Annotated in this window: 106 protein-coding genes, 1 tRNA gene and 1 riboswitch (1 of these 108 only partly in view); of the genes, 48 read left to right on the top strand and 59 right to left on the bottom strand. The window is 60.3% G+C overall.

Annotation, left to right across the window (positions count from 1 at the left end; all coding sequences use genetic code 11):
* Positions 1–294, top strand: partial view of an RICIN domain-containing protein gene (locus tag J5J10_RS10630; protein WP_211929848.1) — the 3' portion only. 207 nt of this gene lie to the left of the window's left edge; the window shows 294 of its 501 coding nt (coding positions 208–501); its start codon lies off the left edge, out of view; its stop codon occupies positions 292–294.
* 3 nt (positions 295–297) lie between these two features.
* Here J5J10_RS10630 and J5J10_RS10625 read toward each other — a convergent pair whose 3' ends face one another.
* Positions 298–828 (bottom strand): hypothetical protein, encoded by a 531-nt coding sequence (locus J5J10_RS10625; protein ID WP_208553353.1) that lies wholly within the window; start codon positions 826–828, stop codon positions 298–300.
* Entirely contained in the window at positions 828–1,376 is a 549-nt protein-coding gene (locus J5J10_RS10620) for a CGNR zinc finger domain-containing protein (protein WP_211929847.1), read from the bottom strand. The genes J5J10_RS10625 and J5J10_RS10620 overlap by 1 nt, the downstream gene beginning before the upstream one ends.
* Positions 1,377–1,435: 59 nt before the next feature.
* Here J5J10_RS10620 and J5J10_RS10615 point away from each other — a divergent pair, with 59 nt between their 5' ends.
* Positions 1,436–2,332 (top strand): branched-chain amino acid ABC transporter permease, encoded by an 897-nt coding sequence (locus J5J10_RS10615; RefSeq protein WP_211929846.1) that lies wholly within the window; start codon positions 1,436–1,438, stop codon positions 2,330–2,332.
* A gap of 6 nt (positions 2,333–2,338) precedes the next feature.
* On the opposite strand, the gene J5J10_RS10610 is transcribed toward J5J10_RS10615, so the two are convergent.
* The 5 genes from J5J10_RS10610 to J5J10_RS10590 all read right to left on the bottom strand — a co-directional run bounded on the left by J5J10_RS10610 (position 2,339) and on the right by J5J10_RS10590 (position 6,549).
* The gene (locus J5J10_RS10610; protein ID WP_211929845.1) at positions 2,339–2,800 is read right to left on the bottom strand and encodes a molybdenum cofactor biosynthesis protein MoaE; all 462 of its coding nucleotides are present in this window, start codon (positions 2,798–2,800) and stop codon (positions 2,339–2,341) included.
* A 4-nt stretch (positions 2,801–2,804) separates the two neighbouring features.
* Positions 2,805–3,059, bottom strand: a complete 255-nt coding sequence (moaD, locus tag J5J10_RS10605) for a molybdopterin converting factor subunit 1 (RefSeq protein WP_208549149.1) — start codon at positions 3,057–3,059, stop codon at positions 2,805–2,807.
* Entirely contained in the window at positions 3,059–3,646 is a 588-nt protein-coding gene (gene pgsA, locus J5J10_RS10600) for a CDP-diacylglycerol--glycerol-3-phosphate 3-phosphatidyltransferase (RefSeq protein ID WP_208549150.1), read from the bottom strand. The genes moaD and pgsA overlap by 1 nt, the downstream gene beginning before the upstream one ends.
* 114 nt (positions 3,647–3,760) lie before the next feature.
* The gene (uvrC, locus tag J5J10_RS10595; RefSeq protein ID WP_211929844.1) at positions 3,761–5,788 is read right to left on the bottom strand and encodes an excinuclease ABC subunit UvrC; all 2,028 of its coding nucleotides are present in this window, start codon (positions 5,786–5,788) and stop codon (positions 3,761–3,763) included.
* Positions 5,785–6,549 (bottom strand): SDR family oxidoreductase, encoded by a 765-nt coding sequence (locus J5J10_RS10590; protein WP_211929843.1) that lies wholly within the window; start codon positions 6,547–6,549, stop codon positions 5,785–5,787. The genes uvrC and J5J10_RS10590 overlap by 4 nt, the downstream gene beginning before the upstream one ends.
* A gap of 357 nt (positions 6,550–6,906) precedes the next feature.
* Here J5J10_RS10590 and J5J10_RS10585 point away from each other — a divergent pair, with 357 nt between their 5' ends.
* Positions 6,907–7,548, top strand: a complete 642-nt coding sequence (locus tag J5J10_RS10585; RefSeq protein ID WP_208549152.1) for an outer membrane protein — start codon at positions 6,907–6,909, stop codon at positions 7,546–7,548.
* A gap of 53 nt (positions 7,549–7,601) precedes the next feature.
* Here J5J10_RS10585 and J5J10_RS10580 read toward each other — a convergent pair whose 3' ends face one another.
* Together J5J10_RS10580 and J5J10_RS10575 are read right to left on the bottom strand one after the other, a co-directional pair.
* Entirely contained in the window at positions 7,602–8,198 is a 597-nt protein-coding gene (locus tag J5J10_RS10580; protein ID WP_211929842.1) for a glutathione S-transferase family protein, read from the bottom strand.
* A gap of 29 nt (positions 8,199–8,227) precedes the next feature.
* A complete protein-coding gene (locus J5J10_RS10575; RefSeq protein WP_249116713.1) occupies positions 8,228–8,890 on the bottom strand; it encodes a ribonuclease in 663 nt (220 codons plus the stop codon).
* 81 nt (positions 8,891–8,971) lie between these two features.
* Here J5J10_RS10575 and J5J10_RS10570 point away from each other — a divergent pair, with 81 nt between their 5' ends.
* Positions 8,972–9,931, top strand: a complete 960-nt coding sequence (locus tag J5J10_RS10570) for a lysylphosphatidylglycerol synthase domain-containing protein (protein ID WP_211929840.1) — start codon at positions 8,972–8,974, stop codon at positions 9,929–9,931.
* Between the two features lie 4 nt (positions 9,932–9,935).
* Here the strand turns inward: J5J10_RS10570 and J5J10_RS10565 are convergent, their stop codons facing one another.
* Positions 9,936–10,784 (bottom strand): 23S rRNA (adenine(2030)-N(6))-methyltransferase RlmJ, encoded by an 849-nt coding sequence (locus J5J10_RS10565; protein WP_211929839.1) that lies wholly within the window; start codon positions 10,782–10,784, stop codon positions 9,936–9,938.
* A gap of 55 nt (positions 10,785–10,839) precedes the next feature.
* Here J5J10_RS10565 and J5J10_RS10560 point away from each other — a divergent pair, with 55 nt between their 5' ends.
* Positions 10,840–12,978, top strand: a complete 2,139-nt coding sequence (locus J5J10_RS10560; protein WP_249116712.1) for a molybdopterin oxidoreductase family protein — start codon at positions 10,840–10,842, stop codon at positions 12,976–12,978.
* Positions 12,975–13,565: an NUDIX domain-containing protein gene (locus tag J5J10_RS10555; protein WP_211929838.1), complete on the top strand. Its 591-nt coding sequence runs from the start codon at positions 12,975–12,977 to the stop codon at positions 13,563–13,565. The genes J5J10_RS10560 and J5J10_RS10555 overlap by 4 nt, the downstream gene beginning before the upstream one ends.
* Before the next feature lie 91 nt (positions 13,566–13,656).
* On the opposite strand, the gene J5J10_RS10550 is transcribed toward J5J10_RS10555, so the two are convergent.
* The 5 genes from J5J10_RS10550 to J5J10_RS10530 form a co-directional block, all read right to left on the bottom strand.
* Entirely contained in the window at positions 13,657–14,580 is a 924-nt protein-coding gene (locus tag J5J10_RS10550; protein ID WP_211929837.1) for an omptin family outer membrane protease, read from the bottom strand.
* A 152-nt stretch (positions 14,581–14,732) separates the two neighbouring features.
* The gene (ppx, locus tag J5J10_RS10545) at positions 14,733–16,253 is read right to left on the bottom strand and encodes an exopolyphosphatase (protein ID WP_211929836.1); all 1,521 of its coding nucleotides are present in this window, start codon (positions 16,251–16,253) and stop codon (positions 14,733–14,735) included.
* A 10-nt stretch (positions 16,254–16,263) separates the two neighbouring features.
* Positions 16,264–18,456, bottom strand: a complete 2,193-nt coding sequence (locus J5J10_RS10540; protein ID WP_211929835.1) for an RNA degradosome polyphosphate kinase — start codon at positions 18,454–18,456, stop codon at positions 16,264–16,266.
* Between the two features lie 54 nt (positions 18,457–18,510).
* Entirely contained in the window at positions 18,511–19,239 is a 729-nt protein-coding gene (gene hdaA / locus J5J10_RS10535) for a DnaA regulatory inactivator HdaA (RefSeq protein WP_208549161.1), read from the bottom strand.
* A complete protein-coding gene (locus J5J10_RS10530) occupies positions 19,240–20,361 on the bottom strand; it encodes an AI-2E family transporter (protein ID WP_211929834.1) in 1,122 nt (373 codons plus the stop codon).
* A 261-nt stretch (positions 20,362–20,622) separates the two neighbouring features.
* Here J5J10_RS10530 and purM point away from each other — a divergent pair, with 261 nt between their 5' ends.
* Complete coding sequence (gene purM, locus J5J10_RS10525) at positions 20,623–21,696, top strand: phosphoribosylformylglycinamidine cyclo-ligase (RefSeq protein WP_211929833.1); 1,074 nt, start codon at positions 20,623–20,625, stop codon at positions 21,694–21,696.
* The gene (purN, locus tag J5J10_RS10520; protein WP_211929832.1) at positions 21,693–22,343 is read left to right on the top strand and encodes a phosphoribosylglycinamide formyltransferase; all 651 of its coding nucleotides are present in this window, start codon (positions 21,693–21,695) and stop codon (positions 22,341–22,343) included. Before purM ends, purN begins: the two co-directional genes overlap by 4 nt.
* A gap of 61 nt (positions 22,344–22,404) precedes the next feature.
* On the opposite strand, the gene J5J10_RS10515 is transcribed toward purN, so the two are convergent.
* Positions 22,405–23,211, bottom strand: a complete 807-nt coding sequence (locus J5J10_RS10515) for an SDR family oxidoreductase (protein WP_211929831.1) — start codon at positions 23,209–23,211, stop codon at positions 22,405–22,407.
* A 196-nt stretch (positions 23,212–23,407) separates the two neighbouring features.
* Between J5J10_RS10515 and J5J10_RS10510 the strand changes: the two genes are divergently transcribed.
* Positions 23,408–23,686 (top strand): hypothetical protein, encoded by a 279-nt coding sequence (locus J5J10_RS10510; RefSeq protein ID WP_211929830.1) that lies wholly within the window; start codon positions 23,408–23,410, stop codon positions 23,684–23,686.
* Positions 23,687–23,729: 43 nt separating this feature from the next.
* Here J5J10_RS10510 and J5J10_RS10505 read toward each other — a convergent pair whose 3' ends face one another.
* The gene (locus tag J5J10_RS10505) at positions 23,730–25,088 is read right to left on the bottom strand and encodes an esterase-like activity of phytase family protein (protein WP_211929829.1); all 1,359 of its coding nucleotides are present in this window, start codon (positions 25,086–25,088) and stop codon (positions 23,730–23,732) included.
* Between the two features lie 98 nt (positions 25,089–25,186).
* On the bottom strand, positions 25,187–26,086 hold the full coding sequence (locus J5J10_RS10500; protein WP_211929828.1) for an AraC family transcriptional regulator: 900 nt from the start codon (positions 26,084–26,086) through the stop codon (positions 25,187–25,189).
* Between J5J10_RS10500 and J5J10_RS10495 the strand changes: the two genes are divergently transcribed.
* A complete protein-coding gene (locus tag J5J10_RS10495; protein ID WP_211929827.1) occupies positions 26,085–26,492 on the top strand; it encodes a DUF2000 family protein in 408 nt (135 codons plus the stop codon). The two genes, J5J10_RS10500 and J5J10_RS10495, sit on opposite strands and share 2 nt — an antisense overlap.
* On the opposite strand, the gene J5J10_RS10490 is transcribed toward J5J10_RS10495, so the two are convergent.
* The 9 genes from J5J10_RS10490 to J5J10_RS10450 form a co-directional block, all read right to left on the bottom strand.
* Positions 26,464–26,796: a hypothetical protein gene (locus J5J10_RS10490; RefSeq protein WP_211929826.1), complete on the bottom strand. Its 333-nt coding sequence runs from the start codon at positions 26,794–26,796 to the stop codon at positions 26,464–26,466. The two genes, J5J10_RS10495 and J5J10_RS10490, sit on opposite strands and share 29 nt — an antisense overlap.
* Complete coding sequence (locus J5J10_RS10485) at positions 26,797–27,807, bottom strand: DUF2891 domain-containing protein (RefSeq protein ID WP_211929825.1); 1,011 nt, start codon at positions 27,805–27,807, stop codon at positions 26,797–26,799.
* Positions 27,791–28,780, bottom strand: a complete 990-nt coding sequence (locus J5J10_RS10480) for a small ribosomal subunit Rsm22 family protein (protein WP_211929824.1) — start codon at positions 28,778–28,780, stop codon at positions 27,791–27,793. The genes J5J10_RS10485 and J5J10_RS10480 overlap by 17 nt, the downstream gene beginning before the upstream one ends.
* A 4-nt stretch (positions 28,781–28,784) precedes the next feature.
* Entirely contained in the window at positions 28,785–29,264 is a 480-nt protein-coding gene (locus J5J10_RS10475; RefSeq protein WP_211929823.1) for a GNAT family N-acetyltransferase, read from the bottom strand.
* Between the two features lies 1 nt (position 29,265).
* A complete protein-coding gene (gene rnd, locus J5J10_RS10470) occupies positions 29,266–30,411 on the bottom strand; it encodes a ribonuclease D (protein ID WP_211929822.1) in 1,146 nt (381 codons plus the stop codon).
* Between the two features lie 159 nt (positions 30,412–30,570).
* Positions 30,571–31,974 carry a multicopper oxidase family protein gene (locus J5J10_RS10465; RefSeq protein WP_211929821.1) on the bottom strand — a complete coding sequence of 468 codons (1,404 nt, stop codon included), beginning with the start codon at positions 31,972–31,974 and terminating at the stop codon, positions 30,571–30,573.
* 100 nt (positions 31,975–32,074) lie between these two features.
* The gene (locus tag J5J10_RS10460; protein WP_211929820.1) at positions 32,075–33,316 is read right to left on the bottom strand and encodes an MFS transporter; all 1,242 of its coding nucleotides are present in this window, start codon (positions 33,314–33,316) and stop codon (positions 32,075–32,077) included.
* Between the two features lie 150 nt (positions 33,317–33,466).
* On the bottom strand, positions 33,467–34,315 hold the full coding sequence (locus J5J10_RS10455; RefSeq protein ID WP_211929819.1) for a hypothetical protein: 849 nt from the start codon (positions 34,313–34,315) through the stop codon (positions 33,467–33,469).
* 3 nt (positions 34,316–34,318) lie between these two features.
* On the bottom strand, positions 34,319–34,747 hold the full coding sequence (locus J5J10_RS10450) for an ABA4-like family protein (protein ID WP_211929818.1): 429 nt from the start codon (positions 34,745–34,747) through the stop codon (positions 34,319–34,321).
* Positions 34,748–34,845: 98 nt separating this feature from the next.
* Between J5J10_RS10450 and J5J10_RS10445 the strand changes: the two genes are divergently transcribed.
* Positions 34,846–35,448, top strand: coding sequence for a TetR/AcrR family transcriptional regulator (locus tag J5J10_RS10445; protein WP_211929817.1), 603 nt, complete (start codon positions 34,846–34,848; stop codon positions 35,446–35,448).
* Between the two features lie 105 nt (positions 35,449–35,553).
* Here J5J10_RS10445 and J5J10_RS10440 read toward each other — a convergent pair whose 3' ends face one another.
* The 3 genes from J5J10_RS10440 to J5J10_RS10430 form a co-directional block, all read right to left on the bottom strand.
* The gene (locus J5J10_RS10440; protein ID WP_211929816.1) at positions 35,554–37,683 is read right to left on the bottom strand and encodes a calcium-binding protein; all 2,130 of its coding nucleotides are present in this window, start codon (positions 37,681–37,683) and stop codon (positions 35,554–35,556) included.
* Between the two features lie 73 nt (positions 37,684–37,756).
* Entirely contained in the window at positions 37,757–39,880 is a 2,124-nt protein-coding gene (locus tag J5J10_RS10435; RefSeq protein ID WP_211929815.1) for a calcium-binding protein, read from the bottom strand.
* Between the two features lie 285 nt (positions 39,881–40,165).
* Positions 40,166–42,283, bottom strand: coding sequence for a calcium-binding protein (locus J5J10_RS10430; protein WP_211929814.1), 2,118 nt, complete (start codon positions 42,281–42,283; stop codon positions 40,166–40,168).
* Positions 42,284–42,861: 578 nt separating this feature from the next.
* Here J5J10_RS10430 and aspS point away from each other — a divergent pair.
* Complete coding sequence (gene aspS / locus J5J10_RS10425) at positions 42,862–44,652, top strand: aspartate--tRNA ligase (protein ID WP_211929813.1); 1,791 nt, start codon at positions 42,862–42,864, stop codon at positions 44,650–44,652.
* A gap of 64 nt (positions 44,653–44,716) precedes the next feature.
* On the opposite strand, the gene J5J10_RS10420 is transcribed toward aspS, so the two are convergent.
* The 3 genes from J5J10_RS10420 to J5J10_RS10410 all read right to left on the bottom strand — a co-directional run bounded on the left by J5J10_RS10420 (position 44,717) and on the right by J5J10_RS10410 (position 48,504).
* Positions 44,717–45,724: a lipid A biosynthesis lauroyl acyltransferase gene (locus J5J10_RS10420; RefSeq protein WP_211929812.1), complete on the bottom strand. Its 1,008-nt coding sequence runs from the start codon at positions 45,722–45,724 to the stop codon at positions 44,717–44,719.
* Between the two features lie 10 nt (positions 45,725–45,734).
* Positions 45,735–47,147, bottom strand: a complete 1,413-nt coding sequence (locus J5J10_RS10415) for a cytochrome P450 (RefSeq protein WP_211929811.1) — start codon at positions 47,145–47,147, stop codon at positions 45,735–45,737.
* 160 nt (positions 47,148–47,307) lie between these two features.
* On the bottom strand, positions 47,308–48,504 hold the full coding sequence (locus tag J5J10_RS10410) for a hypothetical protein (protein ID WP_211929810.1): 1,197 nt from the start codon (positions 48,502–48,504) through the stop codon (positions 47,308–47,310).
* A 195-nt stretch (positions 48,505–48,699) separates the two neighbouring features.
* Here J5J10_RS10410 and parC point away from each other — a divergent pair, with 195 nt between their 5' ends.
* Together parC and J5J10_RS10400 are read left to right on the top strand one after the other, a co-directional pair.
* The gene (gene parC / locus J5J10_RS10405; RefSeq protein ID WP_211929809.1) at positions 48,700–50,976 is read left to right on the top strand and encodes a DNA topoisomerase IV subunit A; all 2,277 of its coding nucleotides are present in this window, start codon (positions 48,700–48,702) and stop codon (positions 50,974–50,976) included.
* Positions 50,977–51,233: 257 nt separating this feature from the next.
* Positions 51,234–52,193: a nitroreductase family protein gene (locus J5J10_RS10400; RefSeq protein WP_249116711.1), complete on the top strand. Its 960-nt coding sequence runs from the start codon at positions 51,234–51,236 to the stop codon at positions 52,191–52,193.
* Positions 52,194–52,223: 30 nt separating this feature from the next.
* Here the strand turns inward: J5J10_RS10400 and J5J10_RS10395 are convergent, their stop codons facing one another.
* From J5J10_RS10395 to hemB, 3 genes are all read right to left on the bottom strand, one after another.
* Entirely contained in the window at positions 52,224–53,003 is a 780-nt protein-coding gene (locus J5J10_RS10395; RefSeq protein ID WP_211929807.1) for an arginyltransferase, read from the bottom strand.
* Positions 53,004–53,127: 124 nt separating this feature from the next.
* On the bottom strand, positions 53,128–53,586 hold the full coding sequence (locus tag J5J10_RS10390; RefSeq protein ID WP_208549192.1) for an RDD family protein: 459 nt from the start codon (positions 53,584–53,586) through the stop codon (positions 53,128–53,130).
* Positions 53,587–53,661: 75 nt separating this feature from the next.
* A complete protein-coding gene (hemB, locus tag J5J10_RS10385; RefSeq protein ID WP_211929806.1) occupies positions 53,662–54,669 on the bottom strand; it encodes a porphobilinogen synthase in 1,008 nt (335 codons plus the stop codon).
* A gap of 113 nt (positions 54,670–54,782) precedes the next feature.
* On the opposite strand from hemB, the gene J5J10_RS10380 reads away from it, so the two are divergent.
* The 8 genes from J5J10_RS10380 (at position 54,783) to J5J10_RS10345 (ending at position 63,631) form a co-directional block, all read left to right on the top strand.
* On the top strand, positions 54,783–55,211 hold the full coding sequence (locus tag J5J10_RS10380) for a DUF6163 family protein (protein WP_211929805.1): 429 nt from the start codon (positions 54,783–54,785) through the stop codon (positions 55,209–55,211).
* 138 nt (positions 55,212–55,349) lie between these two features.
* Positions 55,350–55,859: a winged helix DNA-binding protein gene (locus J5J10_RS10375; protein WP_208549195.1), complete on the top strand. Its 510-nt coding sequence runs from the start codon at positions 55,350–55,352 to the stop codon at positions 55,857–55,859.
* A 262-nt stretch (positions 55,860–56,121) separates the two neighbouring features.
* Entirely contained in the window at positions 56,122–57,447 is a 1,326-nt protein-coding gene (locus tag J5J10_RS10370; RefSeq protein ID WP_211929804.1) for a L,D-transpeptidase family protein, read from the top strand.
* A 200-nt stretch (positions 57,448–57,647) separates the two neighbouring features.
* Positions 57,648–60,032, top strand: coding sequence for a DUF3772 domain-containing protein (locus tag J5J10_RS10365; protein WP_211929803.1), 2,385 nt, complete (start codon positions 57,648–57,650; stop codon positions 60,030–60,032).
* Between the two features lie 119 nt (positions 60,033–60,151).
* Positions 60,152–61,441 (top strand): serine hydroxymethyltransferase, encoded by a 1,290-nt coding sequence (glyA, locus tag J5J10_RS10360; RefSeq protein WP_211929802.1) that lies wholly within the window; start codon positions 60,152–60,154, stop codon positions 61,439–61,441.
* A gap of 14 nt (positions 61,442–61,455) precedes the next feature.
* Positions 61,456–61,932: a transcriptional regulator NrdR gene (gene nrdR, locus J5J10_RS10355; RefSeq protein ID WP_208549199.1), complete on the top strand. Its 477-nt coding sequence runs from the start codon at positions 61,456–61,458 to the stop codon at positions 61,930–61,932.
* 2 nt (positions 61,933–61,934) lie between these two features.
* The gene (ribD, locus tag J5J10_RS10350) at positions 61,935–63,014 is read left to right on the top strand and encodes a bifunctional diaminohydroxyphosphoribosylaminopyrimidine deaminase/5-amino-6-(5-phosphoribosylamino)uracil reductase RibD (protein ID WP_349252061.1); all 1,080 of its coding nucleotides are present in this window, start codon (positions 61,935–61,937) and stop codon (positions 63,012–63,014) included.
* Positions 63,014–63,631: a riboflavin synthase gene (locus J5J10_RS10345; RefSeq protein WP_211929801.1), complete on the top strand. Its 618-nt coding sequence runs from the start codon at positions 63,014–63,016 to the stop codon at positions 63,629–63,631. The genes ribD and J5J10_RS10345 overlap by 1 nt, the downstream gene beginning before the upstream one ends.
* 236 nt (positions 63,632–63,867) lie before the next feature.
* On the opposite strand, the gene J5J10_RS10340 is transcribed toward J5J10_RS10345, so the two are convergent.
* A complete protein-coding gene (locus tag J5J10_RS10340; protein ID WP_211929800.1) occupies positions 63,868–64,212 on the bottom strand; it encodes a hypothetical protein in 345 nt (114 codons plus the stop codon).
* Between the two features lie 340 nt (positions 64,213–64,552).
* Between J5J10_RS10340 and J5J10_RS10335 the strand changes: the two genes are divergently transcribed.
* The 4 genes from J5J10_RS10335 (at position 64,553) to J5J10_RS10320 (ending at position 69,020) form a co-directional block, all read left to right on the top strand.
* A complete protein-coding gene (locus J5J10_RS10335; RefSeq protein ID WP_208549202.1) occupies positions 64,553–65,011 on the top strand; it encodes a 6,7-dimethyl-8-ribityllumazine synthase in 459 nt (152 codons plus the stop codon).
* Positions 65,012–65,013: 2 nt separating this feature from the next.
* Positions 65,014–65,487, top strand: coding sequence for a transcription antitermination factor NusB (gene nusB / locus J5J10_RS10330; RefSeq protein WP_208549203.1), 474 nt, complete (start codon positions 65,014–65,016; stop codon positions 65,485–65,487).
* A gap of 13 nt (positions 65,488–65,500) precedes the next feature.
* Entirely contained in the window at positions 65,501–66,730 is a 1,230-nt protein-coding gene (locus J5J10_RS10325) for an MFS transporter (RefSeq protein ID WP_211929799.1), read from the top strand.
* Between the two features lie 151 nt (positions 66,731–66,881).
* Complete coding sequence (locus J5J10_RS10320) at positions 66,882–69,020, top strand: sodium-translocating pyrophosphatase (RefSeq protein WP_211929798.1); 2,139 nt, start codon at positions 66,882–66,884, stop codon at positions 69,018–69,020.
* A 78-nt stretch (positions 69,021–69,098) separates the two neighbouring features.
* Here J5J10_RS10320 and J5J10_RS10315 read toward each other — a convergent pair whose 3' ends face one another.
* Positions 69,099–69,605, bottom strand: a complete 507-nt coding sequence (locus J5J10_RS10315) for an outer membrane protein assembly factor BamE (protein WP_211929797.1) — start codon at positions 69,603–69,605, stop codon at positions 69,099–69,101.
* A gap of 245 nt (positions 69,606–69,850) precedes the next feature.
* On the opposite strand from J5J10_RS10315, the gene J5J10_RS10310 reads away from it, so the two are divergent.
* The 6 genes from J5J10_RS10310 (at position 69,851) to J5J10_RS10285 (ending at position 74,218) form a co-directional block, all read left to right on the top strand.
* Positions 69,851–70,393, top strand: coding sequence for a ubiquinol-cytochrome C chaperone family protein (locus J5J10_RS10310; RefSeq protein ID WP_211931201.1), 543 nt, complete (start codon positions 69,851–69,853; stop codon positions 70,391–70,393).
* A 2-nt stretch (positions 70,394–70,395) separates the two neighbouring features.
* Positions 70,396–70,959, top strand: a complete 564-nt coding sequence (locus J5J10_RS10305) for a DUF177 domain-containing protein (protein ID WP_211929796.1) — start codon at positions 70,396–70,398, stop codon at positions 70,957–70,959.
* 111 nt (positions 70,960–71,070) lie between these two features.
* A complete protein-coding gene (plsX, locus tag J5J10_RS10300; RefSeq protein ID WP_208549207.1) occupies positions 71,071–72,117 on the top strand; it encodes a phosphate acyltransferase PlsX in 1,047 nt (348 codons plus the stop codon).
* Positions 72,118–72,136: 19 nt separating this feature from the next.
* The gene (locus J5J10_RS10295; RefSeq protein ID WP_211929795.1) at positions 72,137–73,108 is read left to right on the top strand and encodes a beta-ketoacyl-ACP synthase III; all 972 of its coding nucleotides are present in this window, start codon (positions 72,137–72,139) and stop codon (positions 73,106–73,108) included.
* Between the two features lie 112 nt (positions 73,109–73,220).
* On the top strand, positions 73,221–73,559 hold the full coding sequence (locus J5J10_RS10290; RefSeq protein ID WP_208549208.1) for an integration host factor subunit alpha: 339 nt from the start codon (positions 73,221–73,223) through the stop codon (positions 73,557–73,559).
* Positions 73,560–73,675: 116 nt separating this feature from the next.
* Positions 73,676–74,218, top strand: coding sequence for a MerR family transcriptional regulator (locus J5J10_RS10285; protein WP_208553383.1), 543 nt, complete (start codon positions 73,676–73,678; stop codon positions 74,216–74,218).
* Between the two features lie 558 nt (positions 74,219–74,776).
* Here J5J10_RS10285 and J5J10_RS10280 read toward each other — a convergent pair.
* From J5J10_RS10280 to J5J10_RS10270, 3 genes are all read right to left on the bottom strand, one after another.
* Positions 74,777–74,853: transfer RNA gene (locus tag J5J10_RS10280), tRNA-Pro, on the bottom strand.
* 169 nt (positions 74,854–75,022) lie between these two features.
* Complete coding sequence (locus J5J10_RS10275; protein ID WP_208549209.1) at positions 75,023–75,211, bottom strand: hypothetical protein; 189 nt, start codon at positions 75,209–75,211, stop codon at positions 75,023–75,025.
* Between the two features lie 142 nt (positions 75,212–75,353).
* Positions 75,354–75,569: a hypothetical protein gene (locus tag J5J10_RS10270; protein WP_208549210.1), complete on the bottom strand. Its 216-nt coding sequence runs from the start codon at positions 75,567–75,569 to the stop codon at positions 75,354–75,356.
* A 200-nt stretch (positions 75,570–75,769) separates the two neighbouring features.
* On the opposite strand from J5J10_RS10270, the gene J5J10_RS10265 reads away from it, so the two are divergent.
* On the top strand, positions 75,770–76,807 hold the full coding sequence (locus tag J5J10_RS10265) for a PHB depolymerase family esterase (RefSeq protein WP_211929794.1): 1,038 nt from the start codon (positions 75,770–75,772) through the stop codon (positions 76,805–76,807).
* Here J5J10_RS10265 and J5J10_RS10260 read toward each other — a convergent pair.
* From J5J10_RS10260 to J5J10_RS10240, 5 genes are all read right to left on the bottom strand, one after another.
* Entirely contained in the window at positions 76,804–77,952 is a 1,149-nt protein-coding gene (locus J5J10_RS10260) for a glycosyltransferase (RefSeq protein WP_211929793.1), read from the bottom strand. The genes J5J10_RS10265 and J5J10_RS10260 overlap by 4 nt on opposite strands.
* Complete coding sequence (locus J5J10_RS10255; protein ID WP_211929792.1) at positions 77,942–79,204, bottom strand: O-antigen ligase family protein; 1,263 nt, start codon at positions 79,202–79,204, stop codon at positions 77,942–77,944. Before J5J10_RS10255 ends, J5J10_RS10260 begins: the two co-directional genes overlap by 11 nt.
* Positions 79,201–80,769 carry an undecaprenyl-phosphate glucose phosphotransferase gene (locus tag J5J10_RS10250; RefSeq protein WP_211929791.1) on the bottom strand — a complete coding sequence of 523 codons (1,569 nt, stop codon included), beginning with the start codon at positions 80,767–80,769 and terminating at the stop codon, positions 79,201–79,203. Before J5J10_RS10250 ends, J5J10_RS10255 begins: the two co-directional genes overlap by 4 nt.
* Positions 80,770–80,877: 108 nt before the next feature.
* Positions 80,878–82,020: a glycosyltransferase family 4 protein gene (locus J5J10_RS10245; RefSeq protein WP_211929790.1), complete on the bottom strand. Its 1,143-nt coding sequence runs from the start codon at positions 82,018–82,020 to the stop codon at positions 80,878–80,880.
* Between the two features lie 4 nt (positions 82,021–82,024).
* Positions 82,025–82,576: a polysaccharide biosynthesis/export family protein gene (locus J5J10_RS10240; RefSeq protein WP_246745939.1), complete on the bottom strand. Its 552-nt coding sequence runs from the start codon at positions 82,574–82,576 to the stop codon at positions 82,025–82,027.
* Positions 82,577–82,797: 221 nt separating this feature from the next.
* On the opposite strand from J5J10_RS10240, the gene J5J10_RS10235 reads away from it, so the two are divergent.
* Positions 82,798–84,951 (top strand): exopolysaccharide transport family protein, encoded by a 2,154-nt coding sequence (locus J5J10_RS10235; protein ID WP_211929789.1) that lies wholly within the window; start codon positions 82,798–82,800, stop codon positions 84,949–84,951.
* A gap of 6 nt (positions 84,952–84,957) precedes the next feature.
* Here the strand turns inward: J5J10_RS10235 and J5J10_RS10230 are convergent, their stop codons facing one another.
* Entirely contained in the window at positions 84,958–86,127 is a 1,170-nt protein-coding gene (locus J5J10_RS10230) for a GNAT family N-acetyltransferase (protein WP_211929788.1), read from the bottom strand.
* Positions 86,128–86,376: 249 nt separating this feature from the next.
* Positions 86,377–86,586, bottom strand: coding sequence for a DUF2842 domain-containing protein (locus J5J10_RS10225; RefSeq protein ID WP_208549219.1), 210 nt, complete (start codon positions 86,584–86,586; stop codon positions 86,377–86,379).
* 119 nt (positions 86,587–86,705) lie between these two features.
* On the opposite strand from J5J10_RS10225, the gene J5J10_RS10220 reads away from it, so the two are divergent.
* Positions 86,706–87,806 (top strand): COX15/CtaA family protein, encoded by a 1,101-nt coding sequence (locus tag J5J10_RS10220; protein WP_211929787.1) that lies wholly within the window; start codon positions 86,706–86,708, stop codon positions 87,804–87,806.
* 1 nt (position 87,807) lies between these two features.
* Here the strand turns inward: J5J10_RS10220 and J5J10_RS10215 are convergent, their stop codons facing one another.
* The 5 genes from J5J10_RS10215 to rplM all read right to left on the bottom strand — a co-directional run bounded on the left by J5J10_RS10215 (position 87,808) and on the right by rplM (position 91,666).
* Positions 87,808–88,647 (bottom strand): aminoglycoside phosphotransferase family protein, encoded by an 840-nt coding sequence (locus tag J5J10_RS10215; RefSeq protein ID WP_211929786.1) that lies wholly within the window; start codon positions 88,645–88,647, stop codon positions 87,808–87,810.
* 2 nt (positions 88,648–88,649) lie between these two features.
* Complete coding sequence (gene argC / locus J5J10_RS10210) at positions 88,650–89,582, bottom strand: N-acetyl-gamma-glutamyl-phosphate reductase (protein ID WP_211929785.1); 933 nt, start codon at positions 89,580–89,582, stop codon at positions 88,650–88,652.
* Between the two features lie 54 nt (positions 89,583–89,636).
* A complete protein-coding gene (gene speB, locus J5J10_RS10205; RefSeq protein WP_211929784.1) occupies positions 89,637–90,590 on the bottom strand; it encodes an agmatinase in 954 nt (317 codons plus the stop codon).
* Positions 90,591–90,731: 141 nt separating this feature from the next.
* Positions 90,732–91,199, bottom strand: coding sequence for a 30S ribosomal protein S9 (gene rpsI, locus J5J10_RS10200; RefSeq protein WP_208549224.1), 468 nt, complete (start codon positions 91,197–91,199; stop codon positions 90,732–90,734).
* A gap of 2 nt (positions 91,200–91,201) precedes the next feature.
* Positions 91,202–91,666 (bottom strand): 50S ribosomal protein L13, encoded by a 465-nt coding sequence (gene rplM, locus J5J10_RS10195; protein WP_208549225.1) that lies wholly within the window; start codon positions 91,664–91,666, stop codon positions 91,202–91,204.
* 623 nt (positions 91,667–92,289) lie between these two features.
* Here rplM and J5J10_RS10190 point away from each other — a divergent pair.
* A complete protein-coding gene (locus J5J10_RS10190) occupies positions 92,290–92,739 on the top strand; it encodes a CoA-binding protein (protein ID WP_211929783.1) in 450 nt (149 codons plus the stop codon).
* A 245-nt stretch (positions 92,740–92,984) separates the two neighbouring features.
* A complete protein-coding gene (locus tag J5J10_RS10185; protein ID WP_211929782.1) occupies positions 92,985–93,419 on the top strand; it encodes a CoA-binding protein in 435 nt (144 codons plus the stop codon).
* A 6-nt stretch (positions 93,420–93,425) separates the two neighbouring features.
* Here the strand turns inward: J5J10_RS10185 and J5J10_RS10180 are convergent, their stop codons facing one another.
* On the bottom strand, positions 93,426–93,854 hold the full coding sequence (locus J5J10_RS10180; protein ID WP_211929781.1) for a DUF6455 family protein: 429 nt from the start codon (positions 93,852–93,854) through the stop codon (positions 93,426–93,428).
* Positions 93,855–94,010: 156 nt separating this feature from the next.
* Between J5J10_RS10180 and J5J10_RS10175 the strand changes: the two genes are divergently transcribed.
* The 3 genes from J5J10_RS10175 (at position 94,011) to J5J10_RS10165 (ending at position 96,337) form a co-directional block, all read left to right on the top strand.
* A complete protein-coding gene (locus J5J10_RS10175) occupies positions 94,011–95,294 on the top strand; it encodes an O-acetylhomoserine aminocarboxypropyltransferase (RefSeq protein ID WP_208549229.1) in 1,284 nt (427 codons plus the stop codon).
* 119 nt (positions 95,295–95,413) lie between these two features.
* Positions 95,414–95,893, top strand: a complete 480-nt coding sequence (locus J5J10_RS10170) for a GFA family protein (protein ID WP_349252060.1) — start codon at positions 95,414–95,416, stop codon at positions 95,891–95,893.
* A 99-nt stretch (positions 95,894–95,992) separates the two neighbouring features.
* Positions 95,993–96,337: a cupin domain-containing protein gene (locus J5J10_RS10165; RefSeq protein WP_211929779.1), complete on the top strand. Its 345-nt coding sequence runs from the start codon at positions 95,993–95,995 to the stop codon at positions 96,335–96,337.
* Here the strand turns inward: J5J10_RS10165 and J5J10_RS10160 are convergent.
* On the bottom strand, positions 96,319–97,047 hold the full coding sequence (locus J5J10_RS10160) for a recombinase family protein (RefSeq protein WP_211929778.1): 729 nt from the start codon (positions 97,045–97,047) through the stop codon (positions 96,319–96,321). The genes J5J10_RS10165 and J5J10_RS10160 overlap by 19 nt on opposite strands.
* 346 nt (positions 97,048–97,393) lie before the next feature.
* Between J5J10_RS10160 and J5J10_RS10155 the strand changes: the two genes are divergently transcribed.
* Together J5J10_RS10155 and J5J10_RS10150 are read left to right on the top strand one after the other, a co-directional pair.
* The gene (locus tag J5J10_RS10155) at positions 97,394–98,041 is read left to right on the top strand and encodes a hypothetical protein (RefSeq protein WP_208549233.1); all 648 of its coding nucleotides are present in this window, start codon (positions 97,394–97,396) and stop codon (positions 98,039–98,041) included.
* Positions 98,042–98,175: 134 nt separating this feature from the next.
* A complete protein-coding gene (locus J5J10_RS10150; protein ID WP_211929777.1) occupies positions 98,176–99,129 on the top strand; it encodes a trypsin-like serine protease in 954 nt (317 codons plus the stop codon).
* A 15-nt stretch (positions 99,130–99,144) separates the two neighbouring features.
* Here the strand turns inward: J5J10_RS10150 and J5J10_RS10145 are convergent, their stop codons facing one another.
* Both J5J10_RS10145 and J5J10_RS10140 read right to left on the bottom strand, forming a co-directional pair.
* The gene (locus J5J10_RS10145; protein WP_211929776.1) at positions 99,145–100,386 is read right to left on the bottom strand and encodes a cytochrome P450; all 1,242 of its coding nucleotides are present in this window, start codon (positions 100,384–100,386) and stop codon (positions 99,145–99,147) included.
* A 71-nt stretch (positions 100,387–100,457) separates the two neighbouring features.
* Entirely contained in the window at positions 100,458–101,699 is a 1,242-nt protein-coding gene (locus tag J5J10_RS10140; protein ID WP_211929775.1) for a GGDEF domain-containing protein, read from the bottom strand.
* A gap of 334 nt (positions 101,700–102,033) precedes the next feature.
* Between J5J10_RS10140 and clpP the strand changes: the two genes are divergently transcribed.
* From clpP to J5J10_RS10110, 6 genes are all read left to right on the top strand, one after another.
* A complete protein-coding gene (gene clpP, locus J5J10_RS10135; protein WP_208549237.1) occupies positions 102,034–102,666 on the top strand; it encodes an ATP-dependent Clp endopeptidase proteolytic subunit ClpP in 633 nt (210 codons plus the stop codon).
* 280 nt (positions 102,667–102,946) lie between these two features.
* The gene (clpX, locus tag J5J10_RS10130; RefSeq protein ID WP_208549238.1) at positions 102,947–104,224 is read left to right on the top strand and encodes an ATP-dependent Clp protease ATP-binding subunit ClpX; all 1,278 of its coding nucleotides are present in this window, start codon (positions 102,947–102,949) and stop codon (positions 104,222–104,224) included.
* Between the two features lie 380 nt (positions 104,225–104,604).
* A complete protein-coding gene (gene lon, locus J5J10_RS10125; RefSeq protein WP_208549239.1) occupies positions 104,605–107,025 on the top strand; it encodes an endopeptidase La in 2,421 nt (806 codons plus the stop codon).
* 207 nt (positions 107,026–107,232) lie between these two features.
* Positions 107,233–107,508 carry a DNA-binding protein HupB gene (hupB, locus tag J5J10_RS10120; protein WP_249116710.1) on the top strand — a complete coding sequence of 92 codons (276 nt, stop codon included), beginning with the start codon at positions 107,233–107,235 and terminating at the stop codon, positions 107,506–107,508.
* A gap of 140 nt (positions 107,509–107,648) precedes the next feature.
* Positions 107,649–107,795, top strand: a riboswitch (FMN riboswitch).
* Between the two features lie 144 nt (positions 107,796–107,939).
* Positions 107,940–108,839, top strand: a complete 900-nt coding sequence (locus J5J10_RS10115) for a DMT family transporter (protein WP_211929773.1) — start codon at positions 107,940–107,942, stop codon at positions 108,837–108,839.
* 94 nt (positions 108,840–108,933) lie between these two features.
* Positions 108,934–111,132 carry an esterase-like activity of phytase family protein gene (locus J5J10_RS10110; protein ID WP_211929772.1) on the top strand — a complete coding sequence of 733 codons (2,199 nt, stop codon included), beginning with the start codon at positions 108,934–108,936 and terminating at the stop codon, positions 111,130–111,132.
* A 68-nt stretch (positions 111,133–111,200) separates the two neighbouring features.
* Here the strand turns inward: J5J10_RS10110 and J5J10_RS10105 are convergent, their stop codons facing one another.
* Both J5J10_RS10105 and J5J10_RS10100 read right to left on the bottom strand, forming a co-directional pair.
* Positions 111,201–111,953, bottom strand: coding sequence for an alpha/beta fold hydrolase (locus J5J10_RS10105; RefSeq protein ID WP_211929771.1), 753 nt, complete (start codon positions 111,951–111,953; stop codon positions 111,201–111,203).
* The gene (locus J5J10_RS10100; protein ID WP_211929770.1) at positions 111,953–112,954 is read right to left on the bottom strand and encodes an isopenicillin N synthase family oxygenase; all 1,002 of its coding nucleotides are present in this window, start codon (positions 112,952–112,954) and stop codon (positions 111,953–111,955) included. The genes J5J10_RS10105 and J5J10_RS10100 overlap by 1 nt, the downstream gene beginning before the upstream one ends.
* Positions 112,955–113,208: the final 254 nt, after the last annotated feature.

Genomic DNA, 113,208 nt, shown 5'->3' with positions numbered 1-113,208 from the left:
TCAGAGCCAGAGGGGGATTGGGTGCGTCTCCGCAACGAGGCGACCGGCAACGGCATGTGCCTCGATGTTACGAATGGCGGTGATCCCGCTTACATGGTCAGGATGCAGCCATGCGCCAACTATTCGGGCCAGCTCTGGCGGATTTCCGGCGCCGACGACAAGATGCGATTCACGACGCAGTTTCTCGGCGAAAGCTACTGCCTCGACGTGGTCAATGGCGGTATGATGGACCGGTTCCTGCTGATGGCGCCGTGCGGCAATTATTCCGGTCAGCTGTGGAACTTGAACCCGTAAACGTCACGTGCTGGTATCGACGGCGGGGCAGTCGCGGGCCGGTGAATAGTCGGCCGTCCCGTCGCCGGGATAAACCTCGGGGTTCGGCGTGTAGACCGGTCCGACAACAAGCGGCTTTGCCGGCAGGATCGTCTGGTCCAGGCTCGAGGTGACGCTGGTTTCGATTGTCTGGATCGGCTTTCCGTTTCCATCGCTGATCCGGATCGACACGGCGTAGGGACGATCCCGGACGATGCAGTGGACGGCCGGGCTTTCGAGCGCGATCTTCTCCCAGGTCGGGGAAATCCGAGTGTGTGTGACGAGCGGCGGACCGCCTGCTGGATTCTCGAAGCTGGTTTCGATGACGCTTTCGTCCGGCAACTCGCCCTTGCGGGCAAGGGTCAGGACATAGGTTGCCTCCGCGACGCGGTAGTTGAAGATGAAGATGCGGCCGGATACCGCCAGTGGACCTTCGTCCTCGCGCTGACATCCGGTTGTCGAAAGCGCCATGGTGGCGACCAGCAAGACTGTGGTCGCGGCTCGCGTGAACGTCATCATGACGCCGTCTCCTTTTTCCGTCGATAGTGTCTGTTAGCTTTGGTTCGGTTGCCGCAGACGGACATGTCGCACCAGGTCCGGCTTCGGTTCTTGCTCCGGTCGAGAAACAGCCAGCCGCAATTACCGCAGATTTTCATTCGCCCGGGTTCTGGCTCGGCGAGTAGTTTCAGCGCCGAGCGGGCGGTAGAAACCGCGAGATCCGACTCTTCGGAGGCGCTGCGAAGGCAGGTGGCTGCTCGTTCCAACAGCCGCGCCAGTCTGATCCTATCGTCCAGACCCAATGTCCTGCTGCGGAAATAGTCGTCGATCGCTTCTCTCAGGGCGATAAGCGCCGGGCGGCTCTCCTCTCGCACAGGCTGAAACTCGCCAAACAACGCCTTCTCAGCACAGAAAGCGTTTGCCGCGTCGGCGAAATCATCCATCTGCGACGCGATTGCAAAGCGGTCGACGCTGCGAGACGGATCGAAGCGCAGGATGACGCTGTTGGCGACATCCAGAGCCAGGGCTCCGCCGGAAAAGCGGTGAGGGGTCCAGGAAAAGGTCATACGAAAATTATAACTGGTAAAAGCCTTTTTGCTAGTTATAAAAGCAGCAGGAGCGACCGATGGCCTATTTTCTCCAGCAACTCGTCAACGCGATACCGATCGCCGCGCTCTACGCGGCGCTCGCCTTCGGATACTCCGTCGCCTTCGGCATGACCCGTCGCGCCGATATCGTGTTCGGTGCGCTTTTTGCCTTTGCCGGCCAGATCTATTTGCTTTTCACCGCCATGGGCTGGAACGCTTTCATCCTGGTGCTACCTGCAGCTTTGGCCATGGGTGGCCTCGTATCCCTTGGCTACACGCTCGCCGCCGGGTACTGGGTCGGAAAAAGCGTCATGCTGCCTCTCCACCGGCGCTCTCCGAATGCCGTGATCGTAGCGTCGCTGGCCGTTCTTGTGGTCATTTCTGAAACAGGTCGGCTTGCGCTCGACAGCAGGGGATTGTGGCTGCCGCGATTCCTTGATCATCGCGTCATCTTCTGGCGCACGGCGGGCTTCGACGTCAGTCTCACGCTTATCCAACTCATCAATGCCGCGCTGATGGCGGCGATCGTTGCAAGCGGACATGCGATCTTGTCGCGCACATCGGCCGGGCGGATCTGGCGCAGCGTTTCAGACGATCCGGCGGCTGCCGCGCTGTGCGGCGTCGATGCGGGACGGGTGTTTATACTCTCCTACCTGGCGGCAACAGCGATCGCGGCCATCTGCGGCATCCTTGCCACGTCCTACTACGGAACGATGGATTTCGGGGCAGGGCTGATGTTCGGCCTGAAGGTCGTGCTGATCGCCGCCGCCGGTGGCTATGGCGTCCCGCTTCGTTCCGCGCTTGGTGCTGCGGCTATCGGGGTGGCCGAGACCATGTGGAGCGGCTACGCCCCGATCGTCTGGCGGGATCTGGTGGTCTTCGGCGCTCTTGTGATGGTGTTGGTGATCAGTCGCCGCGAACGCGTCGTGCCGTAGACGGTGTCAGGTCCACCTGTCCCGAGCACGATCGTCCGCATCTCTTGCGGCAACCCAGTCACCCGCCGAGCCGTCCGTGCCGTGCTCCTTCTTCCAGAAGGGGGCGGACGTCTTCAGGAAGTCCATCATGAAGCTGGCGCCATCGAATGCCGCCTGACGGTGAGGAGCGGAGGCGGCAACGAGTACGATGTTCTCGCCTGGCGCGATCTTGCCGAAGCGGTGGACTGCCACCAGCCCACGCAGGCCGAAGCGCGAAATGGCTTCCGCGCCGATGCGCTGCATCTCAGCTTCCGCCATGCCCGGATAATGTTCGAGTTCCAGCGCTGCCAGTCGACCGCCGTCATCCCGGCAAAGGCCGGTAAAAGTCACCACCGCACCAATGTCCTTGCGGCCGCCGCTCAAGTGGCGCACTTCCGCGTTCAGGTCGAAATCCTCCCGCTGAACGCGGATGACGGGAGCGATGTTCATTGCTTCAACCGCCCGTCATCGGCGGAAAAAGCGCGATCTCGCGGGCGCCGGTGATCAGCTCGTCGTGCTGCACATGCTCCTGGTTCACGGCGACGCGGATGGCTGTTGGAACACGCAGCGCATTTTCGTAGTCCTCGCCAAGACCGCGGAGATGCTCGATCAGGTCGCCGGCTGTCTTCACGTCCTCCGGCAGGTCGAGCTCTTCCTCACCCTTCCCGATCCGTTCGCGCACCCAGGCGAAATAGACGAGCTTGACCATTAGCCCTCCTCGACAATGTGCTTGGCGCCGGCCTTGAAGTAGTCATAGCCGGTATAGAAGGTCAGGATCGCGGCAATCCAAAGCAGCACGATGCCCAGTTCGGTGGTGTAGGGAAGCACCTTGTCCCCTGCCGGGCCGGCAAGCAGGAAGGCGATGGCGACCATCTGCACGGTAGTCTTCCATTTGGCAATCCGCGTTACCGGCACGCTGACCTTCAGCGCGGCGAGGTATTCTCGAAGCCCCGATACGAGGATTTCACGGCAGAGAATGGTGATTGCGGCCCAGAGCGACCAGCCGGCGATCGTGCCGTCGGCTGCCATAAGCAGCAGTACGGACGCCACCAGCAACTTGTCCGCGATCGGATCCAGCATGCGACCGATATTGGAGGTCTGATTCCAGATCCGCGCCAGATAGCCATCGAAGAAGTCGGTGATGGACGCAATCACAAACAGGGATAGCGCCGTCCAGCGCGCGAAATCGGAGCTCTGCAGCCGGCCCTCGAGGAAAAAGCACAGCACGATCAGCGGCACCGCAACAATACGGCCGTAGGTCAGGAGATTTGGAATGTTGTATGCGCGGGAAGCCATGATGACCTGTCTTGGTAAGGTTGCGGGTAGATGACGGTTTTCACCGGCCGCCGTCAACACCCACGGTGCCAGAATCAAATAGACAATTTTCCGGTCGCGGCGCCCGAAGACACGTCATTCGGCGCCGTTTTCGTGAAAATGATTGTAAACAAGCCGCGCGACGGCTTCGGAAATCCCTTCGACGGCCATCAGATCGCTGACGGCTGCCCGTGACACGGCCTTCGCTGTTCCGAAATGCTGCAGCAGCGCACGCTTGCGCGTCGGGCCGATCCCGGCGATCTCGTCGAGCGGGTTCTTGACCATTTCCTTCTTCCGCCGCGCCCGATGGGAGCCAATCGCGAAACGGTGCGCCTCGTCGCGCATGCGCTGAATGAAATAGAGGACCGGATCGCGCGGCGGCAGCGTGAAGTCAGGCTGGCCATCGACGAAAAAGCGCTCGCGCCCCGCTTCGCGATCCACGCCTTTGGCGACGCCGATCGCCGTGACGCAGTCGCGAATGCCCAGTTCGTCGAGGATTCCGCGAACAGCCGTCATCTGACCCTGACCGCCATCGATCAGTATAACATCGGGCCAGGCCGGAAAACCGGCATCGGCGTCGTCCGGCGCCGCGTTGGAGCGGTCCGGCTTACCTTCTTCCTTCAGAAGGCGGCTGAAGCGGCGCGTCATCACCTCACGCATCATGCCGAAGTCGTCACCGGGTGTGATGTCGGTGGAGCGGATGTTGAACTTGCGATACTGGTTCTTCACGAAGCCTTCCGGGCCAGCGACGACCATGCCGCCCACGGCATTCGTGCCCATGATGTGGGAGTTGTCGTATATCTCGATCCGGCGCGGCACATAGGCGAGCTTGAACGTTTCGGCGAAACCGGCAAGCAGCCTCGCCTGCGATGAAGTCTCGGCAAGTTTGCGCCCATGCGCCTCGCGGGCATTCGAGACCACGTGATCGACGACATCCTTCTTCTCGCCCCGCTGCGGTACGAGAATCTGCACTTTGTGCCCGGCCTTTTCCGATAGCGCGGTCGCGAGCAGGTCCTGCTCATCGATAGTCTCGGACAGCAGGATCTGTCGCGGACACGGCTTGTCGTCGTAGAATTGCGCAAGAAAGGCATTCAGCACTTCCGCGCCCGTCATTTGCGGATCGGCTTTCGGGAAGTAGGCACGATTGCCCCAGTTCTGTCCCGTGCGGAAGAAGAACACCTGGATACACGTAAGGCCACCTTCGTGGTGTACGGCGAACACGTCGGCCTCTTCGGTGCTCGACAGGTTGATGCCCTGATGGCTCTGGACGTGGCTGAGCGCCGCGAGCCTGTCGCGGTAGACCGCGGCACGCTCGAAATCGAGGTCTTCCGCCGCCTCGTTCATCTGGCCCGCGATTGTCGCCTTCACCGCCTGGCTCTTGCCGGAAAGGAAGTCCTTCGCCTCGTCAACCAGTTCATCATACGCCGCATCGCTGATCTCGTGCGTGCAGGGACCGGAACAGCGCTTGATCTGGTAGAGCAGGCAGGGTCGGGTGCGGGTTTCGAACACACTGTCGGTGCAGGTCCGCAGCAGGAAGGCGCGCTGAAGCGAGTTGATGGTGCGGCCAACGGCGCTCGCCGAGGCGAAGGGGCCGAAATAGTCGCCCTTGCGTGCACGGGCACCACGATGCTTGTAGATGGCCGGCGCCCGGCTGTCGCCGGTGATGAGGATGTACGGAAAGCTCTTGTCGTCGCGCAGCAGCACGTTGAAGCGCGGGCGGAGGCGCTTGATGAGGTTGGCTTCAAGCAGCAGCGCCTCGACCTCGGTTCGCGTGGTGACGAACTCCATGTGGGTCGTCTCTCGCACCATGCGTCCGAGACGGTTCGAATGCACACGGCCCTGGGCGTAATTCCCAACCCTCTTCTTCAGGCTGCGGGCCTTGCCGACATACAGCACGTCGCCATCCGCGTTCAGCATACGGTACACGCCGGGGGCGTTCGGAAGCTTCTTCACGAATTCCGCGATCAGCTCGGCACCCTTCAAACCCTGCGTTTCGGCGCCGCCTTCGCTCCAGTCGATGGATGGGACGGCAACGGGCAGGGAGGGTTCGGAGACGACGTCGTCATCTTCTTCCTCCGTCTCGTCGTAAAGTACGCCGCCATCGGTGAGCTTGCCGCTCGTCATTCATTGATCTCCGCTTCGCCGGGAAGGCGCCAAATCAGATGTTGCCCCCCGTCCAGGGCAATCATTTGGCCCGTGATCGACGGCGTGTCAAAAAGAAAGCGGACCGTCCGGCCGAACTCATCAAGAGACGGCCCACGTCCGAGTGGCAGGCTGTCGATCTGTGCCTGAAAGTCAGCCTCAGCCTGCCGTTCGCTCCGCACCGAAGGGCCTGGTCCAATCGCATTCACGCGTATCCGGGGGGCGAAGGCTTGCGCCATCGTCCGCGTCATCGTCCACAGCGTTGACTTGGAGAGCGTGTAGCTGAAGAAGCGTGGTGTCAGCGCCCACACTCTTTGATCGATGATGTTCACGATCAAGCCTGGCGTATCACGCGGCAACTGCCGCGCCAGCGCCGCCCCTAGGATCATCGGAGCCCGGACGTGCAGATCGAAATGGCGCGAATAGGTCTCGGCGTCGAATTGATCTGCGCCATCCTCGGCAAAAACGGATGCATTGTTGACCAAAACCTGGATCGGGCCCAGCAGCGCTGCAGCCCGCTCAACAAGGGTATCGACGTCCGGCGATTGCCGCAAGTCGGCCGAAACGGCGACGGCCCGGTATCCATCCCGTCGCAGCATCGCGGCATGCTTCTCGGCCTCCTCCAGTGAGCCGTTGGCATGGATCGCAACCCCATATCCCTCACGCGCCAAGTCATCCGCAATGGCCCGACCTAGCCGTTTCCCCGCGCCGGTTATCAGCGCATTGATGTTTCTCGTGTCCAAGATCGTGTTCCCCAACCGCCAGCCCTTGAAGCGGGGGATATAGCTCGCCGGTCGCCATAAAGAAGGGGAGGGCTAACGCTCTGCTGCCAAATCATGGCCAAATTCATATTCGCATACGACATGAACTAAATTGCGTTAAGATATTGAACAGAATTATCATTTCGTTAGGGTTAATGCTTTCCCTGTCGCATTATAGCAACATCGAATTTTCACCATCTGGCCGCCGCAAACATTTCACATTTTGGCTCTTTCGAATCCGCATTTGAATTCCATCTTCCGGTGGAACGGGCAGGGACCACAAGCGTTCTGGTAGCCAAGCCGCTCAGCGGCACACCCGGACTGAAAAGGAGAATTATAATGCGTAAATTCATGCTGACCCTCATGGCCTCCGCGGCTGGCGTGATGGCCTTTACCTCGGCTCAGGCAGCTGATGCCGTCGAGCAGATCCCCGAAGCTCCGGCTGCGACTGAAACCTACACCGCTCCGCCGCAGGGCTGGACCGGCGCCTATATCGGTGGCGGTGTCACCTACGACTGGGGTCGCATGGGCGGCGGTGACCGCGACATCGACGGCATTGGTGGTACCGTTTATGGCGGTTACAACTGGCAAAGTGGCCCGATCGTGTACGGTGCGGAAGCCGACGTGTCTTATAACGGCGCAGATGGTGACGCCGGAGCAGGTCTCACCGGCGAAAACGGAGTAAACGGCTCTATTCGCGGTCGTATCGGTTACGACATGAACCCCTTCCTGATCTACGGTACCGGTGGTCTGGCGGTCGGCAATCACGAGCTGTCGGATGGCACGAACTCTGACGACAAGACGGCGCTCGGCTATACTGTAGGTGCTGGTGTCGAAGCCTTGGTGACCGACAACATCACCGCACGCGTTGAATATCGCTACACCGACTATCAGTCGAAGGACTTTGACCTCGGCGGCACGACCTACTCACGCGGTTTCGACGACCACAGCGTCAAGGTCGGTATCGGCATGAAGTTCTGATCCGAACAAGCCAGCAACAAGGAAGCCGGGCCACTGTGCCCGGCTTTTTTCGGTCAGGCGCGCGGCTTTAGGTCATGAAACGCAGGGAACCGCTTCGAGAATTTACCGGTCCATGCGGCAAGCGCCACCCGTCCGTCCTCCCATTGCCCGGGAAAACGCAGGAGAAGATACCCGATCATCGCAGCCATCGAGAAGTGGCCGCCGTGTAGAGTCTTGCCTGTCTTTGGGAGGTTCGCGTCGAGCCAGTCCAGTCCGCGCGTCACCTTTCGCCATTGTTTATCGATCGCCGGCTGATGGACCTTGTCCTCAGGCCGAAACCGCCGTTCGTAGACGATGGCGACGAGGCTATCCATGATGCCGTCGCACAACGCCTCCAGAACCTCGGCCTCGGTCCGTTTGCTGTCTTTGCGCGGGTAGAGTTTCCGGCCGGAGTCCCGATCGAGAAAATGCATGATCGCGCGGCTGTCGAAGATCGTGTCTCCTGCGTCGGGAATGAGTGTTGGAATTTTCCCGAGCGGATTTGCGTCCGTGAGCAGTGAGGGCTCGTCGGCCGTCGCCACCTGAATGAGGTCTAGCGGAATGCCGAGATAGGATGCCGCCATCACGACCTTGGCGGAATAGGGGGAACTGGGCGAATAGAGCATTTTCATAAGTATACCCTGCGGGTTGTTCGAGCGAGCTAGCGAATGGGCGGGAGCGTGAGGCTGCTTGCCTTGCATCCCGCAGTGTCGACCTGATGGCATTCGCGGAACCGCAGGTCGCTGGTCAGGCATATCCGGACTTCCTTGACCCGCTGACCATCACAGGCCACGGCTATGCCTTCGTGCAAAAGCCCGGGATTTGCGGCGACAAACAGATCCTCGATTTCTGTAGCACCGATTTCGTCGCCGTGGCTGCCTTGCCCTAGAAGATTCTCGGGCAGATTTAAGGCTTCGAAAGCCCGACGCGTCGTTTCCAGATATTGTTCTTGGCTGAGCCCCGAGCAGGTTCCGTGCTTGCGCCATTGATGGCCGATCAGCCCCATGCTGGGCATGATATCGAAAAAGCGACGTCCGAGGCTGTCGGGCACGCGACCGGGATGAGGGCTGGTGCAGAATTCTGGATAGCCGCGCTCGTACTGTGGCCACAGGCCATGAACCACGAAACCGTGCCGTTTGGTCAGCCCGCATTGCTGCCTGTTGTTCTGTCCTTCCTCCGACAGGCAGTACGTCGGCGACCATGACAGCGAGAGCACGAAGAAATCGAACAGGTCCTCTCGGTGTTGGTCAGCCCTCACCGGAAACAGGAAGACGAAAAATGTCGCAAGTGTCGCAATTAGGCGCCGCAAAGGTTGATCGCTCAAGGGCAGGACCTCTAAGGTGATGCTTCGAACGCGGCCCCCCGAGGAAGTCAAGGTCGCGGGGAGACAAGAACGGCAAGACGCATGGGATTCAAAAAATACCTTTGGCCCGCCGTGGCGACGGCGACCATAGCGGTTTCAGGTTGGCTTCTCTACAAGGAATTGCGGGGATTATCGGTCGGGGAACTGGGCGACAGCCTCGGGGCCATCACGCCGGGAGGCTGGTTCCTGTGTGGGGTGTCCGCGGTGATATCCTATATGGCCCTCGCCGGATATGACCGGATAGCCCTGACCCATCTGGACAGGCATGTGAACTGGCTTTTCATAACCGTCTGCTCCTTCACCACGTACGCGCTCTCCCATAACGTGGGGGCATCGGTTCTTTCAGGTGGCGTCGTCCGCTACCGGGCCTATTCGTCGAAGGGGTTGAACGGCGCTGAAATCGGCATTCTGATTGCCTTCTGTTCCTTCACGTTTGCTCTCGGAACCATCCTCCTTGCCGGCGTGGTGCTGATCGTCGATCCGTCGATCATGGAGCGTTTCGGCGACGCTCTTCCATTGCGGGCCACTGCGGCGACAGGTTACGGGCTGCTGACGCTCGTCGCCATCTACTTCGTGGGCAGCTTTCTGAAGGTCAGGACGTTGACGCTCGGTCCTGTTAGGATGGCATATCCGGCGCCGCGCATCATACTGTCCCAACTCCTGATCGGGCCGCTGGAATTGATCGGCGCCGCCGGAATCATCTATTTTGCTTTGCCGGAGGCCGGGAATCCTGGTTTCGTCATCGTTTTGGGGATATTCCTGGTGTCCTTCTCGGCGGCGTTGATCAGCCATGTGCCCGGAGGGCTCGGCGTTCTCGAGCTGATTTTCATCATGGGCCTGCCGGATATGGACCCCGCCGACGTGATCGCTGCACTCTTGGTGTTCCGTCTGTTTTACCTGATCATACCGTTTGCAATGGCGCTCGGAGTTATAGGATTTTTCGAGCACTCGCAATTCCGGCTAAAGAAAAAGACGCAGTCGGACGACGTTTCGAAAAATTAGAGCGTCATTCCCCGCGCAGCCAGAAACAGCGTTGCGAGGCGTAGCGATCTTGCGCTAGCACGGCCTTCAGTTCGGGCAGGAGCAGATGCAGTTCGTCCTTTAGGGTGAAGGGTGGGTTGACAACGATCAGACCGGAGCCCGAAAGACCCGTCGTGTCGCGGTCGCTCTTGATCGAAAGTTCTGCACAGAGCATCTTCGGAATCTCAAGCGCCTTTAGAGCCTCGTGGAACGGCGCGATCGGTGCACCTTTCTTGATCGGATACCACAGGCAGTAGACGCCCGTCGGAAACCGTCGGTAGGCCTTCGCAAGACCGTCCACCAATCGCTCGTATTCGTTCTCGGCCTCGAACGGCGGATCGACGAGAACGATTCCACGCTTCTCCTTCGGCGGCAGATGAGCACCGAGCGCCAGCCAGCCGTCAAGCTCTGTGACGCGCACCTGGAAGTCGCCCTCGAACAGCCGGGAGAGAATGCGGTAATCCTGTGGGTGGAGTTCCATGGCAGACAGTCGATCCTGCGACCGAAAGAGCATGCGGGCAAGCTTCGGCGAACCGGGATAGCGACGGATCTCGCCATCGGCATTCAAGCCCCGCACGGCATCCAGATAGGGAGCGAGCAGCGCGCTGGCCTTTTCCGACAGGTCAGCCTTCATCAGGCGTCCGATGCCGTCGATCCATTCGCCGGTCTTCTGCGCCTCCTCGGACGAAAGATCGTAAAGCCCGATACCCGCATGAGTGTCGAGAACCCGAAAGGCTTTGTCCTTCTGCTGCAGATAAGCGATTAGCCGGGCCAGAACGGCGTGCTTGAGGACATCGGCGAAATTGCCCGCGTGGTAGATGTGGCGGTAGTTCATGACCGTTCCTGCCGATGGATGATTTGTCTCAACGGGCCTTTTGGGCGTGCGGCGCATGTCCTATAGAAAAGGCATGAACATCGCCACACCCCCACGCTCCGCTTCCATCGGTCATACGGTCTGTCCGCACGACTGTCCATCGGCCTGCGCCCTCGATGTCGATATCGGCGCGGACGGCCGCATGGGCAGGGTGAGGGGCAGCGCCGACAATACCTACACCGCCGGCGTGATCTGCGCCAAGGTCGCCCGCTATGCCGAGCGCCTCTATCATCCCGACCGGTTGTTGGTTCCGAAACGGCGGAAAGGTGCGAAGGGCGCCGGCGACTGGCAGGATATATCCTGGGAGGCCGCGCTCGACGAGATCGCCGACGCGTTCGTCAAGGCCGAACAGATGCATGGCTCAGAGGCCGTCTGGCCGTATTTCTACGCCGGCACCATGGGGCAGGTCCAGCGTGACTCGATCGAGCGTCTTCGCCATGCCAAGCGTTATTCCGGTTTTTTCGGTTCGATCTGCACCAACATGGCCTGGACCGGCTACGTGATGGGAACAGGGGCCCTGCGCGGCCCCGATCCGCGCGAGATGGCCGTTTCGGACTGCGTCGTGATCTGGGGCACCAACCCTGTCTCGACCCAGGTCAACGTGATGACCCACGCGGTCAAGGCGAGAAAGGACCGCGGTGCGAAGATCGTCGTCATCGATATCTACGATAATCCGACGATAAAGCAGGCCGATATGGGTCTGATTGTCCGCCCAGGCACGGATGCGGCGCTTGCATGTGCCGTCATGCACATCGCCTTTCGCGACGGCTACGCCGATCGGGCCTATATGGAGAAATATGCGGACGATCCGGCCGGTCTCGAACAGCACCTGGCGGCCAGAACCCCGGAATGGGCGGCCGCGGTCACCGGGCTGTCGGTGGACGAGATCGAGGCGTTCGCCCGCCTTGTGGGTACGACGAAGAAGACCTTCTTCCGCCTCGGTTATGGCTTCACGCGCAGCCGCAATGGCGCGGTGTCCATGCACGCGGCCTTGTCGATCGCCACCGTGCTTGGGTCCTGGCAGTACGAAGGCGGCGGCGCCTTCCACAACAACGGCGAGATCTTCAGGCTGAACAAGGCGGAACTGTTGGGGACGGCCTATGCCGATCAGGACATCCGCATGCTGGATCAGTCGCAGATCGGCCGTGTGCTGACCGGCGATGCGCAGGCACTTCGTCATCGCGGTCCGGTCACCGCCTTGCTGATCCAGAACACGAACCCGGTCAACGTGGCTCCGGAGCAAAGGCTCGTGAAGCAGGGTTTTCTACGGGACGATCTCTTCGTTGCCGTGCATGAGCAATTCATGACCGATACCGCGTTACTGGCGGACATCGTTCTGCCGGCAACCATGTTCGTCGAGCATGACGATCTCTATCGCGGCGGCGGCCACAGCCACATACTGCTCGGCCCGAAACTCGTCGAGCCCCCATCAACCGTCCGGACGAACCTCTTCGTCATCGAGGAACTGGCAAAGCGTCTCGGTGTCGCCGACCGTCCGGGTTTCGGTCTCACGGAGCGTGAACACATCGACCTGATGCTGAAGCCGAACGGGTTGCCGGGATACGACGAACTTCTGGTCGACCGCTGGATCGACTGCCAGCCGCCGTTCCGGGAAGCGCATTATCTCGACGGCTTCGGACACGCCGGAGGCCGCTTCCGCTTCAAGCCGGACTGGGAGAATGGCCGTGCGCCAAACAAGCCCCCGGCCTCGATGGGGGTTCAGGGACCCGTCGCAGAGCTTCCCGTGTTTCCGGATTACATCGAGACCATAGAGTTGCCGGATAGTACCCATCCGTTCCGGCTGGCCACGTCGCCGGCCCGCAATTTCCTGAATTCGACCTTCGCAGAGACCCCGACATCGCGTCAGAAGGAGGGCAGGCCGGAGGTGATGATCAGCGCTGAGGATGCCGCCCTGCTCGGGATCGGAACCGGCGACATCGTCCGGATCGGAAACCTGAGAGGCGACCTTCGAATTCATGCCAAAGTGACCGACGCCGTCAAGCTAGGTGTCTTGGTGGCCGAGGGGCTTTGGCCGAACTCGGCACATCTTGATGGCGAGGGGATAAACGTTTTGACCGGCGGCGACGCCGTGGCTCCGCACGGTGGTGCGGCTTTCCACGACAACCGCGTCTGGCTGGAGCGCCTCGGTTCATGACCAAATTCGATCGTACGAAGATCGCCGTCGTCTTGGACGAGACGCTCTGGAAAGGCTGGAGCCATCTCCGTCGTCTCACTTTCGATTACACAAGCGACGAGGGTGAGACGAGCCGACTGACTTGGGAAGTCCTTGATCGGGGCGAGGCGGCCTGCGTCCTGCTGCATGACGAGGGCCGCGACTTTGTCGTACTGGTCCGCCAGTTTCGTGTGCCCGCTTATCTGAAAGGCGATCGGCCGTTCCTCCTGGAGGTGCCCGCTGGCGGGCTTGAAGCCGGTGAGGATCCCGCCGAGGCGATCCGCCGAGAGATTCTGGAGGAAACCGGGTATCAGGTGGGTGAATTCCGCGAGCTCTTTTCGGCGTACATGTCGCCGGGCGCTTTCGCGGAAAAGGTTCACTTCTTCCACGCGGCCGTGACCCCCGACATGAAGGTATCCGCAGGCGGTGGCCATGCAACGGAACACGAGGATCTGGAAGTTCTGGAGGTTCCAGTCGCTGATGCCTTCGCGATGATCGAAAGCGGCGACATCGTCGACGGCAAAACCATCATGCTCCTGCAGTGGCTTGCCCTTCGTAGAAAAGAGTGAGGCCACGGCCGCAATCGTGACCGTGGCCTCGCGAGCGACCCGAAAGTCGCTCGCCGGGGTTCTGCGGATGCTTGTGCGCGATCCGCCCTTTTCAGAATGTGCCTTTGAGGCCGAACGAGATCGACATGGCCTCGAAGGTGGCGCCCGCACCGTCCTCAAAATACATGTCGGCGGAGCCGCCGGTCGTGTCCACGATCTTCACATCACCGTAGGAATGGAAGACCTTGTCCCAGGAGCCCGTCAGGTAGAGCGATGCGCTCTGCGTCAGGGCGTAATTGGCGGTTACGGATGCGCCGAGCATGGGAGCCATGTCCATGCTGTCATAGAAGCGCAGGTCGCGCGCCCAGTGATCGTCGATGTCCTCGATGCCGAAGCTGACGCCACCGCGCAGGCCACCGCTGAAGGTAAACTGGCCAACCTTGTGCTCGCCGCTGACAGCCAGGTAGCCGACCGGCACCTTCTGTTGGTAACTGATGCCCTTTTCGCCGTCTGGGAAATTGCCGACGTCGTCGCGGAATCCCTTGTAGCTGTAGATGTAGGAGCCACCATAGGCCGTCCATTTGACGTCGCTGTAGGTGAAGCCGGCGCCGATGCTCACGGCAGAGGCGTCGTCCTTGAAGACCTCACGATCGATCTGGATATTGGCGCTGAAGTAATGGTCGAGACGGGTATCCGGATGAATCGAACGGTCGCTCCATTCGTCGGGAACCACCAGCCAGTCGTAGTCGACCATGTGCCCGTCGCCGCCCGTACCGATATCAAGGTCGCCTCGGATCGTCCAATCCTTGTCCAGCTCTGCTTCTAGGCCAAGAGTGAAGATCGAAACCCATTTGCTTTCCCAGTTGAGTTCGCTGAGCTTCGATCCGCCATCGTAGACGAGTTCGTCGGCCTTGATGTTGGCAAGGCCGTATCCGCCGTAGATTGAAAAGTCGGGGCCGAATGCGTCTTCAGCGAAAGCCAGCGCTGGACATGCAGCCAGTGCGCCTGCAAGCAGGCCGGTACGAAAAATGCTCATCTAGGAACGCCCCCTTGTTCACCGTGAATTCGGGGTGAACCTACTCAAGGTGAAGGCTTTGCCAACCGTCAGCATCGTCCAGAACTGGGCGGTTCCTCGACCATATCTGGTCGCAATTCGATTAATTGGCGGAAAACGGCTGAAATTTCAGACTATTCGAACCGGAAGGCCAAGCGCTTGCCGGTGAGTTTCGCCAGTTGCTGTAATCTCCCGTCCAGACGTTCGCCTGCGAGATCCTGATGGATCACCGGAACGACGAATTCGAGATCCGTATCGGCTGCGGTGCTTTGCGCGAACGTCAATTTGTTGATGATGCCCGGCATCGAGGCGGAAAAGAGATAGACGACCCTCAGCAACCCGCCGAGCAGTTTCGCGCGCTCCAGAAGCGGTTCTGTGGCGATCGCCGCGAGTGGCCCGGTCCGTCCGTCATCGTATAGGCCTTCGAAGCGATAGTAGTTCGTCAGTCCGATGAAGGCTCGACCCGGATGGGTAATGCCGACGAGCGAGGAATGCGCAATGATGTTGAGCGCCTGCAATCCTCTGTAGTCCGGATGCGCGCGCCAGCTGATATCGGCAAGCAGGCATGCGGCCCGGCGATATCGGGCCTCTTCCTCGGTCTCTGTGACCCCGAAGAACGGCATCATCCGTCCTGTCCAGTCGGCCAGTTCACGTGCATGTTCCGGCGAACGCGCCCTCAGAATTGCGAGTTCGTCGGCTGCCGTCAGGAGCGGATCGAGCGCCTTGTCCTGGTCCGAGAGCAGCGAATAGAGATAGCCTTCGCGCACGCCCTGCGCCGAGAAGCAGACATTTCTGGGCCTCATGGCGACCAGCACTTCCCGCATGGCCACAGCACCGAAGGGGATGAGCGCGCGGCGGTTCTTCGAGATCGTCGACCAGGCGGGATCCTTGGCATTGGCGCCGGAAATGATGTCACCGAGAAACCTGACAATTTCATCGTAGGACAACTCGTACCCCTGCATCATGTGCAGCGGATATCCGCGCATCTCCATGTGCAGTTTGGCGATATTGCGCCAGGTTCCACCGACCGCATAGAAGGTCCGGTCCTTCCCCCGTTGCAGCAATTGAGCTTTGACGATCAGTCTGCGAGCGAGTTCCTGGGCCTTGGGCAAGGCGCCCGCGGCGCTTTCGGAAAGTCTCAGCCCGCCCAGCGGCAGGGTGATGCCCTTGCCGACGCTGGAGCCTTGGATGTCGATCAGTTCGAGCGAACCGCCGCCCAGATCTCCGGCGATACCATCGGGCTCATGAAAGCCGCTGATCACGCCGAGCGCGGAATAAAGTGCTTCCTGTTCGCCACTGAGAACCAGAACCTTCTGCCCAAGGATGCGCTCCGCTTCTTCGATGAAGGCTGGACCGTTGCTGGCTTCGCGGGCTGCGGCGGTTGCAAGCACGTACATCGCCGTCGCCTGCGCCTGACGGGAGAGCGCGGTAAAACGGCGCAAGGCCGCCAGTGCTCGCTCCACCCCGTCTTCGTCCATGCGTCCGCTTCCGGCGAGACCCTTGCCGAGCCCGCAGAGAACCTTTTCGTTGAAAAGGACGGTTGGCGCTCGCGACAGTCCCTCGTAAACCACGAGGCGGATCGAGTTCGATCCGATGTCGACGACGGAGACAGGAGCAATTCCGGGAAGGCGCCCCTGTGCTTCAGATCTTGTCATGAATGTCCAGTTATCGTTTCCGACCGGAAATCACTCCGGCGATCAGCTTTGGCGCGCTCGATTTCAAGGCTTCGCCGCGGCCCGAGAGGCTCGGATTGGTCATGAAATATTGCTGCGCATTGAAAGGTTCTTCGCCTTGCCGCACGTCCATCCTGCGGGAGGTGCCGTCGGCCAATATCTCGTAGCTTTGTTGGTTGTCAATCAGATTGCCAAGCATGATCTGTGAAAGCACCTGCTCATGCACTGTCGGATTGACCAGCGGAACGAGCGTTTCCACGCGACGATCGAGATTTCGCGGCATCATGTCGGCAGAGCCAATGTAGACGAGGGCCTTCTCCGACGGCAAACCATGGCCGTTGCCGAAGCAGAAAATGCGGCTGTGCTCCAGGAAGCGGCCGACGATCGACTTCACCCGGATATTGTCCGACAGACCGGGCACCCGGGGTCTCAGGCAGCATATGCCGCGGATCACCAGATCGACCTCGACGCCCGCGCGGCTGGCATTGTAAAGCGCATCGATGATTTCCGGATCGACGAGCGAATTCATCTTCATCCAGATGGCAGCCGGCCGTCCCGCTTTCGCGTGCTCGATTTCCTCGCCGATATGCCTGAGAATGCGCGGACGAAGGGTGTAGGGTGACACTGCAAGCTTCATGCTTTCCTCGGGCTCGCCGTAGCCCGTGATGAAGTTGAAGATGTTCGCCATGTCGTGAGCAATCTTCGGATTGCAGGTGAAGAACGACAGGTCGGTATAGATCTTGGCGGTGATCGGGTGGTAGTTGCCCGTCCCGAGGTGGCAATAGGTCCTGAGCTTGCCGTCTTCCCGACGCACCACCATCGACATCTTGGCATGTGTCTTGAGTTCGATGAAGCCGAACACGACCTGCACGCCGGCGCGCTCGAGGTCGCGCGCCCAACGGATGTTGGCCTCTTCATCGAAGCGGGCTTTCAGTTCGACCAGCGCCGTCACCGATTTCCCCGCTTCGGCAGCATCGATCAGAGCCCGGACGATCGGGCTGTCATTGGAGGTGCGGTAGAGTGTCTGCTTGATCGCCAGAACGTCCGGATCGCGGGCTGCCTGCAGCAGGAACTGCACGACGACGTCGAAACTTTCGTAAGGGTGGTGGACCACCATGTCCTTTTCACGGATCGCCGCCAGGCAGTCGCCGGCATGCTCGCGCACGCGTTCGGGGAAACGGGCATTGTAAGGTTCGAAACGCAAATCGTCGCGCGGCGCCTTGGTGATTTCCGAGATGGTGTTAAGTGCCAGCAGTCCGGGTAGAACCGCAACGCGGTTGTCCGGCACGCCCAGTTCATGGACCACGAATTGTCTGAGGGCGGCGGGCATTTCCGAGTCGGTCTCTATCCTGATCACGGAGCCGCGTCGCCTGCGCTTCAGGGCCGTTTCGAAGAAGCGGACCAGATCCTCTGCCTCTTCCTCCACCTCGATATCGCTGTCGCGGATGATGCGGAACGTGCCGAAGCCGGTGACCTCGTAACCGGGATAGAGCCGGTGGATGAACATGCCGACGGCGTCTTCGAGCGTGATGTAGCGAATCGCGTTCTTGTCGTCCGGCAGGCGGATGAAACGGTCGAGTGTGGGCGGCAATCGCAGCAGCGCCGTCATCGGCTCGCGCGTACGTTTGCTTTCCAGCTGCAGCCCCATCGAGAAGCCGAGGTTCGGGATGAAGGGGAAGGGATGCGCAGGATCGATGGACAACGGCGTGAGGACAGGAAAGATCGCCTCTTCGAATTCGTTTTCCAGCCACTGACGATCCTCGGCCGACAATGCGGCCGGCCGGACGATCAGGATATCCTCCCGGGCCAGATATTGCTGAAGAACCGCCAGAGAAGCCTGCTGCTCCATCTGCAGGTTGTCGATTTCCTTCAGGATTTCCTCGAGCTGTTCCGCCGGCGTCTTGCCGTCAGGGCTTCGGACAACGATGCCCTGCCGGACCTGTCCTTCGAGACCGGCGACGCGCACCATGAAGAATTCATCGAGGTTTGTCGCCGAAATCGACAGGAACCGGACGCGCTCAAGCAGGGGGTGGGCGGTGTTCAGTGTTTCTTCGAGAACCCGTCGGTTGAACTGGAGCCAGGAGAATTCCCGGTTGATGAAGCGCTCCGGGCTGTTCATCAGATCCTCGGGCGCGGCCGCGTCGATACCGTTGGTCGGCTGCCCCTCGATTGCGCCCGTATCCATGCTTCGCCCCCTCGTTCTCTCAACGCTTTCGGCAATTATAACAAATTCACGACGTTACTGTGACAGCTCATCCTGTTGTGAAGATTGCGCTAAAATGCCTTCTATGGCCTCCCCGGCGAGTGACTTCGACACCTTCGCGCGCCGCGAAAGTGCGAGCCTGTCGATGTTCTCCACCACCATTTGCGCGGCGCTGAAAGACCGTTCGATCCGGGTCATGATATAGGCGACGATCTTGTCGTCCACATGAAGCTGGCGGTCTGCGAAGAGCTTTACGATCAGTTGCGACAGGTGTTCCTCATCAGGCTCGCCGATCTCGATCATCGTCGCCGCGCGCAGGCGGGACTTGAGATCGGGGAGCGAAACCGGCCAGGCCAGCGGCCAGGTTCTTGCAGTCATCAGCAGAGACGTCGAGTTCTGGCGAACGCTGTTGATCACATGGAACAGTTCCGTCTCACTGAACTCGCGGCGGTCCGCGTCTTCCAGTATCACAGGCCCTGCGGCTGCAATCAGCGACGCCTGGCCGTTTTCCCGGGCGTCGATATCTGTGGCGCCGCTCGCATCCCGCCATATGGCCGCCAGATGTGATTTTCCAGAGCTTGGCGGCCCGGTGATAATGACCACCGGCGAAGGCCAGTCCGGCCAGCGATCGATAAGACCGACGGCGGCTTCCATGCGTTCCGACACCAATAGGTCGTCACGCCCCGACGACGGCGGATAGGCAAGGGCGAGCGGCAGTTGCTCGGCCTTTCGCCGTCGCGATGCCAGCTTTTTCAACTCACTCATTTACGCCTCGGGCAGACGGTCCGTCGATGTGATCACTGTCGACGACCGTTCGTTCTCGTAGAGATCACTTTCAAGATACCGGCGCAGCGCGAAGCGGACAAGAACACCGATCGCCGCCGCAGCCGGTACGGCGATCAGGACGCCGACGAAGCCGAACAGGGCGCCGAAGGCAAAAAGGGCGAACATCAGCCAGACGGGGTGCAGTCCGACGCTGGAACCGATGAGCTTGGGTTGCAGGATATTGCCTTCGATGAACTGCCCGGAAAAGAAGAAGGCGGCCACGATGCCGACCTGCACCCAGTCTGCCCCGTATTGAACCAGCGCCACGCCAACGGCGAGCAAAAGGCCAACGGTCGAGCCGACATACGGGATGAAGCTGATGAAACCTGTGAAGAGCCCGATCAGCAGGCCGAAGTTGAGACCGATCAGCGATAGGCCGATGCCGTAATAGATGGCCTGGATCAGGCACAGCGAGCCTTGCCCGCGCACGAAGCCGGCGATCGCATTGTCCATCTCGGTCGCGATCTCACGGACATCGCCGAGGTAGCGACGCGGTACCCAGCTATCGACCTTGGCGATCATGCGGTCCCAGTCGAGAAGCATGTAGAAGGCCACGACCGGGGTGACCACAAGCAGCGAGGCGATGTCGACGATCGCCTTGCCGGAACTCCAGATCTGCGACAGCAGTGTGCCAACGAAGCCGATGCCCTCCGAAAGATAGCGCGAGAAGTTTGACTTTATCGTATCCATCTGCCCATCCACCCAGTCGGGCAGCCAGGCTGCATTGGATTGTGCGACCAGGTTCTGGAGTTGCGTCACATAGTCCGGAACCCGCTGGATGAAGTCATTGAGCTGTGAGGCCAGGAGCGGGATGATCAGCATCAGCGACAGCACGAAGACGACGACGAAGCTGACCAGGATCACGATCGTTGCCATCAGCCGGTTGAGGCCCCTGCGTTCCAGCCAGTCGGCCACCGGATCGAGGAAATAGGCAAGGGCCATCCCGGCGACGAAGGGCAGCAGGATTGTCCGGAACACCATCAGGAATAGAATGAAAACTGCCAGCACGCCGAGCCAGAACAGGAACTGGCGGCGCAGGCCGGAAGCGCTGATGTGTGACATTTTCTCTTCCTCTGGTCCGAAAACGGGAGCCGGGTACGACGAAGCCTTTGTTGACTGACGAATACGGCAGCGGACTCGGGCCGGTCAAGCGCGGCGCTGGTCCAATGCTGGCCGGAGTGGCTGACATTGGATACTGGGGAGTAAAGCTACGGACATTCGGAATTAGCGTCCAAAACGGTCGCTTTTCCGGCGCCGGTCTTGCATCCTTGCACGCGTCATGTAATGGCGAGCCGCAAAAATACCCAGCCATGGAGAGCTGATATGAACCAGCAAGACCGCAACGGCCTGACCTACAGCGACGCCGGGGTCGACATCGATGCCGGAAACCTGCTGGTTGAGAAGATCAAGCCCGCCGTGCGCTCCACCCGTCGCCCAGGTGCCGATGGAGAGATTGGCGGCTTCGGCGGACTCTTTGATCTCAAGGCCGCAGGCTTCAAGGATCCGATCCTCGTTGCCGCCAACGATGGCGTCGGCACCAAGCTGAAGATCGCGATCGACGCCAATATTCACGATACTGTCGGCATCGACCTCGTCGCCATGTGCGTCAACGATCTCGTGGTTCAGGGCGCGGAGCCGCTTCTCTTCCTGGACTACTTCGCCACCGGCAAGCTGGACCCGGAACAGGGTGCGGCGATCGTCGAGGGCATTGCCGCCGGCTGCCGCGAGGCGGGCTGCGCGCTGATCGGGGGAGAAACCGCCGAAATGCCGGGCATGTATTCATCCGGCGACTACGACCTTGCGGGGTTTGCCGTGGGCGCCGCCGAACGGGGGCAACTCCTTCCCACTGGCGATATCGCCGCAGGTGACGTGATCCTCGGTCTCTCCTCGTCAGGCGTCCATTCCAACGGTTTTTCGCTCGTGCGCAAGATCGTCGGGCTCTCCGGCCTCGGCTGGGATGCCCCGGCACCCTTCGCCGAGGGAAAGTCGCTTGGTGCGGCTTTGCTGACCCCGACCCGCATCTACGTCAAGCCGCTCCTGAAGGCGATCCGCGAGACCGGCGCGCTGAAGGCGCTCGCCCACATCACCGGCGGCGGCTTCCCGGAAAACATCCCGCGTGTCCTGCCAAAGCACCTCGCCGCCGAAATTGATCTTTCGTCGATCAAGGTCCCGGCCGTGTTTTCCTGGCTCGCCAAGACCGGCGGCGTCGCCCGCAACGAGATGCTGCGCACCTTCAACTGCGGCGTCGGCATGATCGTCGTCGTTCCTGCTTCTGAAGCCGATCGCGTATCGGCGGTTCTGTCTGCGGAAGGCGAAACCGTTTTCACGCTCGGCCGCATGCTCGAGCGTGGCGAAGGCGCATCTGGAACCGTTTACACGGGTGAACTCGCCCTATGATCCGCAAGCGCGTCGTCGTCTTCATCTCGGGCAGCGGCTCCAACATGATGGCGCTGCTGGCCGCGACGCGCGCACCTGATTTTCCCGCAGAAATTATCGCTGTCATCGCAGACAAGGCGGAAGCGGGCGGGCTTGCCAAGGCTGCCGCAGAAGGCGTCGCGACCTTCCATTTCGAGCGCAAGGCTTACGCCGGCAAGGCGGAGCATGAGGCGGCAATACTTGCCAAGCTCACTGAACTTGCACCCGACCTGATCTGCCTCGCCGGTTACATGCGGCTATTGTCGGCGGACTTCATTCGGGCCTACGACGGCCGTATCCTCAACATCCATCCGTCGCTTCTTCCGCTCTTCCCCGGCCTCCACACCCACGCGCGGGCGATCGAAGCGGGTATGCGCGTGAGTGGTTGCACCGTGCATTTCGTGACGCCAGGCATGGACGAAGGGCCGGTGATAGGTCAGGCGGCGGTTCCTGTTCTTCCGAGCGACACCGCCGACGCGCTGGCTGCCCGCGTATTGACGGTCGAGCATCGCCTCTATCCGGAGGCTCTGCGTCAGGTGGCCCTCGGCGCGGTTTCGATGAGCGCCGATGGCCGGGTGGTATCGATATCTGCTTCGACCGACGCCAGCGCCTTTATCGTCTCGACCTAATCCGGGCCCGCAGACGGGATTTCCTTCGATGTAGCCTCACGAAAAGGCGAGAAAGACGTTTTCAGTCAGCCGGGTCACCGCTCGCTCGGCTCATGAAGGCCTCGGCGCCCTTTGCCAGCACGGCACGTGGAAGTAGCCTGGAGACGAGGGCGATCATCTTGTTGAACGGTCCGGCGACGACATTGTGGCGTCCGCGATCCAGCGCCGTGAGTCCAATCTCTGCCACCGGTCCGGGCTGCATCAGCATGCGGGCAGTCGTCGGATTGAGCCTGTGCTTGGCCCGCGACCAGAAATGCGTCTCGGTTGGACCGGGGCAGAGCACCGTGACCACGACCTTCTTGCGGCGCAATTCCTCGTGCAGGGCATAGCCGAGCGACAGGACATAGGACTTGGTCGCTGCGTAGACCGCGTAGCCGGGGATGGGTTGATAGGCGGCGGTGCTGGCGACGAGCAGGATGCGACCGCCGCCGCGTTCGGCCATATCCTTTGCAAATACGTGCGTGAGTTCCGTCAAGGCACGCACGTTGACGTCGATCATGGCGGCTTCCCGCTCGGTCGGCTGTTTTATGAAACGCCCATGGATGCCGAAGCCCGCGTTGTTGATGAGTGTGTCGATGGCAATGCCACGCTGCTTGATGGCGGCGTGCAACCGTGCGCCAGCGCCGACTTCTCCGAGTTCAAACGCCTCGCTCGCCACCTCGATGTGGAAGGTGCTGCTCAGCTCGCCTTCCAGCGCTGCAAGGGCATCCTTGTTCCGAGCGGTGAGCAGCAGATTGTAGCCTCGCTGCGCAAGTCCGGCGCAAAACGCTCGACCCAAACCGCCGGTGGCGCCTGTTACCAGGGCCCATTTACCATTGCGTTCTACCACTGAGCTCTCCCTGCTATCCGGCGGCAATGTCACCGACAGAGTGATCCCCTGCAAGGCCTGTTGATGCGAAAGCCGGGCAAAGTTTAGCTCGTGTTAACCGAGTGCGGATCGGCCCGCTTAGGCCCAGAAACGGACGTTGTGTGTCCGTCGCGTGGAACTAATGTGCGGCTCATCGGAATTCAGAAAGGATTTTTATATGACGGAATACAAGCTCGATATCGAGTTCTCGGGGGATATTATCCAGACGATCGGGGGCGGCCAGAAGCTGGTGATTGCAAAGCCGGTCAGCGGCGATGCAGCCGGCAACTCGGCCTGGTTAACGCTGAATCCCTTCGATCAAAACAAGATTGACTGGACCGAGGACTACAAGATCTATTCCGAGCAGGCCACTGGCGCGCAGTCCGTTAACGTCAGCGATGTCGCTGCACAACCGCCTATAAACCTGACCTTCGACGGCGATTTCTTCATCGCTTGAGGACGTGGCCCGCGACCTTTCCGGTCGCGGGTCGTTCCGTTTTTTACTTCGCCGACAGGAACTCGCCGACTTCGAGCAGGACGAACTCGTTGTCGTCGGCCTTGTCCAGCGCGCGGCCGGCCGAGAAGGGCAGGTTGTTGTCGTTACCGACGACGATGTGTGTCGGATCGATTACGTCGACATTCTCGATGGTGACGAAGGGCATGTCGTAGAAGCCTTCGCCGCCGCCCTGACGCTTTTTGTTGTCGGGGTCGTCGATCTTCATAAGATCGATGTAGCCGATCTTGCGCACCGCCTTGCCGGCGTTCTCGTCTGTCATCTCGATCTTGTATATCCGCTTGTGCTTGGCCGGAACCGCAAAGCAGTCGGCGGCCGGTGCCTTCGGGTCGGCGCAGGCCTTGTCGGCCGTGCCGGCGCCGTTGTCGCGCTCGATGACGAGGGCCGTCGTTTCGTCGATCATGTTGAAGTCGCCAATCGCTTCGCCGCCTTCGGAGAGCGGATAGAGCCAGCTCTTGCCGGTCCAGGTTTTCGAAGCCACGTCAAACTCGATGACGCGCAGCGCCGTCAGGCTGTCGGCCTTCTCGACCGAACCGTCCTCGAGATAGAGCGGACCTTCCAGCATGCCATAGAGCTTGCTGCCGTCCTTCGACATGGCGAGGCCTTCATAGCCGCCCGAACGCTTGAGGTTGAAGACCGGCATCTTTGCGGTCGGGTTGGCGGGAACAACGAGGGTCGGATTATCGGGCGACTCGACGTCGATTTCACCGGCCTTCGTGGCGATCACGTCCGTCAATTTGCCGTCGGGGCTGAATTTCAGGAGGTAAGGGCCGAACTCTTCGCCGATCCAGAAACCGTCAGCAACGGGTTGAATCGATTCCACGTCGAAATCCGCACCCGTCAGATAGCGCTGCTCAGCACCTTCCATCACGATCGGGAAGGGCGCCTTCTTGTCGGGATCGGAGAGGAACAGGGTCTCCAGGACTTCTACCTTACCGGCCTCCCAGTCGAACTTCACATGATGCAGCATCAGCATCGAGTCGGACGAGTTGATCTTCGAACCGAAGCCGTTGTCGGAGAGGCTCCAGAACGTGCCGTCCTCCATGGTCTTGATGCCGGAGAAGCCCTGCATGGCTTGGCCGTCGAACGGCATGGAAAGCCCGGTCGGACGCACGCCGTCCTTGCCTGGTACGGTGCCGAGACCTTCAGCCCGCTTGCGGTCAGCGGTCGTGAATTTCGCCGAGGTCTTCAGGTGTTCCGGCGCATCGGCGGGTGCCGGGATAATTGTGTTGGCCGGCAGGATGGCGTGGCTGACAAGCTTGGCGGTAAAGACCTTTTCTTCTGCAAGCGCGGGGCTGGTGGAGAGGACGAAAAGAGCGACGGAGGCGAGGAAATGTTTGTGCATGGGTCACCTTCTTCATGGAAAAGGGATTGGGACGAGGCATGCATAAGCACGCCCCGTGTCACGTCCGTTGCTGTTCGATGAAGTTTCGGTGACTGTCCTCAGGTCGATGAAAGCGCCTGCCAGCGGCCTGGCGTGATGCCGTAGGCGCGCCGGAAATGCCGCGTGAAATGCGCCTGGTCGGCAAAGCCCGCAGCGTAGGCGGCATCCGCAAGTCCGAAGCCTTCCCGGATGAAGCGCCGGGCGGTATCGAGTCGCCGCATCACCAGATAACGATGCGGGCTGGTGCCGAAGGCGCGGCGGAACTGCCGGGCGATGGTGTAGCGGTCGAGACCGGCTATCTCTTCGAGTTCTTGGGAAGGAACATCACGGACGACGTTGCTGGCCAAATGCTCGCGGCACGCGATCATTGCAGCGGACACTCCACGCTGGACCCTTGAACCCGGATCGTCGCTATGGCGACGCAACCCGTCGGCGATCATCGCCAAGATTCCATCGACAGCAAGCTCAGATGGCTCCTCTTCGAGAGACGCGAGCGCTCCTCCGAGTTGTCCGCGAAAGGTTGCGTCACTGACGACAGGATCGGCAACGAAAGGCAGCACGCCGCAATGCCCCAGGGCATCGGCAATCTTTTCCGGCGCCACGTATATCATCCGGTAGACGAGGCCGCTTTCCGTGCCGGCGGCTCCGTCGTGCAGTTCGTCGGGGTGAAGCACGATGATGTTGCCGGGCAGGCTGGCTCGGCGCGAACCGCGATAGCTAAAGGTCTGGACGCCCGACAGCGTGACGCCGATGCCGTAGGTGTCGTGTCGGTGAGGTGAAAACCCGTCGCCCCGGAACGCGGCCTCAATGTGTTCGAGCCCCGACAGACCGCCCAGCAACCGCAAGCGGTCGCCCGTCATGTCGCTGCACGATCGTTCAAGACCCTTCGAAGGCGCTTTGGCTATAGCCGCGTCCGGGCCGGTTTCGCCCACATAGCCACGAAGGGAATTGTCGCTCATGTTCGGTACCAAGATCGTCGTCGTCCTCAGGGAAGACCTGGCCAGCTGGCAGAAGCTCAACGTGACCGCGTTTCTGATAAGCGGCATAGTCGCGCAGGCGCCGTCGGTGATCGGTGAACCTTATAGTGATGCCTTGGGCAACGTCTACAATCCCATGGCCGGACAGCCCATCGTCATCCTCTCCGCCGATCAGGAGGTCTTACGCACTATTCACCGACGCTCGCTCGAACGCGAGGTCACGAGTTCGCTTTACATCGAGGAGATGTTTTCGACCGGCCATGACGCGGCGAACCGGGCCGTGTTTGCGGAATTCGGGCCCGACGACGCGAAGGTCGTTGGCATCGCGCTGCGAACCGAGAAGAAGGTCGCCGACAAGATCACGAAGGGCGCCAGGCTTCACGCATGAAATCGGCGGCGAGTTCGATGCCGACCGGTGCCAGAATGATCGCGGCACCGATCGGGGTGGAAAAGCCGGACAGCAGGAACGCAGCGATGCTTGCGGCAAGATAGGTTGCCCATAGCCACCGCTGCCGTGTCCTCAGACCCGCTACACTGACGGCGAGATTCGCCAGCGCCAGGGAAACGGCGATCGCGAATGCCGGCGCCGCCTCAACGAGGTCGCGCTGGCGCAGATCGCTGGTCAGCAGGGCGAGCGCGGCTATGCCAAGTACGAAGACCAGCAGCTTTTTCGAGGAGATCACTCCCGACAATCACGCCTCCAGCGCCAGAACGGCGAAACTCGCCAGCCAGTGTTCACCCATGTAGTCGCCCGCGATGTGGGGCAGGGCGGCGTCAAGGTGTCGTTCCGCCGCCGACATCATCGCCGCATTTCGCGGATCGCCATCGGGCAGGGCGGTTGCCAGGGACCGTAAGCACCAGGCCCGGCTGAGGTTCAGCCCGTCCAGATGCGCGATCTTTCCGTCGGAGCGATCGGAGACATTTACGGGCGTGAAGATTGTCCGGGGCTGTTCTTGGTGAAGATCTGGCAGAAATCGATCGAACCAGGGCCGAAAGGCGTCCGGCGTGAGTAGCCGCCGCATGCATTCCGCCTCAATCAGCGTCGATGACAGGAAATCGTCGCCGGATGGCTCTCCCCAGGCTGGGCAGTCCGCGTCTGGCCCGTACCAGCGCACTGCCGTCTCCCGCAGAAGGGCGAGCAAACGCGCATCTTGGACCCCTTCGGCATAATCGGCGGAAAGTCGCAGCGCGAATGCCGTGTTGAAATGCGTGCCGACACGAACCGGATACGCGGCGATCGGCAGGAAGTCTCGGAAGCGCTCGACAAACATTCCGGAGAGCGGCGATAGGGCATCGAACCATCTTTGGTCGCGACAGCTAACTAGTTCGGCGGAAAGTTTCAGCAGCCAGCCCCAGCCATAAGGTCGTTCGAACCCGCGTGCGGTCGGCGCAGCGAGATAGCGGCATTCGGCGTCGATCTTATCAGGCACGAGATGGTCATCGAACAGGCGCTCGATATCGTCGGCGGACGGCAATCCCGGAAAGCGGTTCAAAAGACGCGCCAGCATCCAGTAGCCATGCACGCAGGAATGCCAGTCGTAGCTGCCGTAGAAGACGGGATGCAGATCGCGGGGCGTGCGCGCATCCGCGTCCGACAAGAGCACGTGGCCGGGCTTGTTGGGATATTCCCGCGTCACATGGGAAAGCGCGATACGCGCGAACCGCTCCGCTGTTTCGGCATCGAGTTCATGGCGCGTCGCCATCGGCTGCCTCCATGTCGATCGCGTCACCCCAATCGGCCCGTCTTGCATGCCGGAACAGGTCGCCGTCGCGCCGGCTGACGGTTACATCCGACGCCGTGCCATCGGTCCGGCAAAGCTTCACGCGCGCCACGCCACTCGCAAGCTTCGGCGGCGCCAGCACACGCGCCGCCGGCAACTGCGCCGGCTGACGGGAGGCGGCGATGAAAATGTATTTTTCGTCCTCCCACGGCACCTCGCCACGCTTGGCCAGTCGATGGACACGTGATCGCGCCACCCGGCGCGAGAAATGGCACCAGTCCGGCGAGACGATGGGACAGTCCATCTGGTGAGGGCAAGGGGCTACCAGATTTGCGCCGAGGGTCAGCAGCGCCTGCCGGACTGCCAGTATACGCTTCCATCCCGCCGGCGTACCCGGTTCGACAATGATGATGGTATGGCCCGTCAGCCTCCAAAGTCTCTCCACGACATCGTGGAGACTGCTCTCCGGCAGTTCGTCCAGCACGTAGCAAAGTGTCACGAGATCGGCCGGTGCAAGTGTCGGTGGCTTGAGGGTAACGTCGCCTTCGAGCCAGTGACAGTCGATGGAAGATGCTAAAGACAGCTTTTGCCCGACAGAGCGGATCGCCGCGCTCGCCTCGATCATGGAGGCGGTTTGCAATGTGGACCAGCAATCGACAGAAGCCCAGAGCGCCGTTCCCGGTCCGGCGCCGAAATCGGTAAGGCTGACGGGCAGAAAATCTGGCGAAGCGTCCGCTACCATCTCCATCGCAGCCCGAACGGCGGCAAAGGTCGCCGGAAGCCGCGTGGCCAGATAGGCCTTGGCGGCCAGTCCGTCATCGATATGGAAACGTCCGTCGCGCACCTCGCGCCTGTAGCGATCGGAAAGCCGTTCGCCGGCGCGGGCGAGTTTCTCGATCGGCTCACCCTCGAGCATTCTGTCTACGGCCTGTCGGAGCGGGGCGGGAAGTTCCACGGCTTTATCCCGCGCGCGCAGCGGCCCATTCGGGTCGCAGGATCGACATCATGATGAGATTGCGCCGGGTGTCGTCCGGCAGTAGCGCGGCTTCGCGCTTGACGCCTTCGATGCTGAAACCGCATTTGCGATACAGTTGGACAGCCGAGGCGTTTCCGTCGATCGCGTGAAGCCAGAAACGGTGCGCAGACGTGTTTTCGAACGTCCATTCGATGATAGCGGGCAGGATTTTTGATCCGAGACCTTTGCCTGTTTCCACCACGGCCAGCCGCTTCAGGCAGACATTCCCATCGCGACCGCCAAGTTCGTTCAGGATTGCAAAGCCGCACTCGGGAGCGATGAGATAGGCCCAACTTGGATCTACCAGGAGCCGTTGATGCTCCGCTTCATCGAAGCGGCCGACAACCTTGTCATATCCCGGAAGCCGTTCCGTCCGCATGATGAAAGGAATGTCGTGCGCGGTCGCGGCGCGGAGACCAGGCACGCTAGAGTTCCACCGCCTCGATGCGCTTGCCGGCGAAGCGCAGCGCAATGCCGCCGCCGATCAGCTTCAATGCCGCCTCGCCAAACAATTCGCGGCGCCAGCCATGCATGGCCGGTACGTTTGCCTGTTCACCCTCAACCGCAATCTTGTCGAGATCGTCGCTGTTGGCGATCATCTTGGCGGCGACACCGTGCTTTTCGGAGATCAGGCGCAACAGGACCTTGAGCAACTCCACGGCCGAGGCGGCGCCATCGGGCGTGTGGCTGTGCCGAGGTACTTGCGGCATGTCGGCCTTGGGAAGCGCCAGCGCCGCATTCACGGCTTCTACGATCGCAGATCCGGCCGACGAACGCTCCCAACCCTTCGGAATGGTCCTGAGCCGACCGAGCGCTTCCGTATCCTTCGGCTGCTGCTGTGCGATTTCGAAGATCGCATCGTCCTTCAGCACGCGCGAGCGCGGCACGTTGCGCGAACGGGCCTCGCGCTCCCGCCATGCGGCGACGAATTTCATCACCGCCAGTTCCTGCGGCTTGCGCAAACGCATCTTGAGCCGCTGCCACGCATCATCGGGATGCATGTCGTAGGTCTCTCGCGATTCCAGGATCGCCATTTCCTCGACCAGCCAACTGGCACGGTCTTCGCGTTCCAGCTCTTCCTTGAGCTTGAGGTAGACGTCGCGCAGGTGTGTGACATCAGCCAGCGCGTAGTCCAGTTGCTTTTCCGACAACGGCCGGCGGCTCCAGTCGGTGAAGCGCGATGACTTGTCGATGTGCACACCCTTCACTTTCTGTACGAGCTGGTCGTAGGAAACGCTGTCGCCGAAACCGCAGACCATGGCGGCCACCTGCGTGTCGAAGATCGGATGCGGAATGAGATTGCCGAGATGGAAGACGATTTCGATGTCCTGCCGCGCGGCGTGGAACACCTTCACCACAGAACTGTCGGCCATCAACTCGAAAAACGGCTGGAGGTCGATACCCTTGGCGAGCGGGTCGACGATCACTTCGAGGTCGGGGCTGGCCATCTGGATGAGACAAAGCTCCGGCCAGAAGGTCGTTTCCCGAAGGAATTCGGTATCGATCGTGATGAAATCGGATTTGGCAAGGATCTGGCAGGCTTCCGCCAGAGCGTCAGTTGTTTCGATCATTTCGGCTCGACTAGGTGGAAAAGACGTATCGTCCTTCCTTTCCCTTTAGGCCCGACATGTCAATACAAAGCACCTGCAACGATGCTGCCCCATGTCCCAGCAGAGATATTTCTGACATTCTTGTTGTTGTCGTGCGTCAGTGACCGTTGCCACGGTGGACTAGATCACTCTGACATAACTCGTCATGCCCGTCTTCTGGTGTTCGATGATATGGCAATGCAGCACCCAGTCGCCGGGATTGTCAGCGACCAGAGCAAGCTGAACCTTCTCGTCAGGCAAAACCAGATAGGTATCGCTCGGCAGCTTCGTCACCACCTGCTTCGATGAGGAGACCGGCACGAAGTTCATGCCGTGCAGATGGATCGGATGGGCATGCGGAGTGACGTTCTCGAGGTTAATGAGATAGGTCCGGCCGAGTTTCATCTCCGCCAAGGGCGCCGTCGGATCGTCGGTGTCGCCGGGCCAGGGCTTTTTGTTGATTGCCCAGAACGAATATCCGAGCGTGCCACAGATGGACTCGGCCGACGCCTGTTCCGCCGTGGCGCTGAGAACGAGAGGTATCTCGGTCGCCGAGGCGAGATCGTACTCGACCGGCGCGTTCGGTGCGAGTGGAGGGACATCCGCAAGCGTCCGTGTCAGCGAAGCGCCGGTCGCTCGGAAGCGCGCCACGATCTTAGGGGTTGAAGGGCGCACGTCGACAAGTTGCGCGACGCTTCCTTCGCTTCCGGGCATTCGGACCACCAGATCGAGCCGCTGTCCGGGTGACAATGTTGCCATATCGAGTGCAGCGGGTGAGGGGAGGGGCTGACCATCCAGTGCCACGATGACGGCGTCTGCGCCTTCCAGTCTCAGATTGTAAAGCCGAGTAACGTCGGAGGCGACCAGCCTCAGCCGGACGAGCCCTCCCGTGGGAGCATCGAAGCTTGGCTCTATCGTCCAGTTGGCGGTCCTGACGGTGCCGAAGGTTCCCGACTTGGCGGCGTCACGCGCCTTGAATTGTTCGATGAACTGGCCGTCACCTCCGAGCCGCCAGTCGCGCAGGTTGAGAGCAATTTCCGCGTCGAAAACCGGATCGGCAGCATCCTCGACGATCAGTATCCCTGTAAGACCGCGACCCATTTGCGTCAGCGTGTTGCAGTGCGGATGATACCAGAACGTTCCGGCGTCCGGCGCGCTGAATGTGTAGTCGAAGCTGTCACCGGGGTAGATGTAGGGCTGTGTCAGAAAGGGGACGCCATCGACGGCGTTCGGAATCCGCAGGCCATGCCAGTGAATCGTCGTCGGCTCGTCGAGACGGTTGACCAGACGGGCGGAAAAGGGTTCGCCACGCTTGATCCGGAGCGTCGGTGGCATCAGATCCGCAGAAAGGTTCGATGAGCGGTAGGTCATGGCCTTTCGTGTGGCATTGGGTGCCATGATCGGCACATCGGCGAACGCTGTCTCGATGATAACCGGCTCGGATGCGGCACGTGCGGTGCCACGAACACCTGACAGGCCGAAGCCGACGCCATAGGCACCGACAGCGGCGGCCCCACCTGTCAATAAGGTACGTCGTGTTAGCATGGCGACGGGCTCCGCGCGAAGAATTGGCTTTCCCTGGCCATAAACCTGACGACCGAGGTCATCAATATCCAACTGTCGCGCATCTTGCCGCAGGTTCGATCTATTCCGCGCCGTCACGACCCTTGCCGCTGCCGGCGAGTTTGGCGAAGAACGTCGATGTCCTCAGCAACGAACGGAACCGCATCCGGCGCTCCGAGGTGGGGACCGCCTCGCGAACGTTCATCCGGAGGATCGTGTAGGCCATGAAGCCGCCGAGCACGACAACCATATAGATGAACAGAGCATGCGGTCCGAAAATGTCGATCATCACGGAGGCGAAGAGCGGGCCGATGATGGCGCCGATCGACCAGAAGAACAGAGTGCCCGCAGACACCAGTGCATGTTGTCCCGGCGCCGCATGGTCGTTGGCGTGGGCGGAGCACAGCGAATAAAGGGGCATGGCGAACGCGCCGAAGGCGAAGATGCCGATATAGTTCAGCCAGATGTTCTCACCCGCGCCGAAGGCGATGAAAAGCCCCGCCAGGAAGGAGCCGAGGGTCGCCGCGAGGATGATCAGGCGCCGATCCAGTTTGTCGGAATAGTGCCCCAGGGGATACTGAAGCACGACGCCCGCGAAAATGCCGACACTCATGAAGGTCGCGATTGACGTGACGGACATGCCGATGCCGTCGGCATAGATGGGGCCGAGGGAGCGGAAGCTGGAATTGGTGAAGCCGACGACCATGCACCCGACCGTGGCCAGCGGCGAGACTTTCCACAACACCCGCAGATCGAAGCGCACGTGTTCGGGAGCGGCCGGACTGGATTTGTCGGTGAGCGAGATTGGCACCAGCGATAGCGTCAGCGCCATGGAGATGATGACGAAGAGCTCGAAGCCGCCGATGCCGACCGCCGGAATGACGTACTGCGCCAGCGTCACCGCTCCCAGGTCGACGAAACGGTAGAGTGACAGCGTCCGCGCGCGCGTCGCATTGGTCACCTTGGCGTTCAGCCAGCTTTCCACCACGGCGAAGAGACCGGCGAAGCAGATGCCCTGCACCAGCCGCATGACAAACCACGACGTTGGATCGATGAAAAGCAGCATCAGGATCGAGCCGGCCGAGGCTATGGCGGCCAGCGCCGAGAAGGTCCGGATATGGCCGATCGCCCGGATGATCCGGGTGACGTAGATGCAACCAATGGCAAAACCGATGTTATAGCCGGTCCCCACCACGCCGATCATCGAGGGCGAAAACCCTTCCTGAAGCGCGCGCAACGAGATGAACGTCGCCTGCAGACCGTTGCCGCCGATCAGGATGCCGGCGGTGACGAGCAGTGGAACGAGCGGGCGTATGGACGACATCGTGTCTCGGCGACTGGCTGGACCACGGAATCGTTCCGTGTGGTCCAGCCGTTTTACCGATCATCTCTGGTTGAATACAGGGGGGCGTATCGATGGACCCATCACAAAATGCGATTGGATCAGAATTGGGTGGCGCCGGACCTTAACCCGTTAGAGAAACGGCTGTCCGTCGATGGCCTGAAAAAACGTCAGCGCGACGACCACGACGCTGGCAATCGCGCCGGCAACAATTCCCGGTCTTGCCATCGCTGGGGCGGTTCGATCGAGGATCAGTCCCAGAATGGGCAGGGCCTGCATGATATGCGTGGCGAAGAAGTGCGGCACCCTCAGGTCGCCGCCGGTGCGCGACCATCCGAACAGGAAAAGCCCGCCCGCATCGCTTCGGACACCGCCAACCCAGTGGCCTGGTCCGTCGATCTGGCCGCTGCCGAGCGTGAAGGCGGTGACAAGCGTCAACACGCTGCCGAGTATGAGGCCCCAGCCGCCTCCCAGTCTTAGGCCTGTTCCTGTTCCTGGCGCGGGTCGAAGCAGGATATAAAGGCCGATAACCAAGCTCGATAGGACGAGAAAAGCCGCGCCGAAACCCATGAGATTGTAGGCGAGCCGTTCGGCATCCGTTTCGAAGTTGAAGTGTGACGCTCGCCCGCGCGCGGCCTGAAATGTTATGTAAACGATTTCCCCGGTGGACGTCACTGCCGCGGTCAACGCCGCTGCGAGAATGCCTCGACCGTGTCGGGCTGTCGCGTCGATCCTCGGCAGCAGGAGCAATAGTGTTGCAAGCATCACGACCAGCGAAGCCTGGAACTTGAGCGGTTTTACCCACACGCTGATGTCGTTTAACAGCCGCTCGTCCAACAAGAAGGCGAAGATGCTGGGGAAGGCAAGCGCCAGCTGGAAGCCGATGGCAACGGTCAGAATGTGTTCCGGCGTCGAGGATCTGCTCGGGGGGGCGCTGGCCGACTGCGCCAGGGATTGGGGTCCATCAATAAGGAGCGTCATGAGTCAGGCCCTTTTCCGCGAAAGCACCATCTCGGTGACGCGGGTGATGTAGAACAGGAGAAGTCCGATCGGCCCGAACATGAATGTGCCGATCAGCATTGGAACCTGGAGCAGCCGGTTGTAGCCGCGCCGGTCGGCTTCGACCGCGATCCAGGTTCCGATGAAGAGATCGAACGCCAGATAATGCACCCAACCCGCAACCAGGCCGCCGTCGCTTAGAAACAACGCCCTCACTTCGGCGATGGAGCCGAAACCGCCACCCTCGATCCGAAAGAAGTAGACGAAGATGAGCACCGCATAGGTGAGGCTTAGCGCGCCGATCAGGCCGAAGCGGAGCCCCGCGATCAGCATCGGCCACCGTGGCAAAAGGATCAGGGCGACCCAACCGATTATGGCTGCGGTGCTCGCGAGGGAAAAGACGGTATCGAACATCGCAACCTCATCTTGACGGTGACAAGATAAGAATGGAGCGAAACTAGGCAATGTCAAGATGCTTTTGACAGAGGCGTCACGTGGGATTATGAAGACCCATGACGCTGCGGAAGGCATATCATCACGGAGACCTCAGGAAGGCGCTTGTCGAGGCCGGCCTGTCGATGATCGAGGAGTTGGGATCCGAGGGCCTTTCACTACGCAAGATCGCCGCCCGGGTCGGCGTTTCCCATGCGGCGCCCGAACATCATTTCCCAACCCTGCGCCACCTGCTGACCGCGCTTGCCGCCGAAGGTTTTCGAAGCTTTCGGCAGGCGATGTTGACGGCGATGCAGTCGTCTCCCGGAACGCCGCCCGAACAACTGCGGGCGGCTTTGGAAGGGTATCTCGCCTTCGCCCGTGCGCAGCCGCATCTGTTCCGGCTGATGTTCGACAAGACCAGACTGGATTGGGAGGACCCGGCGCTCGGCGAGGCGGGGCAGGCTGCCCGTGACGTGCTGAGCGACATCTGCCGCCCGGCGGTGGTCCGCCTCGGACTGGACACGCCGGCCGGCCGGCTTTCGGTCGAGCATCTTGTCTGGTCATATGCGCACGGCTATGCGCATCTCTTTATCGACAAGAAGATCGAAAGCGATAGCGAAAGGATCGGCATCGCTGTCACGCCGCCTCTCGATCTGGCGCAATTGCTTCTCCCGGATTGAGGCTTGCGGGCGCGATAAAAAAACGCCCCGGACAGGTGTGCATCTGTCCGGGGCGCATTGGTCGAGGGTTCGCGGGGGAGAGTATGAACCTCGACCAAATCGGTCTCAGAACAGGAAGTCTCCCGCATTGAGGTTCTTGATGGAGACGTGTTCGAGGGTGATGGAGTGACCCGAGGTGATGTCGATCACGACATTGCTTCCGACCTGATGCATGTGGTTTGCCTTGAGGTCGGAATAGCTGGTGATAGCGGAGACGGCCGAGAGGTCGAGGATGTCGTGGTCCGATCCGGTGGCATCGAAGTCGGTGATCCTGTCCTTGCCGTCGCTGTTGCGGAAGACGAAGCGGTCTGTGCCGGTTCCGCCCGTAAGGATGTCGTTTCCGCTTTGGCCGTAGAGCGTGTCGTTACCGGCCCCGCCGCTGATCTTGTCGTTACCGGCCCCGCCGGACAGCTTGTTGTTTCCGCTGTTGCCGGTGATGGTGTTGGCGAGCGCATTGCCGGTCGCGCTGATATTGGCCGAGCCTGAAAGCGAGATGTGCTCGACATTGCCGAGCTTGGCGATGGAGTAGGAGACGGTGGAGATGATCTTGTCGGTTCCCTGGCCGTTGCTTTCCTTGATGACGTCGGCGGTGGTGTCGACATAATAGGTGTCGTTGCCGGTCCCGCCGGCCATGGTGTCGGCTCCCTTGCCGCCGTTCAGCGTATCGTTGCCGGCGCCGCCGTTGAGAACGTCCTTGCCGTCGAGGCCGTAAAGCCTGTTGTCGTTACCATTGCCGGTGATAACATTGTCCAACGCATTGCCGGTGCCGTCGATCTTCCCGCTGCCGGTAAGGGATAGACGCTCGACCGAACCTTTGCCGGTGAGGTTGAAGCTTATCGAGCTTTTCACGGTGTCAGTGCCCTGTCCGACCATCTCGCGAATGACATCACCGGCCGAATTGATGACATAGGTATCATTGCCGTAGCCACCGATCAGGGTGTCGTCGCCGCCGCGACCGTCCAGCACGTCGTTGCCGCCATAGCCGACAATCGTCTCATCCCAATCGGTACCGCGCAGGCTCTCGCTCTGGCCGCTACCGCGAATATCCGGTGCAAAATGGCGCTGATAGATCCCATAGGACGAGCCGTCTTGCCCGAACGACACCCACGATACGACCCAGCTTCCGTCCGATAGAGCGGAGAGGACGGGCGAATACTGGGCGTTCGCTGTGGTGACGCTGATAAGCGTCTCCGAGCCGACCGCACGTCCCTCCGCGTCGTAGCGCTGCATATAAACGTCGTTGCTCGCATCGTCGCTCGGCTTGTTCTGCCAGGCGACCACCCAGCCGCCATCGGCAAGGGCCACGGCGCTGGAGTTGAACTGGTCGCCGGCAATCGTCGAGTTGACCGTGAGTTGCGCTCCGTCGGTGCTCCCGTCGGCGGCGTAACGCTGCTGATAGACATTGTAGCCTTCGGTGCCGTCGTCGGATGTCCAGGTGACGAGCCAGCCTCCGTCCCCGAGCGCGATGGTGGTGGGAATGAACTGCGTCCGGTCCGTTCCGATATTGATGCGGGTTTCGGCTCCGATGTGCTCGCCGTCGGATCCGAAACGCTGTTGAAACACGTCGTAGGAGGTGTCTCCCGCGCCGACCCAGCTGACGACCCAGCCACCATCCGCAAGACCGGTCACTGTCGGCGAATACTGGTGACCTGCACGGGTGGTGTTGGCGATCGTCTCGCCGCCGACCTTGTTGCCCGAGGCGTCGTACCGCTGCATCGAAACGCCCGAGGACGAGCCGTCGACCTCCGGGCTCTCCCAGGCGACAATCCACCCGCCATCCGCGAGGGTCGTGACCACCGGCGTGCGCTGGTCACCGGTGCCGAACTCGTTGACCAGGGTTTCCGTGCCGACCTTCCGGCCGTCTGCGTCAAAGCGCTGCTGGTAGACCTCGCCAAAGTTCTGCGCGTCGCGGCCGGCCCAGGTGACGATCCAGCCGCCGTCGTCCAGCGCGGAGACGCTGGTTTCCTGCTGGCTGCCGATGGTGGAGGTGCTGATCAGCGTTTCCCCACCGATCGGCTGACCATTGGCGCCGTAGTGTTGCTGGTAAGTCCCGTAGCTCGAGCCGTCCTGGCTCTCGGAGGACCATGTGACGATCCAGCCACCATCGGCGAGGCCGGTGACGGCCGGCCAGGTCTGCGCGCCCGAGGTGAATGTGTTGACGCGTGTTTCTGCGCTGCCGGTTGCAAGCGTGGTCATGATTTTGCTCCTTATCCCTTTTCAAATCGCAGGCCGTAGCCGGTACGGTTCCGGATTCCGCGTTGCATTGGGTTCAAAAAATGAAGTCTCCGGCATCGAGGTTCTTGATGGAGACGTGTTCGAGGGTGATGGAGTGGCCCGAGGTGATGTCGATGACGACACTGCTTCCGACCTGATGCATGTGGTTTGCCTTGAGGTCGGAATAGCTGGTGATGGCGGAGACGGCCGAGAGGTCGAGGATGTCGTGGTCCGATCCGGTGGCATCGAAGTCGGTGATCTTGTCCTTGCCGTCGCTGTTGCGGAAGACGAAGCGGTCTATGCCGGTTCCGCCTGTAAGGATGTCGTTTCCGCTTTGGCCGTAGAGCGTGTCGTTTCCGGCCCCGCCACTGATCTTGTCGTTTCCAGCTCCGCCCGACAGCTTGTTGTTTCCGCTGTTGCCGGTAATTGTGTTGGCGAGCGCATTTCCGGTGGCGCTGATATTGGCCGAGCCGGAAAGCGAGATGTGCTCGACATTGCCGAGCTTGGCGATGGAGTAGGAGACAGTGGAGATGACCTTGTCGGAACCCTGTCCGCTAGCCTCCTGGATCACGTCGCGGGAGGAATCGACATAGTAGGTGTCGTTTCCGGTTCCCCCAGCCATGGTGTCGTTACCGGTACCGCCGATCAGCTTGTCGTTGCCGCCGCCGCCCTTGAGGACGTCGTTTCCGGCGCCGCCGTTGAGGGTGTTTGCCGCATTATTCCCGGTGATCGTATTGGCAAGAGCGTTGCCGGTGCCGTTGATGGCCGACGACCCTGTCAGGACAAGGTTCTCCGTCGCGCCCGCATTGGCTAGGCTGTAGCTGATCGTCGAACGAACCGTATCCGTGCCCTGATTGGCGTATTCGAGAACCTTGTCGCCACTGCTGTTGACGTAATAGGTATCGTTCCCCGTTCCGCCATACATTGTATCATTGCCGCTGCCGCCGGACAGCGTGTCGTTGCCGGCGTAGCCCATAATCTTTTCGTCCCAGTTCGTTCCGCGCAGCGTCTCGCTTTGGGCGCTGCCAAGGATGTCCGGAGCAAAATGACGTTGGACGATATCGTAGTCGCCCGTGCCTCCAGTGTCGGAGCTCCAGGTGACGACCCAGCTTCCGTCGGACAATGCCGTTACCACCGGAAGTTCCTGAGCATTGGCGTGAACGGCGTTGACCTTCTCTTCTGAGCCGACGGTTCGTCCGAAAGCATCGTAGCGTTGTTGGTAGATGTCGATGCCGTCATCGTTGGCATTAGCGGTGGATTGCCACACAACCACCCATCCGCCGTCGCTTGTTGCCGCCACCTGGGCGTAACGTTGCAAGCCGGGGATAGACATGTTTACCCGGGTTTCGCCGCCTTCTTCGAGGCCGGCCTCAGTGTAGCGTTGGAAATAGACGTCGGTTCCGCCGTGAACTGGGTCGGTGGAGTGCCAGGTAACAATCCATCCGCCGTCTGCCAGCGCCGTCACTGCAGCGGCGGACTGGTTGTCGTCTGTGGTGCTGTTGACCTGTATTTCGTCGCCGACGCGCTGGCCTGAAGCATTGTAGCGTTGTTGGTATACGCCGCTGCTGTCGCCGTCCTGACTAAAAGATTCCCAGGCAATGACCCACCCCCCGTCGGCGAGCCCGGTTACCGCCGGAAACGCCTGAGTGCCGGCATGGTAGCTGTTGACGATGTTGATCGAGCCGATTTTACCGCCGTTGGCGTCAAAGCGCTGTTGGAAGACTTCCTGTCCGTTCGACCCACCTTGACCGAACCAGGTTACAATCCATCCACCATCGGCCAGTCCGGCGACCACCGAGTAATCCTGATCGGATGAGCCGTTGGAGACGAGCGTCTCCGTACCAACTGGGTGACCGTTTGCGTCATAGCGCTGCTGGCGTATCTCGTGCCACGTTCCGTAGTGGGTAAAAGTGACAACCCAACCGCCGTCGTTCAATGCGGCGACAGACGCGTCTTCCTGGAAGCTCGACGTGGTGCTGTTGACGATCTGTTCGGCGCCGCGGGCATTGCCCCTGGCGTCGTAGCGCTGTTGATGAATGCCAAAGCCGCTGTCGTCCCAACCCATCCACGTCGTGACCCAGCCACCATCGGAGAGAGCGGTCATCTTTGGAAGGTACTGGGCGCGATCGGTATCCGTATTGACGAGTGTTTCGTCGCCCGCTGTTGAAAATGTCGACATCAATCCCTCCAAAATATCTCCGGCCCGTTCGGCCTTGCCGCGCCAATTACGATTCATATTTATGAGACTTATGTCTCATTAAGTGTTCCCCTACATGCAGGGTGTGATAAGGTCAATGCGTTCGTGAGACTTAAGTCTCAAAAAAGATATGCGGCGAACTCGAAGTGACCCTGGCTCCACCGCGCAGCAGGGTGATTTTCTTGCGCCCCGGACAGGTGTGCATCTGTCCGGGGCGCATTGATCGAGGGTCCGCGGGGGAGAGTATGAACCTCGACCAAATCGGTGTCAGAACAGGAAGTCTCCGGCATCGAGGTTCTTGATGGAGACGTGTTCGAGGGTGATGGAGTGACCCGAGGTGATGTCGATCACGACACTGCTTCCGACCTGATGCATGTGGTTTGCCTTGAGGTCGGAATAGCTGGTGATGGCGGAGACGGCCGAGAGGTCGAGGATGTCGTGGTCCGATCCGATGGCATCGAAGTCGGTGATCTTGTCCTTGCCGTCGCTGTTGCGGAAGACGAAGCGGTCTGTGCCGGTTCCGCCTGTAAGGATGTCGTTTCCGCTTTGGCCGTAGAGCGTGTCGTTACCGGCCCCGCCACTGATCTTGTCGTTTCCAGCTCCGCCCGACAGCTTGTTGTTTCCGCTGTTGCCGGTGATGGTGTTGGCGAGCGCATTGCCAGTGGCGCTGATATTGGCCGAACCGGAAAGCGAGATGTGCTCGACATTGCCGAGCTTGGCGATGGAGTAGGAGACTGTGGAGATGACCTTGTCGGTTCCCTGTGCGCTCGCCTCCTGGATCACGTCGCGGGAGGAATCGACATAGTAGGTGTCGTTTCCGGTTCCCCCAGCCATGGTGTCGTTACCGGTTCCGCCGATCAGCTTGTCGTTGCCGCCGCCGCCCTTGAGGACGTCGTTACCGGCGCCGCCGTTGAGGGTGTTTGCCGCATTGTTGCCGGTGATCGCATTGGCAAGAGCGTTGCCGGTGCCGTTGATGGCGGAACTACCTGTCAGCGTCAGATTCTCCACCGAGCCAAGGGCTGCCAGGCTGAAGCTGATAGAGGAATGGACCTTGTCGACGCCCTGATTGGCCAGTTCCTGGACGCGGTCACCGCTGTTGTCGACGATATAGAGATCGTTGCCGGCGCCACCGATCAAGGTGTCGGCACCTGCGCCGCCGTTCAACTGGTCGTTGCCCCCGTGGCCGATGATAGTTTCATCCCATGCCGATCCCGTCAGCACGTTGCTGAGGCCGTCGCCTTCGATATCAGGCGCGAAATGGCGTTGCTGGAGTTGGTAGCTTCCGTTGGCGTGATGGGTGATCCACGTCACGATCCATGTGCCGTCCGCCAGCGTCGTGGTTGAGCCCCGTAGCATTTGACTGACGCCTGGCTGGCTCAGCACGGAGGTTTCTGTTCCCACTTTCTGACCGTCAGCGTCGAACCGCTGCTGGAAATGTCCAGGCACACCGTCGCTATCCTGGCCAGCCCATACTACGATCCAGCCTCCGTCCGGCAGGGCGCATACCGAGGATGTGATGTATCCTGACGACGCGCTGTTGGCGAGAACCTCCTCGCCAACGGCCTCGCCATGACGGTCGTAGCGCTGGAAATATATGCCGTCCGGCGTTTCATCATTGGCATTCAATCCCCATGACACGACCCATCCGCCGTCGCTGAGCGCGGTGACCGACGGTTCGCCGAAAGAACCGTTGGAGCCAGCGGTGATATTGATTTCTCCGCCGGATGCTCGCCCGCTGCTATCGAAACGCTGCTGATAGATATCCAGCGACATGCCGGCATGCTTGTAGGTCACAACCCAGCCACCATCGGGCAAAGCGGTGATCGTCGGAGCGTATTGGGCGCCGGCTGTGGTTGTGTTGACGCGGCTCTCGGTGCCAACGGCATGACCGGAGGCATCGAAACGTTGCATCGCAATATCGATACCATCGCCGTCGGGCTGGCCGTAGGAGTGCCACAACACGACCCATCCGCCATCCGCCAGGGCCGTGACCTCGGGGAAATACTGCTCGTCGGCCGTGAACGTGTTTATTTGTGCTGCCGAGCCGATGGCGACGCCGTCCGCCGAAAAGCGCTGCTGGTAGATTTCGGAGGTCTGGTCGTCCAGCGATGCGCTCCAGGTCAGCACCCAGCCGCCGTCGCTAAGCGTCGTGGCCTTCGCGCCCTCGATATACTCGAAATGGCCGGCGGAAACAGTGACGCGCTCTCCAACGGGTGCGCCTCCAGCAGCGAAGCGCTGCTGGTAGAGCGCTGTCGTGTCCTCACCTTCGACCGTCCATGACGTGATCCAGCCTCCGTCTTGGAGGGCGGTTGTCGAGGTGTGCCACAACATGGCGGTGCTGGAATCGACAATGAGGAGGTCGCTTGCGGTGGCATTCGATGACATTTCGCTCTCCAGAAATCCGCGGACGTTTCACGCGCCGGGGATATGATCGGGTTTAAATTAAGGGGCAGCGCCACGAGTCACGGCAAACAAGGGCGTCATGAGCTTTGCAGGCCGATCAAGTGGCTTGGCTCTGCGTCGCTCGCGACTGCACAGGCCTAGCTTTGCGGGCACCGATATGAAAGCTCGCAGGAATACGCTTCCTAAAAATAGCCTAAAGACCGCTCTCTTCCCGGTCGATTCCACAGTTCATCCGTGCGTCAGACGTTGCCCGGCGCACCGCTTCTTCTCGGTGGATTGGGGGGAAGGATCGACGAAGGGCCGAATGCCTGTGGCCTGTCGATGACCGTGGATGCGCTTCTATTTCAGGCGGCAGCGCCCGACAATCACCGCCTGTGGCATCACGTTATGCGCGAATGCATAATGCACGCGGCACCTTCTCGTACCTGTCGGACCTCGTCCTACCTGGGGGATCAGCCTTGACAAATTTGGTTCGCCGTGCGCTTGTCCGCGCGATTTAAAGTGCCCGCAGAATCCGTGCCCTTGCCGGATCACCATCAAGAAATATGCAGGATAAAACCATGCACCGTTACCGCAGCCACACCTGCGCCGCCCTTCGCAAGTCCGATGTCGGCTCCACCATCCGCCTGTCCGGCTGGGTTCACCGCGTTCGCGACCATGGCGGCGTGTTGTTCATCGATCTTCGGGACCACTACGGCATCACGCAGGTGGTCGCTGATCCGGACAGCCCGGCCTTCAAGACGGCTGAAGCCGTACGTGGCGAATGGGTCATTCGCATCGATGGTCTGGTGAAGGCGCGTTCCGAAGACACGGTCAACAAGAACATGGCGACCGGCGAGATCGAACTCTATGCTCAGGAGATCGAGGTTCTCTCGGCCGCCAAGGAATTGCCGCTGCCGGTCTTCGGTGAGCCTGATTATCCGGAAGACGTGCGCCTCAAGTACCGCTTCCTCGACCTGCGTCGTGAGACGCTCCACCGGAACATCGTCAAACGCACGCAGATCATCGCCGCGATGCGCTCCGGCATGGCCGATGCCGGCTTTGCGGAATATTCCACGCCGATCCTGACGGCATCCTCGCCGGAAGGCGCCCGCGACTTCCTCGTGCCCTCGCGTATCCATCAGGGCAAGTTCTTCGCCCTGCCGCAGGCCCCGCAGCAGTACAAGCAGCTGTTGATGGTTGCCGGCTTCGACCGTTATTTCCAGATCGCGCCGTGCTTCCGCGACGAGGACCCGCGCGCCGACCGTCTTCCCGGCGAATTCTATCAGCTCGACGTCGAGATGAGCTTCGTTACCCAGGAAGACGTCTGGAACACGATGGAGCCGATGATGACGGCGGTGTTCGAGAAGTTCGCCGACGGCAAGCCGGTTACCAAGGAATGGCCGCGCATTCCCTACGACGTCGCGATCCGCAAGTACGGCTCCGACAAGCCGGACCTGCGCAACCCGATCGTCATGGAAGGTGTGACCGAGCACTTCCGCGACTCGGGCTTCAAGGTCTTCGCCGGAATGATTGCAGCGAACCCGAAAGTCGAGATCTGGGCGATCCCCGCCAAGACCGGCGGTTCGCGCGCGTTCTGCGACCGTATGAACGCATGGGCCCAGCAGCAGGGCCAGCCTGGCCTCGGCTACATTTTCTGGAAGGAAGAAGAGGGTAAGGTCGGCGGCTCCGGTCCGCTCGCCAAGAATATCGGCGAGGAGCGTACGGAGGCGATCCGCCAGCAACTCGGTCTGGACGCGGGGGATGCTTGCTTCTTCGTCGCTGGCGAACCCTCTAAGTTCTACAAGTTCGCGGGCGAAGCCCGCACGCGCGCCGGCGAGGAACTGAACCTCGTTGATCGCGACCGCTTTGAAATGTGCTGGATCGTCGACTTCCCGTTCTACGAATGGAGCGAGGAAGAGAAGAAAATCGATTTCGCGCACAACCCCTTCTCTATGCCGCAGGGCGGCCTTGAAGCGTTGACGACTGAAGATCCGTTGAGCCTGAAGGCCTATCAGTACGACGCGGTGTGCAACGGCTTCGAGATCGCCTCGGGCTCGATCCGTAACCAGTCGCCGGAACTGATGGTGAAGGCGTTCGAAAAGGTCGGTCTGTCGCAGGCCGATGTCGAGGAGCGCTTCGGAGGCATGTATCGTGCCTTCCAGTACGGCGCGCCTCCGCACGGCGGTTGCGCCTTCGGCATCGACCGCGTGGTCATGCTGCTGGTAGGTGCCAAGAACCTGCGTGAAATCTCGCTGTTCCCGATGAACCAGCAGGCCCAGGACCTCCTGATGAACGCGCCTTCGGAAGCGACGCGGACACAGCTGCGCGAACTGGCGCTGCGGGTAATCCCGCCGCAGAAGAAGGACTGACACGTCTTGCTGTGAAGCATTCGAAAAGCCCTGCAAAGCATCTGCTTCGCGGGGCTTTTTGCTATCAGCTCTTCGGCAGCGCGTTGTCGAGGAAGAACCATTGATCCAGGTGTTGCCGGATCACGGCCTCGATCGCATCGTTCAGCAACTGGATGTCCTCCAGCAGGCGCTCCCCGGATTTCTGTTCTGGCGGAAGCGTGATCGGGGGCAGGGCTCGGCAGACGAAACGGAAGACGTCTGTCCGCAGATTGTACCACGGGCAGATCGTCGCGCCTGTCATCCGCGCGAGACGGATCGTCATCGCCAGATTTCCTTCCAGATGCGGTTTTCGCCCAAACAGAGGTCCACGGATTTTGCCGTTCACGCCCTCATCGCAGAAGGCCGAGACGATGCCGCCGCTCTTGAGAACCCGCACGGCCGGCCGAATCCCCTCCAGGCCCGGAGGCAAAAAGTTGAGGCCATTCTTCCGACGCACGCGCTCGGAAATCCAGGCCTTCGCTCGACCCGGTGGAGGCGTGTAATTGATATAGGGGACGAGACCGGCGCGCTGCAGCACAAGCGGGCCGATCTCCCAGTTTCCCAGATGCATGCCGACAAAGATGACAGGACCGCGTTTGGCTGCCTCGGTTACCCATTCGAGGTGATGCACCTCGATCCGTTCGGGATGGGTTGCCAGTCGGTTGACCACGGAAAATTCCGTCATCAAACGGCCTTGGGTGCGGCAGTTCTCGACAAACAGCTTGTCCTGGTCGGCTTTGGAGAGGTCAGGACGCAGCTTGGCGATCGTCGCACGCGCCCGTTTCTCAGCCGATTTGTGAAAACGCGGGATCGCATAGACGCCGAGCTTGGCACCAAAGGCGGAGCAGGCGTCCATCGGCAGAAGCTTGAGGCCGAAATGCCCGATGAGATGCAGTGCGTTCCAGACATTATCGGAGACCCAGTAGCGGACAAACCGGCCGGAACGTTCGCCGCCGGCGAAAAGGTCTGCCAGACCCGGAGCGGCTTCCTTTTCGTAGACCCAGGCCTTGCGCTTTGCGAGATCGATCGTCTTCGGGGTCTTCTCGTCTGCCATGGGACGTCCTTTATCGACGGGGATGCAGGGTGACCGGCAGCCCGCCCTTCGGCCGCAGCGTCAGACGGCACTGGGGTTCCACCTTGTGCTCGTCGGGAACCCTGACGACGAAGCGTTGCGCGAGTATGGCAAGGCACAGGATCGCTTCCGTGAGCCCGAACTGCAACCCGGGACAGACGCGGGGACCCGCCGCGAACGGCACATAGCTGTAGGGGATTGGCCTTTTACCGTCGAGGAAGCGTTGCGGCAGGAAATGATGCGGCTTTTCGAAGAGGCTGGCCGTGCGGTGCAGGATCCACGGCACGATCAGGACCAGCGAAGCGGGCTTGACGTCGATGTCGCCGATGCGGTCCGCCTCCTTCGTCTGACGGGCAAGGATCGGCACCGGCGGATAGAGACGAAGCGTCTCCTCGATCACGGCGCGGCACCATTCAAGTTGCGGAACATCATCGATCGTCGGCGCGCGTTTTCCGCAGACCCGCTTGATCTCCGCATGGATTTCCTTCTCAACCCAACGCGCCTTGGAGAGCAGGTACCAGGCCCAGGTCAGCGTCGCGGCCGTCGTCTCGTGACCGGCCATGAAAATGGTCGCGGCCTCGTTTCGCAGCGCCACCATGTCCAGGTTGAGTTCGGGGTTCTTCTGCTGCCGGCGGATCAGCAACTCGACCATTGAGTTATGGTCGCCTCGACCCGCAAGGTGATCTTCCACAACCTTGTCGATGATCTGGTGAATGCGTTTGACCGACCGGCGGAGAGAAGGAGTTCGCAACACCGGCAGACCTTCGTCGAATCCCAAAAAGTAGCCGATGTTGATGGAATCGATCAGCGCCTGATAGCTGGTGAAACTGTCAGTCACCGCGTCGGCACTGTCCTTGCCGAGATTGTTGCCGAAGACGCTGCGGGAGATGATTTCCGCCGTCAGGCCCGCCATCTCGTGCAGGACGTTCACCTCCGCGCCGGCACCGAGAGAGGACCATCTCTGCACAAGTTCTCCGGCCGTCTGCTCCATGACGGGACCAAAGGCGGGCACGCGGTTCTTGTGGACGATGTCATTGACGAGCGAGCGTCGCTGCTTCCAGGTCTCGCCATCCGAAATGAACAGCCCGTCGCCCAGTAGATACTCCAGAGCCCTCCGCATCTGCGGGCTCTTCCGCTCGAAATTCTCGTGGCGCTTTGCCACGACATATCTGATCGCATCCGGCGAATTGACGACGACAAGCTGCCGTCCAAGGAGTTTGTTCGACGCGACGTGGTCGGTATAGTCACGCTTGCGCCAGACCGAAAGAAAATCCGTACGTGCCTGCAGGATAAGGCTGAGTGGATTGCCGGATTTCTGCCTATAGTAGGCTGCGTGCGCGGGAACGAAATTCCGACCGCGCAACTTTTCTTCGATTTCGACGGGCCGGTTAAGCCAGGAGAGCATATTTCATCCATTCGTGGGCGCTTGCCGCTTCGGTTTAACGCCTTCCACGTGTGGGTCAAGTCGAGGTTTCCGGCTTCGGCGTCGCACCGTCGATCGAGAGGTGCGCCCCGCAGGACGGGCAATGAAAGCTCCCGCGGGGCGCATCCGGAATGGCGGCTTTTTATTCCTCGTTTGCCGTGACGGTAACGCCGAGCAATTTCGGAAGCGTCTCAGGTGCACCCATGCCGGCACCCATGATCATCGGGAAGGGGACAGGCTTTTCCGGTGCCAGGCTGATCGTTAGGTTCTGCGGATCGTCGACATAGGTATTTACGGCTGCCGGTACTGTCGCCTGCAGTTCGGCGAGCTTGAATTGTCCAAGCAGCACCGGAACCATGGCCTTGACCATCTGCGCCATCTGCTCCCCGCTGGTGCCCTGCTGTTTGCCGGCAAAGTCCAGCCCGCGCTTTGTGATGCCGTCATCATCGAAGCTGATTTCAGCGCTGTTGAAGGACATTTGCTGCATCAGGCCCAACATGGCGAGGCCCGCCGCCTGCTGTGCCTGTTCGTTGCCAGGCTGCGACTGCATCTGTCGCGAGGTTTCCTGCAACTGCTTGATCAGGTCCATCGTGTAGCCCGACAGGCTGAAAGCGAGGTTGAGGGTGCCGATATTGGCAAACTCGAAGGCGTATTCTTCGACTTCGATCGTGCCCGTCGGCACTTCCCAGCTGCCGGCCATGGTAACGTTGCCGTCGATCGACTCCAGTCCCAGGGCTTGAATGGTTTCCTTGGCCTTGGCGTCCTCCACTGTGGAGAGGTCAGCCTTGATGCCCGTGATGTCACCCGCGAAGGACAACGTCGTCTCGTCCTCGCTGGTTTCCATTGTGCCGGTAGCTTCCTGCATGGAGAACACCTCCTTGCCGTCGACGCTGATGGAGATCGGACCGCTATGGGCTTCCTCGTAGATGGGGAGCGAATTGATGTCGCCCGTCGTCACGTCGCCGGGAATCCATATTCCCGAAAGGTAGAGATCGCTGACCTTGATGGACGCCTTGTCCTGCGTCATATCGATGTCCGGAAACTCGAGCAGGCCGATGTGATAGGCACCCCCATCCTCTTCTGTTACGTCCTGGAGGGTCAGTTCACCGATATCAAGCGGCTTTGCGTCCGGTCCGACCGGGGTGATGCTGACGCCCTTGAGGACCACGTTGCTGCCGTCAACCTCGACGGACTGGGCCTTCACCGTCCCTCCATCGGGACCGTAGATCGCATTGATCTTGTTCAGCAGATCCTGTCCGTCCAGCGCAAATGCGGGTGAAAGGCTTCCAACAAGCGCGACGCTTGCAAGCAGGGCGGTGACTTTTGGTGCACGGATCATAGGGCTGTCCTCTGTTGATCGGCTGAACTGTTCTATCTGGCGCAAGCAATATACTGGCTGCTTGTCGACTTCCACCGCTTTTGAAATCACCCCATCGTGCCGCCATTGTGGCTGTGACGTCTGGTACACCCTTCATCCACAGGGCGTTTGGTCGATTTTCTTGCCGTCTGAAGGCTTCTCGGCTAGGCAGGAATCATGGGAAAAAACCTTGAACCGCCGGGCGAGGGCGGAGACAATATCGAGCCGATCAATCTGCGGGCCGCGCTGGAAGAGCGCTATCTGGCCTATGCGCTGTCGACCATCATGCACCGGGCGCTTCCGGACGTTCGTGACGGCTTGAAGCCGGTTCACCGACGCATCATTCATGCCATGAGCGAGATGGGCATCCGGCCCAACTCCGCTTTCAAGAAATGCGCGCGTATTGTCGGCGACGTCATCGGTAAGTTCCACCCGCATGGCGACCAGTCCGTCTACGATGCGCTGGTGCGACTGGCCCAGGATTTTTCGCAGCGCTACCCGGTCGTCGACGGTCAGGGCAATTTCGGCAATATCGATGGCGACGCCGCTGCAGCCTATCGTTACACCGAAGCCCGCATGACCGATGTTGCAGCGCTTCTTCTGGAAGGTATCGACCAGGACGCTGTCGATTTCCGGCCTACCTATAACGAGGAAGACGACGAACCCGTCGTCCTGCCTGGTGCATTCCCGAACCTGCTGGCGAACGGCGCGTCAGGCATCGCCGTCGGCATGGCGACCTCTATTCCGCCGCACAATGTGCACGAGATCTGCGACGCCGCGCTTCATCTGATCAAGAATCCGGACGCGCCGGTTGAGGAACTCTTGTTCGACCCCGCAAACCCGCAGCGTGGCGGTATCGAGGGACCGGACTTCCCGACGGGCGGCGTGATCATCGAGAGCCGCCAGAGCATGCTCGAGACCTACCGCACCGGTCGCGGTGGTTTCCGCGTGCGGGCGAAATGGGAACTCGAGGATCTTGGCCGCGGTGGCTACCAGATCGTCATCACGCAGATTCCTTTCCAGGTTCAGAAATCGCGCCTGATCGAAAAGATCGCCGAGCTTCTCATCGCTCGCAAGCTGCCGCTTCTTGAGGATATACGCGACGAGTCGGCCGAAGACGTGCGTGTCGTCCTGGTTCCGAAGAGCCGAACGGTCGACGCGACGCTCCTGATGGAATCGCTGTTCCGGCTCTCCGAGCTTGAAAGCCGCATTCCGCTGAATATGAACGTGCTGTCCCAGGGCAAGGTGCCGAAGGTCATGGGCCTTCGCGACGTGCTCGTCGAATGGCTCGGTCACCGCAAGGACGTGCTGATCCGTCGTTCGAGGTTCCGCCTTGCTGCGATCGATCGCCGCCTCGAAATCCTCGGCGGCCTGCTGATCGCCTACCTGAACCTCGACGAGGTGATCCGTATCATCCGCGAGGAAGATGAGCCGAAGCCGGTGATGATCGCGAAATGGGATTTGACCGACGTACAGGCTGAAGCGATCCTCAACATGCGGCTGCGCAATTTGCGGAAGCTCGAGGAGTTCGAAATCCGCAAGGAGCACGACGAATTGTCTGCCGAAAAGGCTGAGATCGAATCGCTGCTCGCCTCGGATGCCAAGCAATGGCAGACGATCTCCTGGGAAATCGGCGAGGTGAAGAAGAAATATGCCAAGGCGACCGAACTCGGCCGCCGCCGCACCGCCTTTGCCGATGCGCCCGAGGCGGACGTCGAGGCCATCCAGCAGGCAATGATCGAAAAGGAACCGATCACCGTTGTCGTGTCCGAAAAGGGTTGGATCCGTGCTCTGAGGGGGCATCTCTCCGACACGTCGAGCCTGACCTTCAAGGAAGGTGACGCGCTGAAGGTCGCATTCCCTGCCCAGACCACAGACAAGATCATCCTCGTGACGACAGGCGGCAAGGTCTATACGCTCGGCGGCGACAAGCTGCCCGGAGGGCGCGGCCATGGCGAACCGTTGCGCATCATGATCGACATGGAAAACGATCAGGACGTGCTGACGGCTTTCGTCCACGACCCGAACCGGAAGCTGTTGATGGCATCGACGGCCGGAAACGGCTTCGTTGTGCCGGAAAGCGAGATCGTCGCGAATACCCGCAAGGGCAAGCAGGTCATGAACGTTGGCATGCCGGACGAAACGAAGCTCGTGGTGCCGGTATCGGGTGATCATGTCGCGGTCGTCGGTGAAAACCGCAAGCTGCTGGTGTTCCCGCTGACGCAAATGCCCGAGATGAGCCGCGGCAAGGGCGTCCGCCTGCAGCGCTACAAGGACGGCGGCATCTCCGACGTGAAGTGCTTCGCGATGGCCGATGGGCTCACTTGGATCGACACCGCCGGTCGAACGTTCTCGAAGACGAAAGATGAACTGCTGGAATGGATGGGCGACCGTGCCTCGGCAGGGCGAGCCGTTCCGAAAGGCTTTCCGCGCAGCGGCCGTTTCGACGGCTGAGATAGGCGTATTGGTGTCCTGAGCCGTGTGTGGTCACGATTTGACCAAGGTCATGGCGATCTGTCTCGCGGCGGCGCATTTTTGGCTGCGCGATGCGGGCAAAAGGACAGGACATGCCGACGAGACGAGCTTTGTTATCGGCAACGGCTGGGGTGTTGGCGCTGGGAGTGGGTGGAACGGCTGTCTTGGCGAGCCGTGAAAGTCAGCGATACAGCGACTATGCGGCGGCTCTAAGAGCACCCCTGGACGGAAGTGGCATGGCGGGTTTTATCCGCTACGCCTGCCTTGCTGCCAATGGACACAATACGCAGCCCTGGCTGTTCTCAATCAAGGGAAACACGATAGATATCGTTCCGGACGTTGAACGCCGGACTCCAGTCGTCGATCCGGATGACCATCATCTCTATGTGAGCCTCGGCTGCGCCTTGGAAAATCTCCTGCTTGCCATCGAAAATCGTGGTCTTTCGACGACGGTAAATCTGCTGGATCAGGGGGCAGGTGGTGTATCGGTTGTCCTGGAGGATACCAGTGCGGCGATCGATCCGCTCGACCAGGCGCTCTTTGCCGCCATCCCGTTCCGGCAATCAACGCGATCCGTCTATTCCGGTGCGGCCGTCAGTACCGAACGCCTCGCCACGCTTGGACGCGCTTCGCGGATCAACGGCGTCAGCCTCTCGCTCCTGACTGACCGGGCACGCATCGACCTTGTCCGTGATCTCGTCATAGAGGGGAACAATCGGCAGATGGACGACCCTGCCTTCGTCCGAGAGTTGTTGCATTGGCTCCGGTTCAGCCCCTCCCATGCGATGTCGGCGGGTGATGGGCTCTATTCGGCAACGACTGGAAATCCGTCTCTTCCTGAGTGGCTTGGGCCACTCGCGTTCCGCCTTGCTTTTACAAAGTCGGGTGAGGCGGACAAATACGCCAGACAGATGGACAGTTCCGCCGGCGTCGCCGTTTTGGCGGCGGAACAGGCGGACCCGGCGGGCTGGATTTCTGTCGGACGATCTTGCCAGCGCTTCTGCCTTGCGGCCACTGCCCTCGGCCTGAAGACGGCCTTCGTCAACCAGCCCTTGGAGGTCGCGGAGCTTCGCCTCGCTCTCGCCGAGATGGCCAGATTAAGGGGGCTCCGACCCGATGTCGTCTTGCGGTTCGGGTATGCGGATGTGCTTCCCTTCTCCCCACGCCGGCCGGTGGCGGACGTGATTCGCACCTAGGCAAAGTGCAGCTATCAGGTTTTTGGAGCGCTATTCCGCTTCGACGCCGTCGGCCATCGCCTCGTCCGGAAGGTAACGTTCCCATCCTTGCATGGTGAGATGTTCTTGCGGCAAGAAGCGGGTCTTGTAGCCCATTTTCCGCGAGCCGTTGACCCAGTATCCAAGGTAAACGTGGGGCAGACCGAGGTTGCGGGTCCGCTCGATGTGATCGAGTACCATATACGTCCCCAGGGAGCGCTTCGTGAGGGTCGGATCGAAGAACGAATAGACCATCGACAGTCCGTCGCCCATCATGTCCGATAGCGCAACCGCCACCAGTTCGCCCTTCTGGTCTATCGGGGAATCCTGTGGTCGGCGCTTCCGGTATTCGATCACCCGGGTCTGCACATGCGTATCCTCGACCATGATCGCATAATCGAGCGCCGACATGTCTGACATGCCGCCCGTTTGGTGCCGGTGGTCGAGGTACCGACGAAACAGCGAGAACTGCTCTGTCGAGGGCTGCGCAGGGTATACCGTGGAGACCAGGTCGCTGTTGTCGGCAAGCACCCGACGCATTGATTTCGTCGGTTCGAACTCATCCGCGAGAATCCGGACAGACACGCAGGCGCGACACAATTCGCAGGCCGGCCTGTAAGCGATGTTCTGTGACCGGCGGAATCCGCCCTGCGTCAGCAGGTCATTCATCTCGTTGGCACGTGGACCGATCAGATGCGTAAAAACCTTCCGCTCCATCTTGCCAGGCAGGTAGGGGCAGGTGGCTGGTGCCGTCAGGTAGAACTGCGGAGATAGCGTCGTTTGCGTGTTCATCGGGCTCCGGTCGGCATCATGGATCGCGCCTGATCTGACAATACCATGGAGCAAGATAGCAAAACGTCAACTGTGTCATTACAGGCGTGGTACTTTTGATGCGGTCGGTACGCCGTACAAAAGACTAGTACGTCCGCGCCATGGCTGTTCCAAGCAAAAGGTCATGAACCAGCCGGGAGCGTTCGATGAAGAGACCCGCCAGCAGAATCAGCGGCGTCAGCACGGAATTCAGTATCCAGAAGAGAGCCAGATGCGCGATCGCCGTGATGAAGTCCAGCTTTCGTCCGTCGAGCCGCACCATTGCAATCCCCATCGCGCGCATGCCCGCTGTCGCCTGCGAGGGGCCGGCAAGGGAAACGCCGAAGTAGAGGCCCGCCACGATGAAGAAGAGTATTGGATAGAGCATCCAGCCGAGGCCCAGCGTCAGAATGCCCAGAAAGAACACGACCACTGCCGCCGGTACCCAGAGCAGGGCGACGATCATGTAATCGATGATGAATGCGAACACGCGCCGCGACAGTACTCCGCTATAGGCGCGCCAGTCGTCGGGTGCGGCATAAGCAGGATTGGGGTCGAGGGCCATCACTATCTCCTTCTCGGTTTTCTCCGATATGGTGGGTGGCCGGCGTCCGCGCAATGCCCGAGCCCCGCTCCGTCGCTATTTTGCCAGCAAGCGCGCCACGGCCGGCGCGAAATACGTCAAGATGCCGTCGCATCCGGCGCGCTTGAAGCAGAGCAGCGTTTCCATCATCGCGCGTTCTTCGTCCAGCCAGCCGTTGGCCGCGGCCGCCTTGATCTGGGAATACTCTCCGGACACCTGGTAGGCATAGACCGGTAGACCGAATTCTTCCTTCAGGCGCCAGCATATGTCGAGATAGGGCAGGCCGGGCTTGACCATCAGCATATCAGCGCCTTCCTCGACATCGAGAGCGGCATCACGGACCGCTTCGGTGCCATTCGCCGGATCGATATAGTAGCTCTTCTTGTCCCCCTTGAGCAGCCCGCCGGTCGATATGGCTTCACGGTAGGGCCCGTAGAAGCCGGAGGCGAACTTCGTCGCATACGACATGATGCCGACCGACTGGTGACCGGCTGCATCCAGCCCGCGACGGATGGCGCCGACACGACCGTCCATCATGTCCGATGGCGCGATGATATCCGCACCCGCGTCCGCCTGCGTTACGGCAGCTCTGACGATCTGGTCGACCGTCTCGTCGTTGACGATCTCGCTGTCGCGGAGGATCCCGTCATGGCCATGGCTCGTGAAGGGATCAAGGGCGACGTCGGTGATGATGCCGATATTGGGCACGGCTTTCTTGATCGCCGCCGTCACCTGATTGATCAGATTGTTGGCCTCAAGGATGTGGGACCCCGTTTCGTCGCGCAACTCCATCTCGATGTTTGGGAAGGTGGCGAGGGCCGGGATGCCGAGATCGGCCGCTTCCTTGGCCGCCTCGACCGCCTTGTCCAGGCTCAGACGGTTGACGCCCGGCATGGCGGGAATGGGATCGACGATATTCGAACCCGGCACAACGAAGATCGGCCAGATCAGATCATCGACAGTCAGGCGATTTTCCTGCGTCAGCCGACGTACCCAGTCTGCCTTTCGGTTGCGGCGCATCCGCCGATGGCCGGTAATGTCGTCGACCAGATGAGTCTTGTTCATGGTGACCGTCCTTGTGCACTGTCCTTGGGAACGGTGCATATCACGCGGCTCCCGCTTTCCAAAGCCGAACCACCCATCTGGCAAGGCGTGGGAAGCGCGCCTATTGTCGCGGCATGGACGATGATTCTTCACACCTTCCGCAAGCGACACTGACGGGAAAGCTCTTCCTGATTTTTCTGCGGGTCGTCGCTGTCACGTGCCTGTGGTTCGGCTTGCAGTACTGGGCGATGCTCGTCGGCTATTCGCTCGGCGGCCATGGCCGCTTTGATCTCCTGACCGTTCCCTGGCAGATCGCGAGCGCCAGCCTCGCCGTCGTCTTCCCGGTTGCCGCTCTCGGGCTCTGGCTTGCCGGCTCTTGGGGACCCGTGATCTGGGTCCTTGCGGCGGGCACGCAGATTGCCATGTACGGTTTCTGGACGGACATCTACGGTGTCAATCGCCTGGTCATCGTCATGCACTGCGTCGTCGCGATCGTCTACATCATCTTCCGGGCCGCGATTTGGCTCGAAGGACGGGAGCGCCCGCAACTGAATAAGGTTTGATTTACCGTGATGAAAGAGCACGCCTCGGTAAGGTGCTGTTAAGCCTAGGTTTTAAATAGAATTTTATCGGCATTCGATAAGGTCTCTCACAAGGCGGGAAGAAAAAACAACCGCCACAACAAACAGTGAGGCAGACCGATGAACACCAAGATCAAGCCGCAGGCGGCAACGCTTGACCCGCAGGAAGAGACGATCCGTTCGCTCTATCTCGAATCCCTTCACCTCGTCGAGCGGCTTCACCGTCGCCTGCTCGACGTCATCAAGGACGAGTTCGACCGTCAGGGTCGTTCGGACGTCAACGCCGTTCAGGCACTGTTGCTCTTCAATATCGGCAATTCGGAGCTGACCGCCGGCGAGCTGCGTTCGCGTGGCTACTATCTCGGCTCCAACGTTTCCTACAACGTGAAGAAGCTGGTCGATCTCGGCTTCATCAATCACCAACGCTCGCGCATCGACCGCCGCTCCGTTCGCATCAGCCTGACGGACGAAGGCCAGAAGATCGCCGAGACGGTTGCTCGTCTCTACGAGCGTCATATCGGTTCGATCCAGAAGGTCGGCGGCATCGGCCAGAATGAATTCACCGAGATGAACAAGCTGCTTCAGCGTCTCGACCGGTTCTGGAACGACCAGATTCTCTATCGCCTCTAGGCGGTCCCTTTAAGAGGGAGGATGGGCCGGGTGCGCTTTGCGTGCCCGGCTTGCTCACGTTTCTCCAGCCGGCGCAACACGCCTTCGTGAGTCTCGTCCAGGTGACACGAATTGGCCATATTGCTATGAGAGCCGCAGACATGTGTTTGGTGGGGACAGCCCTGCCAATGCCAAGTCGTAAAACGGTCGCGGGCCAATGCGTTGTTTGTTAACCACGCCATCTTATGGCTTGGGTCTCACTGCTCGGGAAACGGTAGGAAATATGTCGCATAAGTTCGAACTCGTCGCCTTGTCGCGTCGCTCTTTGCTTCGCGGAGCCGCAACAGCCGCTATGTCGGCCGTCGCCGGCACCGCAATGGCTCAGACCGCAATCGACGAAGTGATCAATGCGCCGCGTCGTGGTAATTGGGACGATCAGTTCGATGCCAAGGCATCTCGTGTAACCGCGGCAGTCAATTCCAACACGCCGATCCTGAGTGAAAGCAACCAATTCAATTTGCTTCAGGCGATCGGCGACTATCAGGCGATTGTCGCAAATGGCGGTTGGCCTCAGGTCAACCCGGGTGTCAAGCTGAAGATCGGTGTGGTCGATCCCTCCGTCCGTGTCTTGCGTCAGCGCCTGATGATATCGGGAGACTTGGCTCGGTCGGCCGGCGTCTCCGACAGCTTCGATTCTTACGTCGATGGCGCCGTGAAGCGCTTCCAGGCGCGCCACGGTCTGCCGGAAGATGGTGTGCTTGGCGAGTTCACGCTGAAGGCCATGAATGTCTCGGCTGACGTCCGCCTGCAGCAACTCAACAAGAACATGCAGCGCTTCCAGGAAATGAAGCCGGACCTCGGCTCTCGCTATGTGTTGGTCAATATTCCCGCTGCCTATGTGGAAGCCGTTGAAAACGACCGTGTTGCCCTGCGAAACACCGCGGTCGTCGGTCGCATTGATCGCCCCACGCATGCCATCAGCTCGAAGATCTACGAAGTTATTCTGAACCCGTACTGGACCGCCCCCCGCTCGATCATTGAGAAGGACATCGTTCCATTGATGCGGAAGGATCCGACCTATCTGACGCGCAACCAGATCAGGCTGTTTGACGGCAACGGTCAGGAAGTGGCGCCGGAAACGGTCGACTGGAATGCGGAGAAGGCTCCGAACCTGATGTTCCGCCAGGATCCGGGTAAGATCAACGCGATGTCCTCGACGAAGATCAACTTCCACAACCCGAACAACGAGTACATGCACGACACGCCCCAGCAGGGGCTGTTCAACAAGCTCATTCGTTTTGAATCCTCAGGCTGTATTCGAGTCCAGAATGTCCGCGATCTGAACGTCTGGCTCCTGAAGGAAACACCCGGCTGGTCGCGCCAGGAGATGGAGCGCGTCATCGCGAGCCGTGTGAACACGCCGATCACGCTTGCGCAGGAAGTTCCTGTTCATATCGTCTACATCACCGCGTGGTCCGCCAAGGACCGTGTCGTTCAGTTTCGCGACGATATCTATCAGCTCGACGGCTACCAGGAATTGGCGCTGCAGACGAATATCGGTGTCGAGCAGATTTCCGGGTCCGTGGAAGACGATCTCCTTCCTCAATAAACGCGCGAACATTCCCAAGTTGACGGCGTCCGAGAGGGCGCCGTTTCTCGTTGTGCCGCCATCATATGCTTCTTGAGCCACGATCGGCTTAGGGATATCGGCAGCTCTCGTCTTGCCGGGCGGTGGTCGTTCTGCTTGATTGCCGTTCGTTGCGAAACGGAGGATGGCGCGTGGGCGTGAGAGGTTGCGGCTTTGGATCGATGTCGGCTTTGTCCCTCGCACGGGGGATGCTTTGCCTCATCGCTGCGCTGACGGTCGTTCTCGCACAAGCATTTGCAACTGAGGATCGTCAGGCGAAGTTCGAGGCCTGGGAGCAAACGGCCCAGAGGGCCGAAGAGGCTCTTCAGAGCGGCATGGCATCAACGCAAGCCTTTGAAATACTGCGGGCTGAACTGGCCGGACAGAGATCTGAAGCCGAGGCGCTGGCCAACAGCGGCAGCATCAGTGTCCGGACAATCCGTGCGCAACTTCTGACGCTGGGAGCGCCACCTGGAAAGGATGGAAGCGAACCCGCCAACGTGGCGAGCCGCCGCGAGGCACTCACGAACGCGCTCGCTCTGGCGGAAGACCCCGTTCTTTCGGCAAGGCAGGCTTATGCCCGTGCCAACGTGCTGATCGAGGAGATTGACAGGCTCGTCCGCTCCCGCTCGGCCTCCGATCTTCTCGAACGCGGACCGTCTCCACTCGATCCTTCGAGCTGGACGTCGGCGGGCGCCGACCTCGCCCGTTACATGGAGGGCATTGCGGTCGACACCCGTCGCAGCTTGCGGCTCACGGGAACGGATGTAGATTTCACGTCGGAGCGACTGATTCCGGCATTGCTTCTCATTGCCAGCGCCATACTGTTTCCGCTTTGGCTCGGCCACGTCCTGCTCGTTAGGCTGGAGCGGGCGGTGAGGGGACGGCCTGGTTCGGGCCGCTTTTTTCTGCACGCTGCACTGGTTCACCTTCTCCGGCTCGTCCTGTCGACCTCGGGCGCCGCTTTGTTCGTTGTTGCCGTCGTTCTTCTGGACATCGGCCCTACCACCGCCGTCAATTTGACAGGCGGGGTACTGGCCGGTGCCCTGGGCCTAGTGTTGATGAACTGGATCGCCAATATCCTGTTTGCGCCCAATCAGCCTTCGATCCGTCTGGTCGAACTGAGTGACCGCCTCGCTCGAACTTGCTACTGGCTGGCTATGGTTTTTGGGCTCGCGCTGACACAGGAAGCCATCGTCGACGGTGCGGCTGAAGACTTCGCCTTCGCTCCGGCCAGTATATCGGTGCTGAAGGGCTTCAGCATCCTTGTCGGCTGCATCGTGTTGGCTGGCTTGTCGCGTGTCTTGCTTGCGGTTGCAGCTGAGAGGCGAGCCGCCGTACAAGCGGAGGACGATACGCCCCTCGGGCCCGAGTTCCTCGCGTTCCTGGCAAGAGTGATACAGGCATTGGCGGTCGTCTCGCTTTTGGGAGCGTTGATCGGCTACGTTCCCGCCGGAAGCGAAGTTATGTCTCCGATCATTGGGACCCTGGCGCTGGCGGGTCTCGCTTACATCGTGCATCACGCGCTCATGGTCCCTGTTCGCGTGGCGCTCGGCGACACGAACTCCACCGCAGGACTGGTCTCGGTCCTCCTCGGTTTTGCCCTGACCGTAGCGGTCATCCCGCTGCTTGCACTCACGTGGGGTGCGCGGGTGTCCGATGTGTCGGAAGCCTGGCGCATCGTCCGCGAAGGTTTCGACCTCGGCGGCGTAAGGCTTTCGCCGGAGGTCCTTGTCGTTCTGGCAATCACGTTCCTCATCGGCCTTTTCATTACGCGCTGGATCCAGCGGATCGTGGACCGAATCGTATTGCCGAGGACGCGGATTGATCCCGGCGGACGCAATGCAATCAGGACCGGTCTGGGCTATGTCGGCATTATTGTTTCTGCCCTATTGGCCATCTCAACGGCTGGACTTGATCTTTCCAATCTCGCGATCATCGCTGGCGCCTTGTCAGTCGGCGTCGGCTTCGGCATGCAGGCCGTCGTCTCGAACTTCGTGTCTGGCATTATCCTTCTCGTCGAGCGGCCCATCAAGGAGGGCGACTGGATCGAGGTATCCGGGTTTTCGGGCATCGTGAAGAAGATCGCCGTTCGTTCCACGCGTATCGAAACCTTTGATCGCCACGATGTCATCATACCGAACGCCGATCTGGTGGCCGGAACGGTGAAGAACATGACGCTGAGCTCGCATGTCGGGAGAATGATTGTTCCCGTCGGGATCGGCTACGGCAGCGACGTCGGGAAGGCGAGGGAACTCATGCTGAGTGCCGCAAGGGAACATCCGGCGATCCTGTCAAAGCCAGAGCCGCAGGTCTTCTTCATGCGCTTCGGCAATAACGCTCTCGAGTTCGAGTTACGATGCTTCCTGAAGGATGTCGGAACCGAAATCGGGACCCGATCGGATCTCCTCTATACTCTACACCGCGTGTTCGACGAGAACGGTATAGACATCCCCTTCGCGCAGAGCGATGTCACGATCCGCAATCTCGATCAAATTGTCGCAGTCCTTGGCCGACACGGTGACACCAGCGGCGTGGACCAGGACGGAAAGCCGTTTGCCACATGACGTCAGGCATTGTCGTTTGCGACATCGTTCTTTGATCGGCAAATGTCGCGTCCCGTATTGCCCTCCAACGAACGGAACGCTAAGACCCCTCAGCATCAACCCTTCGAGGAGCCTGCGACATGTCGAATTCCGATGCCTTCTTCTCCCGTCCGCTTGCCGAATCCGATCCGGAAATCTTTGGCGCGATCGAGAAGGAACTTGGTCGCCAACGCCACGAGATCGAGCTGATCGCCTCTGAAAACATCGTTTCCCGCGCCGTGCTCGAGGCTCAGGGCTCGATCATGACGAACAAGTATGCGGAAGGCTATCCGGGCAAGCGCTACTATGGCGGCTGCCAGTTCGTCGACATCGCGGAAGAACTCGCGATCGAGCGCGCCAAGAAGCTCTTCGGCGTCAACTTCGCCAACGTGCAGCCGAATTCGGGTTCGCAGATGAACCAGGCGGTCTTCCTGGCGCTCCTGCAGCCGGGCGACACCTTCATGGGCCTCGACCTGAACTCGGGCGGTCACTTGACCCACGGTTCCCCGGTCAACATGTCCGGCAAGTGGTTCAACGTCGTCTCCTACGGCGTTCGTGAAGACGATCACCAGCTCGATATGGATGACGTTGCCGAAAAGGCCCGCACCCACAAGCCGAAGCTGATCATCGCCGGCGGTACCGCTTACTCCCGCATCTGGGACTGGAAGCGCTTCCGCGAGATCGCTGACGAAGTCGGCGCTTACCTGATGGTCGACATGGCCCATATCGCGGGTCTCGTCGCCGGTGGCCAGCATCCGTCGCCGTTCCCGCACTGCCATGTCGCGACCTCCACGACCCACAAGTCGCTGCGCGGCCCGCGTGGCGGCATGATCCTCACCAATGACGAGGATCTGGCGAAGAAGTTCAACTCGGCCGTATTCCCCGGCCTCCAGGGCGGCCCTCTGATGCATGTTATTGCTGCCAAGGCGGTTGCGTTCGGCGAAGCGCTGAAGCCGGAATTCAAGGAGTATGCAGCTCAGGTCGTGAAGAACGCCAAGGCGCTGGCCGAGACCCTGATCAAGCAGAACCTCGACATCGTTTCCGGCGGCACCGACAACCACCTGATGCTGGTCGACCTGCGCAAGAAGAACGCGACGGGCAAGCGCGCAGAGGCCGGCCTCGGCCGCGCATACATCACCTGCAACAAGAACGGCATCCCCTTCGACCCGGAAAAGCCCTTCGTCACCTCCGGCATCCGTCTCGGCACGCCGGCCGGCACGACCCGCGGCTTCAAGGAAGCGGAATTCACCGAAATCGGCAACCTGATCGTCGAGGTTCTCGACGGACTCAAGGTCGCAAATTCGGACGAAGGCAATGCCAGCGTCGAAGCAGCAGTTCGCGACAAGGTGGTAGCGCTCACCGGCCGCTTCCCGATGTATCCCTACATGTGAGGGTCTGAAGCAATATGCGATGCCCGTTCTGCGGCTCCGACGATACGCAAGTGAAGGATTCACGCCCGGCGGAAGACAATACCTCCATCCGCCGGCGGCGTATCTGCCCGGACTGTGGTGGCCGCTTCACGACTTTTGAGCGCGTTCAGTTGCGTGAACTGATGGTGGTCAAGAAGACGGGGCGCAAGGTTCTCTTCGATCGCAACAAGCTTGTACGTTCATTCCAGATTGCCCTGCGAAAACGGCCGATCGACAATGAACGCATCGAGCGTGCGGTCTCCGGGATTGTCCGTCGCCTGGAAAGCTCGGGAGAGACCGAGATTTCCTCCGAGGAGATCGGCCTTCAGGTGCTGGAAGCACTGAAGAGCCTCGATGACGTCGGCTTCGTGCGCTATGCATCGGTCTATCGCGACTTCTCCCACGCCGAAGATTTCGAGAACCTGATCAAGGAGATCAGCGCCAAGATCTCGCGTGACAGCGGGATTGAGTAGGCGTGAGCGTGCGTCCTGAGGACGAGCGTTTTATGGCCGAGGCGATAAGCCTGTCTCTTGAACATCTTGGCCAGACTTCGACCAACCCCTCGGTGGGATGTCTCATCGTCAGCCATGGAGAGGTCGTGGGTCGCGCGGTAACGGCGGTCGGCGGTCGTCCTCATGCCGAGACACAGGCACTCGATGACGCCGGCGAAAAGGCCAGGGGAGCGACGGCCTATGTCACGCTTGAACCTTGCTCTCACTACGGTCGGACACCTCCTTGTGCAAACGCGCTGATCGCGGCCGGCATCAAGCGCGCTGTGATCGCGCTGGTCGATCCGGACGAGCGCGTCGCCGGACGGGGGCTGAAGCTGCTCATTGATGCCGGCGTCGAGGTGACCACCGGTGTTCTGGAAAAGGAAGCGCGGCGTGCGCTCGCCGGCTACCTCTCGCGCCAGACGAAAAAGCGCCCGCAAGTGATTCTGAAGCTTGCCGTTTCACAAGACGGCATGATCGGCCGGCGCGGCGCAGGGCAGGTAGCGATCACCGGCCCGGCCGCGCGTGCCGAGGTTCACCGGTTGCGATCGGTCAGCGATGCTATCCTGGTCGGCATTGGCACCGTGATTGCGGACGATCCGGAGTTGACGGTTCGGCTACCTAGTCTTGAAGACCGATCCCCCGTCCGGATCGTACTCGACGGCCAATTGCGATTGCCGCTGTCGTCGAAGCTCGCCAAGAGTGCCCGACAGGTGCCGGTCATCGTCGCTTGTAAGCCCGAAGCCGCCGGCACCCGACAGCACGCCGACCTGCAGGCCGCCGGGGTCGAGGTGTTGCCGGTCGCCGATCTTCGTTCATTGCTGGGCGAGCTGGCCGCGCGTGGTCTGTCGACCCTTATTGTCGAGGGAGGTGCGTTCGTTGCACGAGCCTTTCTCGATGCGGATTATGTTGACCGGATCGATCTTTATACCGGTTCTGTGTCGCTCGGTGCGGGCGGGATTGAATCGCCGGTCTCGCGGACCAATATTCCTGCCGGCTTCGAGCTTTTCCATCAGGAAAATCTCGGAGGGGATATTCTCCAGCAATATGAAAGAGCGTCCTGATGTTCACCGGAATTGTCACCGATGTGGGAACGATCGAGTCGGTTACACCTCTCAATGAAGGTGTGCGCCTGCGGGTCCAAACAGCTTACGATCCCACAACTATCGCCATGGGAGCGTCCATCGCCCATTCCGGTACCTGCCTGACGGTAACCGCGCTCCCGGCTGAAGGCTCGAACGAGCGTTGGTATGAGGTGGAGGCGTGGGAAGAAGCCTTGCGCCTCACGACCATAGGCTCATGGACGAGCGGAACGCGCATCAACCTCGAGAGATCGCTGAAGATCGGCGACGAGTTGGGTGGTCATATCGTGTCCGGTCACGTCGACGGCAAGGCAGAGATCATATCTGTTGTGGCGGAAGGGGATGCGACGCGCTTTCGCCTGCGTGTCCCTGAAACGCTTGCGCGATTCGTTGCCCCGAAGGGATCGGTCGCGCTTGACGGCACCTCGCTGACCGTCAACGCGGTTGACGGTTGCGACTTCGACGTCTTGCTGATCCGCCATACGCTCGACGTTACGACGTGGGGCGAACGAAAGGCTGGCGATATGGTAAATTTTGAAGTGGATACGATGGCACGCTATGCAGCCCGCCTCGCCGAATTTCCAGCTTCAAAACGGTAGTGCTTCTGCGTTTTTAGCGCAGGAAAAGGAAATAGAGCACGATAACGATCGGAAGTGGAATACCGATCAGCCAGAGCAACAATCCTCGAAACATATAAGCCTCCTGTCGTTAAGTGACACCCGCAGGTGTTCGCCGCCCTAACAACAGTCGATGGAAGGATTTGGTTCCGTCAGAGACGGCAACACCTCCCCGGATGTGCCGGGGAGGCGCGGTTATTTTATCTGTGTGTCCGGTTTCAGCGAACGTAGAAGGTCAGGCCGCCGTCAGCTGCCTCCTCGGCGCCGACGATGTTGCCAATCTCCACCTTTTGCGCCTTCAACGCTCCGCTGAGCTCTTTGTTTGCGATGATCGAAGCCTGCAGTGCGTGTGCTTCCGCCGATGTCGGGCTCTTCGCTTCAAGAGCCACCCTGTCCGGATTGTTCCGGTCAAGGCTGTCGACAGTCTCGACCGTGAATTTCGGGCTCTTCATGTGGGCGATCGTCGCATCGAGATTCTGCGCTGCGTTGGCGGCGAAGCTTGCTCCGGCGATCGAGGTTACGCTGATGATGGTAGCGGCTGTGAATTTTGCAAAGCGGTTCATTGTCTTTCTCCTTTTCAATGAAGCCAGTGGGAGGCGCATCAAGGCGTGTCCCGCTTGCATTGTTGAGATAGCGCCGCGGATGCCGCGTTTTTAGGGCGTAACAAGCTGAAATATAATTAAAAATTGTTCATTTGGCGTGCCCGGAATTTGACACGTTTGTGGCGGACCTGGACCTCGGAAAACCAGGCGTTCAGGGGGCTTTGGATAAGGTTAAGGCTTAGGCCAGCCGCATTTGGCCGCGCGGGGCCTAAAAACACTTGCCATTCATGGCCCGCCGTGGTTTGACCGCGATCTCTCCGGGCGCCGAAGCACTCCGTCGCATGTTCGAAAAGGTCTGGTCATGCCGAACAGAAAATCCGCACCGCATCTCCTGATCGTCGAGGCAAGGTTCTACGACGACATGTCCGATGCACTGCTCGAGGGGGCGAAGGCCGCGCTCGATGAGGTCGGTGCGACGTATGACATCGTCACTGTTCCCGGGGCACTCGAAGTGCCGGCCGCGATCTCCATGGCGCTTGACGGTGCGGACAACGGCGGAACGGAGTATGACGGGTTTGTCGCCCTCGGCATGGTGATCCGCGGCGAGACCTACCACTTCGATATTGTCGCGAACGAATCCTCGCGTGCCCTGATGGACCTCGCCGTGTCGGAGTCTCTGCCGATCGGCAACGGCATTCTCACGGTCGAGAACGACGAGCAGGCCTGGGCGAGGGCGCGCCGAACCGATAAGGACAAGGGTGGGTTCGCGGCCCGCGCCGCGTTGACAATGATCGAACTGAAAAAGAAGCTGAGCGGCTAACCATGAGCGGCGATGACAAGAATTCCGGCGTGAAGCCCGCAAACCAGCGCGGTGCAGCCCGATTGGCAGCCGTGCAGGCCCTTTATCAGATGGATGTCGGTGGAAGCGGCGTGCTCGAAATTGTAGCGGAGTACGAAACGCACCGGTTGGGACAGGAACTCGACGGCGACACCTATCTGAAGGCTGATCCCTCGTGGTTCCGCTCGATCGTGTCCGGTGTCGTGCGCGACCAGAAATCCATCGACCCCTTGATCAACCAGTCCCTCCAGGACGACTGGGCGCTCTCGCGCATCGACAGCACCGTCCGCGCGATCCTTCGCGCAGGCACGTTCGAGCTCCTGGAGCGCAAGGACGTGCCTGTGGCTGTCATCGTCACCGAATACGTGGATATTGCCCGCGCCTTCTTCGAGGAAGACGAGCCGAAGCTGGTCAACGCGGTTTTGGACAGGATTGCCAAGCAGGTTCGGCAGGGCTGACAGGACGGCACGAATGGCGACTGCGGATCAGACGGGTATGGACGCGCGCTTCGGCGAAGCGCGGCGCAACGTGGCGATTCTGACCGTAGCGCAGGCCATCCTCGGCTCCGCCGCTCCAATGGCGTTTTCCGTCGGCGGCCTGGCCGGCTTCCAGCTCCTTGGCGCTGACAAATCGCTCGCGACTGCCCCGCTCACTGGGTTCAATATCGGCGTCGCCCTCGGGGCGATCCTTGTAGCCGCCACCGCGCGTTTTTTTGGCCGCAAGCACGGTTTCATGTTCGGCGCGCTGATGGGTGCGCTCGGGGGGATGCTGGCCGCATTTGCCCTGTTTCAGGGAAATTTCTGGGTCTTCGCAAGCGGATTGGTGCTGATCGGCCTCTCCGGCGGCTTTACGCAGAAAATTCGCTTTGCGGCTGCGGATGCTTCGCCGAGTTTCTACAAGGGCAAGGCAATCTCGTGGATCTTGGCCGGCGGTATCGTCTCTGCGATTGTAGGCCCCCAGCTCGCGATCTGGCTGAAGGATGCGATGGCCCCGGTCACCTTCGCGGGGGCCTTCGTCGGTCTTGTGCCGCTGATGCTGCTTGCCATCGGCGTGCTCTCGTTCCTGAAGCTTCCCGCCAATGTCACAGCCGGTTCAGCCGATGGTCTGCCCAGCCGGTCTCTTGGGGAAATCGTGCTGACTCAGCGGTTCATCACGGGGATGATCTGCGGCATAAGCTCCTATGCGCTGATGACGTTCATGATGACTGGGGCACCGCTGGCAATGGTGGTTGGTTGCGGTTTTTCCAGCGAGCTCGCCACACTCGGTATCCAGTGGCACGTGATCGCCATGTTCGCGCCGAGCTTCTTCACCGGCATGCTGATTTCGCGGTTCGGAACCGAGAAGGTCGTTGCGATGGGCCTGCTCATCCTGATCGCTTGCGCCATTGTCGCCCATATGGGCGTTGAGCTATGGAATTTCTGGCTCGCCCTGATCCTGCTGGGGGTCGGCTGGAACTTCGGCTTCATTGGTGCGACCGCCATCGTAGCTTCCAGCTATCGTCCTCAGGAGGCAGACAAGGTTCAGGGCTTCCACGACATCATCCTGTTTGGCACTGTCGCTCTGTCGTCGTTCTCCTCCGGCAAGGTCTTCACCGCTTACGGCTGGTCTGTCATGAACCTCGTCATATGGCCCGTGGCCATCACGTGCCTTGTCCTCGTCTTCCTCCAGATGCGTGCCTCCACACGCAAGGCAGCCGCTTGACCCCCTTCTGATCGGTTCGCTGGGCAGGGCTTGACGCAAAGGAAACCGCGACGCAATCTCGCCCCCGTCCGGCGGCTTCTGAGGGGGAGTCGGGTCCGGATAAGTTCGCCCGCGATGAGTGAGGCGCGGGCAATACGGGAGGGTATTGCGAATGACGATTACCTTAGGCGTAATCCTGTGCGGTTTGCTATCGGTCGTGTACGCGATCTGGGCGACACGATCGGTTCTTGCAGCCGATCAGGGCAACGCGCGCATGCAGGAGATCGCGGGTTTCATCCGCGAAGGTGCGCAGGCTTATTTGACCAGACAATATATGACGATTGCCATCGTGGGCGCGGTCGTGTTTATCGCGGCATGGGTCCTGTTGTCCGCCACCGCGGCTTTTGGCTTCCTGATCGGAGCGGTTCTTTCGGGCGTCGCCGGTTTTATCGGAATGCACGTCTCGGTGCGGGCCAATGTGCGGACGGCACAGGCAGCATCACAGAGTCTTGCAGCCGGCCTGGATATCGCGTTCAAGTCCGGCGCGATCACGGGCATGCTGGTCGCGGGCCTCGCGTTGCTCGGCGTCTCAATTTATTACCTCATCCTGACATCTGTGCTCGGCCACGCCAGCTCGTCTCGTGAAGTCATCGATGCGCTCGTTGCGCTCGGGTTCGGCGCTTCGTTGATCTCGATCTTTGCTCGTCTCGGCGGCGGCATCTTCACCAAGGGTGCGGATGTGGGCGGTGACCTTGTCGGAAAGGTCGAGGCCGGCATCCCCGAGGACGATCCACGCAATCCCGCCACCATCGCCGACAATGTCGGTGACAACGTCGGCGATTGCGCCGGCATGGCGGCCGACCTTTTCGAAACCTATGCGGTATCCGTGGTCGCGACGATGGTTCTGGCGGCGATTTTCTTCGCCGGTACGGCGGTCGTCGAGACGGCGATGCTTTACCCGTTGGCCATCTGCGCCGCGTGCATCGTGACGTCGATCGTCGGCACCTTCTTCGTCAAACTCGGCGCAAATGGCTCGATCATGGGCGCTCTATATAAGGGCCTGATCGTCACCGGCCTCTTGTCCATCGTGGGATTGGGTGCGGCAACATCGCTGACCATTGGCTGGGGCTCCATCGGCATCGTTGGAGAGACCGACATAACCGGCTGGAACCTCTTCTTGTGCGGCATCCTTGGCCTTGTCGTCACGGCGCTGATCGTTGTCATCACGGAATACTACACCGGAACCAACAAGCGGCCGGTCAACTCCATCGCCCAGGCATCGGTCACCGGTCACGGCACCAACGTCATCCAGGGTCTGGCTGTTTCTCTGGAATCGACAGCCTTGCCGGCAATCGTCATCGTCGGCGGCATCATTTTCACCTATCTGCTGGCAGGCCTTTTCGGCACGGCGATTGCAGTGACCACCATGCTCGGCCTCGCTGGCATGATCGTCGCGCTGGATGCCTTCGGTCCCGTGACGGATAACGCCGGTGGTATCGCCGAGATGAGCCACCTGCCGCCAGAGGTGCGCAAGTCGACCGATGCGCTCGACGCTGTTGGGAACACCACCAAGGCGGTGACCAAGGGCTATGCGATTGGTTCGGCAGGCCTCGGCGCGCTGGTGCTGTTTGCCGCCTATTCCTTCGACCTGCGCTACTATGCGGCAAATCCGGCGGACTATCCGTATTTCGCTGACCTCGGCAACATCTCGTTCGATCTGTCGAACCCGTATGTCGTCGCGGGCCTGATCTTCGGCGGATTGATTCCCTACCTCTTCGGCGGCATCGCCATGACGGCGGTCGGCCGTGCTGCGGGCTCAATCGTCGAGGAGGTTCGCCGCCAGTTCAAGGACAAGCCTGGAATCATGCAGGGCACCGAACGGCCAGACTACGGTCGTGCGGTCGATATGCTGACCAAGGCGGCGATCCGGGAAATGATCATCCCGTCGCTGCTGCCTGTACTGGCGCCGATCGTTGTCTACTTCGGCGTGCTGTTCGTGTCCGGCTCAAAGGCGTCGGCCTTCGCGGCTCTCGGAGCGTCGCTTCTTGGCGTGATCGTCAACGGCCTGTTCGTGGCGATCTCCATGACCTCGGGCGGCGGCGCCTGGGACAATGCGAAGAAAAGCTTCGAGGATGGCTTCGTTGACAAGGACGGGGTGCGCCATCTGAAGGGCTCCGATGCACACAAAGCCTCGGTGACCGGTGATACGGTTGGAGACCCTTACAAAGATACGGCAGGTCCTGCGGTGAACCCGGCGATCAAGATCACCAATATCGTGGCTCTGCTGCTGCTGGCGATCCTCGCCGGCTAAGGCAGGAAAACGGATCAAAAGAAAACCGCGGATTTTGGTCCGCGGTTTTTTTTTGTGAGCAGATATTCCGCAGACCGTTTAGCTGCCGCCAAAAATGTTTCTCACCGAGCTGGCAGCGCCACCACCGCCCGACAGAATTTGCTGAAGGAAAGTGAGGTCCTTGCCGCCGGTTGGCGTCGTGCGCGAAATGTTGTCGAACACCTTTCCGTCCTGGAGCGTGTAGTCCGCCCGCTGGCTGACGACGCCATCGTTGTCGAAATAGATCGCCAGGATATGCTGGTCGACCAGGCGTTGCTTCATGAACGCGACGGAGCGTTTCCGGGTCTGGGAAATGTAGTAGAACACCTCGCCTTCGCCGTCGAAGGTTTGCGTCGTCGACGGCGTGCCAAGCGATAGGACGACCTGTTCGCGGCTCGAACCGACGGGCACGAGCGCCAACGCCTGTTCATCGACCACGTATCCGTTGTGGAAGGTCTCGCTCATCTGCAGCGAATTGCTGTTGCAACCCGCAAGGGCGAGCCCGGACAAGGTGAGCGCAAGTGCCGTAGAGCGGAACGCATTATTTTTGGGGTTGAAATACCGCATTATCAAGCACACGTCTCCCATGATGCACGAAGGCCAAGGTCCGGCCTCCGCTTGTTGCGCATATCATTATGGCCTTTCCGGGGACGCGCGATCGCCATATTCGACCGTGTGATCCGGATGCCGCAATCTGCGCGTCGGCTCTGGCATTGCAATTCACGCCTGCTTCGGTAAACCAGCTTTCGCAATCATGCAACAACGCCATGGGGACGGGACGGCCGTCTGTCAGCCGGATTTTGGGTTCCTCGATGATTTTTGGGTTTCTACGGCAGAAAAAGAACAACCGCATCATCGTCGATCGTCAGTACTCGGCGCTGACCTCGATGGCGCGTGATCCTTTCTTTTACACCGACCTGAACGTTCCGGACACCGTCATGGGCCGTTTCGAGATGCTGTCTGCCGTAATGATCCTGTTTTTTCGCAGGACCCGAAGCTCGGAGCGCAGCGGTCAGGAACTGGCGCAGGAGATCGTCGACGCCTTTTTTCAGGACGTCGATCATTCCATCCGCGAGCTCGGTGTCGGCGACCAGGGCGTGCCCAAGCGCATGAAGAAACTGGCCGGAATGTTTTACGGCCGGCTCGAAGCCTATGCCGCTGCCCTCGACACGGGTGATCGGCCAATGTTGGCAGAGGCGCTCCGGCGCAATATATATCCCGAACCAGGTGCCGACGCCCCCGATATGCATGGTTTGGCGGACTGGATGATGAAGATGGACGGCTACCTTGCCAGTCGGTCCGAAGATGATGTGACGGCAGGCAAACTGTCGCTTTTGCCTCCCCGGAGCGCGTAACGATGACGAATGACAATATCCCTCACGACAGGGCGCCTTTTTCCTATCTGGTGAAGGTAGGACATATTTCGGCCAATCCGGTCCAGGTGCGAGTGGAGGCTGATGAGCGGGAACGGAACGCTCTGGCCAAACTATGGAACATCGAAGGGGTCAACAGTCTTTCGGCCGAGCTGCAGATTGCGCGCTGGAAGAAGGATGGCGTGAGAATTCGCGGTCGCGTTTCCGGAGAAATCGTTCAGGCCTGCGTCGTTACCTTGGATCCCGTTGTCTCACCCATCGATTCGGACATAGATCAAATCTACGTTCCGGAGGGGTCGAAACTGGCGCGCATCGTTACGGAAGAATCGGCCGAGATGGTTCTAGATCCCGACGGTCCCGACCTGCCGGAGCCCTTTTCGGGAGACACGATCGACGCCGGCGCGCTTGTCAGCGAATTCGCTGCCCTCTCCATCGATCCCTATCCGAAGAAGCCGGGTGTCGAGTTTGCAGCCCATGTCGAGGACGACGCTGTGGAAAATCGCAAACCCTCGCCATTTGCCGTGCTGAAAGACTGGAAAAACGACTGAATGGGGCGGAGAGCTGCCGAAAACCGGTGACAAAGCGGTTGTGTGGCATCTGAAAACGGCTATTTTGGCCGAAATTTCGCCCACGGGGCGACGCAGGAGGATCAGGCGAGCGTGATCAGAATTTCTCTCGACGCAATGGGCGGTGACTTCGGCCCGGAAGTCGTCATTCCAGGTGCGGCCAAGGCTCTTGAGCGTCATCCCGACGTTAATTTCCTGCTGTTCGGCCAGAAGGCCAGATGCGAGGGTATCCTTGCAGCCTATCCAAAGCTGCGGGAGAAATCGGTGTTCCACGACTGCGAAGTCGCCGTGGGTATGGACGAAAAGCCGAGCCAGGCACTAAGGCGCGGCCGATATGTGTCCAGCATGTGGCGATCGATCGAGGCCGTGAAGACCGGGCAGGCCGATGTCGTCGTTTCTGCCGGCAATACCGGTGCGCTGATGGCGATGTCGAAATTCTGCCTGCGCACGATGGCCAACGTCGAGAGACCGGCGATCGCAGCCATCTGGCCGACCTTGAAGGGCGAGAGCATCGTTCTCGATGTCGGGGCCACAATTGGTGCCGATGCCCAGCAACTGCTGGATTTCGCCCTGATGGGCGGCGCCATGGCGCGAGCACTGTTCGATCTTGATAGGCCTCTTGTCGGCCTTCTCAACGTTGGTGTTGAGGAGATCAAAGGTCAGGAAGAAGTCAAGGAAGCCGGGCGCCTCATCCGCGAGGCCGGCCTCGATACCATGGATTACTACGGCTTCGTCGAAGGCGACGACCTTGGCAAGGGAACCGTGGACGTGGTCGTCACCGAAGGCTTCACCGGCAATATCGCCCTGAAGACGGCGGAGGGAACCGCGCGCCAGATCGCCCAGTATCTTCGCTCCGCGATGTCGCGGACGCTTCTTGCGAAGATCGGCTATATTCTGGCCAAAGGTGCGTTTGATCGCCTTCGCGAAAAGATGGATCCGCGCAAGGTCAACGGCGGCGTTTTCCTTGGTCTGAACGGTATCGTCATCAAGAGCCATGGGGGTACGGACGCGGAAGGGTTCGCGGCCGCCATCGACGTTGGCTACGATATGGCCCGTAATGGCCTCACTCAAAAAATCGAAAATGATCTGAAAAAATATCATGCCCGGCACCCGTCCAATGCGGGGCCGGAGGCTGCATGATAGACGAGGTATCAAAGACATGATCCGCTCTGTAGTGCGTGGTTTCGGAGCAGCGCTTCCGAAACGGGTGTTGAGCAACCGTGAACTGGAAAGCATGGTCGAGACATCCGACGAATGGATCGTGCAGCGGACAGGTATCCGCCAGCGTTATATAGCCGGTGAGGGCGAGACGACCGCATCGCTTGGTGCGGATGCGGCTCGGGCCGCTTTGGCGAACGCTGGTCTGTCCGCCGAAGATGTTGATCTGATTATTTGCGCCACCTCCACGCCGGACAATACCTTTCCGGCCACCGCGGTGAATATCCAGAACAGGCTTGGTATTACGCACGGCTTCGCCTTTGATGTGCAGGCTGTCTGCTCCGGCTTTGTGTATGCCGTCGCCACGGCCGACCTCTATATCCGGGGTGGCATGGCGAAACGTGTCCTGGTCATAGGTGCGGAAACGTTCTCCCGCATTCTGGACTGGACCGATCGCACCACATGCGTGTTGTTTGGCGACGGGGCGGGTGCGATTGTTCTTGAGGCTCAAGAAGGGCAGGGAGGACTTGCCGATCGCGGAATTCTCACGTCGCAGCTTCGCTCTGACGGCTCTCACAAGGAAAAGCTCTATGTCGACGGCGGGCCGTCGACCACGGGGACGGTCGGCCACTTGAGGATGGAAGGCCGCGAGGTGTTCAAACATGCCGTCGGAATGATTACAGACGTCATCGAGCAATCGTTCGAGGCAACCGGGATCAGCGCGGCGGACGTTGACTGGCTCGTGCCGCACCAGGCGAACAAGCGCATTATCGATGGATCTGCCAAGAAGCTCGGCATCCCGCCGGAAAAGGTCGTGGTGACGGTCGACCAGCATGGGAATACGTCCGCAGCGTCCATTCCGCTCGCTCTTGCCACTGCTGCCGCGGATGGCCGCATCAAGAGGGGTGATTTGGTGCTGCTGGAGGCCATGGGTGGAGGCTTCACCTGGGGCGCTGTGCTGTTGCGCTGGTAAGGGTGCGGAGTCGAAATTAAGGATTTCGAACAAGCGCTTGACCGTCCGCTGCAAGGACAATACTCTCACAGCGCTTTCATACGATCACCTTTATAAATACGGGCGGAGAGCAATGGCCGGGAAGACAGTGACGCGGGCAGATTTGGCGGAGTCCGTCTTTCGCAAGGTAGGATTGTCCCGCACCGAATCGGCGGAACTGGTTGAGACCGTCATCGACGAGATCTGCAACGCGATCGTGCGTGGAGAGACTGTAAAACTGTCCTCCTTCGCCACGTTTCAAGTCCGCAGCAAGAACGAGCGTATCGGCCGCAATCCCAAGACCGGCGAAGAGGTTCCGATTTCTCCGCGTCGCGTGATGACCTTCAAGGCGTCGAACGTCTTGAAACAGCGCATCCTGCGTGCCCATACGGCGCGAAAGGCCAAGCAGAAGCCACAATCCCCGACAAGTTGAGGGAAACCTCCTCTGAGTGTGATGCGTGACTTGAATTACCGCCGGTAAATCGTTGAAATGATGCCGTGAGTCGCAGGAGTGCGACCGTCTTTACTCGCATCATCGAGGTCAGCAGCGTGGACAAGAGCCCAGACGCGTTTAGGACCATCAGCGAGGTTGCTGACGACCTCGACCTGCCGCAGCACGTATTGCGCTTCTGGGAAACTCGCTTTCCCCAGATAAAGCCGCTCAAGCGTGGCGGTGGCCGCCGTTACTATCGGCCAGACGATGTCGAACTCCTCAAGGGAATACGGCATCTGCTCTATGATCAAGGGTACACGATCAAGGGCGTGCAGAAGCTTCTGAAGACCAATGGAAATAAGTTCGTGATGGCGATCGCCAGCGGCGACCTTGCGACTATGGAGGCACTTGTCGCGGCAACGCCAGCTAAGGTCGACGAGCCGCGATTGGCGACGGGTCCTGAGGATGACCAGATTGTCGGTCGAGCGAAGGCAAAGGTCAGTGGACGTTTCTTTGGCTTCGGCAGTGGCAACAATGAGGATGACAGCTTCGTTGCGCCGCCGGCAGGCCAGGCCGTGGGCAGAGAAGACAGGGCACTGCTTCAGGAGGCCCTCTATGATCTTCTCGAGTGCAAACGTCTTCTCGATCAGGTGCGCTGAGACTTCAATCCAAGAACACGGTGTCAGACATCCAAACTCCGACGCGACACCATCCGACCGCTAAGCTACGTCAAGGCGACCATTTTCGGAAGTAAATGCTTTACAGAGTTGACATGCCCCGCTGTCCCCGAGATGTATCCGGTCGGCAAGTCGGGAGATGGTCTGTCTGTGAAAGTGAAATCTGAAGTTCTCGGCTTCGTGCAACGTGTTGCTGATGCCGGTGGGGAAATGTCTGTCACGGAAGACGCCCTTGACCATGTCGTCAGAGATGCGGAAAACCAGGGCTTTCTATTGATATCCGCGGATAGCGGTGGGTGGGGCGTAAGCGTTGGCGTCGAACTGACCAATGCCGGACGTCGACTGGTGGGGCTCCATGTCATAACGCCTGATATCGAGCGCCGTTCTTTTGGGGGAATGCTACCCGCGAGGCTGAGGCGTCTTCGGGCTTTAAGAAACTGAAAGTCTACTAAGTTGAAAAAGCAAGTTTCAACGCGCATCGCACTTCGACGCGGTCCCCGGTGGTTAAGTTCATGTGTGACTGGAATATCAAGATTTTAATGGTCGGGGCGGCGGGATTCGAACCCACGACCCCTTGACCCCCAGTCAAGTGCGCTACCGGGCTGCGCTACGCCCCGACCTGCTCAAAGAGCACGATCCACTTAGTCTGTTGACCTTCGTGGCGCAAGCGCAAATTTTTCATTGTCCTCAAAAAGGGAAGCCCCAGCGGCAGATTTCGTTCAGACGGGGAACGCCAAACCTTGTCCGTTGGTGCAGGCAGTGCGGCGTCCGTCTCTCGTTAGTGGCTCACCATCGGAATTGCGGATCGCGCTTCGCATTCATTAGAAGCTCATGCTGCGTCGCGAAGTCGCCGAGCAGCACTTTCAGTCGCCGCTCCTCCTTCGAATCCAGCCTGTAGCGCTTGCAAAATTCCGAAACGCTGAAGATTTCCCTCAGCCCGGGCTTGCGAATATCCTCATCATCGACGCGCTGCATGAGCACCTCCCACTTAACCCACTATGAACGACACTCCTTAAGAAAAGTTCCAGATTTCACCGGCTTGAACGCTTGGTTTGTCCGCTAGCGTACAGTGGTGCGACTGGCGGAGTTACAGGGAGAACCGCCAGTCGCCCAAGGCCTAGTTTTGGATCGTTTCGGCCTTGCTGTCGTCAGAGGTAGTGACGGGTGGAACCATCTGGTCCTGTGCGGCAGTGTGTGCCTCGGTTTGGACGCTTGCCGTGATGATTGTCTGGTCGACGTCGGCGGCAGCGGTAATGGGCGTGTGCCCCGCGCAGTCGGCCATGGCGGCCGATGCAGTCAGCCCGAGGGCTGCGGCGATTACGAGAACTTTCATGCCATTCTCCTTTCGCGTTTATGCATGAACAGCCTAATGCCCGACCGCCTCCCTGACAAAATCACAAATTCTGGAGGGCCATGACTTTTGCCGCAAATAATCGGCTTGCCGTCTTGCCTATGCTGCATTGCAGCATTACCTCCTGTCTCGTCGTCGGCATCGGTTACTCCCCGTGCGCGGCTAATCGGGATACCCAATCCATGCGTTTCACCCTTCCGCGTTTCATTTCCTCCGTCCTTCGGAGCAACCGTCGCGCCATGCGTCGAACCGAGGATTGGCAGCGTCTGATCGGAAAGGCGCTCACGCCGGATATCTCTCCGGTTCGGAAAAAAAGGAGCCCGCCGACCAAGCTCCTCGAGATCAGAACGTTCGGCCACAACCCTGGCAATCTCAACATGCTCGAATATGTGCCTCAGGCACTTCCTGCGGGGGCGCCGTTGGTGGTGGTGCTGCACGGCTGCCTGCAGACGGCGAAGGACTTTGATCGGGCGGCCGGCTGGACGCAGATGGCGAGACAAGGCGGATTCGCAGTCCTTTATCCGGAGCAGAAAAAGGTCAACAATTCAAATTGTTGCTTTAATTGGTTCCGGCCAAGCGTTGCGAGCCGCGACCGGGGCGAGGTGGCGTCGATACGTCAGATGATCGAGAGCATGCAGCGTCGCCATAAGTTGTCGCTCGACCGTGTCTATGTCTTCGGGTTGTCGGCTGGCGGGGCGATGGCGGCTGCGGTCATGGCGGCCTATCCGGATATCGTTTCGGGCGGAGCAATTGTCGCGGGGCTGCCGTTCGGCGCGGCGCGCGATGCAATGGGTGCTCTGTCGGTCATGAGACAGGGGGCTAAGCGGGAACCTCACGCCTGGGGCGATCTTGTTCGGCACAATGCCCCCGACGACGTGAAGCGCTGGCCGACCGTATCGATCTGGCAGGGTCAGGATGACCAAGTTGTGTCTCCAGCGAACGCTGAAGCGCTGCTCGCGCAATGGCGTGACATTCATGGTCTCGGGGACGAGCCGACCCAGAATGGCGTCATTGGTAACCGTCAGGTGCGTCGCTGGCTCGACGACAATGGCGAGACAGTGGTCGAACAGCACCTCATCGCCTCCATGGATCATGGATTGCCCATTGCGGCAGCTAAGCTCAAGCGGCTGACCGAAAAGCGCTTCTACTTGGACGCCGGTGTGTGTGCGTCAACCGAAATGGCGCGGGCCTGGCGCCTTATTCCCCGAAAGGAAAGCTAGTCCGCAACCAGCTCGCGATAGACCTGAAGCGTCTTTTCAACCATTGTCTCCAGGGTGAATTGATGACGCCGCGCGGCCGCTGCTGCCGCGAAAGCGGTCCGACGGTCCGGATTCACGGCGGTCAACATTGCGTCAACCAGCGCATCGGTACGATCTTCGTTGGGAATGAGAACACCGTTGACACCATCCTCCAGCACGACCGAACTCCCGCCCGCTTCCGTCAGGATCATGGGCAGACCCGAAGCGGCGGCTTCGAGCGCAACGTAGGACATTGCCTCGTAGCGGCTCGGCATGACGAGGATGTCGAAGGCCTGAATGGCCGCGCTGCCCGGTATGTCGTGGCGCAGGAGGAACCGATCGGAGAGACCGGCTCTGTCGATGGTTTCGCGCAGCATCGCCTCCATCTCTCCAAAGCCGATCATGGCGAGGTGAATATCAGGCGCCGCCGAGGCAGCCCTGACGAACGCATTCACCAAACGCTCCGGTCCCTTCTGGGCGGAAAGCCGTCCGACAAATCCAAAGACCATCGCGTCTTCAGGAACGCCCATGGATCGCCTCAGGGCTAGACGATCCTCCCGCGGCGGCGTTAGCACGCCGTTGATCACGACGCGCAACTTGTTCACCGGAATGCCAAGCGTCGCCGCATGATCGCGCTCGTCCTCCGAAACGCAGATGATCCGGTCGGAGAAGTACCGTCCCAGAAAGCTTTCGATGGTGCCGAACAGCGTCCGGCCCTTGCGCCCAAGCGTCGGGTCCATAGTTCTAAGAGCGTGCGGCGTGTAAACGCGCGGAACATGCCGACCCGGCAGCCGCACCCGTGTCAGGGCACCGGCCTTGGAGCTGTGGCCGTGAATGATGTCGAACGGACCGAGCGTCTTGGTAAGACGATGAAGGTCGAACCAGGCGGCCGCATCCCAGGGGCCGACGGCCCGCCGCATCGGCAGGGCTACGACATTCTCAAGCTCAAGAGCCGTCAACTCACTTACGAAACGATCCTCCGCGCGAACCGGAGAATAGACGGCGGTGACCTGATGGCCTCGATCCTTCAGCGCGCTGCAGAGATCGATGAAATGCCGTCCCGAACCGCCGCCGCTTGGTTCCAAAACCTGCAGCAGCCGCATCGGCCTATCGATCTTAGCTGGCATGGTGATGTGTGCCCTGTTCGTCCCCCGACCGGCGGCGAAGGTGATTGTGCTCAAGCGCGATGCATCCCCAGATGATCCCGAGCAGCATGTAGAAATGCCGCCAGTGGTCCGTATCAATCACGTTGCCGATGGCCGTGTGGCCGACGATGACGATCCACGCGATCATCAGGTAGGGCTGCCATGGTCTGTTGCGCAGGAGATAGCGGAATCCTAGGGCGATGGTTGTAGCGATCAGGCCGACATAGGTCACGAAGCCGAGCCAGCCATAGGTCGTCAGCGACTTCAGCCAGATATTGTGTTCGTCTTCCGGAAAGATCTGACTGAACACCATGGGCCCGATGCCGAGCGGCTTTTCCATCGACATCAGAAAGCCGATCCTATGACGGTCGAAGCGCCCGAGATGGCCACCGTCATACTCCTGCACCAGCTGGGTGCGGCTCAGGAACAGGTCGGCCACCTTGTCGAACTGGAGCGCGATCAGCATGGCGGTCACCATGAAGGCGATGGCGGCCAGTGACAGAATAAGGATTTTCAGCCGAAAAGCGCCCGTCCTTTCCTTGAGCAGGAGCACGAAGACCAGCATGACCGCGGAGAGAAGAAACAGGCCCCAGGCTGCGCGAGAGAAGGACAGGAAGATGCCGAGCGACAGGATCAACAGTCCGGCGATCCGCATTGGTGCTCCGGCAAGTTTTCCGGTCAGAAGCCCGTGCATCAGGTAGAGCGACGGTGCGACGAGGAAGGGGCCGAAGACGTTGGGATCCTGGAACGCGCCCTTGGCGCGGTCGTAGAGTGTGAAGACATCAGAACCTGGGAAGGCGTGGAAATAGCCGAGAATGCCGAGCATGCCCGTGATAATGGCCGAGCCGACCCATGCCTGGAAGATCAGCTTCAGACGCTTGTGGCTGTCTTCGATGATGGCCGCATAGAAGACCGACGTTAGCGCCAAAAATGTGGAGACGGCAAGATACATAGGCCCGGTACCTAGGTCGTCCATGACGGTCAGCGAGAGAAAGCCGCCAACATTGAAGACCATGAGTGCTGCGAGCAGAGGGGCCACGGTTCGCGAAATCTTGAGCCCGAACAGGAACCAGAGCGCGATCTGGACGACCATCAATAGTTCGTAAGGAGCCGGTTCCGAAATGACGAAGCCGGAGAGAAACACGCCGAATGCGACAAGCGCCGAGCCGAGCAGGCCAAGCGCCGCCAGTTGCGGTCTCGCAACGACCGGCCCTCGTATGTCCACCGCGCTCAATAGGCGTTCTCCGTGTTGAGCAGGCGGAACGGCGTCAGGAAAAGTATCTTGAGGTCGAACAGCAGGGACCAGTTCTCAATGTAGTAGAGATCATAGGCCGTTCGGAACTTGATCTTCTCATCGTTGTCGATCTCGCCGCGCCAACCATTGATTTGCGCCCAGCCTGTGACGCCCGGTTTCACGCGATGACGGGCGAAGTAGCCTTCCACCACGTCGGAATAGGTTCGGTTGTGCGTTTGGGCATAGACCGCGTGTGGACGCGGGCCGACGAGCGAGAGATCGCCGCGGAGAACGTTGAAGAGCTGCGGTAGCTCGTCGATCGAAGACTTGCGGATGAACCTGCCGACGGGCGTGACACGTGGATCGTTCTTGGTCACGGCATTTCGGGCCGTGGGATCGCTCAATTCGGTGTACATTGAGCGGAATTTCAGGACGTTGATGACCTCGTTATTGAAACCGTGCCGCTTCTGCACGAAGAGGATCGGTCCCTTGGAGGTCATTTTTACCGCAATAGCCGTCGCGACCATGAGCGGCCACAGGAGGGCGAGTGCGACGACGCTGAAGAAGATGTCGAAGCCCCGTTTAGCGACGGAATCCCAATCCCGGATCGGCTTGTCCAGGATGTCCAGCATCGGCACGGCGCCGACGTGGGAATAGGAACGCGGACGAAACCGCAAGCCGTTGGAATGCGCGGCGAGGCGAATATCGACCGGCAGGATCCAGAGCATCTTCAAGAGTTGCAGAATGCGTCCTTCGGCGGTCAGCGGCAGCGAGATGATCAGCATGTCGACGTGGGCAAGGCGTGCGAACTCGACGAGTTCTGTCACGTTGCCCAGTTTCGGATAACCGGCGATGATCGCCGGCGATCGGTCACCGGTCCGGTCGTCGAAAATGCCGCAGATGCGGATGTCATTGTCTTCTTGCTGCTCGAGGGCGCGGATCAGGTCCTTTGCCGGCTGCCCGCCGCCCACGATGACAGCGCGACGCTCCATGATGCCGTTACGGGCCCACCGCCGGATGGCGAAGGCGACGAGAAGCCGCTCGGCAATCAGAAAAGCGGCGCCATAGCCGTACCAGAGGATGAACCAATGCTGAAAATGCGGTGGTGTCGCATCCCCGAGAAAGAGGACGAGGCCGACAACGGCGCAGGCGAAGGTCCAGGAGGCGACGACCCGTGGAAGGAAATGCATGCGAGAACGAAGCGCCGGCAACTGATAGCAATCGCTCAACTGCATGGCGAGAACGGCGAGAAGCGCTCCGACGGTCGATACGCCAAATTGCACGATGTGATCGACCAAGGTGCCAGCCCCGATCCATGCATGCATCGCCATCCCGATGGCCAGAAGGCAGATCAATTCAAGAAGCCGGATCTGGCCGGTCACGATGATGGGGGAGTAGCTAGCCTCTTTGAATTGCTTCGCGATCTGTCGTGCCAGCGGGTTGATTTCGCCGGGTTCACCTGAAGGCTTGGCGGTTGTGTCGCCGGGTTCGTAGAGCCGCGCCTGGACGACCTTCTTACGCAGGGCCTCGGCGTCGAATTCGTCGTGATTGGGAAGCTGGCTCATTGCTAACGCACTCCTTCACCAATTCTGGTAGCATGAAGAGTCTAAGAAACGCTTATCTTCAAAGCCGGAATGGTCCCGATACGGGGCGCCTTGCTGAGGGCATAGGGATCAGTCGGTCTTGAGCCTCGACCGATAGACTTCCATGACATCGGCCGCCATGGTGGAAGCCGAAAACCGGGCGCGGAAGGTCTTTGCGTCGGGCATGATGCTTCTTGCCCATTCTGGCGAAGTGAGTGCTTTGGCCATCACGCGTGAAAGCTCCTCGGAGCTGCCGGGTGCGACGAGGGCCTCACTATCTTCACCGAGCACTTCCGGAATCCCGCCGACCCTTGTGGCGATGACGATTTTTCCGGCTCCCAGCGCCTCCAGCACGATATAGGGCATGGCCTCTGCCCTTGACGGGACGACGACGATATCGGATCGCGCGAAAGCGTCCCGAACGGGCATAGCCGGGAGCATGTCGATGCGAAGTCCAAGTCCCATCTGCGTCCGCATGCGTTCGTAGCGCTCCCGATCCGGTCCATCGCCGATGATCAATGCGGAAAGGGGGTGTCCGACGGCACGCTCGGTGCGGGCAAAGGCATCGACGAAGACGTCCGGTCCCTTCAAGTCTCGAAGCATCCCGACGTAGAGGAAACTGGCACTGTCGGGGCCTGTCGCAACCGGCGAAAGGTCCTGCTCGCCGATCCCGTTGTAGACGACCTGCGCCGGGCAGCGTGGCTTTCCGATCTTGCTCTCGTAGACGCTTTGTTCGTAACCGCAGACAAAGAGCAACTGATCCGTAAGCCGCTCCAGCCGCCGTTCGATGAAGAAAACGGCGCGTCCTGAGAGCTTCGACGGGTCGAAATGCAGACTGCCTCCGTGAGGGGAATAGACGCGGGCGACGCGATACCTTTCGACCCGCAACACTGAGCCGATGGCGCGGGCCAGGACGCCACCCTTGGCGCCATGACCATGCAACACATCCGGCCGCAAACTTTTGATTGTCTTGTAGCTGTCCCAGACGGCCCGCACGTCGCGCACGCTGACAGACCGACGAATGGGCAGTCGGGTCAATCCGAGGGACAAATACGGTCTTATTTGCTCGAAGAGCCGCTCCTCGTGCTCTCCGCCCGTCGAGCTGTCGCACACAATTCCGACCTCGTGCCCGGCCTTGCTGTGTTGCTCGGCGAGATCGCGGACGTGACGGAATATGCCGCCGACCGGCGAGCGAAAACAGTGGATGATGCGCAAAGGCTGTTCGGATGACATGATCTCAGAACAGCCGCTCGCGAATGTAGAGGGTATCTCCAGCGAGAAGGGGGTCGGTGACCGGAACAGTGCCGGTCAGGATTTCTCCGTTGATCCTGCGCGTCACATCGACGACGCGCTGGTTGGCTCGAGGCGAAAAACCGCCTGCAACGGCGATTGCGTTAAGCACCGTCATTCCCGGGACGTAGGCATACTGTCCGGGCTGCCCGACCTCTCCCATGACGAAGATGGAACGATAGCGATCGACTTCGATGCTCACGTCTGGATCGCGGAGATAACCCTGCTTGAGCTTCTGGGCGACGGCGCCCTCGAGTTGCGTCAATGTGGCACCGCGAGCCGGAACCTGACCTATCAGCGGGAAGGCGATATAGCCCGCCTGATCCACCGTGTAGGTATTGCTGAGGCTTGGTTGTTCGAAGACAGTAACGCGCAGCCGGTCACCGCTGTCGAGCCGATACGGTTGGATCGTGGCTTCGTGAAAGACTTTGGGCGCGGGCCTGTAGGTGGCGCACCCGGAAATCGTCGCCAGGGCCAAGGCGGCAATCGCCACAGCCATCCATCTCGTCGCCACCGCTTTCATGCGCCGTTGCGCTCCCAGGTCAAGTCATTCGAACCCGCCCGTTATCCTCCGATTAAGGTTAATGGGCGGTAAAGGCGCGGGCATGTGACGTGCGTTTCAAGTGGGCTGCCGCCCATGATTGCGGACTCAGTCTGGATTAACCCTTGAGTTACCATGTTCTTTTACGATCCGCAGGTGTTTGTTGCGGGAGTGTGAGTATGACAGGCGTGGACAAGCGTCATCAGGACGTCGATATCGATTTGGTCCAACTGTTTCGTGCGGTCTGGCAGCGGAAGGCTGCCTTGCTCGCCGCAACGGCGATTGTCACGGTCGCGGCGTTTGCTGGCGCCAGCATGATTTCCCCCCGGTACAAGGCGGAGACCCGCATACTTATCGAGGCAAGGCAGCCGGTGCTGACCGCACCGGGTACGCTGAACATGGAAAACCAGCCTGTGCTGGACGAACTGAATATTGTCAGCCAGGTCCAGCTTCTTCGCTCCACGGATCTCATCCGTCAGGTGGCAAAGGATCTGAAACTCTTCGAGCTCAGGGAGTTCGATCCCGACACAGATCCGTCCGCCATATCCGATCTGCTCGTGATGCTCGGGCTCAAGAAAAATCCGCTCGACATGAAGCCTGAGGATCGCGTTCTCAAGGCCTTTCAGGAAAAGCTACAGGTTTACCAGGTTGAGAAATCGCGTGTGATCGGCATCGAGTTTACCTCAAAGGATGCGCAACTCGCGGCGGCGATTCCGAACAAGATGGCGGAAGTCTATCGGTCCGTTCAAAGCGGCGCCAAGCTCGACAGCACGTCTGAGGCGGCCCGCTGGCTTGAGCCGGAAATCGCAAATCTGCGCGAGAAGGTCGGGGAGGCGGAGAAGAAAGTCGCGGACTATCGCTCCTCCGCCGGACTGCTGCGGACCAGCGAAACGGCCAATTTTGCGACGACGCAACTGAATGACATCTCCGTCGAACTGTCTCGCGTCCGGGCGCAGCGGGCCGACGCAGAGGCAAAGGCTGAAAATCTGCGGACTGCACTCAAAGCCGGGCGGCCGACCGACACGCTGGATGTCGTTACCAATTCGCCGGTCGTGCAACGCCTGAAGGAAAACGAGTCACAGCTTCGCGCCCAGCTCAACGATCTCTCGACGACGTTGCTGGATGGACATCCGAGGTTGAAGGCGATTCGCGCCCAGCTCACCGGTCTAAGGGAGCAGATCGTAGCCGAGTCCAACAAGGTAGCAGCCTCTCTGGAGAATGAGGCGGCGGTTGCGAGGCTGCGTGAGCAGCAGTTGTTGGGTCAGCTCAATCAGGCGAAGGCGGAGTCCGCGCGCGCGGGCGACGAGGAAGTGGGGCTGAAGGCGCTCGAACGAGAGGCGGCGGCGCAGCGACAGCTGCTAGAAACCTACCTCGCGCGCTACCGGGAGGCCACCAGCAAGCTCGATCCGAATGCAAGCCCGGCGGACGCTCGCGTCATTTCACAGGCCACGCCGCCGCTGGAGCCTAGCTTTCCGAAAGTCATCCCCATCACCGTGGTTGCTGCGCTTGCGACATTGATCCTCGGCGCTGTGATTGTGATGCTGAGCGAGCTGTTCAGCGGCCGGGCTCTGCGGCCATCCGTTCCCGATATTGAGGACGAAGCTCAGCCTTCCGAGACAGTGCATCGCGAACCCGCACATGTGACGAAGACACCGCCGCCGAGGGAAATGCCTGTGCCGTCGATCTTGAACGAGCTCGACCGGCCCCGTGCCGTGGAAGAGACGCTGGAGCCCGAGGAAGACGACCAGTTCTCGATCGAGACCGTTGCTCGGTACATACTGGACGGTTCGGCGAAGATCGTGTTTGCGATTTCGCCGACGGGCGACGACGGCGCCGCCGCGACGGTGATGCTCGTGCGGGAACTGGCGTCTGCCAACACACGTGTCATCCTCATCGACATGACGGGTTCCGGCTGCCCAACGGCATTGATGTCGCCTGACCCGGACTTACCCGGGATTACGGACCTTCTGTGCGGAGAAGCCGCCTTTGCCGACGTTATCCATGCAGATCGGCTGTCGGAAGCCGATATCATTCCCCAGGGAATGAGCGACCCGCACCGCGCCATGCGTGCGGCCGAGCGCCTGTCGATGATTGCGGACGCCCTGGCCGATGCCTACGACGTGGTAATCGTCGAATGCGGACCTGCCAACGCGCAGGCTGTCGCGCGGCTATCCCGAAACGGCGAGCACGAAGTACTTTTGTCGGCGCCCGATCCGGACAAGCGGCAGCTGGCAGCGATCATGGATGAATTCGCCAAGGTTGGATACGACGATCTCGTGCTGATGACAGGCGGCAGCAAACGCGTTCGGCGGGGCAGGGCGCGCGCAGCCTGATCTGTGTCAGTCGCCTGTTCCCGTTGCCGCCGTTGGTGTTTCGTCGGCATAGGAACGCAGGCGCTGGATAATCGCGTAGAGCTGGGGATTTCCCTTGATGACGGCTTTGGTTCGGGTAACCCCGCGCTGCGCAATCGCGGCGAGCCGACCCGGCGCGGAGACCGGCAGCAGGACGTCGTGCTGGATCGTCTCCACCGTGCACCAACGTCTCTTGTAGTCCTGGTCGCCGACCCCGAAATCGAAAAGAGCAGCCCCTTCGGCACAGGACTTTTCGATCATCAGCCAGAATAGAAACTCGCCGGGACTGGTGTCGGCAACCAGCGTCTCGTCTATCGAGCCAAACTGGCAGATCACATGGTCGCCCTTCCGGGAGAGGCCGGCAATTGCTGCGATCTTGCCTTCGAGAGGTCCACAAATCTCCAGCGCATGCAATTCGAGTGGCGTGTCTCTACCGTCCCGGCCGGTGGCCAGGAGCATGCGGAAGAAGGCCTGCGTCTCGGGCGGTTGAAAGACATTGGGGATACCCATCGCCTTGAACCGTACCGCCTTCTGAAAAAAGAACAGATCCAGCAACCGGGTCTTGTCTGAATCGGACCGGGCGACGACATGTCTGTAACCGCCTGCGGCTTCAAGTTTGCGCTGCTGGTTACGGAAGTTCTTCCGGCGACGCTTGCCGTTCAACTGGTTGATCGTCGCCTCGAAATCTTCGAAGAGTGGGAGCTGGAAGGCGTGGTTCTGGTGCTCGATCACCGGCAGTGTCGAAAACGGATGCCGTTCTCCGCGCCAGTCGAGAGGGATGTTCTGCAGGCTGACGAGGTCGGCTTTGCCGTGAAGCTGTTTTACGATATCCGCCGTGACTTGTTCAGCCACTGCCTTGTCGCAACGTGCCCGAAAACCGCTGTCGAAGAGACCTGTATTGATGTTGTTGAAGCGGGACCCGATGAACTGGGCCGTCCGGATCATGTTATTGCGGACGATTTCCAGCGGGAGGATGAAGATGGAGCGTCCTTCCTCCATGCCGTGCAGAACCGCCAGCGGATTCGTATGTGTCTTCGCCCAGGAGGCACACCAGTCATAGCCCTGGTGCAGTGAATTCAGCCTGTCCCGTTCAAGCAGTCGCCACGCGGCCTCAAGCGGCTCCACGCGCGTGTGCAGATCGACAGAAATGGGCCGCATGAAAATCTCGCGATTCGAAGTCACGGTCGGCTCCGACCACTCTTTTTCCGGGTGGTCTGGGGCGAGGCGATTAATATTCACTTGCGCGGGCTGCACGAACGCTTTCTCCGGGAAACGATTTCGCCCAAGCGTAGAACCGCCACCACTACATTGCGTTTATATCGCACGTCCCGCGCACATATTCCGAACATTGCAGTTAGTGCCGGGTTAACGGCAGCGAGCGACCGCGGCCGCTGGTCTGTCGGCGTCTCATTTCTGCACCGGTCCCGCCATCCACTTGATGATGAGCATGGCCGGAAGAATCCATAGCAGGCCGCTCAGAAGGAAATATAGAAAGTGCACCCACCAAGGCGAGGTCGCGAGCGTTGCCGAGGCGATCGCCGTGGCGACGACGGCATATAGGAGCACAAGGACGATGATCAGGATGGTTCCGATGAACTTGCGGAGGCGAACAGGCATGAGGCGGATTCCCGATTGAGTCGGCGGGTGGCGCAGCGACGTGTTGCCGCGATCTGGACCCTTGTCTTCTATCGGCAACTGCTCCAAATCAACAAGTCGAAAAACTGAGGATTCCAAGCATGGCCAACGCTCCCGCCGCACCGGAAAACGCGATCGCACGGAAGGTCGACAAAGTCAGCCGCGACCGCGCGATGTTGCGGACGTGGTTGATGGTGGTCGTGGCCACGTTGTTCTGTCTGGTGCTGGTGGGGGGCGCAACGCGTCTGACGGAATCGGGCCTGTCGATCACCGAATGGAAGCCGATTCATGGCGTGATCCCGCCGCTCTCGGCGGAGGAATGGGAAGAGGAATTTGCGCTCTACCAGCGCATTCCCCAGTACCAGCAGGTCAACAAGGGCATGACGGTCGAGGAATTCAAAACGATCTTCTGGTGGGAGTGGGCGCATCGCCTCCTGGCGCGGGGCATCGGCATCGTTTTTGCTATTCCCTTGCTTTTCTTCTGGCTGACGGGGCGCGTCGAACGTCGTCTGCGTGGGCCGCTGGTCGGGTTGCTGGCTCTGGGTGGATTCCAGGGTTTCATCGGCTGGTGGATGGTGTCCTCCGGCCTCGCCAACCTCGTCAGCGTGTCCCAGTACCGTCTTGCTGTTCACCTGACCATTGCCTGTCTGATCTTCGCCGGCTGTGTCTGGATCATGCGTGGACTGTCGCCCCACTCGCGCGATCGCGCGCCCGAGAGCATGCACCGTTGGGCAATGGTGATCGCCTTTCTCTGTATCTTTCAGATCTACCTTGGCGCTCTGGTCGCCGGTCTCGATGCCGGTTTGAGCTACAACACCTGGCCGCTTATGGACGGTGCCGTCGTGCCCTCTGATCTTCTTCTCCAGCAGCCCTGGTGGATCAATCTGTTCGAGAATCCGAAGACGGTGCAGTTCATCCACCGTCTTGGCGCCTACCTGCTCTGGACGGCGGTTCTGATCCACATGATCCTGTCTCTCCGGGCTGCGCCCGGAAGCACCCACGCACGTCGGACGATCGTCTTGTTCGGCCTCGTTACCATTCAGGCGCTCGTAGGCATCGTGACGCTCTTGACGCAGGTGCAGTTGCACTCGGCCTTGGCCCACCAGGGTGGGGCGCTCATCGTCCTTGGCTTCGCCGTTGCCCACTGGCGCGGCTTCATTGGCGAATATCCGCAAGAGACTCGGATTGAGGTTCGGGACTGAATTAGCTTTGACGCATCACGTTTCGGATTGCTGCGGCAACGGCAAGTTCATCCTCTCGCTCCCGACTGTGTCCGTCCTCCTCATGCCATGCGGCTGACAGGCAGGCATATGCGAATGCGTAGCGAAGGATGGTTCGCGGGTCCCGTCGGAGCGTCGTTGAAAAGATGTCGGCCATCGATGCGATGCGCGTTTCGTCGCGCGTCAGGTCCTGTCGGTCGAGCGGATTGGAAAACATGTTGGCCACATCCAGCGCCGGATCGCCGATCAGTCCGGCAGGATCGATAACCAGCCACCCCCGCCCGCCGCGCAGAATGTTTTCATGGTGCAGGTCACCATGAAGTGGCTTGAGGTCTTTCTGTTCGCCCAGAAGCATCTCTACCAGTTCGGCGGCTTCAACGAACAGGCTGTAGCCCTCGGCTGTCTTGTCCCGGGCCGCTCGTTTGAACAGGCTATCGAAATATCGGACCGCTGGCTGTAAGCTGAAGGGCAGCAAGGCATCGGACGTGCTGTGGTAGATTTCGACAAGTTCCGCCGCGATGTGCGTCGCGTCGGTATCGCTGCTCGCAAACATCACATTGCGGAGTGTCTGGGAGCCGGCGTGCTCGAGAAGGACGGCGTCGTCCGTGCGCCCAAGAACCAGGATGGCACCAACTCCACCCCGCCATTCCAGAAAGTCGACACCGCGCTGGCTCTCGATCAGGGACTTCTTTCTGAATACCTTCACGATGTCCAGCCGGTCACCGCGGCGCTTCACTTCAAAGACGGTCCCGGCGGCCGTATCGGCGATCTGCTTCGCTTCTTCTATCCCCCACTTGCGGGGAAACGTCGACAAATCAGCCATCCTCAGGCCGAAAGCATGAGGTCCATGTTCTGGACAGCAGCGCCGGACGCGCCCTTGCCGAGATTGTCGAGAAGCGCGACGAGATTGACATGGGCACCGCCCGGAGTTCCAAACACGAAGATCTTCATCGTGTCCTGTCCGACGAGGTCTTCGGCATCCACACGGGGAAGCTTGGCACTTTCCGCCAGCGGCACGACGGTGACGATATTCTGACCGGCGTAGTGCGCGACCAGCGCGTTATGAACGCTCTCCACCGTGGTGCCGTTGGCCATATCCTCCAGAAACAGAGGAACCTGCACGATCATGCCCTGCGCAAAACGGCCGACTGACGGCGAGAACAGCGGAGACCGGTCGAGCAGGCCGTGCACCTTCATTTCGGGAACGTGCTTGTGCTTGAGCGGCAGCCCATAGAGGAAGTTGTTGGCCGTGATGTGCTCCGGATGGCCGGCATCCTCCATCTGCGCGATCAACTGCTTCCCGCCACCTGTATAGCCGGAAACGGCATTCACGGTGACAGGATATCCGTCGGGAAGGATCCCGGCCGCCCGGAGCGGACGCAGGAGGCCGATCGCACCTGTCGGGTAGCATCCGGGATTGGCGACGTAACGAGCGGAGCGGATCTTCTCTGCCTGCGACCTGTCCATCTCGGCGAAACCGTAAGCCCAGTCATTGGCGACCCGAAACGCTGTCGACGTGTCGATGATGCGAACCTTGTTGTTCCCTGCCACCATCTTCACCGCCTCCTTCGAGGCATCGTCGGGAAGGCAGAGGATCGCGACATCCGCCGCGTTGAGCAGATCCTCGCGAAGCGCCGCATTCCGCCGTTCTGCTTCGGGGATCGACAGCAGTTCGACGTCGCGACGGCCGGCCATGCGGGTGCGGATCTGCAACCCCGTTGTGCCGTGTTCACCGTCGATGAAGATCTTCGCTGTCATGTGTGTTGTCCTGAGAGGATTAGAGTGAGTCTCGAAGGATGGTGAATCAGTGTGTCAGCTACGTGTCGCGAGCTTCTCCGCGCGCAGGCCGAGCATATACATCGCGACCGTCGCGCCCGCAATTGCAGTGATGTCGGCATGGTCGTAGGCAGGCGCCACTTCGACGATGTCCGACCCGCGGATATCCAGCGGGCCAAGCTTCCGCAAGACGGAGAGCATCTTTGCCGACGACGGACCGCCTGCCACTGGCGTTCCGGTTCCCGGAGCATAGGCCGGATCGAGGCAGTCGATATCGAAGGTCAGGTAGCATGGAGTATCGCCGACATGCGCCAGTATCGCGTCGGCAATCGCCTGGGCCCCCATATCCTCGACCTCCCAGCCATGAATGATCCTAATTCCAAAATCCTCCGGGGCGTGCGTGCGGATGCCGATCTGGATCGAACGTTTCGGGTCGATCACGTTTTCCCGCACGGCACGGCACACGAACGAGCCGTGGTCGATGCGCTTGCCGTCATCGTCCCAGGTGTCCTGATGGGCGTCGAAGTGGACGAGAGCCAGCGGGCCGTGCTTGGCGGCGTGGGCCTTGAGCAGCGGCCAGGTCACGAAATGATCGCCGCCAAGTCCAAGAAGATAGGCGCCGGCCGCGATGATCTTCGCTGCTTCCTTCTCGATCAGGGCAGGGGTCTTCTGGTGGTTTCCGTAATCGAGCAGCACATCGCCGTAATCCACCACAGCCATCTGTTCGAAGAGGTCCCGCGAGAATGGATACTGCGGATCATTGTCGAAAATCGCGGAAGCGCGCCGGATCGCTTGTGGTCCGAAGCGCGCACCGGGCCGGTTTGAGACGGCGGCGTCGAAGGGAATGCCAAGCACCGCGGCATCCACGTCCTTGAGCGACTTGGAGTATTTCCGCCGCATAAAGGACAGGGCGCCCGCATAGGTGGGGTCGGTTGCCGCGCCCCGAACTGCTTTTGCGGTGAATGCGTTGTCGATGGATTTGCTCGCCATGTTCCGTCTCTTGTTGCTCATTTCGCCTGACCATAGGCGAAGCTGGTTCGTCCACAAATTCCAAATCTCGATGAGCTGCTGAAAACAAAAAAAGGCGGAGCCGAAGCCCCGCCTTGATTTCCGTTTCCGGCAGTCCAGCGATTAGCGCTTGGAGAACTGGAACGAACGACGGGCCTTCGCCTTGCCGTACTTCTTTCGCTCGACCACGCGGCTGTCGCGGGTCAGGAAGCCACCCTTCTTCAGAACCGAGCGCAGGCCCGGCTCGAAATAGGTGAGGGCCTTGGACAGGCCGTGACGAACTGCACCGGCCTGGCCGGAGAGGCCGCCGCCGGTGACGGTGGCGACGATGTCGAACTGGCCGTCACGTGCTACAGCGACGATCGGCTGCTGCAGGATCATCTGCAAAACCGGGCGTGCGAAATAGGTCTTGAATTCGCGACCGTTGATCGTGATCTTGCCGGTGCCCGGCTTGACCCAAACGCGGGCAACGGCGTTCTTGCGCTTGCCGGTTGCATAGGAGCGGCCGAGCGAATCGACCTTGCGGACGTGTGCCGGAGCAGCCGCTTCGGTCGTCGTGCCGAGGTCCTTCAGGGAAGAGAGGTCAGCCATTATCAGGCGCTCCTTACGTTCTTGCTGTTCAGCTTGGCGACGTCGAGAGCGACGGGCTGCTGTGCTTCATGGGGGTGGTTGGAACCGGCGTAGACGCGCAGGTTCTTCATCTGGCGACGGCCGAGCGGGCCGCGCGGGATCATGCGCTCGACGGCCTTCTCGAGAACGCGCTCCGGAAAGCGGCCTTCGATGATGGCGCGCGCGGTGCGCTCCTTGATGCCGCCCGGGTAGCCGGTGTGCCAGTAGTACTTCTTGTCGGAATACTTCTTGCCGGTGAAGACGACCTTCTCGGCATTGATGACGATGACGTTGTCGCCGTCGTCAACGTGGGGAGTGTAAGTAGCCTTGTGCTTGCCGCGCAGGCGCATGGCGATGAGGGAGGCAAGGCGACCAACAACGAGGCCTTCGGCGTCGATGATGACCCACTTCTTCTCCACCTCGGCGGGCTTCTGAACGAAGGTAGACATGGTTGTATCTTTCCATCTAATCCCTGGCATCCTGAAGGCTGCGAGGGCGTTTTTTGTTGCTTGGCTTTGCGGGCATCCGCTCACAAAGTAGTCGCCAACCCGAAGGTACGCGATCTGCGGGGTGTATATGTGGCAAACGTCTCCACGTCAATAATACGCGGATTGGACAATGTTTATAAAAGCATCGTAAAATCAATTGCCTAATGATACGGTATTATTTTACCGCTATTTTTTCTGTTTTTGGACTGATAAGACCGCTCGCCTTTGGTGAGCCGACCTGCCGCTGTGTGTTGGGGTTTACGTTCCTACTCTCGATGACGCCGCAGGTAGTGACCTCGGTATCGCTTGCGAAAAAGAAGATCGATATCAACGACGACACCGAACTTGTTGTGTCGAATAACGATATCTCTTTTCAGGCATGCAACCATGAGGCGTTTCTAAAATTAACGAGAACAAATAATGTACAGATAGCGAATACAAAGCGATCTTTGGTGTGGTTGCACCAATTTCGGGCTGACAGCCATAGCTGGGTCTCAGGAAAAATTAAGAAATTACGAATATGGTGTGAATGGGACCGCGGATGGGAGTTTCGCTGATCCGGCCAAGGCCGGGGGAGGATTTCCATGGACCACGATCACTATACTGATGCCTATCTCGAAGCCGTGCTGGAGGATTGCAAATCAGTGGCAATCATCGGTGCGTCGATCGACGATAAGCGCCCGAGCTTCTGGGTCACCGGCTTCCTTCTTGGGAAGGGTTACACGGTTTACCCGGTCAACCCCTCACACGCCGGGAAAACCATACTGGGCCGTCATATCTACGCATCGTTGGGCGACCTTCCCGAGCGGGTGGACCTTGTCGATGTTTTTCGACGTTCATCCGAATTCGCCGGGGTCGTGGAGGAGGTGCTGGCTCTTCGTCGCCGTCCGAAAGCTATATGGGCGCAACTTGGTGTCCGCGACGACGGTGCCGCTCGGAGAGCGGAAGACGCTGGAATCCGGGTGGTGATGGATCGTGCGCTCGTGACGGAGTACGCCCTCGTCTACGGGAAGACCCACGGACAGGCGGCATGATCGCTGACGCTGATGCATGTGCGTAGCTGCGGGCCTCGCAAGAGCCAATCACCGATGCCGCCGCAGGGGACCGGTATCGCAGCATCTCTGCAACAGCGGTCCGGAAACTGGTCCTGACGTCAGGTATCCGGAATGGACGTCGGGATACGGGCGTGGGCATGATTGTCCTGTTGGCCCCATGGATTCGGCGATGAGATATTGTCGTGTCTTCGTGGTGCCCGCGACCGATCTGGGACGAGGTGCGCATGTTGTTACCGCATGACCGATATGATGACGAACTGATCGCGACCATTCTTCGCGAGACAAAAACGATAGCTCTTCTCGGCGCGTCGCCCAATCCGGATCGGCCCAGCAACCGGGTCATGCGCTTTTTGCTGTCCAAAGGCTACGACGTCACCCCCGTTAATCCAGGGCAGGCGGGAAAGGAGCTTCTGGGGCGAAAGGTATTTGCAACGCTCGGCGATATTCCCACGGCGATCGACATGGTCGACGTCTTCAGGGCGCCCGAATACCTCCCGGCAATCGTCGACGAGATGCTGGCCATGACCCCGATGCCCCGTTTCCTTTGGGGGCAACTGGGCGTCAGGGACGATGAGGCGGCTCTGAAGGCGGAGATGGCCGGTGTCGTGGTCGTAATGGACCGCTGTCCGGCGATCGAGTATCCGCGGCTGATTGGCTGACGCTCTTTATTCCGCCAGCACGGTCGGCGTTGCGCGTAGCGCGTTGAGTTCGCCGGCGTTGTGGCAGTATCCGCTGAAGGCTTCCACGGCAGTGCCCTCCGCAAGATCGTGACGGCATTCCGCCTTGTTCGAACACTGCGCACAGGTGATCTGCATGTCCCGGAAGAGCGCCTTGAAGCGCGTCTCGACTTCCATAGGATCGATCCCGAGCTCGCGCATCATGTAGGGCATTTCGTCTGCCGCATCAGGACCTGCCTTCGCCAGTTCTAGAAGTTGGTCCGGCTGTATATTGCAATCCTTTGCGATCCGCCGGATCGTCTCGTCGTCCAGAGCGGCGATCATGTCCGCCTCGGCCGTCGTTTCCCAAGCCTTCGCCACCCAGCCGAAAACGCGGGAAAGAAATGTTCCCCCTGCTTGCTCCAAAGATAGATTCATCGCCGACCTCCGTAGAATGGAGGAATTTTCACCGCTTACGGGCGGCGATGCATTGACTAAGATCAAAGGCGATCGCGGCATCGGAAATCGTGTTTGACACACGCCTCCGGACGGGCCACGGTCGCCGCCAAAGAATGAGGAAAAGGGAGGTTACACATGTCCAACGACAAGCCGGGATTTTCCACGCTTGCGATCCACGCCGGTGCCCAGCCGGACCCGACGACGGGAGCCCGGATTACGCCGATCTACCAAACAACGGCCTACGTTTTCAATGACGCGGATCATGCCGCAAACCTCTTTGCGCTCAAGGAGTTCGGCAATATCTACACCCGCATCATGAACCCGACGCAGGCGGTCCTGGAAGAGCGGGTCGCCGCGCTCGAAGGCGGCACCGCCGCTTTAGCCGTTGCCTCGGGGCATGCCGCCCAGATGCTGGTCTTCCACACGATCATGCAGCCAGGTGACAACTTCCTCGCCGCCAAAAAGCTCTACGGTGGCTCGATCAACCAGTTCGGCCACTCCTTCAAGAGTTTCGGCTGGGAAGTGCGCTGGGCCGATCCCTCTGATACGGCGAGCTTCGAATCGCAGATCGACGACCGCACCAAGGCGATCTTCATCGAGAGCCTCGCCAATCCCGGCGGCACTTTCGTGGACATTGCAGCGATTTCGGAAGTCGCCCGTAAGCACGGATTGCCGCTGATCGTCGACAACACGATGGCCAGTCCCTATCTGGTTCGTCCGCTCGAACATGGCGCCGATATCGTTGTCCACTCCGCCACGAAGTTCCTGGGTGGCCATGGAAATTCCATGGGCGGCGTCATCGTGGACGGCGGCACGTTCGACTGGTCGAAGTCGGGCAAATATCCGGCGCTCTCGGAGCCGAGGCCCGAGTACAACGGTGTCGTGCTGCATCAGGCGCTCGGCAATATCGCCTTCGCCATCGCCTGCCGGGTGTTGGGTTTGCGGGATCTGGGACCCGCAATCGCCCCGATGAACGCTTTCCTGATCCTGACCGGCATCGAGACCCTGCCTCTGCGGATGCAGCGCCACTGCGACAACGCGCTGGCCGTTGCGAAGTGGCTGAAAAGTCACGACAAGGTCGCGTGGGTCAGTTATTCGGGCCTCGAAGACGATCCGAACCATGCGCTTCAGCAGCGGTATTCTCCGAAGGGCGGGGGAGCCGTCTTTACCTTCGGCGTGAAGGGCGGCTATGCGGCCGGAAAGGCGCTCGTCGAAGGGCTGCAACTTTTCTCGCATCTCGCCAACATCGGAGACACGCGTTCATTGGTCATCCACCCCGCATCCACGACGCATGCGCAGCTGACCGAGGCGCAGCAGGTCGCGGCCGGCGCTGGCCCGGACGTCGTTCGCCTGTCGATCGGCATCGAGGACGCGGAAGACATCATTGGCGATTTGGAGCAGTCGCTGGCGAAGGTCTGATCGGTGCACGCCAGAGCGCGGGCAAATGCGACGGCGCGTGCCTTCTCGGCCGCGCCGTCCATCTTGCCGACGGTCAGCGCATGGCTTAACGCTTTGCTTGTCAGCGAAGAGGGATGGCGATGATCTCGCAAGGCGGCTGTTTCTGTGGCAAGGTGCGCTATCGGCTGAAGGCAGCGCCGATGTTTGTCAATTGCTGCCACTGCCGGGATTGCCAGCGGCAGAGCGGCAGTGCCTTTGTGGTCAACGGCATGATCGAGGCAGAAGAGGTGGAATTGCTGTCGGGCGAGCCGGAGCCCGTGTCGATGCGCACCGACAGCGGCCATCCCCACGATATCTTCCGCTGCCGGGAGTGCCGATCGGCGGTCTGGAGCGACTATGGCCGCCGCGGCTGGATGCTCTTCATTCGCCTGGCGACACTCGACGATCCGGGCCGGTTTCCGCCGGACGCCCACATCTTCACCTGTTCGCGGCTTCCATGGGTCAATCTGGATGGCGGTGCGCCAGCATTCGACATCTACTACGAGATGGAAAAGCTCTGGCCGCCCGAAAGCCTGGAACGTCGCCAGCGCGCGCGCCTCCGGGCCGGCGCCGAGCGCTGAGCGGCGAGGATAGCTGTTTGCGTTTGCGGTGCGGACTGTTGCATGGTGCCTCAAACAGGCGGCGGGATTCGACCGGCCGAACCACGGACGGGGAGTTGCATGACGAACTATATGCGTTTCGATCTGGAGGGCGTCGTGCCTGAGGAGGGCGCGCCCGCGCCCGACAGGCTGATCGCCGGCGCGCCGCAATTTCTCACCTGGAATCTTGAGGAAGCGCCCGGCGGCATCTTTACAGGGGTGTGGCAGGCGACACCCGGAAAGTGGCGGATCAGCTATGACGAGTGGGAGTATTTCCACATCCTCGAAGGTCATTCCATCGTGACGGAGGACGGAGGTACGCCGATTCATTTGAAGGCGGGCGATCGGCTGATTCTCAGGCCGGGGTTCAACGGAACGTGGGAAGTGGTTGAAACGACTCGGAAAGACTACGTAATCCGTCTCTGACAGCTGGCGTCAGTCCGACGCCCCGGTTGACTTGCCCTTGAATCCGCCGGTGAGTCGATCCTCGACGGAGGGGCGAGCCGTTGAAGCTGGAGCAGGAAGGCTATTTTCGCCAGCAGCTGCTGCAGCTTTGCATCTAGAAACGGTTCCTGGTCCTCGCCCAGACCTCCTCGCATGGCGCGGTACAAGGTGGCCCTGCTGACGCCAAGTCCGTGGGCGGCCGCCTTGATGCTGTCGCCCCCCTGGACCGCCGCCCGCGCCTGATCGACCTCCAGTCGCGAGAGTTTTGGAGGGCGCCCGATCGGACTGCCGCGCATCCTAGCGGCCGACATGCCCGCGCGCGTTCTCTCGGAAATCAGCGCGCGTTCGAACTCCGCGAGAGCGCCCATGATATGGAAAATGAGGATGCCGCCGGCCGATCCCGTGTCGATCGATTCCGTTACGGAATAAAGGCCGATGTCTCGGCGCCCCAGGTCACTCACCACGTCGATCAGGTGGGAGAGCGACCGCCCGAGGCGGTCCAGTCGCCAGATGACCAGCGTATCACCGGGACCGAGCATTTCCAGGGAGCTGTTGAGACCTGAGCGTGTCCGCGAGGCGCCGGAAGCGCCGTGGTCGGTGAATATCTGCTGACAGCCTGCCGCCTTCAGCGCCTGCAGTTGCAGCTCGATGTTCTGATCGCTCGTTGAAACTCTCGCATAGCCGATGCGCATTGTTTGTCTCGCCGGTCGATGGATCGTGCGCCAGAAGCGTGTCGAATTCAGGAAGTGTATCAGAAAGGTTCCCTTTTGAGCGCACGTTTAAGTTAAAGTCAATGGTAAAAATGCACGCATAAATAAATGTGATCGAAGTTGCATAAACTTGAGCGGGCGGAGCTAACAGCCTGTTTCGAAGCCCATATTTCTGGCAGCTCTGCACGGGATGGGTCTTTGAGCTTCGGTCTATGCGGCGATGTCGTCCGGTGCCGGGGAAGGCTGGGGCTTGCGCAAATAGGAACGCTTTAGAGACGGATTGGGCCGTCTCGGGCATTTCCGGCCAAGCTCTGCAAAGGAGGCAGCGATGACCACGTATTCCCTGACCCTGAACTTCGACCCGGTCGTCCTCACGAATATCAAGAGGGCGGATCAGCGCGTCGCGATCGCGAAACCCGTCAACTCGGGCGGCCCGAGCGTCATCTGGCTCGACATTGATCCATTCCCCTCCACAACGATCGAATGGGAGGAGGACTACTGGATCTATGCCTCCAACGACGAGGTTGTGAACGGCGCAACGATCACCAAGCTGACGGAGGTCTATCCGGGGCCGGCGCTGGACGCCGGTTACTATGTTCTCCAGGAAACCTGCGTCTTCGGTGGCTTCACCAAGAGCAACGGCATCCTGCCGGTCCCGCCCGGCACCTATGCCGCGATCAACCAGGTACCGTATGACGACTACAACAGCCTCACCTTCGGGCTGGCCCAGACCGCGTTGATCAACAAGAAGCCGGAGGAACGCAAGCCGATCTCGGCTCAGTCCGTGCTCGCCACCCAGCACATCAAGATGACGCCGTTCGTCACGCTTTACATCTGGCTCGAGAGCGAGTTCCGCAGTCAGACGATTATCACCGACGTTGCCGGCAACGCGTCCTCGGCGGTTTTCGGTGGTGGCGTGACGGAACTGGATCTCACCTACGATCCCATCCACGGCATCTTCTCGCCGTCGTCCTAAGCTGTCGCGTCCCTGGCGATGTCTAAGCGATGGCCTGCGGAGGGCGGGCCATCGTCTCCCCAAAAACGAATATCAGCAACAGCGCGTAGCGTCGCGCCAAGCCGGCACGCGGCTGGCTACCAGGAGGATTTCCGATGCACTCAGTTCATTTTCGTTCGCGACTGTCGACGATCGTATTGGCGGCAACCGCCGCGTTTTCGATGGTATTGCCAGGCGTTGCAGCCGACCTCAAGATCGATGACCTCGACAACACCGGTTCCCGCACGTTCTTGACGCAGAAGGAGCTCGAAGGCGCCGAACCTGTCGAAGAGGTCGTCACGCCGGAAGAACTCGAGCAGATGAAGCAACGCTTCGAGGAACTGTACCCGCAGTCGACGACAATACCCGAACGCGATCGCGGTGCCCTTGAAGACAAGGGTGTGCCGCGCCCGGTTACCGATCCGGGTGCCAGCAGCCCTTATTGGAGCACGGGCAAGCTCGTCTTTAAGAAGCAGGGCGAAACCGGCCTGAAGCGTTGCACGGCTCAGTACGTCGGGAACAATGTCCTGATGACTGCCGCCCATTGCGTCTACAATATCGAAGCGCAGACGTGGAACTCTGACTTCAACTTCCTTCGCGCCTTCGATGATGGCACCTATCAGCAGTCGGTCGGCTGGGTGTGTGTCTCCATCTTCGACGCATACCATACGCCTGCCAAGAACTACGCCTTGGACTACGCCTTTATCCTTGTGGATGCACCGGACCAGAAGAAGCCGCTTGCGGTAAAGACCGGCGTGCCCGCGACAACGCCGCTCACGGCCGTCGGCTACCCGAGAAACTTCGGCGACGGCAAGAGACTCTACGAAGTGAATGGGGACTGGGGCTCGGTCGATCGCGGGATCGTCACCATGAGCGGCAATCCCATGCGCAGCGGCAACAGCGGCGGCGCCTGGTTCAGCGAGTTCAAGGTGAACGGTGACGACAGCAACAATCTCATCGTAAGCCTGAACTCGCATCACTTGACTGGAAACACGACCGACGAGAATGGTCCGCTGCTGACGGCGGACACGGATCGGCTTTTCAAGCACGTTCAGGCCGGGTGCAAATAGACCTTTGTGAGCGGCTCACCAGGCTAGGTCGAGCCGCTCCAGCCCGTGGAAGTGATAGACGTCCTTGACTACTGGCGCCGCCACGATGCGCAAGTTCGGCAGTCGCCGGAACAGCAGGGGTAACACGATGTTGAGCTCCAGCCGCGCGAGCGGCGCACCAATGCAGAAATGAATCCCGGCACCGAAGGACAGATTAGCGCCCTCGTTGCGGTCCGGCTTGAAGGTTAGCGGATCGCTGAACTTGAGCGGATCCAGGTTGGCGGCAGCGAGAATCAGTCCCACCTTGTCGCCGAGCTGAAAGCGTATCCCGTCGATCTCCACCGGCTCCAGGCACCAGCGCTCGAAGATGTGCACGGGCGCGCAGAGACGCAGCGTTTCCTCGACCGTCCGTTCGGTGGTCGACTCATCGGCAAAAAGAACGGCCGGATCGAGCCCGCTTTCCAGGATGATCCGCACCGAGTTTCCGATCTGGTGGACAGTTGCTTCGTGGCCCGCATTGAGAAGAACGATCGTTGTGGAAACGAGTTCGTCCTCGGTCAGGAATTGGCCTTTGTGTTCCGTGTGGATCATGTGGCTGAGAAGGTCGTCCCGCGGAAGGGCGCGACGCTCCGCGATCACTTTGCGGACATAGTCGGCGAATTCCTTCGCCGAGCGGTCAGCAGCCTCTTCGTCGGCCCGGGTCCGCTTGAACATGTACATTCCGACATAGTCATGGCTCCATTTGAGGAGCTGCGGTCCCATCTCCTCCGGAATGCCGATCATCCGCGCGATCATGGTGACCGGGATGATGTCCGCGAATGTGGAAAGAAGTTCCGTTCCGTTTTTGCCGAAGCCGTCGATCAGCCTATTGGCGAGCTCCTCGATCTCCGGCTTCATCTTTTCGACATGTCGCGACACAAAGGCTCTGTTGATGAGGGTGCGAAGCCGTGTGTGTTCCGGTGGTTCTATTTCCAGAAGGGAGTGTTCTTCCGCCTTGTCGAAATGTGCCGTGTGCGCTGCCGGCGTCGGCAGTCCCAACTGGTCCCGCGTCGCGACGTGGAGAACCTGGCGGCCGAAACGCCGGTCGCGCAGCAGCGCGTTGACGTGATCATAGGACGTGAAGAACCACTGCCGCTGTTCTTTCCAATAGAACGTAGGGCAGGCGGAATGGAGCGCTGCATAGGCTCGATTGGGATTGCAATAGAAGGCGGGGTCACGCGCATCGAGCCTAACCTCGCGGGTTGCGCGGTCGATGGAAAGAAAGGGGAGTTCGCTCATGGCGGTCTCTCTAGCTCACCGCCCACACGGACGAAAGCGCGTTGGCGACATTTCCAAGCGCGTGCGGCCCGTCAGGCGTGCTTCTCGCCGCCTGCAACGGACAACCGGCGAAGAACGGCAACCTGACGATCCGCGCGATCGTCGATCGCCTGTGCCAGGTCCTCGTGAATGTCCGTGGCCTTATTGTCGTTCCAGATCGTCGTGCAGTTCCTGCCGCGCTCCTTCGCCCGATAGAGGGCACGGTCCGCATCTGACAAAAGCTTGTCGAGACCGGCATTTTCCGTGGCGACTGCCGCGATGCCGATACTGACAGTGACAGATACCGTCCTGCTCCTCGTGTTCACGGGCTGCGTCGCCAGAGAATGCCGGATCGCCTCGGCGTAAAGAGCGGCGTCCTTGACCCTCTCGATCGGCAAAGCAACCGCGAATTCTTCCCCACCGGTCCGGCCGAACACGCCGTCTTTCGGCAGAAGCTTGAGGCACAGGTCTGCAAAAGCAACGAGAACGTCGTCGCCCGTGTCGTGGCCGAAGGTGTCGTTGATTCGCTTGAAATGATCGAGATCGAAAATCGCGACGGCGGTAAGCGGGGAGGGAGCTTTCGACCGGATGGCGCGGAATGCATCGATGAACCCGCGTCGATTGAGCGCGCCGGTCAGTGGGTCTGTCCTGACGAGCGTCCGCAGATGTTCTTCGGACATCTCCATGAACATCTTCGTCAGAACGGCGATGGCCGCGACGAAACAGATGACGTTCACCACGCCCGCGCTCGTATTGTAGTGAACCTGTGTAAAGGTGAGCGGATCCGCCATGATCACGGAGACCCCGAGAAGCAGGCTGGTCGAGGACTGTATCGTCCAGATGCCAGCCAGCGCCCACCGCAGCTGGCGACTGCTTTCGCCATTCTTCAAGACCATGAGGGCGAGCAGGCCGAACCCGACGGCAGCGGCAACATTGAAAAGCGCCGCCCTGTTTGAAAGGTCATCGCGTATGAACGGCAGCAGATTGCCTGTCAGCCAGAGGGCAAGCGGTAGAAACGACAGTGGTCGTATCCGCTTCCTGTCCAGTTGCGCCAAGGCAGTGCCCCAGAAGGCGAATGCCGCAAGGGAGAGGCTGTTCGCCAGCTGTATCGAGACCAGATCCGGGATCTGGCCGCGTAGCGCAACGAGCCCGAAGCCGATCCCGTGCGCGGCAAAACCAACGCCAAAATTGAGATAGAAGTATTTGCTTCGATCGTGAAGCCAGACGGCGACGAGCAACAGGGCGAGGGTGCCGGCCTGCGTGGTCCAGAGGAGAAAAGCCGTCTTTAGATCCATAAGGGATGCCGCTGGGAGAGTGAAAACGTCGGGCAAGTATGCCGTCCAATTGTTAATTCCGCGCTAGTGCCGACGTTGTTTTGAGGAGCGGGCCAAGGGTTGTATCGTAGCACTTCGTTCACCATATCCGCGGGCTGCTGTTGACCCGCTCGGCTGTCGCGTCGCTTCTCGGCGACATCAGGCGTATCTCCTTGTCAGGCGGCACGTGTGCATTAAGGATATCGGATGCTCGCGTCTTGAAGTGCAGGGCACTGACACTCTATGTAGGGATTGACAGGTTTTACGATGATTCCCGCCGCGCCACGCGATAGGAATGAGGCTACAAAGGACGGACATGAGAAATCCAGTAGATACCGCCATGGCACTCGTGCCGATGGTCGTGGAGCAGACCAATCGCGGCGAGCGGTCCTATGACATCTATTCGCGGCTGCTGAAGGAGCGGATCATCTTTTTGACCGGCCCGGTCGAGGACTACATGGCGTCGCTGGTTTGTGCGCAGCTTCTCTTCCTCGAAGCCGAAAACCCGAAGAAGGAAATCGCGATCTATATCAATTCTCCCGGTGGTGTTGTCACCGCCGGTATGGCGATCTACGACACGATGCAGTTCATCCGTCCTGCGGTTTCGACGCTGTGCATCGGACAAGCCGCATCGATGGGGTCGCTCCTGCTCGCCGCCGGCGAGAAGGGCATGCGTTTCACCACGCCGTATTCCCGCATCATGGTCCACCAGCCCTCGGGCGGTTTCCAGGGGCAGGCATCCGACATCGAGCGCCATGCCCGCGATATCATCAAGATGAAGCGCCGCCTCAACGAAGTGTACGTCAAGCATACTGGCCGTAGCTACGACGAGGTAGAGGCCACGCTAGACCGCGACCATTTCATGGAGGCGGAGGAGGCAAAGGAGTGGGGCCTGGTCGACAAGATCCTGACCTCGCGCCAGGAGATCGAGGGCGTGACCGGCGGCTGACGCCGCCGTACTCCCGCCGCTATTACTTTGTGTGATCGCGTGGGGGGTTTAAACGGTCGGCGAAAGCGCTAATAGTTGCATTAAGGCTATGTTGAATTTTTGTGACATAGTCTGCGATTTGGAGGGGTCTTGCGTTGCATCCGTTTGACGAGCCGGTCTCGGAGACGGAAATTGCCCCCGCCGATGTCGAAGCAGACCCGCTTCGCGAGTGCGCGGACCGGGTGAATAAGTGGACCGCCGCCCCTGGACTGGGCGTGTGGCGTGCTGGAAGGAAGAAGACATGAGCAAAGTCAGCGGAAGCAACGGCGGTGACTCGAAGAATACCCTCTATTGTTCTTTCTGCGGAAAGAGCCAGCACGAAGTCCGGAAGCTGATCGCCGGGCCGACCGTATTCATCTGCGATGAATGCGTCGAATTGTGCATGGACATCATCCGCGAGGAAAATAAGAGCTCGATGGTGAAGTCCCGTGACGGCGTTCCCACGCCGCAGGACATCATCAAGATCCTCGACGAATACGTCATCGGCCAGCGTCAGGCGAAGAAGATTCTGTCGGTGGCCGTGCACAACCATTACAAGCGCCTGTCGCACGCCTCCAAGGGGGGCGATGTGGAGCTGGCGAAGTCGAACATCTTGCTCGTCGGACCGACCGGGTGCGGCAAGACCTATCTTGCCCAGACGCTCGCGCGCATCATCGACGTCCCCTTCACGATGGCCGACGCTACGACGCTCACCGAGGCCGGTTACGTCGGCGAAGATGTCGAGAACATCATCCTGAAGCTGCTTCAGGCGGCTGACTACAATGTCGAGCGCGCCCAGCGCGGCATCGTCTACATCGACGAAGTCGACAAGATCAGCCGCAAGTCTGACAACCCGTCGATCACCCGCGACGTGTCGGGCGAGGGTGTTCAGCAGGCGCTTCTCAAGATCATGGAAGGCACCGTTGCTTCGGTTCCGCCGCAGGGCGGCCGCAAGCATCCGCAGCAGGAATTCCTTCAGGTGGACACCACCAACATCCTGTTCATCTGCGGTGGTGCGTTCGCCGGTCTGGACAAGATAATCTCCGCCCGCGGCGAGAAGACCTCTATCGGCTTCGGTGCGACGGTTTCGGCTCCGGATGATCGCCGTGTTGGCGAAGTCCTGCGCGAGCTCGAGCCCGAAGACTTGGTCAAGTTCGGCCTCATTCCGGAGTTCATCGGTCGTCTGCCCGTGCTGGCAACGCTCGAAGACCTCGATGAGGACGCGCTGATCCAGATCCTGTCGGAGCCGAAGAATGCGCTCGTGAAGCAGTACCAGCGCCTGTTCGAGATGGAAGATGTTGAGCTGACCTTCCACGAGGACGCTCTGCGCGAGATCGCCCGCAAGGCGATTATCCGTAAGACGGGTGCCCGCGGCCTGCGTTCGATCATGGAGAAGATCCTGCTCGACACGATGTTCGAACTGCCTGAACTCGAAGGCGTGCGCGAAGTCGTGATTTCCGACGAGGTCGTAAACGGCAACTCCCGGCCGCTCTACATTTATGCCGACCGTCAGGAAGAGAAGGCGAACGCCTCGGCGTGACGCTGTCCGTTTCGTGAATCAAAAGAGGCTCGCTTTGGCGGGCCTTTTTTTGTTTTGGGTCGGCTGTCGCATCTCTTTCACAAATCCGTTTGCTCCGCTGCTGCGTTGGGCTAGATAGAAGGGGACTGCTTCGTCGGCAGGCTGAGCGTTTGGCGCGGCATCACGTCGGAGCGCAATTGGGTCCACCAGTTTCGCGTCAGCTGGATCTGTCTAACTGTAATCTTGAGTATTGCTTCTCGATGGCTGTCGGTGGGGCGGCAGTTGCAAGGCTTGAATTCCTGCCGCCGGCACTCCATTTCAGCCGGGAACGAACCTAGTACCATCCTCTATCGAGGACAGGGTATCCGCTCCCGGAAACGGGACGATCGAAAGGAAATGAAATGACGAATGTGACGTCTGCTGCGGGCGAGACCAATGTCTATCCGGTACTGCCGCTGCGCGACATCGTGGTCTTCCCCCACATGATTGTGCCTCTCTTCGTCGGTCGTGAAAAATCCATTCGCGCGCTTGAGGAAGTGATGGGTTCCGACAAGCAGATCATGCTTGCCACCCAGATGAACGCCGGCGACGACGATCCGGAACCCGATGCGATTTACGCCGTCGGTACCGTCGCCAATGTCCTGCAACTGCTCAAGCTGCCTGACGGCACCGTGAAGGTGTTGATCGAAGGTCGCGCGCGCGCCAAGATCGAGACTTACACCAGTCGCGAGGATTTCTACGAAGCCGGTGCCACCATTCTCGCCGAACCTGCCGAGGATGCCGTGGAGATCGAGGCGCTGTCGCGCTCGGTCGTCTCGGAGTTCGAGAACTATGTGAAGCTCAACAAGAAGATATCTCCCGAAGTCGTTGGCGCTGCCAGTCAGATCGAGGACTACTCGAAGCTGGCGGATACCGTCGCATCGCATCTTTCGATCAAGCTGACGGAAAAGCAGGAGATGCTGGAAACCGTCAGCGTGAAGATGCGTCTGGAGAAGGCGCTCGGCTTCATGGAGGGCGAGATTTCTGTCCTGCAGGTGGAAAAGCGCATCCGCTCGCGCGTCAAGCGCCAGATGGAGAAGACCCAGCGCGAGTATTACCTCAATGAACAGATGAAGGCGATCCAGAAGGAACTCGGCGACGGCGAGGACGGCCGTGACGAGATGGCCGAACTGGAAGAGCGCATCTCCAAGACCAAGCTTTCCAAAGAAGCCCGCGAAAAGGCAGATGCGGAACTGAAGAAGCTGCGCCACATGAGCCCCATGTCGGCGGAAGCCACCGTTGTCCGCAATTATCTGGATTGGCTGCTCGGCCTTCCGTGGGGCAAGAAGTCCAAGGTCAAGGTCGATCTTAACGCCGCCGAGAAGATCCTGGACGAGGATCACTTCGGTCTGGACAAGGTCAAGGAACGCATCGTCGAGTATCTCGCCGTCCAGGCCCGTGCGACCAAGATCAAGGGGCCGATCCTGTGCCTCGTCGGTCCTCCCGGCGTCGGCAAGACCTCGCTTGCCCGTTCGATCGCCAAGGCGACCGGCCGCGAGTACGTTCGTATGGCGCTAGGTGGCGTCCGTGACGAAGCCGAAATCCGCGGTCACCGCCGGACCTATATCGGCTCGATGCCCGGCAAGATCGTGCAGTCGATGAAGAAGGCCAAGAAGTCGAACCCGCTCTTCCTCCTCGACGAGATCGACAAGATGGGCATGGATTTCCGCGGCGATCCGTCTTCGGCCCTGCTCGAGGTGCTGGATCCGGAACAGAACTCGACCTTCATGGATCACTACCTGGAAGTCGAATACGATCTGTCCAACGTGATGTTCGTCACGACGGCCAACACGCTGAACATCCCCGGCCCGCTGATGGACCGCATGGAGATCATCCGGATCGCCGGCTACACCGAGGATGAAAAGCGGGAGATCGCGAAGCGTCACCTGCTTCCGAAGGCGATCAAGGAACATGCCCTGCGCCCCGAGGAGTTCTCGGTCAGCGACGAGGCGTTGACCGCCGTCATCCAGCAATACACCCGCGAGGCCGGTGTCCGCAGCTTCGAACGCGAGTTGATGAAACTGGCGCGTAAGGCTGTTACCGAGATCATCAAGGGCAAGGTCAAGTCGGTTGCTGTCACCAAAGACAACATCCATGACTTCCTGGGCGTTCCCCGTTTCCGTCACGGTGAAGCCGAGGGCGAGGACCAGGTGGGCGTCGTAACCGGTCTGGCCTGGACCGAGGTTGGTGGCGAGCTTCTGACGATCGAAGGCGTCATGATGCCGGGCAAAGGCCGCATGACGGTCACCGGTAACCTCAAGGACGTGATGAAGGAGTCGATCTCGGCTGCTGCCTCCTACGTTCGCAGCCGCGCCGTTGATTTCGGTGTCGAGCCTCCGAGGTTCGACAAGGCGGATATCCACGTTCACGTCCCGGAAGGCGCAACGCCGAAGGATGGTCCGTCCGCCGGAATCGCGATGGCCACCGCGATCGTGTCTATCATGACCGGAATTCCGGTCTCGAAGGATATCGCGATGACGGGCGAAGTGACGCTTCGTGGGCGGGTTCTGCCGATCGGCGGTCTGAAGGAAAAGCTGCTCGCAGCGTTGCGTGGCGGCATCAAGAAGGTGCTTATTCCGGAAGAGAACGCCAAGGACTTGGCCGACATTCCGGACAATGTGAAAAACAACCTGGAAATCGTCCCGGTCTCGCGGATGGGCGAGGTTATCAAGCACGCCCTGATCCGTCAGCCGGAGCCGATCGAGTGGGATGGGACGGTTGAAACGCCTGCCGTCGGCACCGTCGAAGGTGCCGAAGAATCGGGCGTCACAATCGCGCATTGACCTTATTGGCGCCCTGACTTTGCCAAAATGACACACTGACGTGAAAAAGGCTGGCAAAAAAGCCAGCCTTTTTTGTGTAAACTCTCCGGAGTGCCTTGTATTTCAGGCGTTCCGGGTGCTTTTCAGTTGCCTAGGGCGAAAGCATCCGTAATGTCCGCCCGGCTTAATCCTTTGAGTCGTTTCATGCCAATCAGAAAGGGTGGAAACATGAACAAAAACGAACTCGTATCCGCAGTTGCCGAAAAGGCCGGCCTGACAAAGGCTGATGCCCTGTCTGCGGTTGACGCAGTTTTCGACACGGTCCAGGTCGAGCTGAAGAAGGGTGGCGACATCCGTCTCGCTGGCTTTGGCGCTTTCACGGTGTCCCGTCGTGAAGCTTCGAAGGGCCGCAACCCGTCGACCGGCGCGGAAGTCGATATCCCGGCTCGCAACGTTCCGAAGTTCACGGCCGGCAAGGGCCTGAAGGACGCCGTCAACAGCTAAGGCTGTCCGGTCGCCACCTTTGGCACCATCGATCTATGAGAATTGAAGGCCCGCCACCCTCGTGTGGCGGGCCTTCGACGTTTCTGGCCTTGCAGTGTTCGCCGCCATTGACTATCTCGCAGCTGGCCGGATGTTCCGGCTTTCGTTCTCAGGGCGGGGTGAAAGTCCCCACCGGCGGTAGGGGGCCTGTCCCCGAGCCCGCGAGCGCCTCCGGCAACGTCGGAGGGTCAGCAGATCCGGTCGAAATCCGGAGCCGACGGTCACAGTCCGGATGATAGAGAATGTGGAGTGCAGCGCTGCGGTAGTCCTCTCCTTCGGAGACGGGCTCCATCGCGCAGGTCAACGTCGATCGTCCGCATGGTTCCGGGCGATGGTCGTTGCGGCGTTCCCCATGCGTCCTGATTTGTGTTGGTCCTGAAAGGGAAAATGGCATGAATCAGTTTGTCCCCTCCTTGTTTCGTTCCCGTGCGGTCGCTGGGGCGCTTTACATGATCCTTGCAGGCGTGGCGTTCGCTGCGCTGAACGTTGTCACGCAGTGGCTGGCGATGACACTTTCGTTTCCCCCGGCCTCCGTCGCCTTCTGGCAGTACGGTTTCGCGCTCGTCCTGTCGTTGCCCTTGCTTCGGAAGCTTGGGGTGAAAGCGATGAGAACACGCCATCCCTGGCGGCACATACTCCGGGTGCTTCTCGCGGCGCTCGGCGTCCAGGCGTGGCTCACCGGCCTCGCGACGGTACCGATCTGGCAGGCGATCGCGCTGGTGATGACCTCGCCGTTTTTCATCATCATCGGCGCCCGCCTGTTTCTCGGAGAGGCCCTCGGTCCCGCACGATGGTTTGCGACGCTTGCCGGTTTCATCGGCGCCATGATCATCCTGCAACCGTGGTCCGATGCCTTCACGCCTGCCGCTCTGCTGCCGGTCTTGTCTGCCTTCCTGTGGGGCGGTTCATCCTTGCTGATGAAGAACCTGACGTCTTTCGAACCGGCGGAAACCATCACCGTGTGGCTGCTTGTCCTGCTGACGCCGGTCAATTTCGGGCTGGCGGTGGCCTCCGGCTTCGTCGTTCCCGGCGGGACGGCGCTGATCCTTCTGATCGGAGCGGGGATACTGACGGCGCTCGGGCAGTATCTGCTGACTTTGGCTTACACTGTCGCCGATGCCGCCTACGTGCAGCCGTTCGATGACCTCAAGCTGCCGCTCAACGTCTTCGCGGGCTGGATTGTCTTCGGATACGCACCGACCGGATATCTTTGGTTCGGCGCCATGCTGATTCTTGTCGCTTCGTTGACGCTGATGAAAATCGAGCTTGGACGCGAGCGGGCAGCCAACTGAGCACTGCATCGGAAAATCACGAAACTGTCACGCGTTTGTAATGGACGTGCCGCAAAAGCCTCCTGTTCCATTTTCGGAAACAGGAGGTTTCCCCATGAAGTCTGGCTTTTCCCGCGCTGCGCTGACTGTTGCGCTGCTGTCATCCGTTGCTCTTCCGGCAGGTGCTGCCGAAGTCTTCAATCGCATTGCGTCGTTTCCGGTCGTATCCAACCTGCCTTCGGACAAGGATAAGCTCACCGGCACATCGGCCGAGATCGTCACGGCCTCGGAGGATGGCAATACGCTGATCTATTCGGACAGCCCGCTTGGCGGCATCGGCTTTATCGACATCACCGACGCCAAGGCGCCCAAGGCTGCTGGCGCGTTGATGATGGGCGGCGAGCCGACATCGGTCGCCGTTGCCGGCGGCAAGGTCCTCGTCGGCGTCAACACGTCGGAGAGCTACACCAATCCATCGGGAAAGCTTGCGGTTGTCGATATCGCCTCGAAGACCGTTGACGCCACCTGCGATCTCGGTGGTCAGCCGGACTCGGTCGCCGTTGCCAAGGATAACAGCTTCGTCGCCGTCGCCATCGAAAACGAGCGCGACGAAGACGTCAATAACGGCGACCTGCCGCAAATGCCGGCGGGAGATCTGGTCATAATCTCGCTGAAGGACGGCGTCGCCGATTGCGCGACGACCAAGCACGTCGCGATGACCGGCTTGGCCGAAATTGCGCCTGAAGATCCCGAGCCCGAATTCGTCGCGATCAACAGCCTCGGCGAGATCGCGATGACCATGCAGGAAAACAATCACATCGTGATCGTCGACGGCAAGACCGGCGAAGTGAAGAGCCATTTCTCGGCCGGTAAGGTCGATCTCGCTGGCATCGACACCAAGTCGGATGGGGCGCTGAAGTTCACGGGCTCCAAGGAAGGCGTTCCTCGGGAGCCTGACGCCGTCAAGTGGCTCGACGACAATCGCATCGTGATTGCCAATGAAGGCGATTGGAAGGGCGGTTCGCGCAGCTTCACAATCTTCGACAAAAGCGGCAAGGAACTCTACGAATCCGGTCCGTCGCTGGAAATGGCAATTGCTCAGATCGGTCATTTCCCCGACAAGCGTGCCAAGTCCAAGGGTGTCGAGCTGGAGGGTCTGGAAGCTGCAAGCTTCGGTGACCAGAAGTACTTCTTCGTCCTCTCCGAGCGCGCCTCTATCGCTGCCGTCTACAAGGACACAGGCGCTGAGCCGGAACTGCTGCAGCTGCTGCCGTCGGGTGTGTCGCCGGAGGGCGCGGTTGCCATCCCGTCGCGTAATCTGCTCGTTACCGCGAACGAGCTCGACCTCGGCGAAGATGGTGGCGTACGGTCCCACGTGATGCTCTATGAACTGGCCGAGGGTGAACCGGCTTACCCGATGATCAAGTCTGCCACGGTCGACGGCGCCCCGATCGGCTGGGGTGCGTTGTCCGGTCTCGTCGGCGACGCCGAAAAGGCCGGCACGCTCTATGCCGTCAATGACAGCTTCTACAGCATGCAGCCGACGATCTTCACGATCGATGCCACCCAGAAGCCGGCCATGATCACCGCTGCTCTGCCCGTGACCCGAGGCGGACAGCCGGCTCAAAAGCTGGATATGGAAGGCATCACGCTCGATGGCAATGGCGGTTTCTGGATCGCATCGGAAGGCGATTCGGCCAAGCTCGTCGGCCACGGCCTCTACAACGTCGATGCCAAGGGCGAGATTAAGGCAGAAGTCGGCTTCCCGACTGAACTGCTCGCCGGTCAGACCCGCTTCGGTCTTGAAGGCATCACGTCGGTCGGCGAAGGTGATGACATGACGCTGTGGATGGCCGTACAGCGCGAGTGGGGCGACGACGAGAAGGGCTCTGTCAAGCTTCTGTCCTACAATCCGAAGGCCAAGGAATGGGGCGCCGTGCGCTACCCGCTCGAAAAGGCCGACGCAGGCTGGGTCGGCCTTTCGGAAATTACCGCCCACGGCGACTACGTCTATATCGTCGAGCGTGACAACCAGATCGGCGACAACGCCAAGCTCAAGAAGCTCTACCGCGTCGCCATCGCCGACCTGAAGCCCGGCAAGATCGGTGAGGAACTGCCTGTCGTCGCCAAGGAGGAAGTTCACGACTTCATCCCGGACCTGAAGGCCGCCACCAACGGCTATGTCGTCGACAAGCTCGAAGGCTTTGCCTTCGATGCCGCCGGCAAGGCCTTCGCGGTGACCGACAACGACGGCGTGGACGACTCGTCCGGTGAGACGCTGTTCTGGGAAGTAAACCTGCAGGGCACCAACTAAGCTTCGTCCTCCCAAGACGATGATCCCGGAGGCCGGGCGGGTAACCGCCCGGCCTCTTTCGTTGCGGATCAGACCATACGGTGCAGGAAGGCGATGACGGGTGCAGCCAGCAGGGCGGGGGCAGAGACATGCGGTGCGTGCCCCGTGGCGAGCGTCGCCACCTCCGCACCCGGCACAAGCGCCTGCATCCGCCTTTGCAGGAAGATGTAGACCGACCTGTCATCCGTCGCCTCTACATAGAGGCGGGGTACTCGCCCGAATCGCCCCGGCGTCAGCCTTGCGACCAGGGCGCGACCACCCTCAGCCTGAGGCGTGAGCCTGGCTGCAGTATACGCTGCTTCCTCCTCGGGAAGATCGTTGAAAAAGTGCCGGATCGCCGCTTCGGTGGGGACACGACTGAGCAGACCATCGTCGGACCAGATAAGATGCGGGGAGATTCCGGCCGCTTCGGGATGGTCCGGCAGTGCGGACCGGACGAGGTCGCCGTATCCCAAGCCCGATGGCAGCATCATGCCCGCGATGTAGACGATCCCGGCGATCTTGTCTGGAGCGGCTTCCGCGAGCGCCGACGCGACCACGCCACCGCCCGAGTGGGCGATGACCGCGACCCGTCCACCTGTTGCGTCGAGGATCCTCCTCATATGCGTCAGGTAAAGGTCAAGGCTGACCTTTTCAGCGGGGGTATCGTCTGCGCCGTTACCGGGCAGATCAACGGCTATTGGCCGAAAACCGGCGGCCACAAGACCTGGGGAGAACTTCTCCCACACCCAGGAGCCTTGCCAGGCCCCGTGGAGCAGGATGACGGGGAGTGGGGAAGCCATCAGATCGCGGTTGAAGGTGGCGTGTAGGTTCGCTCATACATAGCCTTCAGATGATCCTCCACGGTTGTGGGCGGATATTTCGGCGTCTCGCCGGTCTGGAGGCAGTTCGGCAGGCACTCGACCCTGTGATCCGGATTGCCAACGAAGAAGAACGGAACCGAGTAACGCTCGCGGCCGCTGTCGTTGACGACGCGGTGAAGCGTGGAGCGGTAACGGTCGTTCGTCCACCGGGCGATCATGTCGCCAAGGTTGACCACGTAAGTGCCGGGAATGGGATCAGCATGGATCCAGTTCCCGGTCGTCGAATCGTGAACCTGCAAGCCGCCAACCTGATCCTGCATCAAAAGCGTCAGCCCACCGAAATCGGTATGCGCACCGGCGCCCTTTTCGTTCGGGGCGGCGTCGGGCGGCTGAGGTGGATAATGGAGAAGCCTGAGCGTGCCGAGAGGATCGCGGCTGTAGCCGTCGAAATAGGTTTCCGGCAGTCCGAGCGACAGCGCCATGCCCCGCATTAGCCGCTCTCCGAGCTCCAGCATTGCGGCAAAATACGCCATCATAACCGGCCGGAACCCCGGCTGGTCGTCCGGCCACTGGTTCGGACCGCGGTTGAAGCGTCTTGCAACGACCCTCGGATCGTCCTCGGCCAATTCCACGCCGACGTAATAGCCTTCCTTGAGATCCGGCGGCGCCCCGGCTTCCAGCGTCTGGCCGCGCAGGATTTCATAGCCGCGATTGCAGAAGGATTTTGTTTTATCGACCGCAAGCTTCTCTTGCTCCGGGCGGCTGAAGAAGGCCTTCATCTCGTCGAACACAGCATTGATCAGCCCTTCCGGAATACCGTGACCGGAGCAGTAGAAGAAGCCTTTGTCGAGGCAGATTTGCCGCAGGGCGTCGCCAACCTCCGCGCGCTTCTCCTGACGGGATGAAGACAGACCCGCAATATCGATCACGGGCAGGTTTGCGGCGCCGACGGAACGCGCCGCGAGCGGCAGGACTGTCACGTAAGTCTCCTTTCTTCGGGTGGAGAAAGCAGAAGTTTGAGGTGATCGCTGGACCGCGCATAGATGTGCAATTCGCACCGAGGTGTTGTTCGAAACAAAACAGCCGGGCTGTGGCCCGGCTCAGACCGCTGACAAACCCGCCGATTTTTGCTTGGCGGGTTTTCTTGTTTTGAGGTGCGCGGTCAGGTGGTGTTTTGGTCTTAGATTTTCGTGATCTTAATCGGACCTGTGCCCTTATACCCAGGCTCGGTCCG

Origin of the sequence: Ciceribacter sp. L1K23, assembly GCF_018122705.1 — a bacterium.
GTDB lineage: Bacteria > Pseudomonadota > Alphaproteobacteria > Rhizobiales > Rhizobiaceae > Allorhizobium.
Note: the sequence above shows the minus strand (reverse complement) of the source record. Positions and strands in the feature narration are given on the sequence as shown.

Bases quoted from the DNA above. Each gene is read 5' to 3' on its own strand.
- J5J10_RS10225 (WP_208549219.1), bottom strand. From the start codon at position 86,586: ATGCCTGTTCGCCTCCGCAAGTTCATCGGAACCATCCTGATCATCGTC.
- J5J10_RS10435 (WP_211929815.1), bottom strand. From the start codon at position 39,880: ATGTCGACATTTTCAACAGCGGGCGACGAAACACTCGTCAATACGGAT.
- parC (WP_211929809.1), top strand. From the start codon at position 48,700: ATGGGAAAAAACCTTGAACCGCCGGGCGAGGGCGGAGACAATATCGAG.
- J5J10_RS10240 (WP_246745939.1), bottom strand. From the start codon at position 82,576: ATGGCTGTGGCGATTGCCGCCTTGGCCCTGGCGACGATTTCCGGGTGC.
- J5J10_RS10245 (WP_211929790.1), bottom strand. From the start codon at position 82,020: ATGTCATCCGAACAGCCTTTGCGCATCATCCACTGTTTTCGCTCGCCG.
- J5J10_RS10395 (WP_211929807.1), bottom strand. From the start codon at position 53,003: ATGAACACGCAAACGACGCTATCTCCGCAGTTCTACCTGACGGCACCA.
- J5J10_RS10625 (WP_208553353.1), bottom strand. From the start codon at position 828: ATGACGTTCACGCGAGCCGCGACCACAGTCTTGCTGGTCGCCACCATG.
- J5J10_RS10265 (WP_211929794.1), top strand. From the start codon at position 75,770: ATGCGTTTCACCCTTCCGCGTTTCATTTCCTCCGTCCTTCGGAGCAAC.
- J5J10_RS10420 (WP_211929812.1), bottom strand. From the start codon at position 45,724: ATGGCAGACGAGAAGACCCCGAAGACGATCGATCTCGCAAAGCGCAAG.
- J5J10_RS10335 (WP_208549202.1), top strand. From the start codon at position 64,553: ATGCCGAACAGAAAATCCGCACCGCATCTCCTGATCGTCGAGGCAAGG.
- J5J10_RS10530 (WP_211929834.1), bottom strand. From the start codon at position 20,361: ATGTCACACATCAGCGCTTCCGGCCTGCGCCGCCAGTTCCTGTTCTGG.
- J5J10_RS10615 (WP_211929846.1), top strand. From the start codon at position 1,436: ATGGCCTATTTTCTCCAGCAACTCGTCAACGCGATACCGATCGCCGCG.
- J5J10_RS10230 (WP_211929788.1), bottom strand. From the start codon at position 86,127: ATGCGGCCCATTTCTGTCGATCTGCACACGCGCGTGGAGCCGCTTGAG.
- J5J10_RS10375 (WP_208549195.1), top strand. From the start codon at position 55,350: ATGAACACCAAGATCAAGCCGCAGGCGGCAACGCTTGACCCGCAGGAA.
- J5J10_RS10415 (WP_211929811.1), bottom strand. From the start codon at position 47,147: ATGCTCTCCTGGCTTAACCGGCCCGTCGAAATCGAAGAAAAGTTGCGC.
- J5J10_RS10155 (WP_208549233.1), top strand. From the start codon at position 97,394: ATGACCACGTATTCCCTGACCCTGAACTTCGACCCGGTCGTCCTCACG.
- J5J10_RS10510 (WP_211929830.1), top strand. From the start codon at position 23,408: ATGACGGAATACAAGCTCGATATCGAGTTCTCGGGGGATATTATCCAG.
- J5J10_RS10170 (WP_349252060.1), top strand. From the start codon at position 95,414: ATGATCTCGCAAGGCGGCTGTTTCTGTGGCAAGGTGCGCTATCGGCTG.
- J5J10_RS10500 (WP_211929828.1), bottom strand. From the start codon at position 26,086: ATGAGCGACAATTCCCTTCGTGGCTATGTGGGCGAAACCGGCCCGGAC.
- J5J10_RS10305 (WP_211929796.1), top strand. From the start codon at position 70,396: ATGACGAATGACAATATCCCTCACGACAGGGCGCCTTTTTCCTATCTG.
- clpX (WP_208549238.1), top strand. From the start codon at position 102,947: ATGAGCAAAGTCAGCGGAAGCAACGGCGGTGACTCGAAGAATACCCTC.
- nusB (WP_208549203.1), top strand. From the start codon at position 65,014: ATGAGCGGCGATGACAAGAATTCCGGCGTGAAGCCCGCAAACCAGCGC.
- J5J10_RS10550 (WP_211929837.1), bottom strand. From the start codon at position 14,580: ATGAGCATTTTTCGTACCGGCCTGCTTGCAGGCGCACTGGCTGCATGT.
- J5J10_RS10455 (WP_211929819.1), bottom strand. From the start codon at position 34,315: ATGACGCTCCTTATTGATGGACCCCAATCCCTGGCGCAGTCGGCCAGC.
- J5J10_RS10290 (WP_208549208.1), top strand. From the start codon at position 73,221: ATGGCCGGGAAGACAGTGACGCGGGCAGATTTGGCGGAGTCCGTCTTT.
- J5J10_RS10325 (WP_211929799.1), top strand. From the start codon at position 65,501: ATGGCGACTGCGGATCAGACGGGTATGGACGCGCGCTTCGGCGAAGCG.
- J5J10_RS10410 (WP_211929810.1), bottom strand. From the start codon at position 48,504: ATGATCCGTGCACCAAAAGTCACCGCCCTGCTTGCAAGCGTCGCGCTT.
- clpP (WP_208549237.1), top strand. From the start codon at position 102,034: ATGAGAAATCCAGTAGATACCGCCATGGCACTCGTGCCGATGGTCGTG.
- J5J10_RS10140 (WP_211929775.1), bottom strand. From the start codon at position 101,699: ATGGATCTAAAGACGGCTTTTCTCCTCTGGACCACGCAGGCCGGCACC.
- nrdR (WP_208549199.1), top strand. From the start codon at position 61,456: ATGCGATGCCCGTTCTGCGGCTCCGACGATACGCAAGTGAAGGATTCA.
- J5J10_RS10620 (WP_211929847.1), bottom strand. From the start codon at position 1,376: ATGACCTTTTCCTGGACCCCTCACCGCTTTTCCGGCGGAGCCCTGGCT.
- J5J10_RS10150 (WP_211929777.1), top strand. From the start codon at position 98,176: ATGCACTCAGTTCATTTTCGTTCGCGACTGTCGACGATCGTATTGGCG.
- J5J10_RS10260 (WP_211929793.1), bottom strand. From the start codon at position 77,952: ATGCCAGCTAAGATCGATAGGCCGATGCGGCTGCTGCAGGTTTTGGAA.
- J5J10_RS10315 (WP_211929797.1), bottom strand. From the start codon at position 69,605: ATGCGGTATTTCAACCCCAAAAATAATGCGTTCCGCTCTACGGCACTT.
- J5J10_RS10365 (WP_211929803.1), top strand. From the start codon at position 57,648: ATGTCGGCTTTGTCCCTCGCACGGGGGATGCTTTGCCTCATCGCTGCG.
- J5J10_RS10400 (WP_249116711.1), top strand. From the start codon at position 51,234: ATGGCGGGTTTTATCCGCTACGCCTGCCTTGCTGCCAATGGACACAAT.
- J5J10_RS10450 (WP_211929818.1), bottom strand. From the start codon at position 34,747: ATGTTCGATACCGTCTTTTCCCTCGCGAGCACCGCAGCCATAATCGGT.
- J5J10_RS10185 (WP_211929782.1), top strand. From the start codon at position 92,985: ATGTTGTTACCGCATGACCGATATGATGACGAACTGATCGCGACCATT.
- J5J10_RS10585 (WP_208549152.1), top strand. From the start codon at position 6,907: ATGCGTAAATTCATGCTGACCCTCATGGCCTCCGCGGCTGGCGTGATG.
- speB (WP_211929784.1), bottom strand. From the start codon at position 90,590: ATGGCGAGCAAATCCATCGACAACGCATTCACCGCAAAAGCAGTTCGG.
- J5J10_RS10320 (WP_211929798.1), top strand. From the start codon at position 66,882: ATGACGATTACCTTAGGCGTAATCCTGTGCGGTTTGCTATCGGTCGTG.
- J5J10_RS10250 (WP_211929791.1), bottom strand. From the start codon at position 80,769: ATGAGCCAGCTTCCCAATCACGACGAATTCGACGCCGAGGCCCTGCGT.
- J5J10_RS10485 (WP_211929825.1), bottom strand. From the start codon at position 27,807: ATGGCGACGCGCCATGAACTCGATGCCGAAACAGCGGAGCGGTTCGCG.
- J5J10_RS10380 (WP_211929805.1), top strand. From the start codon at position 54,783: ATGGACGATGATTCTTCACACCTTCCGCAAGCGACACTGACGGGAAAG.
- J5J10_RS10495 (WP_211929827.1), top strand. From the start codon at position 26,085: ATGTTCGGTACCAAGATCGTCGTCGTCCTCAGGGAAGACCTGGCCAGC.
- J5J10_RS10370 (WP_211929804.1), top strand. From the start codon at position 56,122: ATGTCGCATAAGTTCGAACTCGTCGCCTTGTCGCGTCGCTCTTTGCTT.
- hupB (WP_249116710.1), top strand. From the start codon at position 107,233: ATGAACAAAAACGAACTCGTATCCGCAGTTGCCGAAAAGGCCGGCCTG.
- argC (WP_211929785.1), bottom strand. From the start codon at position 89,582: ATGACAGCGAAGATCTTCATCGACGGTGAACACGGCACAACGGGGTTG.
- J5J10_RS10165 (WP_211929779.1), top strand. From the start codon at position 95,993: ATGACGAACTATATGCGTTTCGATCTGGAGGGCGTCGTGCCTGAGGAG.
- J5J10_RS10175 (WP_208549229.1), top strand. From the start codon at position 94,011: ATGTCCAACGACAAGCCGGGATTTTCCACGCTTGCGATCCACGCCGGT.
- J5J10_RS10110 (WP_211929772.1), top strand. From the start codon at position 108,934: ATGAAGTCTGGCTTTTCCCGCGCTGCGCTGACTGTTGCGCTGCTGTCA.
- ppx (WP_211929836.1), bottom strand. From the start codon at position 16,253: ATGACAAGATCTGAAGCACAGGGGCGCCTTCCCGGAATTGCTCCTGTC.
- J5J10_RS10610 (WP_211929845.1), bottom strand. From the start codon at position 2,800: ATGAACATCGCTCCCGTCATCCGCGTTCAGCGGGAGGATTTCGACCTG.
- aspS (WP_211929813.1), top strand. From the start codon at position 42,862: ATGCACCGTTACCGCAGCCACACCTGCGCCGCCCTTCGCAAGTCCGAT.
- J5J10_RS10430 (WP_211929814.1), bottom strand. From the start codon at position 42,283: ATGTCATCGAATGCCACCGCAAGCGACCTCCTCATTGTCGATTCCAGC.
- J5J10_RS10215 (WP_211929786.1), bottom strand. From the start codon at position 88,647: ATGGCTGATTTGTCGACGTTTCCCCGCAAGTGGGGGATAGAAGAAGCG.
- J5J10_RS10220 (WP_211929787.1), top strand. From the start codon at position 86,706: ATGGCCAACGCTCCCGCCGCACCGGAAAACGCGATCGCACGGAAGGTC.
- glyA (WP_211929802.1), top strand. From the start codon at position 60,152: ATGTCGAATTCCGATGCCTTCTTCTCCCGTCCGCTTGCCGAATCCGAT.
- J5J10_RS10295 (WP_211929795.1), top strand. From the start codon at position 72,137: ATGATCCGCTCTGTAGTGCGTGGTTTCGGAGCAGCGCTTCCGAAACGG.
- purM (WP_211929833.1), top strand. From the start codon at position 20,623: ATGAACCAGCAAGACCGCAACGGCCTGACCTACAGCGACGCCGGGGTC.
- hdaA (WP_208549161.1), bottom strand. From the start codon at position 19,239: ATGAGTGAGTTGAAAAAGCTGGCATCGCGACGGCGAAAGGCCGAGCAA.
- moaD (WP_208549149.1), bottom strand. From the start codon at position 3,059: ATGGTCAAGCTCGTCTATTTCGCCTGGGTGCGCGAACGGATCGGGAAG.
- J5J10_RS10115 (WP_211929773.1), top strand. From the start codon at position 107,940: ATGAATCAGTTTGTCCCCTCCTTGTTTCGTTCCCGTGCGGTCGCTGGG.
- J5J10_RS10105 (WP_211929771.1), bottom strand. From the start codon at position 111,953: ATGGCTTCCCCACTCCCCGTCATCCTGCTCCACGGGGCCTGGCAAGGC.
- J5J10_RS10390 (WP_208549192.1), bottom strand. From the start codon at position 53,586: ATGGCCCTCGACCCCAATCCTGCTTATGCCGCACCCGACGACTGGCGC.
- J5J10_RS10235 (WP_211929789.1), top strand. From the start codon at position 82,798: ATGACAGGCGTGGACAAGCGTCATCAGGACGTCGATATCGATTTGGTC.
- J5J10_RS10275 (WP_208549209.1), bottom strand. From the start codon at position 75,211: ATGCAGCGCGTCGATGATGAGGATATTCGCAAGCCCGGGCTGAGGGAA.
- purN (WP_211929832.1), top strand. From the start codon at position 21,693: ATGATCCGCAAGCGCGTCGTCGTCTTCATCTCGGGCAGCGGCTCCAAC.
- J5J10_RS10555 (WP_211929838.1), top strand. From the start codon at position 12,975: ATGACCAAATTCGATCGTACGAAGATCGCCGTCGTCTTGGACGAGACG.
- rpsI (WP_208549224.1), bottom strand. From the start codon at position 91,199: ATGGCTGACCTCTCTTCCCTGAAGGACCTCGGCACGACGACCGAAGCG.
- rplM (WP_208549225.1), bottom strand. From the start codon at position 91,666: ATGTCTACCTTCGTTCAGAAGCCCGCCGAGGTGGAGAAGAAGTGGGTC.
- J5J10_RS10460 (WP_211929820.1), bottom strand. From the start codon at position 33,316: ATGTCGTCCATACGCCCGCTCGTTCCACTGCTCGTCACCGCCGGCATC.
- lon (WP_208549239.1), top strand. From the start codon at position 104,605: ATGACGAATGTGACGTCTGCTGCGGGCGAGACCAATGTCTATCCGGTA.
- J5J10_RS10565 (WP_211929839.1), bottom strand. From the start codon at position 10,784: ATGAACTACCGCCACATCTACCACGCGGGCAATTTCGCCGATGTCCTC.
- J5J10_RS10180 (WP_211929781.1), bottom strand. From the start codon at position 93,854: ATGAATCTATCTTTGGAGCAAGCAGGGGGAACATTTCTTTCCCGCGTT.
- J5J10_RS10570 (WP_211929840.1), top strand. From the start codon at position 8,972: ATGGGATTCAAAAAATACCTTTGGCCCGCCGTGGCGACGGCGACCATA.
- J5J10_RS10465 (WP_211929821.1), bottom strand. From the start codon at position 31,974: ATGCTAACACGACGTACCTTATTGACAGGTGGGGCCGCCGCTGTCGGT.
- uvrC (WP_211929844.1), bottom strand. From the start codon at position 5,788: ATGACGAGCGGCAAGCTCACCGATGGCGGCGTACTTTACGACGAGACG.
- J5J10_RS10505 (WP_211929829.1), bottom strand. From the start codon at position 25,088: ATGCACAAACATTTCCTCGCCTCCGTCGCTCTTTTCGTCCTCTCCACC.
- J5J10_RS10160 (WP_211929778.1), bottom strand. From the start codon at position 97,047: ATGCGCATCGGCTATGCGAGAGTTTCAACGAGCGATCAGAACATCGAG.
- J5J10_RS10270 (WP_208549210.1), bottom strand. From the start codon at position 75,569: ATGAAAGTTCTCGTAATCGCCGCAGCCCTCGGGCTGACTGCATCGGCC.
- J5J10_RS10345 (WP_211929801.1), top strand. From the start codon at position 63,014: ATGTTCACCGGAATTGTCACCGATGTGGGAACGATCGAGTCGGTTACA.
- J5J10_RS10145 (WP_211929776.1), bottom strand. From the start codon at position 100,386: ATGAGCGAACTCCCCTTTCTTTCCATCGACCGCGCAACCCGCGAGGTT.
- J5J10_RS10540 (WP_211929835.1), bottom strand. From the start codon at position 18,456: ATGGATACGGGCGCAATCGAGGGGCAGCCGACCAACGGTATCGACGCG.
- J5J10_RS10440 (WP_211929816.1), bottom strand. From the start codon at position 37,683: ATGACCACGCTTGCAACCGGCAGCGCAGAAACACGCGTCAACACATTC.
- J5J10_RS10340 (WP_211929800.1), bottom strand. From the start codon at position 64,212: ATGAACCGCTTTGCAAAATTCACAGCCGCTACCATCATCAGCGTAACC.
- pgsA (WP_208549150.1), bottom strand. From the start codon at position 3,646: ATGGCTTCCCGCGCATACAACATTCCAAATCTCCTGACCTACGGCCGT.
- J5J10_RS10445 (WP_211929817.1), top strand. From the start codon at position 34,846: ATGACGCTGCGGAAGGCATATCATCACGGAGACCTCAGGAAGGCGCTT.
- J5J10_RS10310 (WP_211931201.1), top strand. From the start codon at position 69,851: ATGATTTTTGGGTTTCTACGGCAGAAAAAGAACAACCGCATCATCGTC.
- rnd (WP_211929822.1), bottom strand. From the start codon at position 30,411: ATGATCGAAACAACTGACGCTCTGGCGGAAGCCTGCCAGATCCTTGCC.
- J5J10_RS10580 (WP_211929842.1), bottom strand. From the start codon at position 8,198: ATGAAAATGCTCTATTCGCCCAGTTCCCCCTATTCCGCCAAGGTCGTG.
- J5J10_RS10560 (WP_249116712.1), top strand. From the start codon at position 10,840: ATGTCCTATAGAAAAGGCATGAACATCGCCACACCCCCACGCTCCGCT.
- hemB (WP_211929806.1), bottom strand. From the start codon at position 54,669: ATGAACAAGACTCATCTGGTCGACGACATTACCGGCCATCGGCGGATG.
- J5J10_RS10190 (WP_211929783.1), top strand. From the start codon at position 92,290: ATGGACCACGATCACTATACTGATGCCTATCTCGAAGCCGTGCTGGAG.